Source organism: Rhizobacter sp. Root404 (assembly GCF_001425865.1).
In the GTDB taxonomy this organism is placed as follows: domain Bacteria; phylum Pseudomonadota; class Gammaproteobacteria; order Burkholderiales; family Burkholderiaceae_C; genus LMDS01.
Window position 1 is genome coordinate 900,651 of sequence record NZ_LMDS01000001.1, and the last position, 86,940, is coordinate 987,590.

The window sequence follows — 86,940 nt, forward strand, 5'->3', positions numbered from 1 at the left end:
CCGGCGTCATCGAGGCGCAGGAGCACCAGATGGTGCGCAACGTGTTCCGCCTCGACGACCGGCAGGTCGGCTCGATGATGATCCCGCGCGCCGAGATCGTCTGGCTCGACGTGGCCGCGTCGACCGACGAGGTGCTCGGCCTGATCGGCAACGAGGAGCATTCGCGCTACCCGGTGTGCCGCGGCGGCCTCGACGACGTGCTCGGCGTGATCTCCGCGCAGACGCTGCTGCAGCAGGTGATGAAGGGCCAGGCCATGGCGCTGGCCGACGGGTTGCAGCCGTCGGTGTTCGTGCCCGAGACGCTGTCGGGCATGGAGCTGCTCGAGCACTTCCGCGCGTCGAGTGCGCAGCTGGTGTTCGTCGTCGACGAGTACGGCGAGGTGCAGGGCATGATCACCGTGCGCGACGTGCTGGAGGCGATCACCGGCGAATTCGCCACGCCGACCGCCGACGACGCCTGGGCGGTACAGCGCGAGGACGGCAGCTGGCTGTTCGACGGCCTGATCCCGGTGCCCGAGCTGAAAGACCGGCTCGAGCTGAAGGAGCTGCCCGAGGAGGACCGCGGTCGCTACAACACGCTGGCCGGCATGATCATGCTGCTGCTCGGCCGCTTGCCGCACACGACCGACTCGGTCGAATGGGACCAGTGGCGCTTCGAGGTCGTCGACCTCGACGGCAAGCGGGTCGACAAGGTGCTGGCAAGCCGCCTGCCGGCTGGTTCGGCCAGCGACGGGGCCAACGAATGACCGCGGCGGTCGCGCTCTTCGATCGCTTCCTGTCGACCGCCGCGATGGCCGAGGTATTCGACACCGCCGCGATCGTGCAGGGCATGCTCGACTTCGAGGCCGCACTCGCGCGTGCGCAGGCGGCGGAAGGGCTGATCCCGGCCGGCGCCGCGCCCGCGATCGGCGCGGCGTGCCGGCATGAGCGCTTCGACCTCGATGCACTGGTCGTGGCCGGCGCGCGCGCCGGGTCGCTGGCGATCCCGCTGGTCAAGGCGCTGACGGCCGCGGTCGCCGCGGCCGATGCACCGGCCAGCGCGTGGGTGCATCGCGGCAGCACCAGCCAGGACGTGATCGACACCGCGATGGTGCTGGCCACGCGCCGCGCCGTCGGGTTGATCGACGCGCGGCTCGGCGACCTGATCCGCGCGCTGCTCGGCGTCGCGCAGGCCCACGGCGACACGCCGATGCTCGGGCGCACGCTGATGCAGCCGGCGCTCGTGATCAGCGTCGGCTTCAAGCTGGTCGGCTGGGTCGCGCCGCTGGTCCGTGCGCGGCAGCGCCTGCGCGCGGTTGCGGCGCGTGCGCTGCAGTTGCAGCTCGGCGGTGCGGTGGGCACCCTGTCGGTCATGGGCACGGCCGGTCCGGCCGTCGCGGCGCGCATGGCGCGCGAGCTCGGCCTGGCCGCGCCGCCCGGCGCCTGGCACACGCAGCGCGACGAATGGGTCGCGCTCGGTTGCGAGATCGGTCTGCTGTGCGGCTCGCTCGGCAAGATCGCGACCGACATCGCGCTGCTCGCGCAGGGCGAGATCGCCGAGATGGCCGAGCCGTCGGGCGGCGGCCGCGGCGGCTCGTCGGCGATGCCGCACAAGCGCAATCCGGTCGCCTCGATGACCGCGCTGGCCGCGGCGTTGCGCGCGCCGCACCGCGTCGCCGCGCTGCTGGCGGCGATGCCGCAGGCCCACGAGCGCGGCCTCGGCGACTGGCAGGCCGAGCTGGCCGAATGGCCGGGGCTGTTCCTCTCGGCGCACGGCGCGCTCGACGCGCTGGCCGAGGCCGCTGCCGGCCTCACGGTCGACGGCGCGCGCATGCGCCGCAACATCGAGGCGCTGAACGGGCTGGTGTTCGCCGAGGCCGCGGCGATGCTGCTCGCACCGCAGCTCGGCAAGGCGCGCGCGCAGGCGCTGCTCGACACGCGCTCGCGCGCGGCGACCGACGCGCAGCCGCTGCTCGCGCAGGTGCGTCAGGCGGTGGCCGCCGACCCCGCGCTCGCGGCGACGCTCACCCCGGCCGCGCTGACCGCTGCGTTCGATGTCGACGCCGCGGCCCGCCAGGCGAGCGCCGCCGCCGCCCCGCAGTGGGCTGCGCTGCGCGCCACCGCGGCGCAGCTCGACGCGCAGCCCTTCGACACCCCGACATGAGGTCCACACGATGAACCCCACCGACGAACGCCAGGACGATTTCGACCGCGGCGTGAAGAACCGCCGCGCGGTGCTCGGCGACGCCTGGGTCGACAAGTCGCTGAACAACGCGACCGAGTTCAACGCCGAGTTCCAGCACCTGATCACCCGCTACGCGTGGCACGACATCTGGGGCCGTCCGGGGCTCGATCACCCGACCCGCCGCCTGCTCGTGCTCGGCATGACGATGGGGCTGGCGCGCTGGGAGGAGTTCGAGCTGCATTGCCGCGCCGCGATCCGTGGCGGCGTGCCGCTCGGGCTGATCAAGGAAACGCTGATGCAGGGCGCGATCTATTGCGGCGTGCCGGCGGCCAACACCGCGTTCAAGATCACGATGGACATCCTGCGCGCCGAGGGCCTGCTGCCGCCGCCCGCGCCGCTGTCGGCCAATGCGCGGGTCGCGGTGCACCACACGTTCAGCCAGCCGCAACTCGCGCTGGCGGTGCAGGGCGCGGCCGATGCCCAGGGCGCGCCGATCGTGCTGAGCCACGCGCTCGGCCTGGACCTGCACATGTGGGACGACCTGGCCGCGCACCTCGCCGCGCAGGGGCACCCGGTGCTGCGCTACGACCACCGCGGCCACGGCGGCTCGGCCGTGCCGCCGGGGCCGTACACGATGGACCAGCTGGTCGACGACGCGGCGCGGCTGATCCGCGAATGGGGCCGCGGCCCGGTCGTGTGGGTCGGGCTGTCGATGGGCGGCATGGTCGGGCAGGGGCTGGCAGTGCGCCACCCCGAACTGATCCGGGCGCTGGTGCTCGCGAACACGACCTCGCAGTACCCGCCGGCGGCCGCGGCGGTGTTCGCCCAGCGCGTCGAGAAGGTGGAGCAGGGCGGCATGGCGGCTATCGTCGACTCGGTGATGGAGCGCTATTTCAGTGCCGACTTCCGCGCCTCCCGGCCCGACGCGGTGGACGCGGCCCGCGCGAAGGTGCTGCGCAGCGATCCCGCCGGTTACGTGGCCACCTGCCACGCGGTGGGCCGGGTCGACTGGCTGGAGCGGCTGAGCGAGGTGCGCTGCCCGACGCTGGTCATCGCGGGCGCGCTCGACGTCGGCGCGCCGGTCGCGATGTCGCAGGCGATGGCCGAGCGCATTCCGGGCGCCGAGCTGGTCGTGTTCGACCAGGCCTCGCACCTCAGCGTGGCCGAGCAGCCGGCGGCGTTCACCGCGACGCTCGATGGCTTCCTGAAGCGCCTGGCCGTCTGACCCCGGCCGCGTCGCTGCCGTCCAGGACGCCGCCGATGAACACCCCGAGCACCGTCGCCGGCCTGTCGCCGCAGGATGTCGAGGCGATCCTCGACGTGACGCGTGCGCTGGCCGCGCCGTTCGACCTGCTGACGATGCTCGCGACCGTGACCGCCGCGGCGCGCCAGGTGCTGCATGCCGAGCGCAGCTCGGTCTGGCTGCACGACGCCGCCACCGACGAGCTGGTGCTCGAAGTGGCCGACGACATCCGCCACGTGCGCGTGCCGGTGGGCACCGGCCTGGTCGGCGCCTGCGCGCGCGACCGGGTCGCGATCAACGTGCCCGATTGCTATGCCGACCCGCGTTTCGATCCCGGCGTCGACCGCCGCTCGGGCTTCCGCACGCGTTGCAGCCTGACCCAGCCGCTGATCGGCCACGACGGCGGGCTGGTCGGCGTGATGCAGGTGCTGAACAAGACAGGCGGGGTGTTCGACGCCGCGGACCAGACGCTCGCGAACGCGCTCGCCGCGCAATGCGCGGTTGCGCTCGCCCGGGTGCGCATGACCGAGGCGCTGCTCGAGGGCGAGAAGATGCGCCAGGAGCTGGAACTCGCCCGCGCGGTGCAGATGAGCACGCTGCCGGCGGCCATGCCGCTCGTGCCCGGCTACGACCTGTGCGGCACCTTCCTGCCGGCCGCACAGACCGGCGGCGACACCTACGACCTGGCGCTGCTCGAGCAGGGCCTGCTGGTCGTGCTCGGCGACGCCACCGGCCACGGCATCGCGCCGGCGCTGTCGGTCACGCGCATGCACGCGATGCTGCGCATGGCCTTCCGCCTCGGCGCCGACCTGGAGACCGCGTTCGGCCAGGTCAACGAGCAGCTCGAGGCCACGCTCCCCGACGACCGTTTCATCACCGCGTTCGTCGGCCTGCTCGACCCGGCGGCCCACCGGGTGCGCTACCTCAGCGGCGGGCAGGGGCCGATCCTGCATTTCCAGGCCGCCACCGGCACGTGCGTGCGGCATCGTCCGACCGGCCTGCCGCTCGGCGCCATGGTGCTGCCGGTGCGGCGTCCGGCCGCCGTGATGGAGCTGGCGCCCGGTGACATGCTGGTGCTGCTGAGCGACGGCGTGTTCGAGTATTTCGCGCCGGACGGCGAGGCGTTCGGCGAGGACCGTGTCGAGGCCGTGCTGCGCGAGCACCACCGCGAGCCGACCTCGTCGCTCTCGGCACGCCTGCTCGACGCGGTGCGCGGCTTCGCGCGCGGCGCGCCGCAGGAGGACGACGTGACGATGGTGCTGGTCAAGCGCCTGCCGGCCGCATGACCGCGTCACGCACCTTCGCCCGCCGCGTCGATGCACTCGACGAGATCGCCGCGTTCACCGCCGCCGCGTTGCAGGGCCGCGAGATCGAGCCCGACCAGCGCCGCACGATCGATTTCGCGATCGAGGAACTGTTCACCAACATCATCAAGTACAGTCGCGACGGCGCCCATCCGGTCGAGATCGCGATCGAGTGCGGCGAGGCGGCGGTGACCGTTTGCCTCGTCGACATCGACGTCGAGCCTTTCGACATCACGGCGGCGCCCGAGGTCGACACCACGCTGCCGCTGGCGCAGCGGACACCCGGCGGCCTCGGGCTCCACCTGGTGCGCCGCCTGGTCGACGACTTGACCTACGACTACCGCGAAGCGACGCGCGAGAGCCGCATCGGCTTTCGGGTGCCGTACCGGCGGACGGCCTGAGACGCAGCAGGAGCTGGACGATGCTGAGCCTGGAATCGGAAGCAGATGGAACAGTGGCGGTCGTCGGCCGGCTCGATGCCGCGCAGGCGCCCGCGGCGCAGACCTTCCTCGATCGCCTGAGTGGGCCCGTCGTGCTGGATTGCACCCGGCTCGACTACATCTCCAGCGCCGGACTCGGCGTGCTGCTCAAGACCCAGAAGCGCCTGATGGCGAATGCCGGCCGGTTGCGGCTGCGGGGCGTGAGCCGGCATGTGCGCGACATCCTCGTGTACTCCGGCTTCGACCAGATCATCGAGATCGAGGCGGCGCCGTAGCCGACTGTTTCACTCCGAGCACCAACTTTCAGCGCCGCCGCCCGTACTTGTGGAAGACGACGACGACCGGGCCCTGCTGGCGCGCTTCCGTGCCGGCGACCGCGAGGCGTTCACCGCGCTGGTGGTGCGCTACCAGCGGCCGATCTACAACGCGGCGCTGGCGATCCTGCGCCGGGCCGAGGACGCGAGCGACGTGACCCAGACGGTGTTCCTGCGCATCGTCGAACGAGGAGACGGATATGACCCGCAGTACAAGCTGTTCAGCTGGCTCTACCGCATCGCGGTCAACGAGTCGCTCGACCTGCTGCGCCGTGGTCGCCGCGAAGCGCCGCTCGACGACGAGATCGACCTCCCCGACCTCGACGGGCACGGCCCCGAGGCGCTGCTGAGCGAAATGCAGATGAACGCCCGCATCCGTCGCAGCGTGATGAGCATGTCGGTCAACGACCGCGTCGTGCTGACGCTGCGCCACTTCTCCGACTGCAGCTACGAGCAGATCGCCGAGATCCTCGACCTGGACGAGAAGACCGTGAAGTCACGGCTGTTCGACGCGCGGCGCCGGCTGCGTGGCCTGCTGGGTGACCTGTCATGACCCACCACGAACTCGTCGAACGCATCCAGGCCGTGCTGGAAGGCGCGGCCTCGCCTGAGGAGCAGCGCGAACTGGAGCAGCGGCTCGCGGCGGACGCAGCCGCGCGCGCCGAGTTCGCGCAGTGGCAGCGCCTGTTCGTAGCGCTCGACCGGGTGCCGCAGGCGTCGCCGCCGGAAGGGCTGGTCGCCTCGATCACCGCGGCCGCCGCGCCGCATTTCTCGACATCGCGCCAAGCGAACCAACTTTTTGATCGTGACGACGTAATTGGGTACAGGGCACCAGAACATCGCAGCGCGAGGTCCTGGCTTCGAGCAACCATCCGTCCGCACAACCGGCCGGGTCCGCATCAGGAGAGAGAGAACATGAGCGAACAAGCACGTACGGGCTCCCAACGCAGGCTGTGGGCAGGTGGCGCGGTGGCGGTGCTGGCGATCGGCGTCGCGCTGATCGCGTTCGACTACCCGCCGAAGAGCCAGGACGTCACCGGCACGATCGCGCCGGCCGAGCGCTACCGCGCTCCGCAGGCGACGAGCGAGCCGGTCAAGCTCGGCGACCAGACGATCGCGCAGCTGATGCAGAACGACGGCTTCGACAAGGCCATCAAGGACCCGCAGATGCAGTCGCTGTCGCAGGACGCGAGCTTCCGCATGCTGGCGCAGGTGCTGGCGCGCAGCCCGGACGCCAGCCGCACGATGCTCGGCAACATCGAGGCGGCGCGGGCGACGGTCGAGAACCAGGCGCTCGCGAAGATGATGCTCGAGAACGTGGCCGCCAGCCGGATCGCGCTGGAAGCCGTGGCCGCCGACAAGACCGCGACCGCCGCCGTTCGCGAAGCCGCGATGGTCGCTGCGCTGACGGCCGCGGCCGAGCGCACCCAGAGCGCCGACGCCCGCGTCAACCTCAGCGTCGCGCAGCGTACCGACCTGGCCCGCGCGATGGCCGAGAAGATGGATGCGAGCCGCCAGATCCTGCAGAGCGTCGAGGCCAGCCGCATGGCGATGAGCACCCCGTCGGTCGCGCAGGCGGTGTTGGCCAATGTCGAGGCGAGCCGCGTGCTGATGAGCACCGACGCGTCGCGTGTGCCGAGCCAGGCCGAAGCCGCGCTGATGCTGCAGCGCGCCGAGGCCAGCAAGGCGCAGCTCGAACGGGCGCGGATGGATCGTTCGGCGGCGGAGCGCATCGCTCAATAAGCGACCGATCCGCAGGGAGGCGAAACCGCCGGCCGAGTGCCGGCGGTTTTCATTTGGTAACGAATATCGGTATCCTTCGCGGCTGGCGTCACCAGGAGTCGTTGTTTGCGCCCAGGCCCGATCGTCCTTCTCGCCGCGCTGATGATCGGCGCAACCGCCGCCGCCGCGGCCGACGACAGCAATCCGCTCGGGCTGGGGATGGTCGAGACGCCCGACCTGCGGTTGATCTACCAGACCCCGACGCTCGACTACCTGCTGCCGCACACGATCCAGACCTTCACCAACTCGCTGCGCTGGCAGCGCGAGCGCTTCGGCTGGGTGCCGTCGCAGCCGGTCACGGTGATGCTGAAGGACTTCTCGGACTACGGCAACGCCGGCGCGACGCCGATGCCGTTCAACACGCTGCGGGTCGAGGTCTCGCCCGCCTCGAACGCGTTCGAGACCAACCCGAGCAGCGAACGCATGTACTCGCTGATGAACCACGAGCTGGTCCACCTGGCGACCACCGACATCGCCACCGCCGCCGACCGCCGTTGGCGCGGCCTCCTGCTCGGCAAGGTGCCGCCGCAGCCCAAGCATCCCGAGACGCTGCTCTACAGCTACCTGACCGTGCCGCGCTTCAACGTGCCGCGCTGGCTGCTCGAAGGCGCGGCCGTGTTCATGGAGACCTGGATGGGCGGCGGCCTCGGCCGCGCGCAGGGCGGCTACGACGAGATGGTGTTCCGCGCGATGGTGCGCGACGACGCCCCGTTCCACGACCCGCTCGGGCTCGAGTCGCGCGGCGTGCGGATCGACTTCCAGGTCGGCGCCAACGCCTACCTGTACGGCACGCGCTTCATCACCTGGCTCGCCTACGCGCACACGCCCGAGAAGGTGGTCGAGTGGCTGCGCCGCGACGAGGGCAGCCTGCGCCACTACGCCGACCAGTTCCAGCAGGTGTTTGGGATGCCGCTGGACACCGCGTGGCGCGAGTGGGTCACGTTCGAGCGCGAGTTCCAGCGTCGCAACCTGGTGGAGGTGCGCAAGCAGCCGATCACGCCGCTGCGGGCGCTGGTGCCGGTGGCGGTCGGATCGAGCTCGCGCACCTACTTCGACGAGGCGAGCGGCGTGTTGTACGGCGCGTTCCGCTACCCCGGGGTGGTCGAGCACGTCGGCGCGATCGACACGAAGACCGGCACGGTGCGGCGCCTGGCCGACATCAAGGGCGCGATGTTGTACTCGGTCACTTCCTTCGCCTACGACCCGGCGCACCGCACCGCGTTCTTCACGACCGACAACCTCGCGTACCGCGACCTCGTCGCGCTCGATGTCGTGACCGGCAAGACCACGCCGCTGCTGAAGGACGCGCGCATCGGCGAGCTGGTGTTCAACGCCGCCGACCGTTCGCTGCTCGGCGTGCGCCATCAGAACGGCCTGGCGACGATCGTGCGCATCCCGTACCCGTACACCGAGTGGAACCAGCTCCACACCTTCCCCTACGGCGTGGTGCCGACCGACCTCGACGTGTCGCCCGACGGGCTGCGCGTCTCGGCGTCGGTCAGCGAGGTCCACGGCGACCAGTTCGTTCGGGTCTGGACGCTCGCGCCACTGCTCGAAGGCCGGCTCGAGCAGGTCAGCGAATTCCGCTTCGGCCAGGCCGCGCCCGAGGGCTTCGTGTTCTCGCGCGACGGTCGCTATCTCTACGGCAGCAGCTACTACACCGGGGCGTCGAACATCTTCCGCTACGAGGTCGCGACCGGAAGGACCGACGCGGTGACGAATGCCGAGACCGGCCTGTTCCGCCCGGTGCCGACCGACGACGGCCGGCTGATGGTGCTGAACTTCACCGGCCAGGGCTTCGTGCCGAGCGTGGTCACGCCGCGCCCGCTCGAGGACGTGAGCGCAGTGCGCTTCCTCGGCGCCGAGCTGGCGACGCGCCACCCGGTCGTCACACGCTGGCAGGTGCCGCCGCCGAGCACGGTCGACGACGACAAGCTGGTCACGCGGCGCGGCCACTATGCGCCGCTGCAGCAGCTGCAACTGCAGAGCGCCTACCCGGTGCTGCAGGGCTACAAGGACGCGGTCGGCGTCGGCTACCACGCCAACATCGACGACCTGCTCGGTTTTGCGCACGTCGGCATCACCGCCGCCTACACGCCGGATGCGGCGCTGAAACAGGACGAGCGCGCGCACGTGCAGATCGACGCCCGCTACCTCGGCTGGCGCGGCGCGCTGTCGTGGAACCGCTCCGACTTCTACGATCTCTCCGGCCCGACCAAGCGCAGCCGCAAGGGCCTGGCGGTGAAGCTCGGCTACGACCAGCCGCTGGTCTTCGACGAGCCGCGCCGCCTCGACCTGAAGCTCGACCTCGCGTACTTCGACAAGATCGACACGCTGCCGGACTACCAGAACGTCTCGAGCGGCTTCACGCGGCTGACGACCGCGTCGGCGGGCCTGTACTTCACCGACGTTCGGCGCTCGCTCGGCGGCGTCGACGACGAGAAGGGCGTGCGCGCGACCGGCGTGCTGTCGGCCAGCCTCGCGCAGCGCCGCACCACGCCGCAGCTGCGCGGCACTGTCGACGCGGGCTACGCGCTGCCGTGGGGGCACTCGTCGGTCTGGTCGCGCACGGCGTTCGGCGCCGCCAGCGGAGACCGCAGCAACCCGCTCGCGAACTTCTATTTCGGCGGCTTCGGCAACAACCGCATCGACGACGGCGAGGTCAAGCGCTACCGCGACTACGACGCGATGCCCGGCTTCCGCCTCAACGAGATCGCCGGCCTGTCGTTCGTGCGCCAGATGGTCGAGTGGAACCTGCCGCCGCTGGTGTTCGAGTCGGCCGGCATGCCGGCCTTTCACGCCACCTGGCTGCGCCCCGCGGTGTTCGCCAGCGCGCTCTGGACCGACCCCGGCCGCGCCACGCTGCGCAAGCGCTACACCAGCATCGGCACGCAGCTCGACCTGCGCTTCAGCGTGCTGCACTGGTACGAGATGATCCTGTCGGCCGGCGTCGCAGTGGGTTCGGAGCGCGGTGGCCGCACCGGGCACGAGTGGATGGTCTCGCTCAAGATCATGTAGGGAGCGCGCACCGGTCCATGCTGTCCACGTCGATGATCGCCGCGCTGCTGTGCCTGCTGCCGGTGCTGTGCTTCCTGACCACGCTGTTCTGGCTCGACAGCTACCAGCTCGTGCGCCCCGGCCTCGTCGTCGTGGTGCTGGCGGGCGGGATGGCGGCCGCGGTGCTCGCGTTCTTCGTCAACCAGGCGGCGCTCGGCCGCATCGCGATCGAACAGCTCGCCTACAGCCGCTACATCGCGCCGGTGATCGAGGAAGCGCTGAAGGCGGTCGTCATCGCGATGCTGATCCGGCGTCACCGCATCGGCTTCCTGGTCGATGGGGCGATCCTCGGGTTCGCGGTCGGCTGCGGCTTCGCGCTGATCGAGAACCTGTACGTACTGTGGCACGCGCAGGGCGCGACCTGGTCGACCTGGGTGGTGCGCGGTTTCGGCACCGCGATCATGCACGGCGGCGCGACCGCGATCGTCGCGATGATCGGCCTCGCCGTCACCGAGCGCGACGAGCGGCGCGGCCTGCTGGCGGCACTGCCCGGCTTCGCGGTGGCGGTGCTGCTGCACGCTGCGTTCAACCACCTGACCGAGGCGCCGAAGGTCGCGACGCTGGCCGTGCTGGTCGTGGTGCCGCCGATGCTGCTGTTCGCGTTCCACCGCGGCGAGCGCACGCTGGGCGACTGGCTGGGCCGCGGCTTCGACGCCGACACGCAGCTCCTCGCGCTGATCCACTCCGGCGAACTGGCGGCCTCGCCGGCGGGGCGCTACCTGCACGACCTGCGCAGCCACTTCCGTGGCCCGGTGGTCGCGGACCTCCTGTGCTACCTGGGCCTGTTCACCGAACTCGCGCTGCGCGCCAAGGGCGTGCTGATGATGCGCGAGAACGGCTTCGAGCCGACGCTCGACGACGAGACCCGCGCCAAGTTCGACGAGCTGCACTACCTCGAGGCCAGCATCGGCCGCACCGGCATGCTGGCGCTGCACCCGCTGCTGCCGATGCGCCGCAAGGCGCTGTCGCAGATCTACACGCTCGCCGACTGACGCCGGCGGGCGGTTCCCAGTTCAGCCGTTCTCGTGGCGCCGCTCGCGCGCGCCGGCATGCGCGACCGCGAGCGCCGTCATGTTGACGACACGGCGCACCGTGGCGGCGGGCGTCAGGATGTGCGCCGGCGCGGCGACGCCGAGCAGGATCGGCCCGACCGTCACGCCTTGCCCGCCGGTCATCTTCAGCACGTTGTAAAGGATGTTCGCGGCGTCGAGGTTCGGCAGCACCAGCACGTTGGCGCTGCCGGTCAGCGTCGAATCCGGCATCGCCGCCTCGCGCATGGTCTCGTCGAGCGCCAGATCGCCGTGCATCTCGCCGTCGGCCGGCACGTCGGGCATGCGCGCGACGAACAGATCTCGGGCGGCGCGCATCTTGCGCGCCGAGGGCCGCTTGCTGCTGCCGTAGGCCGAGTGCGACAGGAACGCCACCCGCGGCGGCAGGCCGAAATGCTGCACCGCCTCGACCGCCATCGCGGCGATATCGGCCAGCTGCTCGGCGCTCGGGTCGTCGTTGACGTAGGCGTCGGTGATGAACAGCGTGTGCTTCGGCAGCATCAGCGCGTTCAGCGCCGCATAGACCTGCGCGCTCTTGCGCTTGCCGATCACCTCGTCAATGTGCGACAGGTGGTTCTCGTAGCGGCCGACGAGCCCGCACAGCATGCCGTCGGCGTCGCCCAGGTGCACCATCAGCGCGGCGATCGTCGTGTTCGAGCGGCGCACGGCGGCCTTGGCCATGTCGGGCGTGACGCCGTCGCGCGCGTTCAGACGGTGGTACGTCTCCCAGTACTGGCGGAAGCGGGCGTCGTCCTCCGGATTCACGACCTCGAAGTCACGCCCCGCCTGCAGCCGCAGCCCGGCGCGCTCGACCCGCGCCGCGATCACCGCCGGCCGGCCGATCAGGATCGGCTTGACCAGCTTCTCGTCGAGCGCGATCTGCACCGCGCGCAGCACGCGCTCGTCCTCGCCTTCGGCGTAGGCAATGCGCTTCGGCGCGGCCTTCGCGGCCCCGAACACCGGACGCATGAACATGCCGGTGTGGGTGACGAAGCGGGTCAGCGACTGGCGGTACGCCTCCATGTCGGCGATCGGCCGGGTCGCGACGCCCGAGGCTTCGGCGGCCTTCGCCACGGCCGGCGCGATGCGCAGGATCAGGCGCGAATCGAACGGCGTCGGGATCAGGTAGTCGGGGCCGAAGCGCAGCTCGCGGCCGGCGTAGGCGGAGGCGACCTCGGCGCTGATCTCGGCCTTCGCGAGGTCGGCGATCTCGCGCACGCAGGCGACCTTCATCGCCTCGGTGATCGAGGTCGCGCCGCTGTCGAGCGCGCCGCGGAAGATGTACGGGAAGCACAGGACGTTGTTGACCTGGTTCGGGTAGTCCGAGCGGCCGGTCGCGATGATGCAGTCGGGCCGCACGGCCTTCGCGAGCTCGGGGCGGATCTCGGGCTCGGGGTTGGCGAGCGCGAGGATGATCGGCTGTCGCGCCATGCTCTTGACCATGTCCTGCGTGACCGCCCCGGCGGCCGAGCAGCCGAGCAGCACGTCGGCGCCGTCCATCACGTCGGCCAGCGTGCGCGCAGCGGTCTTCTGCACGTAGCGCTGCTTCGACGCGTCGAGCTTGTCCTCGCGGCGGTCGTGGACCACGCCCTTGGAATCGCAGACGAAGATGTTGGCGCGCGAGACGCCCAGCTCGACCATCAGATCGAGGCACGCGATCGCCGCGGCGCCCGCGCCCGAGACGGCGACCTTGACCTCGCCGATCTGCTTGTTGACCAGCTCCAGCCCGTTCAGCAGCGCCGCGGCGGAGATGATCGCGGTGCCGTGCTGGTCGTCGTGGAACACCGGGATCTTCATGCGCTCGCGCAGCTTCTTCTCGATGTAGAAGCACTCGGGCGCCTTGATGTCCTCGAGGTTCACGCCGCCCAGTGTCGGCTCCAGCGCGGCGATGATCTCGACCAGCTTGTCCGGGTCGCGCTCGGCGAGCTCGATGTCGAACACGTCGATGCCGGCGAACTTCTGGAACAGGCAGCCCTTGCCCTCCATCACCGGCTTGCCGGCCAGCGGGCCGATGTCGCCCAGGCCGAGCACCGCGGTGCCGTTGGTGACCACGCCGACCAGGTTGCCGCGCGAGGTGTATTCGGCCGCCAGCGACGGATCGGCCTCGATCGCGAGGCAGGCATAGGCGACGCCGGGCGAGTACGCGAGCGACAGATCGCGCTGGTTGCTCAGCGGCTTGGTCGGTACCACGGCGATCTTGCCGCGCACGGGCGTGCGGTGGTACTCGAGTGCGGCGTCGCGCAGGGCGCTCTCGGCGGTTGAGAGTTCGGTGGTGTTCTTTTTCAAGGCGGCGCTCCGCAATGCAAATGGGACGGTGAGGGGGATGACAACGGCCATGGTGCTCCATCGCACCGGGCATGGCAACCGCTGGAAAGCCCGAATCGCGGCCCACCGGCGTGCGACCAGAATGGCCCGGCATTCGAAGGAGAAGGACCATGCAAATGAAACGATTCGTGCCGCAGGCCTCGACCCTGTTGCTCACCGCAGGTGTGGCGCTCGTGCTCCTCGGCTGCGGGGGTGGCGGGGACGATCCCGTGGACACCGCCTGCGCCGTGACCAACACGACGGGCAGCGTCGTCGTCGGCTCCGGTCTGCCGGGCGACCCGGCCGCACCCGAACCGTCATCGGGCTATCGCACGGGCTACAAGCCGGTCCACGCGAAGAGCTACATGGTCGTCACCGCCAACCCGCTGGCCAGCAAGGCCGGCTGCGATGTGTTGAAGGGCGGCGGCACGGCCGCCGACGCAGCGGTGGCGGTGCAGATGGTGCTCGGCCTGGTCGAGCCGCAATCCAGCGGCCTCGGCGGTGGGGCCTTCATGCTGTACTACGACGCCAAGGCCAAGACCGTGCAGTCCTACGATGGCCGCGAGACCGCGCCGGCCACTGCGACGGAAAACTACCTGCGCTGGATCGACGACGCGACCGACCAGACGACGCCGAAGCCGAACGCGCGCGCCAGCGGCCGCTCGATCGGTGTGCCCGGTGCCGTGCGCATGCTCGACCTGGCGCACAAGGATCATGGCAAGCTGCCGTGGAAGGACCTGTTCGCGCCGGGCATCAAGCTCGCGACCGACGGCTTCGCGATCAGCGGCCGGATGGCCGACGCGATCGCCGGCGCACGCACCAACTTCCTGCGCGACGCCGACGCCACCGCGACCTACCTGAACGCCGACCTGACCGCCAAGCCGCTGGGCACCATCCTGAAGCTCCCCGCCTACGCCGACACGCTGACCACGATCGCGAACAATGGTGCCGACGCGCTCTACACCGGCCCGATCGCGCAGGCCATCGTCGACAAGACCGCGATCACGACCAGCGCCGCCGATGGCAGCGCGATCACCCCGGGCAAGCTCACGCTGGCCGATCTATCCGGCTACCAGGCCAAGAAGCGCGAGCCGATCTGCACCACCTACCGCGCGTACTGGGTCTGCGGCATGCCGCCGCCGTCGTCGGGCGGCATCACGGTCGCCTCCGCGCTGGGCGTGCTCGAGAACTTCAACCTCGGCCTGTACAAGCCGACCGCGCTCGACCTCGAGGGCGGCAAACCGCAGGTGATGGGCGTGCACCTGGTGAGCGAATCGGAGCGGCTGGCCTACGCCGACCGCGACAAGTACATCGCCGACACCGACTTCCAGGCGCTGCCCGGCGGCAGCGCGGACACGCTGCTGAACAAGTCCTATCTGCGCAGCCGCGCCGACCTGATCAGCTTCTCGACCAGCATGGGCACCGCGGTGGCCGGCAACCTCGGCCCGGTGCCGCTCGGAGTCGACCGCACGCCGGAAAGCGGCACGACCCACATGACGATCGTCGACAAGGACGGCAACGCGCTGGTGATGACGACGACGGTCGAGAGCGGCTTCGGCTCGTTCCACATGACCCACGGGTTCATCCTGAACAACCAGCTGACCGACTTCTCGGCCACCCCGACCGACGGCACCGGTGCGCTGATCGCCAACCGGGTCCAGCCCGGCAAGCGCCCGCGCAGCTCGATGGCGCCGACGCTGGTCTTCAACGTCGCGGCCGACGGCACCAAGGGCGATTTCGTGATGGGCACCGGCTCGCCCGGCGGCAGCACGATCATCCAGTACGTCGTCAAGACGCTGGTCGGCGTGCTCGACTGGGGGCTGGATGCGCAGCAGGCCACCTCGATGATCGATTTCGGCGCGGCGAACAGCCCGACCACGAACGTCGGCGGCGAGCACCCGAACGTCTCGGCCGCGAACAGCGGCGCGGCCGATCCGCTGGTGACCGGGCTGCGCGCGATGGGCCACACGGTCTCGGTCTCGGCGCAATCGAGCGGCATCGGCACGGTGCTGCGGGTGCAATCGGGCGGCGCGCCCGCGCTGCAAGGCGGTGCCGATCCGCGGCGCGAGGGGCTGGTGCTCGGCGACACGTTCACGCCGTGACGGCATGAACCGACCGCGCCGCCGGCGTCAGGCGGCGGCGCGGCAGGCGTCGCGCAGGTGCGCGAGATCGGGCACGAGGCCGATGCCCGGCGCGTCGCCGAGGCGGGCGCGGCCATCGTCGATCGACGCCAGCGGCCCGCTCAACGTGCTGCGCAGCGGGTTCGGGTTGGCATCGATCTCCAGCATGCCCGCACCGCCGACGGCGGACAGCAGGTGCGCCGACGCGAGCAGTCCGATGCCGCCGCCCAGGTAGTGCGGGCAGTAGGTGCGACCGGCGCGCTGCACTGCGGCGATCACCGGCCAGCAGCCGGAGATGCCGCCCCACTTGGCGGCGTCGGGTTGCACGACGGCGAATACCTCGGCAGCGAGCGCGGCGTCGAACCGGGCTGCGCCGGCGAGGTTCTCGCCGCCTGCCAACGGCACCGGGCAGGCGTCGCGCAGCGTCTGCCACTCGGTCCACGGGCGGTCGGCGCGCAGCGGTTCCTCGAGCCAGCCGAGCGCGAACGGCGCGAGATGCGGCGCCATCGCGAGCGCCTCGGCCAGCGTCCAGGCCTGGTTCGCATCGACCATCAAGCGATGGCCATCGCCGAGTGTCGCGCGCAGCGCGCGCAGGTTCGCGCGATCTCGGTCGCTGCCGAAACCGATCTTGAGCTTGAACGCCCGGTGTCCGCTCGCCAGCATCCGTGCGGCGGTTTCGTGTGCGCCGTCGGGGTTGATGCCGCTCGCGTACACGTCGACGCGGTCGCCGGTGCCGCCCAGGTAGCGCCACAGCGGCTGCCCGGCACGCCGCGCGGCCAGATCCCACAGCGCGAGGTCGATGCCGGCGATCGCCTGCGCCAGCGGGCCGGGCTCTCCCGACTGGATCGCGAGCACGGCGCTGCGCGCGCTCAGGTGCTCGAAGGCCGCTTCGGGCCCGTCGATGTGCGGCAACGCGACCAGCAGCGGCGCCAGCACGGTATCGATCAGGTTCTTGCGGTGTTCCGCGCCACAGGCCGGGAAGTTGCACCAGACCTCGCCCCAGCCGTGCGCACCGTCCGCATCGGTGACGCGCACGAACAGCGCCGGTCGGTCGTGCATCGTGCCGAAGGAGGTGCGCACCGGCGTGGCGATCGGCGCGCGCAACACGAAGGCCTCGACGCGCGCAATGCGCAGCGCCGGCCGCGGCAGCGCGGTCATGGCTTCAGGTCCATCTCGACGTGGATCGCATCGGCCCGGTAGGTCACCTCGGCGAGGTAGATCACGGTGCCATCGGAGTCGGTGAACACGCGCCGGACTTCGGCGACCGGCGCGTTCATCGCGATGCCGAGCATGCCGGCGAGCTCGAGATCGGCGGTGCCGATCGTCAGCACCTGGCGGGCCCGCGCGATCGTCACGTCCTTCATCGCGAGCAGCAGCGGGATCACCGTCTCGGCGCGGAAGCGCCGGGCCTGGCGCTTGAAGATGCGCCGGTCGAGGTGGATGTTGATCACGCAGTAGGGCTCGCCGGCGCGGGCATGGATGCGGCGCATGAACACGTACTTCGGCGCCGGCGTGCCGTCGTCCGACCGCAGCGGCGGCGGCGCGGGGGGCGATTCGTCGATCGCGACGAGCCGCGGCTCGGTGTCGTGGGTCAGTTCGGCGAGCGCATCGAGCGTGGTCGAGACCTTGAACCAGCGCTCGTCCTTCGGCCGGCCGGTGACGAAGGTGCCGCGGCCCTGCTGCGGCGAGACCAGGCCCTCGCGCGCCAGCACGTCGATGCACTGGCGCACCGTGACGCGCGCGACGCCGAATTCGCCGACCAGTTCGTCGAGGGAGGGCAGGCGGTGCCCGCTCGGCCAGGTGCCGCGCGCGATGCGCTGGCGCAGCAGGTCGGCGAGCTGGCGGTAGCGGGGCGGGCCGCTCGTGGCGAAGCTGACGTTCATCTTGAACTACGGGAAACCGAGGAAGCTTTCGAGGAGATCTTCGTTTGTCCTAACGTATGGTCGATAGTACGATTAGACGATGCCACCCGGCAAGCGCCGCACGCCTCGTGCGTCGCCACCGAACCACCATGCGCCCCTCGACCCGACTCCTGCGTCTCCTGCTGCTGCTCGCCCCCTGGCTGCTGATCGTGCTGGCCTGGTACGGCGTGCGCGCCAGCGGGCTGGTGCCGCCGGCGCTGGTGCCGGCGCCGCACGACGTCGCGGCCAAGTTCGTGGAGCTGATGCGCGACCGGCTGGCGATCGACATCTTCATGTCGACCCGGCGGGTCGTGATCGGCGTGGCGCTCGGTGTCGCGCTGGCGGTGCCGGTGGGGTTCTGCCTCGGCTGGTACAAGGGCCTGCGCAGCTTCGTCGATCCGGTGATCAACTTCTTCCGCGCGCTGCCGCCGATCGCGCTGATCCCGCTGGTGATCGTCTACTTCGGCATCGGCGAGGTCGCGAAGACGGTGATCCTGTTCTACGCCTCGTTCTTCGCCGGCGTGATCGTGATGTACGAAGGCATCGCGCAGATCAGCCCGATCTTCATCCGCGTCGCGCGCACGCTCGGCGCGAGCGACGCCGAGATCTTCGCGAAGGTGATCATCCCGCTGACGGTGCCGCACATCCTGACCGCGATCCGGGTCGCGCTCGGCGTCGCCTGGGCCACGCTGGTGGCGTCGGAACTGATCGCCGCGCAGCAGGGGCTGGGTGCGCTGATCCAGAACGCGTCGTCGTTCTTCCAGCTCGACATCATCTACGTCGGCATCATCTGCATCGGGTTCATCGCGCTGACGATGGACCTGCTGCTGCGTGTCGCGAGCCGGCGCCTCGTGGCCTGGCAGGACCGGCTCGCATGAGCGCCGTGGCCGACGCTCCGGTGCGCATCCGTTTCGAGGACGTCTCGGTCGACTTCCCGACCGCGCACGGCCCGATGCGCGTGCTCGACCGCGTCAGCTGCGACATCCGCCAGGGCGAGTTCGTCTCGGTGATCGGCCCGTCGGGCTGCGGCAAGACGACGCTGATGAACATCCTCGGCGGCTTCGTGCAGCCGACCTCGGGCCGCGTGCTGCTCGACGGCCAGCCGGTCGCCGGCCCGGGCCCGGACCGCGGCGTGATCTTCCAGGAATACGGCGTGTTCCCGTGGCTCACGGTGCGCCAGAACATCGAGTTCGGGCTCAAGCTCGCGGCCAACCGCGTGCCGGCCGCCGAGCGCGCCGCCACCGCCGAGCGCTACATGGGCCTGATGGGGCTGGGCGACTTCGCGAACCACTTTCCGAAGCACCTGTCCGGCGGCATGCGCCAGCGCCTCGCGCTGGCACGCGCCTACGCGGTCAAGCCGCAGTTCCTGCTGATGGACGAACCGTTCGGCGCACTCGATGCGCAGACCCGCACGGCGATGCAGGACCTGCTGCTGCAGGTGCTGCAGGCCGAGGGCAAGACGGTGATGCTGATCACGCACTCGGTCGACGAGGCGATCTACCTGTCCTCGCGCATCGTCGTCGTGACCGCCCGTCCGGCGCGCATCCGCACCGTGATCGACGTGCCGTTCGGCTACCCGCGCGCCGAAGCCGTGCATGAAGACCCACGCTTCGCGGCGCTGCGCTCGCAGATCCGCGAGCTCGTGATGGAAGAGTACGCGGCGCAGGCAAAGCAGGCCGTGCGCCTGTCCGATTGACCCCCGAACAACCGAAGGAGACGACGATGACGATCCAACGCAGAACCCTGATTCAGGCGGCAGCCGGCGCGACGATCGCCGGACTGGGCGCGCCGCTGTATGCGCAGGGCGCGACCAAGCTCAAGGTCGGCTACCTGCACACGCCCGCGGTCGACAGCCACATCTGGCTCGGCCAGCAGATGGGCGCTTTCGCGAAGCAGGGCCTGGAGCTGGAACTGATCCAGTTCACGACCGGCCTCGAGCTGTTCCAGGCCATGATCGGCGGCAGCCTCGACGTGCTGTCGACCGGCGCCGTGGTGTCCAACTTCCCGGCGCGCGGCCAGGGCAAGGTCTTCCTGATCAACAACATCGAGTACGCGACCGCGCAGCTGTGGGTGCGTGGCGACTCCGGCATCAAGACGCTCGCCGACCTGAAGGGCAAGCAGGTCTCGACGACCACCGGCACCACCGCGCACGTGTTCCTCGACCGCGCGCTGCGCTCGGCCAAGCTCGACCCGGCCAAGGACGTGCAGATCGTCAACCAGCGCATGGCCGAGGCGGTGACCTCGTTCATCTCGGGCGCGGTGCCGGCGGTCGCGCTGTGGGTGCCGTTCGATTCGACCGTGAAGGACAAGCTGCCCGGTGCCGTGAAGCTGGTCGACGCGTCGGCGTTCTTCCCGCAAGCGGCGATCGTCGGCGGCTGGGCCGCGCGCAACGACTTCTACGAGAAGAACGGCGCAACGATCAACAAGCTGATCGCCGCCTGGGTCGAGGCGAACGACCGCATCGTCGGCAACTTCGACGCCGCGACCGAGGTGGTGCAGAAGCAGTACCCGCAGGTGCCGCTGGCCGACTTCCGCGAGCAGTCCAAGGCCTCGCGCTACTACAGCTCGGCCGAGTGGCGCGCCAAGTACGCCGACGGCACCGTGACCGGCTGGCTGCAGCAGGTGACCGACTTCTTCGTGCAGACCGGCAACATTCCCAACGCGCTCAAGGCCGGACAGTATTTCGACACCAAGCCGTACCTCGGGGTGGTCAAGGGGTAGCTCGGTGACGGCCGGCGGGTACGACTACATCGTCGTCGGCGCGGGCTCGGCCGGCTGCCTGCTCGCGAACCGCCTGAGTGCGGACCCTGCGGTGCGCGTGGTGCTGCTCGAGGCGGGCGGCGAGGGCGGGCAGTTCTGGCTGCGCCTGCCGGTCGGCTATTTCCGCTCGATCTACGACCCGCGGGTTTCGCGCCAGTTCGAGGTCGAGCCGCAGGCGGCGACCGGCCACCGCACGATCCGCTGGCCGCGCGGCCGCGTGCTCGGCGGCTCGAGCGCGATCAACGGGTTGCTCTACATCCGTGGCCAGCATGCGGATTTCGACGACTGGGCCGCGCGCGGCGCCGAGGGCTGGAACTACCGCGCGGTGCTGCCGTTCTTCAAGCGCTCCGAGCGCTACGAGAAGGGCTCGAACGAATACCACGGCGACGCCGGCGAGCTCGACGTGGCCGATCTGCGCAACGACCACCCTTACTGCGCCGCGTGGCTCGCGGCCGGCGTGGAGGCGGGTTACCCGCGCAATGCCGACTTCAACGGCGCCGACGACGACGGCCTCGGTGCCTACCAACTCACCTTGCGCGGCCACTGGCGCTGCGATGCGGCCACCGCGTTCCTGCAGCCGGCGCGCGCGCGGCCCAACCTGACCGTGCTGACCGGTGTGCAGGTCTCGCGGGTGCTGATCGAGCAGGGCGTCGCAGTCGGCGTCGAGTGGGTGCGCGACGGGCAGGCCGCGAGCGCACGTGCCGATGCCGAGGTGATCCTGTCCGCTGGCGCGCTGCAGTCGCCGCAGCTGCTGCAGCTCTCAGGCATCGGGCCGCCCGCGCTGCTGCAGTCGCTGGACATCCCGGTCCAGGTCGATGCACCCGAGGTCGGCGCGAACCTGCAGGACCACTACCAGGCGCGCGTGATCGTCAAGCTGCGCGAACGCATGTCGCTGAACGACCAGGTGCGCAGCCCGTTCGGGCTGGCGAAGATGGGGCTGCAGTGGGCACTGCAGCAGCGCGGGCCGCTGACGGTGGGCGCCGGCCAGGTGGGAGGGCTGGTCTGCAGCGAGCACGCGCAGGGCGGCCGGCCGGACGTGCTGTTCAACGTGATGCCGCTGTCGGTCGACAAGCCGGGCGACCCGCTGCACCGCTTCTCGGGATTCTCGGCCTCGGCCACGCAGTGCCGGCCCGATTCGCGTGGCAGCGTCGAGATCCGCTCGACCGACCCGTTCGCCGCGCCGCGCATCGTCTCGAACTACCTGACCGCGCCAGCCGACATCAAGGTGCTGGTGTCGGGCCTGAAGATCCTACGCGAGATCTACGCGCAGCCGGCCTTCCGCGACCTGGTGACCGGCGAGGAGTACCTGCCGGGCACCGCGCTGCGCAGCGACGCCGAGCTGGAGACCTTCGCGCGCGAGAAGGGCGGCACGGTGTTCCACCCGGTGGGCACCTGCCGGATGGGCGGCGACGCGGGCTCGGTGGTCGATGCGCAGCTGCGGGTGCGCGGCGTCGCGCGGCTGCGCGTGATCGACGCCTCGGTGATGCCGACGATGGTGTCGACCAACACGAATGCCGCGACGGTGATGATCGCCGAGAAGGGCGCGGCGCTGGTGCGCGCCGGCCGCTGATCGGGCTCAGCCGCCCATGTAGGCGGCCAGCACCTTCGGGTCGTTCAGCAGCGCCGGGCCGCTGCCGTCGAGCACGATCTTGCCGCTCTCCAGCACGTAGCCGTGCTGCGCGATCTTCAGTGCCTGCTTCACGTTCTGCTCGACCAGGAAGATCGTCAGCCCGTCGACGTTGATCTCGCGCAGCGTGCGGAAGATGTCCTGCACGATGATCGGCGCCAGGCCCATCGACGGCTCGTCGAGCAGCAGCAGGCGCGGTCTGGCGAGCAGCGCGCGGCCGATCGCGAGCATCTGCTGCTCGCCGCCGGAGAGGTTGCCGGCCAGGCCAGCGAGCCGCTCCTTCAGGCGCGGGAACAGCGCCAGCACGCGCTCCAGGTCGCTGGCGATCGAGGCGCGGTCCTTGCGGCGGTAGGCGCCCAGCTCCAGGTTCTCGCGCACCGTCAGCGTCGTCAGGATCGCGCGTCCCTCGGCCACCTGCACGAGGCCGCGCTCGACGATCTGGTGGGTCTTCAGCGCGGTCAGTTCCTCGCCCTCGAAGCGGATCGAACCCGCCTGGGGCTTGACGAGGCCGGACAACGCTAGCAGCGTCGTCGACTTGCCGGCGCCGTTGGCGCCGACCAGCGTGCGGATCTCGCCGGCGTTGACGTCGAAGCTGATGCCTTGCACGGCCTCGATGTGGCCGTACGCGACCTGCAGGTCGCGGACTTCGAGGAGAGCGGTCACGCAGCGACCTCCGCGTCGTCATCCCGCCCGAGGTAGGCCTCGATCACGTCCGGGTTGTTCTTGATCTGCTCCGGCGTGCCCTCGGCAATGATCTTGCCGAAGTTCAGCACCGCGATGCGCTCGCACAGGCCCATCACGAAACGCATGTCGTGCTCGATCATGAAGACGGTGAAGCCGCGCTGCGCGATCTTGGTGATCACCTCCATCAACGCGACCTTCTCGCCGCTGTTCATCCCGGCCACCGGCTCGTCGAGCAGCAGCAGCTTCGGTTGCGTGGCCAGGGCGCGCGCCAGTTCGAGCTTGCGCTGGTCGCCGTACGAGAGGTTGTCGGCGGTGTCGAAGGCCTTCGCGTCGAGGCCGACCCAGCCGAGCAGCTCGTGCGCGCGGTCGCGGGCCTGCTGCTCGCGGGCGCGGAACGCCGGCAGCGAGAACAGCCAGCTGGCCACGCCGTAGTCGAGGTGCGCGTGCATGCCGACGACGACGTTCTCGATCAGCGTCATCTCCTTGAAGATGCGGATGTTCTGGAACGTGCGGCCCAGGCCCAGGCGCGTGATCTGATGCGGCTTGACGCCCACCAGGCTCGCGCCGGCGAATTCGATCGCACCGCCGCTGGGCGCCAGCAGCCCGGTGATCAGGTTGAACACGGTCGTCTTGCCGGCGCCATTCGGGCCGATCAGGCCGAACACCTGACCCTGCGGCACCTCGAACGACACGTCCTGCAGCACGCTCAGGCCGCCGAAGCGCTTGGACACGCCGGTCAACTTCAGCATCAGCGCGCTCCCCGCTTGCCGAACCATTGCCGCACGCGCTGCGGGTCCCACAGGCCCTTCGGCAGGAACAGCACGATCAGCACCAGGATCGCGCCGTTGATCATCGTGCGGAAGTCCTTGAAGCCGCGCAGCAGCTCGGGCAGCAGCGTGATGATCAGGGCGCCCAGCACCGGGCCGGTCAGGCCACCGGTGCCGCCGAGGATCGTCATCGTCAGGATGTCGACGCCGCGGTCGAAGCCGTATTCGCTCGGCCCGATGAAGAAGGTCAGGTGCGCGTTCAAGGCGCCGGCCAGCCCGGCGATGCTGGCGCCGAGCGCGAACGCGAGCATCTTGTGGGCATTGACGCCGATGCCCATCAGCGACGCGGCGACCGCGTCCTCCTTGATCGCCTCGAACGCGCGGCCGATGCGCGAGCGGCGGATGCGCCACAGGATCAGCAAGGTGACGACCAGCGCGACGACGACGTGCCACCACTGCGTGGATTGCGGAATGCCGTTCAGCCCGAGCGCACCGCCGGTCAGCGATTCGGCGTTCAGGATCATCACGCGCACGACCTCGCCGAAGCCGAGCGTGGCCATCGCGAGGTAGACGCCCGACAGCCGCAGCGTCGGCCCGCCGATGAGCAGCGCGACCAGCGTCGGCGCCGCGATGCCGCCGGCCAGCGCCAGCGGGAAGGGTGCGCCGTAGTTCATCGTCAGGATCGACGCGGTGTACGCGCCGATGCCCATGAACGCGGCGTTCGCCATCGCCAGCAGCCCGCACGACAGCGTCAGCCAGATCGACAGCGCCAGCAGCGCGTTGATGCCGATCGTCAGCACCAGGTTGCTGTAGATCTGCCAGAAGTTGTCGAACCAGGCCATCGTGCTCACGCCTTGCGTTCGAGCACTTTGCCGAACATGCCTTGAGGGCGCAGCAGCAGCACGATGAACAGCAGCCCGAACGCGACCGCGTCGCGCATCGTCGAGCCGATGTAGGCGACCGACATCACTTCGGCGAAACCGAGGAACAGCCCGCCGATCAGCGCGCCGCGGATGTCGCCCATGCCGCCGAGGATGATCACCGCGATGCCCTTGTGCAGCATCGGCTGGCCCATCAGCGGGAACACCGCGTTCGAGTACAGGGCGATCAGCACACCGCTGATGCCGCCGAGCGCGGCCGCGGTGAACGAGGTCAGGTAGAACAGGCCTTCGACGTTGATGCCCAGCAGCATCGCGGCCTTCGGCGACTCGGCGATCGCGCGCAGCGCCCGGCCGAGCTGGGTCTTGCGCATCACCAGCAGCAGCGCGGCCATCAGCGCGAACGACAGCACGATGATGGCGACCTCGAGCACGCTGATCTGCACGCCGGCGAAGTGGAGTTGCCGGTCGGGCACCAGGTCGCCCGGGAAGCGCAGGTTCTCGGCGCCGAACACGCCCTGCGACGCGCTGTTGAAGAAGATCGCCAGGCCGATCGTCGCGATCATCGGGATCAGGTGCGGCGCATTGCGCTTGCGCAGCGGCTTGAGCACCAGGACGTCGATCGCCAGCCCGAAGCCGCCCGCGATGAAGAACGCGGCCACCAGCGATGCCCACAGCGGGAACGACAGACGCGTGACCACCTCGAGCGCGGCGTAGGCGCCGATCATGAAGATCGCGCCGTGCGACAGGTTGATCACGCCGAGCACGCCGAACACCAGCGTGAACCCGAGCGCGAACAGCGCGTACACGCACCCCAGCGAGAGTGCGTTGACGAGTTGCTGTTCGAGCATCGCGCGGTGCTTACTTCTCGATCGAGTACTTGCCGCCCTGCGTGACCGACACGATCGCCGCCTGCTGCGCGTCGTAGCCGGCCGGCTTGCCGTCCTTGCCCATCGCCTGGCGGAACTTGAACGGGCCGGTGGCGCCGGTATGGGTGACGGTCGGCAGCGCGTCGCGCAGGGCCTTGCGATCCGCCTCGAGGTTGCCGGACAGCTTGATCTTGCCAAGGGCCGCCGCGACGATGTTCATCGCGTCATACGCCTGCGCGCCGAACTGGTCGGGTGCCGACTTGTACTTCTGCGTGTAGGCGACGACGAACTTCGTGTTTTCCTTCGTCTGGTTGCCCAGCGCCCACGGGCTGCCGACCCAGAGGTTGTCGCTCTTGTCCTTGGCCAGGTCGAAGATCTTGACCGAGTTCATGCCGTTGCCGCCGATCACGGGCATGTTCATGCCGAGCTGGCGCGCCTGCACCATGATCGGTGCGCCTTCGGCGATCAGCGCCGACAGAACGATCGCATCGGCGCCGCTGGCCTTGATCTTGGTGAGCTGGGCCTTGAAGTCGACGTCGCCCTTGGCGAAGGTCTCGGTCGTCGTGACCGGCACCTTCAGCGTCTCGAGGGCCTTCTTGAAGGCGTCGTAGCCGCTCTTGGTGAAGACGTCGTCGTTGCCGTAGAGCACCGCGACCTTGCTGATCTTGGCGTGCTTGATCGCGACGCGCAGCGTCTCGGGCAGCACGTCGGCCTCGGTGACCGAATTGCGGAACACGTAGTCGCCGATCGAGGTGATGCCGTCGGCGGTGTTCGAGGTCCCGAACACCACGGTCTTGGCGGCCTGTGCGATCGGGTCGGCGGCCTGGGCCGAGTTGGACAGCGTCGGACCGAACACCATCAGCACCTTGTCCTGAAAGATCAGCTTCTTGAAGACGTCGATCGCCTGCTCTTTCTTGCCGGCCTCGTCCTCGAACTGCAGCGCGATCTTGTCGCCCTTGACGCCGCCCGCGGCGTTGATCTCGTCGACGGCGAGCTGGAAGCCGTTCTTGATCGACTGGCCGTACTGGCCGGCCGGGCCCGACAGCGCCTCCGCGGCACCGATCTTGATGTCGGCGGCGGATGCCGATGCGACCATGCCGGCGGCGGCCAATGCCGCGATCAGCGCATGGCGCTGCAAGGTGACGGAACGAGTCATTCTCTGGTCTCCGGTGAAGGTGAAGCGCTACGTGGGCGCGGTCGGCGGGGCTGCCGAACAACCGCGTAGTTTATCCGCCCGGCGCCTCCCCGACGCCGGCAGCGCCTCAGGGCGGGCTCGCGTCGTCCGAGATCCAGCCGCGCGACAGGCCGTGGCGCAGGATGTCCGAGCGGCTGCGCAGGCCCAGCTTGGCAAGCGCCTCGGCCTTGTATCCCTCGACCGTCTTGATGCTGATGCCCAGCTGCGCCGCCACCTCCTTGTTGCTGCGGCCCCAGGCGATATGCCGCAGCACCTGCTCCTCGCGCTCGGTGAGTTCGTGGCGCCGTGGCGCGGGACGGTGCGTGCCGGCCGGTGGTGCGAAGCCCGGCGCGGCGACGCCGTCGGCCAGTGCCGGCTCGACGTACGTGCCGCCCGCGGCGATGGCGCGCACCGCGCTGATGAGCACGTCCGCGCCGGAACGCTTGAGGACGTAGCCGCTGGCGCCGGCGCGCAGCAGCCGACGCATGTAGATCGGGTCGGCATGGCGCGTCAGCGCGAGCACTCCCACCATGGGGCACTGGCGCCGTATCTGGGTTGTCGCCTCGATGCCGTCGACCCCGGGCATCGAGACATCGATCACCGCGACGTTCGGCGAATGCAGGCGGGCCATCGCGATGGCCTCGCGCCCGTCGGCGGCCTCTGCAATGACATGCATGTCGGGTTCCGCTTCGATCAGCGCCGCGAGCCCCTGGCGGAGCATCGCGTGGTCGTCGGCCAGCAGGATGGTCAGCAAGGACATGTCCAATTCCCCTTGTTCAATGAACCGGTGGTCCATCCAGCGGGATGCGCAAGGTGACCGTCACCCCGTGGCCGGGCTCGCTCTGGATCTCGAGGGCACCCGCCACCAGGGCGGCGCGCTCCCGCATGCCGACGAGCCCCAGGTGGCGCGAGCGCGCCGGCGCCGCTGCGGCCACCGCCTGCTCGAAGCCGCGGCCGTCGTCGGCGATCGACACCCGCAACTCCTCGTCATCGCGCTCGATGTTCAGCACCACGCGCTGGGCGCGTGCATGACGCCGCACGTTCGCCAGCGCCTCCTGGACCACCCGGTAGACCGTTGTCTCCATCAAAGGCGGCAGGCGCAGGTCCTGCAGGCCGGCGTCGTGCAACGCGATCGGAATGCCCGAGTCGGCCGTCCAGGCGTTGGCCGTGTGGATCAGTGCCGCTTCGAGACCGAGTTCGCCCAGCGCCGGTGGACGCAGCTGCAACTCGACCTGGTCGAGCGCCTCGTCGAGCTCGTGCGCGGTGCGGTACAGGCGGTCGATCTGCGCGAGGTGAGGGTGCGCCGCCGGTTGCTGCTCCACCTGACGCCGCAGCGTGGACAGCTGCAGCAGCATCAGCGACAAGTGCTGTCCGAACGTGTCGTGCAACTCGTGGCCGATGCGGCGCCGCTCGTCCTCGGCGGCGCTGACCCGCACTTCTCGCAGCGCGTCTTCGGTGTGCCGTCGCCGGGTGACGTCGGCCAGGGTGCCGATCATGCGCAGCGCCCGGCCGTGCGCGTCGCGCAGCACGTGACCGTGCTCCGCCACCCACCGCACGGCGCCGTCGGGCCGCACGATGCGGTACTCGATACCGAGTTCCTGCGGGCCGGTCAGCGCGCGGTCCAGTGCTGCCGACAGACGCGGGCGATCATCCGGATGCGCCAGCTTGAGCAGGCCCGCGCGGCTGCCGTCGAAGCGCTGGGCCTCCAGCCCGGTCAGCGCGCGCAGCGCGGGCGTCCAGGCAATTCGATCGTTGACGACGTCCCAGTCCCACAGCGTCAGGCCCGAGGCCTGCAACGCGAGGCGCAGACGGCGTTCGCTCTCGTCCCGATCCGCGGGTGTTGCGTTGACACACGACTCCGGCGCGCCCGAAGAAGGCGGCCCCTCGGATCGAGTGCCATCGACACAGTTCATGGAGAGCGATTCGCGGCCGACCCCGACCGGCGGTTCACGCGACGCGAGGTCGCATTGCTCGTCAACCGGAGCCGTTGCTTCTATCGTGATAGTTTTGGTATCCCTTCACGGACCTTAGGAAGTTTGACAACAGTTGTCAACGCCCTGTTTGTCGTGAAGCGATTCAGGTCGACGCGATGCGGTTGGCGCGTGCCCGTGCCCGCGAAGCCGAGGAGGCCGCTGGTTCATCGGCGGGCCAGACGGAATCGGTGCGCAGGTTGGCGTCGAAGTCGCGCGGCGCCAGGCCGATCAGCCGAGTCAGCAGCAGGACGGTGGCGGTGAACACGCCGAGCCCTCCGATGGCGATCGCCGTGAGCATCACGGCATTCGGCCAGGACGGGCTGGTGGCGACGAATGCCACCGTGGTGGCCAGGGCTGCCGCCGTTGCAAACCAGCGCGCCCGCGGCGCCAGCAGGTTCCCCAGGGCCAACGCGGACGACATGCAGGCCGTGAAGGCCAGCAGCAGTTGCACCAGGCTCATGTTGTTCAGGTCGTCGAACAGTCCTGCGAGCACCGACACGAGAACCACCTCCCTGCACGCCGGAACCTGCGCGTGTCTGTCGCCATTACACGGCGAAATCGGTCGCTGGTGCGACGTGTGCGGCGCCAGGGCGTGTAGGAGTTGTCCTCTTCCGCACGAATGCAGGCGCTGCCGTGCATAAATGCCGTCAGGATGTGCGCACCGGGCAATGGACGTGCCCTCGCGGTCGGCTCAACCGGGGGCCGCTGCGTTGTTCGAACACCACCATCCGATTGGAGAAGTCATGAAGAAGATTCTTGCGGTTCTGCTGTTGACCGGCGGCGCCGTCGGCGCCGCCACGGCCCAGGTCGGCGTATCGATCGGCATCAACCAGCCGGGCGTCTACGGCCGCATCAACATCGGGGACGTGCCGCGGCCCGCCCTCGTCATGCCCCAACCGGTGCTGATCGCACCGCCGCGCGTCGCCGTTCAGGCCGCGCCGGTCTACCTGTACGTGCCGCCTGCACACCAGCAGAACTGGCGCCGCTATTGCGGGCGCTACAACGCCTGCGGCCAGCCGGTCTACTTCGTTCGCGACCAGTGGGTGCGGGAACGCTATGAGCATGAGCACCCCGGCTGGAATCGCGGCCGCCACAAGGGTTGGGACAAGCACGACAAGCACGACGACCGCGGGCACGGCCGCGGCAACGGGCACGGCAAGGGCCGCGGCAACGACTGACGCGCGGCGTCAGCCGACGATCATCCAGGTCAGTCCGACCGCGAACGCCAGTACTGCGAGCCAGAACGCGAGCGGTATCTCGTAGCCTGAGCGTCGGCGCGCCGGGCGTGGCGTCGGCATCGGGCCGAGCCACTCGCGTTCCAGCTTCGACCACTCGACCAGGCATGAATCCGCCGCCCAGGCGCTCGTGCCCCACTCGAGCTTGCGTTGGGGCTTGCCAGGGGGAAACGGGTCGGAGACGCGGATGGTGCGCATGGCCGCATGATGGCTGCAGCCCCGCGGCGGCGAAAGGTCGAAAAGCGGACAAATCGCACTTCAATTGTCAAAAAGAGTGCTGAGATCCCGCGGCGCTCGAAGGCCCGGATGCGCCTCTGAATGACGAGAGGGTCAGCCGGCTGCTGCCTGCTGACCCTCGATGATTCTGGTGCCGGTGAGAAGAGTCGAACTCCCGACCTTCGCATTACGAATGCGCTGCTCTACCAACTGAGCTACACCGGCCAAAACCAGCATTCTAGCCGATCAATCGGCCCCTATTTCAGCTCGAACGCGCCGAGCTTCTTCGCGACGGCGACGTTCTTCAGCGAGACATACACCGGCAGGCCGTTGCGGTACTTCGGGTAGTCCTCGCCCTGGATCAGCGGCGCGAGGTAGCGGCGGCATTTGTCGGTGATGCCGAAGCCGTCCTTCGTGATGAAGTCGCGCGGCATGAACTTCTCGACGTTGGCGACCTTCGCCAGCGGCGCGACACCGATCTTGTACTTGTACGGCACGTCGCTGATGCGGTCGATCGTCGGCATCACCGCGTTGTGGCCCTTCAGTGCCAGCTCGACCGCCTTCTGGCCGAGCTCGTAGGCCTGCTGCACGTCGGTCTTCGAGGCGATGTGGCGCGCCGCGCGCTGCAGGTAGTCGGCCACGGCCCAGTGGAACTTGTGGCCGAGCGCGCGCTTGACCATGTTCGCGACCACCGGGGCGGCGCCGCCCAGCTGCGCGTGGCCGAACGCGTCGCGGGCGCCCTGTTCGGCGAGGAAGGTGCCGTCGGCGTGGTGGCAGCCCTCGGAGACGACGACGGTGCAGAAGCCGTGCTCCTTGACCAGCTTGTCGACGCGGGCGAGAAACTTCTTCTCGTCGAACACGATCTCGGGGAACAGGATCACGACCGGGATGCCCTGGTCCTCGACCAGCCCGCCCGCGGCGGCGATCCAGCCCGCGTGGCGGCCCATCACCTCGACGACGAACACCTTGGTCGAGGTCTTGGCCATCGAGCGCACGTCGAACGAGGCTTCGAGCGTCGACACCGCGACGTACTTGGCGACGGACCCGAAGCCCGGGCAGCAGTCGGTGATCGGCAGGTCGTTGTCGATCGTCTTCGGCACGTGGATCGCCTGCAGCGGGTAGCCCATCTGCTCGCTGAGCTGGCTGACCTTGAAGCAGGTGTCGGCCGAATCGCCGCCGCCGTTGTAGAAGAAATAGCCGATGTCGTGGGCCTTGAAGACCTCGATCAGGCGCTCGTACTCGCGCCGGTGCGTGTCGAGCGACTTGAGCTTGTAGCGGCACGAACCGAACGCGCCCGACGGCGTCTGGCGCAGCGCCGCGATCGCGCTGGCCGACTCCTTGGTCGTGTCGATCAGGTCCTCGGTCAGCGCGCCGATGATGCCGTTGCGTCCGGCGTAGACCTTGCCGATCTTGTCCTTGTGGGCGCGCGCGGTCTCGATCACGCCGCAGGCGGATGCGTTGATCACCGCCGTCACGCCGCCCGACTGGGCGTAGAACGCGTTCTTCTTTTTCTGGGTTTTCGTGGCCATGGGGTCGGTTCCTTGCGGGTCAGGTCGTTGCCAGCGCGTTGGTGACGATCTCGCGCACGTTGGCGGAGAGGTCGGGCTTGGCGGCGACGCGCGCGATCGCCTCGCGCGCGGCACCGCGGTAGGGCTCGGCCAGCTGGCTCCAGCGGTCCAGCACGCGCGCGAAACGCGATGCGAGTTGCGGGTTGATGCCGTCGAGCTCCATCACATGGTCGGCCCAGAACACGTAGCCGGCCGCATCGGGGCGGTGGAACGCCGCCGGGTTGTGGGCGCAGAAGGTCGAGATCAGGCTGCGGGCCCGGTTCGGGTTGCGGATCGAGAAGTCCGGGTGCTTCAGCAACTGCTTGAAGCGCGCGAACACCTTGCCGTCGACCTCGGGCGCGCTCGCCTGGATCGCGAACCAGGTGTCGAGCACCAGCGGCTCGCGGTGGAACATCTCGTAGAAGCGGTACAGCGCCGGCTCCGCGTGCTGGGCGTGCGAGCGCACCAGCGCCTGCAGGGCGCCGAGCCGGTCGGTCATGTTGGTCGCGTCCTTGAAGCGCTGGTAGGCACGGCCCGGCCAGAGCGACTCGCCCTTCGCGACCGAGTCGAGGCACAGCATCGCCAGCGCCCGGTTGGCCAACGCGCGCTGGCCGGACGACACCGGATCGGGCGAATAGCTGCCGGCGGGCTGATGGGTCTCGAAGGCCCATTCCCAGTCGGCGCGCAGCGTTTCGGCGAGCTGCCGCGTCACCGCCATGCGCGCCGCATGGATGCGCTTCGGGTCGACCGGGCTCGACTGCTCGGCCAGGTAGCCCTCGCTCGGCAGCGTCAGCACCAGGTCCTTGAATGCCGCGTCGAGCGTGGCGTGTCGCAACACGGCGCGCATCGCGTCGATGAACGGCGCATCGAGCGCGACCGGCGCGTCGCTGCGCGCGGCCGCCAGCAGCCGGCTGAGCGCCAGGCGTTGCCCGGCCTCCCAGCGGTTGAACGGATCGGCGTCGTGCTGCAGCAGCACCAGCAGGTCGGCGTCGCTCAGCCCGTCGACCAGCGTGACCGGCGCCGAGAAACCGCGAAGCAGCGACGGCACCGGCTCGACATCGACATCGACGAATGTGAAGAACTGGCGCGCCTCCTCGAGCACGAGCACGCGTTCGGTCGGCGCTGCCGCGTCGGCGGCCTCGTCTTCGAGGCGGAGCGGCAGTGCGCGGCCGTCGCGGCCGATTAGGCCGATCGCGAGCGGGATCACGTAGGGCTCCTTCGGCGACTCGCCCGCGGCCGAGCCGACCTGTTCGATGCCGAGCGTGTAGGTGCGCGACGGCGCGTCGTAGCGCCCGCGCGCGGTCACGCGCGGGGTGCCGGCCTGCGAGTACCAGCGCTTGAACTGCGGCAGCGTTCGTGCCAGCGCCGATTGCGGGTTCGCGTCGGCGATCGCCTGCGCGAAATCGTCGCAGGTCACGGCCTGGCCGTCGAAGCGCTCGAAGTACAGCGACATGCCGGCGGCGAAGCCTTCGCGCCCGACCAGCGTGAACATCATCCGCACGACCTCGGCACCCTTCTCGTAGACCGTCGGGGTGTAGAAGTTGTTGATCTCGACATAGCTGTCCGGACGCACCGGGTGGGCCATCGGGCCGGCGTCCTCCGGGAACTGTATGTCGCGCAACTTGCGCACGTCCTCGATCCGCTTGACGGCGCGGGCGCTCGGGCTGCCCGCCATGTCCATGCTGAATTCCTGATCGCGGAAGACCGTCAGGCCTTCCTTCAGGCTGAGCTGGAACCAGTCGCGGCAGGTGATGCGGTTGCCGGTCCAGTTGTGGAAGTACTCGTGGCCGACGACCGATTCGATGTCGGCATAGTTGTCGTCCGTCGCGGTGGCCGGCGAGGCCAGCACGTACTTGGTGTTGAACAGGTTCAGGCCCTTGTTCTCCATCGCGCCGGCGTTGTAGTCCTCGACCGCGACGATCATGAAGCGCTCCAGGTCGAGCGGCAGCTTGAAGCGCGCCTCGTCCCAGACGATCGACGCGATCAGCGAGTTCATCGCGTGCTCGGTCTTGTCCAGGTCACCGCGGCGCACGAAGACCTGCAGCAGGTGGTCCTTGCCGGCGCGCGTGCGGATCTGCTGCTGGCGCGCGACCAGGTCGGCCGCGACCAGCGCGAACAGGTAGCTCGGCTTCGGGAACGGGTCGTGCCATTTCGCGAAATGGCGCCCGCCGTCGAGCTCGCCTTCCTCGAGCAGGTTGCCGTTGGACAGCAGCACCGGGTACGCCGCCTTCGCGGCGCGCAGCGTGACGGTGTAGACCGCCATCACGTCGGGTCGGTCCAGGAAGTACGTGATGCGGCGGAAGCCCTCGGCCTCGCACTGCGTGAAGAAGCCGCCGCCCGAGGTGTACAGGCCCGACAGCTGGGTGTTCTTCGCCGGCGCGCAGGTGTTGCGGATCTCGAGCGTGAACGGCCCGGCGGGCAGGTCCTGCAGCGCGTCGATCACCAGCAGGCCGTCCTCGTGGCGGAACGACACCGAGGCGCCGTTGACCGACACCCGCGTCAGGTTCAGCTCCTCGCCGTGCAGGCGCAGGGCCTGCGCGGGCACGTCCAGGTTGCGCTCGACCTGCATGCGGCTGACCACCATAGTCTTGGCCGGGTCGAGGTCGAACGTCAGGTCGACGCTGCGGATCCAGTAGGCGGGAGCCGTGTAGTCGGCGCGGTGGATCAGGGCGGCGGTGCCTTCACGCATCTTGCTTGTCCTTGTTGTGCAGGCGCAGGCGGTGGTCCCTCGTGAGGTCCGCCAGCGCGAGGGTCGTGAAATCGGGGGCGATCGCGATCAGGTTGTCGAACGCGTCGAAGTGTTCGGCGGCGAGCGTGGTCGTCAGCGCCACCGCCTGCATGCCGGCGCGGCGCGCCGCCTCGACACCGAGCGGCGCGTCCTCGAACACGACGCAGTCGTGCGGGTCCATGCCCAGTCGCCGTGCGGCCTCGAGAAAGATGTCCGGGTGCGGCTTGCCCCTCAAGCCGTCGGCCGGGCTGACGACATGCTCGACCCAACCGTCGATGCCGTGCAGCCGGAATGCCAGCGCCATGTTGGGTACCGTCGACGCGGTGCACACCGCGAGCCGCAGCCCTTGCGCGCGCGCGCCTTCGACGAAGGCCTTCGCGCCGCCGATCAACGCCAGCGACTGCGCCGCGATCTCGCGGTACAGCGCTTCCTTTTCGTCGGCCATGGCGACGTGCTCTGCCACCGATTGCGCCGGGAACAGGTCGGCCAGGATCTCGGCGTTCGAGCGGCCCGCGGTGGCCGCGAAGAACTCCGACGAGTCCATCGCCAGCCCGCGCCGCGCGTACCACGCGTCCCACGCGCTCTGGTGGTGCGGCATGCTGTCGATCAGCGTGCCGTCGAGGTCGAACAGCAGCGCCTTCATACGCCCTGTTTCAGCGACGCTTCGATGAAGGGATCGAGATCGCCGTCCAGCACCTTCTGCGTGTTGCTGATCTCGACGTTCGTGCGCAGGTCCTTGATCCGGCTCTGGTCGAGCACGTACGAGCGGATCTGGTGGCCCCAGCCGACGTCGGTCTTGGTGTCCTCGAGCTTCTGCTGCTCTTCCATGCGCTTGCGCATCTCGAAGTCGTACAGGCGCGAACGCAGCCGCTTCCACGCGACGTCGCGGTTGCTGTGCTGGCTGCGGCCGTCCTGGCACTGCACGACGATGCCGGTCGGGATGTGCGTGAGCCGCACCGCCGAGTCGGTCTTGTTGATGTGCTGGCCGCCGGCGCCGCTGGCGCGGAAGGTGTCGGTGCGCACGTCGCTCGGGTTGATCTCGATCTCGACCGTGTCGTCCACCTCCGGGTAGACGAACAGGCTCGCGAAGCTGGTGTGGCGCCCGCCGGCAGAATCGAACGGGCTCTTGCGGACCAGGCGGTGCACGCCGGTCTCGGTGCGCAGCAGGCCGAACGCGTAGTCGCCCTCGACCTTGATGGTCGCGCTCTTGATGCCGGCGATGTCACCCGGCGTCTCGTCCTCCATCGTCGTCTTGAAGCCCTTGCGCTCGGCGTACTTCAGGTACTGGCGCAGCAGCATGCCGGCCCAGTCGCAGGCCTCGGTGCCGCCGGCGCCGGCCTGGATGTCGATGAAGCAGTTGCTGGGGTCGGCCGGGTTGTTGAACATCCGGCGGAACTCGAGCTGCGCCACGGTCTCCTCGAGCTTGGCGGCGTCGTCGCGGATCGCCAGCAGGCCGGCGTCGTCGCCTTCCTCCTTGGACATCTCGAACAGCTCGGTGTTGTCCGACAGGTTGCTCGTCAGGTGGTCGATGGTCTGGACCACCGTCTCCAGCATGCGCTTCTCGCGGCCCAGCTCCTGGGCGCGCTTGGGATCGTCCCAGACCTTGGGGTTCTCGAGCGCGGCGTTGACCTCGTTCAGTCGCAGTGCTTTGCGATCGTAGTCAAAGATACCCCCGGAGGTCGACCGTGCGCTTCGTCAGGTCGGCCAGGGTGTTGCCGATGGCATTGATGTGTTCGACGTCCATGAATCGCTTTCGTGAGGCGGAGCCTGTGCGGCTCGAAGCGCGCGATTTTACGTTGCGCGCCGATGCCCCTCGTCAGGCGTCCAGGAAGGCCTCGAGCCGCTGCGCCAGCGCCTCCGGCTGGTCGTGATGCAGCATGTGGCCGGCCGGCGAAAGGGTGTGGCGCTCGACCTGCTTCACGACCGAAAGCCGCTCGTGGAACTCGGCCTTGGTGTAGCGCGTGCCCCACCAGCGCGAGATGTCGGTCTGGTCGCCCTCGACCCACAGCACCGGGGCCTCGATCATCTTCCAGGTCTCGAGCACCTCGTCGCGCTGGTACAGCGTCGGCGTGCCGCGCTTGTGGGCCGGATCGCCGAGGATCTCGAAGCGGTCGTCGGCCCCGGCTCGGGTGACCCGGCGCGACCAGTGCTGGGCCAGCCAGGCCGCGCGCTGCGGCGGCAGCAGCGGGTTGGTTTTGCGCAGCCGGTCGGCGACCTCGTCCAGCGTCGCGTAGTCGCGCAGCGCGACCGGCTGCTTCAGCTCGTCCAGCCACTGCACGATGCGCTTCGGCGATTGCGCGGGCTTCGTCGCCGGCATGCCGAAGCCTTCGAGGTTCACCAACCGGCGGATGCGCTGCGGGCGCAGCCCGGCGTAGAGCATCACCGCGTTGCCGCCCATGCTGTGGCCGAGCAGGTCGATCGGGTTGGATCGGGGAAAGAGCGGCGCGGCGTCGAAGAACAGCAGGTCGAGGGCCGCGTCGAGGTCGCCGAGGTAGTCGGGCAGCCAGTACGTGTCGGTCGCGGGTGAGTCCGTGAGGCCGAAGCCGCGCCAGTCGAACGCGAGCACATGGCGGTCGGTCGGCAGCGCGTCGACGACGAACTGGAACGACGCCGCCACGTCCATCCAGCCGTGCTGCATCAGCAGCGGCGGGCGATCGGGCGTGACCATCGAGTCGTCGCCCCATTCGAGCACGTGGTGGCGCAGGCCGCGCACGGTGATGAAGCGGCTGCGGCTGGGGCGCCGCACGGTGTAGGGATCGGTCGTCGTCATGCGCGGCACTGTACGCGGCGCAGCGCAAGCGCGCTGTCGGCGCGGCGACAGCCGATGCGAGAATGCGCCGATGACTCCAGCCCTGCCATTCACCCTGCGCAACGCCGAACTTCGGGACGTCGGCGCGATCGTGCAGCTGATCCGCGACCTGGCCGAATTCGAACAGCTGACCCACCTGCTGCAGGTCACCCCCGAGAAGCTGCGCCCGCAGCTGTTCGGCGAGCGCCCCGCGGCCGAGGCGCTGGTGGCGGAGCGGGGCGGCGAAGTCGTCGCGTTCGCGCTGTTCTTCACCAACTTCTCGACCTTTCTGGCGCAGCCGGGGCTGTACCTGGAAGACCTGTACGTCAAGCCCGAGCACCGCGGTGCCGGCATCGGACGCGCGCTGCTGAAGCGCCTGGCCGGGCTTGCGAGGGAGCGCCAGTACGGTCGCTTCGAGTGGAGCGTGCTCGACTGGAACGAGAACGCGATCCGCTTCTACCAGGGCATGGGGGCGACGGTGATGCCCGAGTGGCGCATCTGCCGCGTCACCGGCGACGCGCTGCAGGCGATGGGCGAAACCGCATGATCGACCGCTACGCCGAACTGCACCGCGAATTCCGCTGGCACGTCCCGGCCGACTTCAACATCGCCGAGGTCTGCTGCGCGCGCTGGGCGCGCGACACGCCCGAGGCGATCGCGATCCGCCACGAGCACGAGGAGGGCCGGCAGGCGAACCACACCTACCGCGATCTGCAGCGCGAAGCGAATCGTCTGTCCAACGCGTTGAAGCGCCTCGGCGTTGCGCGCGGCGACCGGGTCGCGATCGTGATGCCGCAGCGCTTCGAGACCGCGGTCGCGCACATCGCGCTGTACCAGCTCGGCGCGGTCGCGATGCCGCTGTCGATGCTGTTCGGCCCCGAGGCGCTGGAATACCGGCTCAACGACAGCGACGCGCGCATCGCGCTCGTCGACGAAAGCGGCATCGCCAACCTGCGCGAGGCGCGGCCGGCGTGCCCGGCGTTGCGCACCGTGATCGCGGTGGGCGGCGCCCAGGGGCAGGGCGACCTGGACTGGACCGCCGCATGCGAGCGGGAACGCGCCACCTTCGCGGCCGTCAGGACCGCCTGCGACGACGCCGCGGTGCTGATCTACACCAGCGGCACCACCGGGCCGCCGAAGGGCGCGCTGATCCCGCACCGCGCGCTGATCGGCAACCTGAGCGGCTTTGTCGCGAGCCAGAACTGGTTTCCGCAGGATGACGCGGTGTTCTGGAGTCCCGCGGACTGGGCGTGGACCGGCGGGCTGATGGACGCGCTGCTGCCGACCCTGTATTTCGGCCGCCCCATCGTCGGCTACCAGGGCCGCTTCTCGCCCGAGACCGCGTTCGGCCTGATGGAACGCCATCGCGTCACCCACACCTTCCTGTTCCCGACCGCGCTGAAGGCGATGATGAAGGCGGTGCCGGCGCCGCGCGATCGCTACGCGCTGCGCCTGCGCGCGATCATGAGCGCCGGCGAGGCCGTCGGCGACGCGGTGTTCGCGTGGTGCCAGCAGGCGCTCGCGGTGCCGGTCAACGAGATGTTCGGCCAGACCGAGATGAACTACATCGTCGGCAACTCGCACGCGCAGTGGCCGGCGCGCCCGGGCAGCATGGGCCGCCCGTACCCCGGCCACCGCGTCGCGGTGATCGACGACGCGGGCCAGGAATGCCCGCGCGGCACGCCCGGCGACGTCGCGCTGCACCGCCGCGACATCCACGGCGACCCGGACCCGATCTTCTTCCTCGGCTACTGGAAGAACGAGGCCGCGACGCGCGCCAAGTTCACCGATGATCCGACCGACAGCTGGTGTCGCACCGGCGACATGGCAGTGATGGATGCCGACGGCTACCTCTGGTACCACGGCCGCAGCGACGACGTGTTCAAGGCCGCCGGCTACCGCATCGGCCCGAGCGAGATCGAGAACTGCCTGGTCAAGCACGCCGCGGTCGCGAACGCCGCAGTGGTTCCCAAGCCCGACGCCGAGCGCGGCGCGGTCGTCAAGGCCTTCGTCGTGCTCGCGCCCGGCTTCGCCGGCACGCCGGCACTGGTCGAGGTACTGCAGCGTCACGTGCGCGGCAAGCTGGCGCCGTACGAATACCCGAAGGAGATCGAGTTCATCGACGCGCTGCCGATGACGACCACCGGCAAGGTGCAGCGACGGGTGCTGCGCTTGCAGGAAGAAGCGCGGGCCGCGGCGCAACGCTGAAGCCGCTCGGGGACCGGTCGGCCGAGAGCGGCGCGCGCGCGGTTCGGTGTGTCGGCGACGCGTCAGTCCGGCAGATCGAGCAGCTTCAGTCGCTGCACCTTGCCCGACGGCCCGCGCGGCAGTTCGGTCACGAAGCGCAGCCGCTTCGGCGTCTTGTAGCGGCCGAGGTGCTCGAGGCAGAACCCGCGCAGCTCGTCCTCGCTGCAGACGGCGCCCTCGCGCAGCACCACGCAGGCCATGATCTCCTGGCCGTAGTGCGGGTCGGGGATGCCGACCGCGGCGGCGTCCAGCACGGCCGGGTGCGCGAGCAGCGCTTCGTCGATCTCGCGCGGGGCGATGTTCTCGCCGCCCTTGATGATCAGCTCCTTGATGCGGCCGGTGACGAAGAAGAAGCCGTCGGCGTCGCGGTGGCCGAGGTCGCCGGTGCGCAGCCAGCCGTCGGGCGTGAAGCTGGCGCGGGTCGCGGCCTCGTTCTTGTAATAGCCGCGCATCACGTTCGGGCCGCGGATCGCGAGTTCGCCGGTCGTGCCGTCCGGCACCGGCTGCAGCGCGGCGTCGACGATGCGGGCTTCGCAACCCGAGGCGCGGCCGACCGAGCCGAGCTTGCGCTGCGCCGGATCGACCGGGTTCGAGAACGACGGCGCGACCGTCTCGGTCAGCCCCATCGTCTCGATGATGCCGATGCCGAACTTGGCTTCGAACGCACGGTGGTGCTCGGGCGGCAGCGCTGCCGACGCGCTGCGGCAGAAGCGGATCGATTCGGTCTGCGCGCGCGGCGGCGTCTCGCCTTCGAGCAGGTACGAGATCATGGTCGGCACCAGGTTGATCCAGGTGCATCCGGCCGCCTGCTCCCAGAAGCGCGCGGCCGAGAACTTCGGTGGCATCGCGAGGCTGCCGCCGTGCGCGAGCGGCGCCAGCATCGTCACCGCGAACGCGTTGATGTGGTACAGCGGCAGCACTGCGAGCACGCGGTCCGCAGCGGTCAGGCCGTGCTCGGCGCTGATCGCCTGCGCGTTCGCGGCCAGGTTGGCTTGGGTCAGCATCACGCCCTTGGGCACGCCGGTCGTGCCGGACGTGTACATCAGCAGCGCGACGGCGTCGGGTGCCGGCGCGGGCAGCGCCGCCTCGGCCGCTTCACCGGGCAGTTGCGCGCCGTCGGGATCGGCGACGATCACCGCGACGTCGCGGTCGAGCCCGGCGAGCAGCGCCTGCACCCGTTCGGCCCACTCGGGCGCCACGACCACCAGCTTGCAATCCGAGTGGCCGAGCACGTAGCGCATCTGCTCCGGCTGCGACAGCAGGTTGACCGGGTTCACCGTCAGCCCCGCATGCATCGCGCCGAGCAGCACGCGCAGCGTCTGCAGGCCGTTGGGCATCACCAGCGAGACCGTGTCGCCCGCGCGCAGCCCGTGCGCCTGCAGCAGCGCGCCGATGCGCCGGCACGAGCGCGCGAGCTCGCCGTAGCTCAGCGTGGCGCCGTTCGGCACGCCGAGCGCGTAGACCGCGCCGGGCGCCAACGCGGCGCGCGCCTCGATCAGCGCATGGACGGTGTGGTCGACGCTCACTGCGCGCCGTGGCGCGCGAAGAACGCGCCGAAGATGTCCTGCTCGGTCGGCACGCGCTCGGGGATCGGCCGCGAGATGCGCGTGATGTTCAGGTAGTGGCGGTAGTTCATGTTGTCGGAGAAGGTGTTGCGGCCCCAGGTGCCGCAGCCCATCGACAGCGAGAACGGCAGCCCGTTGTCGAAGCTGCCGCCGGTGGCGATGCAGTGCGCCTGGTCGACGATCACGCGCGACACCGGCAGCGTCAGCCCGAGCTGCAGCGCGCGTTCGGGCACGCGGCTGTGCAGGCCGACGGAATGGCCGGCGCCCTCGAACGCATAGATCTCGGCGACGATGCGCGCCGCCGCGTCGAAATCCGCCGCGCCGAAGAGCGCCAGCACAGGGCTCAGCTTCTCGCCCGAGAAGGGATGCTCGTGGCCGATGCCGTCTTCCTCGACCATCAGGATCCGCGGCTGGCGCGCGGCGATGTCGGCCCAGCCGGCCTTGCGTGCGATCTCGGTGGCCGACTGGCCGATCACCGCCGGCGACAGCTTGCCCTCCGGCCACATCAGCGCCTGCAGCGTGGTCTTCTGCGCGGCGTCGAGCAGCACCGCGCCGCGCGCCTCGAGCGCGGCGATCGTCGCGGCGCGCACCGCGTCGATCAACACCAGGCTGTTCTCTGACGAGCAGCTGGTCGCGTTGTCGAAGGTCTTGGATTGCACGATGCGGTCGGCCGCGAGCGCGACATCCGCGGTCTCGTCGACGATCCCCGCCACGTTGCCGGCGCCGACGCCGAACGCCGGCGTGCCGCTCGCATACGCCGCGCGCACGTTGGCCTGCGAGCCGGTCGCGACAACCAGGTCGCACAGCTTCATCAGCTCGGCAGTCGACTGCTTGGTGATCGGCGACGGCAGCAGCTGCACCAGGTCGCGCGGCGCGCCGACCCGGTCGAGCTGCGCGTGGATGAACTCGACCAGCCGCGCTGCCGTGCTCCAGCCCTTCGGCGACGGCGCGACGATCACCGCGTTGCGGCCCTTGAGCGCGTTGAGGATCTTGTTCGCCGGCGTCGCGCCCGGGTTGGTCGACGGCGTGATCGCGCACACCACGCCGACCGGCCGCGCGATCTCGACGATGCCGCGCGCCGCGTCTTCGGCGATCACGCCGACCGAGCGCGCATGCTGCAGATCGCGCAGCAGGCCGAAGGTCTTGCGGTGGTTCTTGCGGATCTTGTCGTCGACGTTGCCGATGCCGGTGTCGGCGACGGCCAGCTCGGCGAGCTCGCGGTTGCGGCCGGGCTCGATGATGGCCCAGCCGGCCGCGGTGACGGCCATGTCCACCTGCTCCTGCGACCAGGTCTCGTAGACGCGCTGTGCGGCGCGGGCGCGCGCGACGAGCGCGGCGACGGGGGAGTCGGAAACGACGGATTCAACGCGGTTCATGTGCTTGTTCTCAATCGGCCCGGATGTTGGCGTCCTTCGCCAGTTTCGCCCACTTGACCAGTTCGGCGTCGACGATCTTGCCGAGCGCCTGCGGCGTGCCGCCCACGCCCTCGCTGCCCTGGGCCAGCAGCTTCTCGCGGATGTCCGGCTCGCGCACGATCGTGTTCAGCGCGGCGTTGAGCTTGTCGATGATCGCCTTCGGCGTCTTCGCCGGCACGAACATCGCGTACCAGGAGTCGACCTCGAAGTCGGCGACGCCGGCTTCCTGCATCGTCGGCACGTCGGGGAAGGCCGCGCTGCGCTTGACGGTCGAGACCGCCAGCGCCTTCAGCTTGCCGGTTTTGACGAACTGCGCCGCGGCCGGGATCGAGACCCACAGCAGCGGCACCTGGCCGCCCATCACGTCGGTGACGGCCGGGCCGCCGCCGCGGTAGGGCACGTGGGTCATCTTGGTGCCGGTGCGCAGCTTGAAAAGCTCGCCGGCGAGGTGGCCCGGCGAGCCGTTGCCGACCGAGGCGAACGACAGGCTGTCGGGCTTGGCCTTGGCCAGCGCGATCAGCTCGGCGACGTTGTTGACCGGCAGCTGATTGTTCGCGACCAGGATCTGCGGCAGCGACGCGACCGTGCCGACCGGCTCGAAATCCTTCACCGTGTTGAACGGCAGCTTCGGGTAGATCGACGGGTTGATCGTGTGCGAGGACAGCGTGAACAGCACGGTGTAGCCGTCCGACGGCGCCTTCGCGACCACGTCGGTGCCGAGCGAGCCGGCCGCGCCGCCGCGGTTCTCGATGATGATCGGCTGGCCCAGTGTGTTCTGGAAGCGCTCCTGCACGATGCGCGCGATCACGTCGGTGCCGCCGCCGGGCGGGTAGGGCACGACGAAGCGGATCGGCTTGTCGGGCCAGTGCTGCTGCGCGTGTGCGGCGGGCGCGACGCAGGCGGCCGCGGCGACCAGGGTGGCCATCACGGCCGAATGGGCCCAGCGATTCAGAATGCTCATTCCGGTCTCCTTTTGTGGGGCGCCGGCAGGGGTGCCGGCGCGGTTCTCGATCGATATCCCAGGGCCGCGCTCGCCTCGGCCGCGCAGCCGAGCAGCGCGGCAGCGAACTGGCGCGCCTGGACGCGCGCGAAACGGATCGACGGCACGCTCATGCCGACGGCGGCCACCGCGTCGCCCCGCGCGTCGCGCAGCACCGCGCCGAGGCCGCAGACGCCGAGGCGCCACTCCTCGCGGTTCTCGGCGACGCCGGCGGCGCGCACGCGCTGCATCTCGGCGTCGAGGCGCTTGAAGTCGGTGATCGTGTTCGGCGTGTGCGCCACGAGCTTGCCGAGCCGCTCGCGCAGGCCGGCCGCATCAAGCTGCGCGGCGGCGAGCAGCGCCTTGCCCGACGCGACGCAGTAGGCCGGCGCGCGCCCGCCGATGCGCGAGTACGCCGCCACCGGCAGCGGGCTGTCGAACTTGTCGAGGTAGACGATCTCGGTGCCGTCGAGCGCGGCCAGGTGGATCGTCTCGCCGGTGGTGCGCGCCAGCGCGGCCAGCTGCGGGCGGACCAGCGCGGTGATGTCGGTCGCCTGGCTGACCAGCGCGCCGAGCTCGAACAGGCGCAGGCCGGCGCGGTAGGAGCTGGTGGCGTCGTCCTGCGTGGCCCAGCCGCATTCGACTAGCGTCTGCAGTGTGCGGTGCGCGTTGCTGCGCGCCAGGCCGAACGCCTGCGCGACTTCGGTCGCGCGGCAGTCCCGCTGCTGGCGGGCCAGCCAGTCGAGTACCGCGAGGCCTTTGGCGAGGGTGGAGTCCAAGAGGATGGTGACCTGATCGTGTGGCCGTGTTCCAAATATTGGGACAGCGTGCCTTTATATGGAACAAGCTTAGGCGTTGCAGCGCGACTCGTCAATGCGGCTGACCCTGCAGGGTGATCGGCAGGAAAGGGGTCCGGTATGTCAACCCACGTACACTGCGCCATGACCGGCACCCGAAACATCGACGCCTTCAAGTCGACTCTCGCCTTGGCGGGCGCGGACAGCGCCCTGGGGTTTCTGAACGCGGGCGTGCCGCACCGCTACTCCGCGGTCTACCGCCTCGAAGGCGAGGTGCTTCGGAACGTGTTGTTGCACGACAAGGTCGGAGAAATTCGTCCGTCCTACCTGGCCGAGGTGCCGTTCGAGACCAGCTTCTGCCAGTTCGTGCTGCGCGACGGGCACTTCAAGACCAGCGATTCCGCGGCCGACCGGCGCCTGGACGGCCACCCCTACCAGGGCGTGATGGTCAGCTACCACGGCGTGCCGATCGTCTCGGACGGCGAGGTCTGGGGCACGCTGTGCCACTTCGATGTCGCGGCCCAGCCGCTCACCGATCGGGAGTTCGAGTTGCTCCGCGAGGCCGCCGCCGTCACGCCGGGATTTGCGGTTCCCGGCTGACCGAACGCGCGGGCCGGCCATGCCGATCGGTTCGAGTCGGCGCTAGAACACGCGGTACCGGAGATAGGCCGCCTGAGGGTCCTCGCCGGCGCGGATGGCGCGCACCATGTCCCCTTCGGTCGCCATCTTGCGCTCGGCCGCCGCCACCACCGCCTCCACCTCGCCCGCGCCGATGAGAATGGCGCCGTCGCGGTCGGCCAGCACATGGTCGTCCGGCAGGACCTGCAGGCCGCCGATCGCCACCGGCTGCTCGAACGCCTCGGCGCGCCACGCGCAGACGATGTCGATCGGCGTGGCGAATCGGGCAAAGACCGGGAAGCCCTGGTCGATCACCGCCTGGATGTCGCGGCAGCCTCCGTCGACGATGTAGCCGCGCACGCCCTTGAGCTTCAGGGCTTCGGCGGACAGCCCGCCGAACAGCGCGCGCGTGTCGTCCTGCGGCTGGCACACCACGACGTGCCCGGACGGCACGCGCGACAGCAAGCCGGCCCATTCGTACAGCGAGGTGTGCTTGTCCAGCGTCGGATCCGGCCGGCCCCGGATGGTGAATACCGGGCCCGCGGCCCGCATCGTCGGCTCCAGCCCGACGATGGTCCGCGGCAGCACGCGCAGGGGCAGGCCCAGGTCCTTCATCACGTCGTGCACCACGGCGCTGTGGCAGGCCTGCAGGCGGTCGGCAAGGGTCGTCATCGGTTGTCCTTTCTGGAACGGGGCAGCTCGGGATGGGCGCTGCGCACAGCGTCACATTCTCGGTGCGACGGGCCGGTGCGACCGGCCCGTGGGCGAGGTCTTGCGGCTTCGGCGAAGATGGCGCGCATGACGACGCCCGACCCCGTACTGCAGATCGCGCCCCTCGGCTTCCCGTGGGCGACGATCGATCCGTTCCTCTTCTGCGTGTACCACGACGATGCCTACCCGCGCGGCAACGCGCACTTCGAGCCCGACGCCTCGCTGGCCGGCCGCCAGCTCGGTCAGGACTTCGCCGGCAAGGACGGCTGGCGCATGTACCACGGCCTGCAGGTGCCCGGCTTCCCGTCGCACCCGCACCGCGGGTTCGAGACGGTGACGATCGTGCGCCGGGGGCTGATCGATCACTCCGATTCGCTGGGTGCCGCGGCCCGCTTCGGCGGCGGCGATGTGCAGTGGCTCACCGCCGGCCGGGGCATCGTGCATGCCGAGATGTTCCCGCTGCTCGATCGCGAGGCAGCCAACCCGCTCGAGCTGTTCCAGATCTGGCTCAACCTGCCGGCGCGCAGCAAGTTCGTGCCGCCGCACTTCACGATGTTCTGGTCGGAGCAGATTCCGCACGCGGTCGGCGCCGACGGTGGCACGCAGGTCAGCTGCATCGCCGGCCGCTATGCCGATGCGACGGCGGCGCTCGCGCCGCTGGCGCCGCCGCCCGATTCGTATGCCTCGCAGCCCGATTCGGACCTGGCGATCTGGACGCTGAAGCTGCAGCCCGGTGCGCGCTGGAGGTTGCCCGCCGCCCGCGGCGTCGGGACGCGCCGCAAGCTCTACTTCTTCAAGGGCGAGCGCATGACCCTCGGCGGCCGGCCGGTCGAGGCGGCCGCCGCGATCGAGTTGCGCGCGGATGCCGAGGTCGAGCTGGTGAACGGCCCGACGACGAGCGAGCTGCTGATGCTGCAAGGCCGGCCGATCGGCGAGCCGGTGGCGCAATACGGCCCGTTCGTGATGAACACCGAGCAGGAACTGAAGCAGGCCTTCGCCGACTACCAGCGCACCCAGTTCGGCGGCTGGCCGTGGCCCGACGACGCGCCCGTCCACGGCGGCACACGCGAGCGCTTCGCCCGGCATGCGGACGGGCGGGTCGAGACCTGGCCCGCGCAGGACGCCTGAGGCGCAGTAGCCGGGGACTGGCCTGCGGGGATCAGCGCCGCGCGCCGCGCGCGATCATCGCGATCAGTTCGCGGAAGATCACGCTGCCGACCGAGCCCGACAGGTCGAGCACGTGGCTGCGGCTGTAGTAGGGGCTCAGGTCGAGCCCGACGCCGACGCCGTAGATCTCCGCCCCGCGCATCTCGTGCAGCGCGACCACGTCCTTCAGGTGGTGGTCCAGGTAGTGGGCGTCGTTCGCTAGGTTGGTGGCGCTGTCCATCGGCGAGCCGTCGGAGACGACCAGCAGCAGCCGCCGGGGCTCGTCGCGCGCCGCGGCGCGGCGCAGCGCCCAGGTCACGGCCTCGCCGTCGATGCCTTCGCGGAACAGGTCGGCCTTCAGCAGCGCGCCCATCGCCAGCCGCGCGCGGCGCCAGCTCGTCGCCGCGTCCTTGATCACCAGGTGGCAGGTCTCGTTCAGGCGGCCCGGGTGAGCGGGGCGGCCGGCGCGCACCCAGTCGCGCTGCGCGCGGCCGCCGTTCCACGCGTTGGTCGTGAAGCCCAGCACCTCGCTCGCGACGCCGGCCTGTTCGAGCGCGCGCACCAGCACGTCGACCAGCACCGCGAGCGCTTCGATGTGCTCTTTCATCGAGCCCGAGCAGTCGATCAGAATCGTCACCAGGCAGTCGGCGCGCGGCTCCTCGCGCTCGGTGCGGAACAGGCGCCGCTCGGTCGGTGAAGCGACCAGCTGCGCGAGGCGCCGGCCGTCGATGTGGCCTTCCTCCTGGCCGCCGTCCCAGCCGTCGCGCTCGGGCACCGCGAGCAGTGCCTTCAGGTCGCGCGCGAGGTGAGCGACGTTGACGCCGAGGCCGGCGATGCGCTCGTCGAGCCGTGCGCGGTTCGCCTTCAGCACCTCGGCGCGCACCAGCGTGGCGGCGGCGACCTCGCGGTCGTAGGCGGTCGTGAAGACGCGGTAGCCGCCGTCCGCGCCGTCCAGCACCAGGCTGCGGCCGGACACGGCGGTCGCGACGCCGTCGTCGATTTCCTCGCCGCTGTCGAGCAGCAGCGCGAACGCGGCCCAGGCGTCCTCGTCGAGCGCGTCGTCGTCGGGCGGCGATTCGTCATCGGCCGAGCGCAGCATCGCGGCGATCGTCTGCGCGATCGCCAGCGCATGCACGGCATACGCCGCCTGGTCCGCGCGCTCGCGCTTCAGGCCGGCGAGCGGCGAGCCGATCAACGGGCCGATGCCGGCGCGCGTCGCCTCCAGCAAATCCTCGGTCTCCTCGACGACTGGCTCGCCGGTGACGCGGGCGCGGCACATCTGCGCGACCGTGTACAGCAGCAGCCCGCGCGCGCTGTCGGTCCCGCCGCCGTGGTGGAACGCCAGCGACCAGGCCTCGAAGCGGTGCCGCAGGTTGCGACGCACGCCGGGCAGCGCGTCGTCGGCCTGCGCTTCGCAGCGGAACTGCTCCAGCAACTCGAACACCATGCGTTCGACCGGGTCGGCGGGGCACAGCCGCGTATGCAGCTTGGCGTCGCTGTGCGCGAGCCGCAGTCCGAAGCCGTCGGCAGCGCCGCGGAACGAGGCGAAGTCGTCGGTGTCGAGCGAGGGATTGAGGTGCGGCGCGTAAAGCGGCAGCGCGCGCCGGCCACGGTGCAAGCGCCGGCCACGGAAGTGCAGGTCACGCTCACCGCTCAACGCACGGATGGCCGCCGCGCAGAGTTCCTCGATGCGCTCCTGATGCCGCGCCCGGAGCTGGGCTTCGCTCACTTCGGATCGCCGGTGAGCTGGTACGACTCGTCGAGCTCGCGATCGAAGCAGCGCTGGAAGTACTCCGCTACCGTCGGCCGCTCCGCCTCATCGCACTTGTTGACGAACGACAGCCGGAACGCCAGCGCCGCGTCGCCGAAGATCTCGAGGTTCTCGGCCCAGGTGATCACGGTGCGCGGCGACATCAGCGTCGACAGGTCGCCCGCCGCGAAGCCCTTGCGCGTCAGGTCGGCCACCGCGACCATCTGCCGCACGAGCGCGGTGCCGGCCTCGTTCGCGAGCGACGGCACGCGCGCCTGCACGATCGCGACCTCCTCGTCGCGCGGCAGGTAGTTCAGCGACGCGACGATGTTCCAGCGGTCGATCTGCGCATGGTTGAGCCGCTGCGCGCCGTGGTACAGCCCGTTCAGGTTGCCCAGGCCGACGGTGTTGGCGGTGGCGAACAGGCGGAAGAACGGGTGCGGGCGCAGCACCTTGTTCTGGTCCATCAGCGTGAACTGGCCGTCGCGCTCGAGAATCCGCTGGATCACGAACATCACGTCCGGCCGGCCCGCGTCGTACTCGTCGAAGATCAGCGCGACCGGCCGCTGCAGCGCCCACGGCACGATGCCTTCCTGGAACTCGGTCACCTGCTGGCCGTCGCGCAGCACCACGGCGTCCTTGCCGACCAGATCGAGCCGGCTGATGTGGCCGTCCAGGTTCACGCGCACGCACGGCCAGTTCAGCCGCGCCGCCACCTGCTCGATGTGCGTGGACTTGCCGGTGCCGTGCAGCCCCTGCACCATCACGCGCCGGTCTCGGGTGAAGCCGGCGAGGATCGCCAGCGTCACCGCCGGGTTGAAGCGGTACACGCTGTCGATCTCGGGCACGTGCTCGTCGCGCTCGGCGAACGCAGGCACCTTCAGGTCGCTGTCGATGCCGAACACCTCGCGGGCGGAGACGAGCCGGTCAGGGCGCAGGACGGACAGGTCAGTCATCGGATTCACACCTTGTTGTCGATGCGGCTCAGCGCCAGCGCGGCGCGCTGCAGCGCCGGCAGCAGCTGCTTCGCCTTCGCGGCGGTCAGCCGCATGATCGGCGCCTGCACGGCCACGCACAGGTTGGACAGGCCGGCGGGCGAGGGCACCAGCACCGCCAGGCACAGCAGGCCGGGCAGGAACTCCTCGTCGTCGAGCGCGTAGCCGTCGGCCTGCACGCGCTTGATCTCCTTCTCGAACTTGGCGAGGTCGGTCAGCGTCTTGGCGGTGTACTTCTCGAGCGGCGCGTGCGCGAGCAGGCGCTGGCGCTGGGCCGCCGTCATCTGCGCGAGCAGCACCTTGCCGCTGGCCGAGCAGTGCGCCGGCACCCGCGAGCCGGGGTGCAGGTAGAAGCGCAGCGGCGCGGCGGTCTCGACCCGGTCGAGGTAGATCACCTCGCTGCCCGACAGCGCGGTGATGTTGCAGCTCTCGCCCACCTCTTCGACCAGGTGCCGCAGCACCACATGGCGCGCGCCGTGGTGGGTGTCGTTCAGCAGCAGGTTCTCGGCCAGGCGGCGCAGCCGCGTGCCGGTGCCGTAGTGGCGGCCGTCGCCCTCGCGCTGCAGCAGGCCGGCGGACTCGAGCTGTTGCAGCATCCGGTGCAGCGTGGGCTTCGGCAGGCCGGTCTCCTCGACCAGCCCCTGCAGCGAGTAGCGCTGGTCCTTCGCGGCGATCACCTCGAGCAGCGCGATCAGGCGCATCGTCGGCGTGTCGCCGCCCAGTTCGGCGGGTTCGGGGCGCAGGGCGTGGACGGCATTCATCGTGGCGGCATGATAGTCACGTTCCGGAAAATAGTACACAGCGTCTCGATTTATAAAATTCGTTGACGCGCCGGAACGCCGCATCTATAGTCCGCTCCAGTTTCAATTTCCGGAACAGAGCGTTCCGGATCGTTCAGACCCCGACCGGAGACAACCATGAGCAAGCAACCCACCCCCGCCGCCCGCACTGCCGTCCAGGGCGTGCAGAAGATGACCCCCTCGGAGGCCTTCGTCGAGACGATGGTCGCCAACGGCGTGACCGACATGTTCGGCATCATGGGCTCCGCGTTCATGGACGCGATGGACATCTTCGCGCCGGCCGGCATCCGCCTGATCCCGGTCGTGCACGAGCAGGGCGCCGGCCACATGGCCGACGGCTACGCCCGCGTCAGCGGCCGCCACGGTGTGGTGATCGGCCAGAACGGCCCCGGCATCAGCAACTGCGTGACCGCGATCGCGGCCGCCTACTGGGCCCACAGCCCGGTCGTGATCATCACGCCCGAGACCGGCACGATGGGCATGGGCCTGGGCGGCTTCCAGGAGGCCAACCAGCTGCCGATGTTCCAGGAGTTCACCAAGTACCAGGGCCACGTCAACAACCCGAAGCGCATGGCCGAGTACACCGCGCGCTGCTTCGACCGCGCGATCAGCGAGATGGGCCCGACCCAGCTGAACATCCCGCGCGACTACTTCTACGGCGAGATCACGGTCGAGATCCCGAAGCCGATGCGCGTGGAGCGTGGCGCCGGCGGCGAGCACAGCCTCGACGCCGCGGCCGAGCTGCTCGCGAACGCCAAGTTCCCGGTCGTGCTGGCCGGCGGTGGCGTGGTGATGGGCGATGCGGTGGCCGAGTGCAAGGCGCTGGCCGAGCGCCTGGGCGCGCCCGTCGTCACCGGCTACCTGCGCAACGACGCGTTCCCGGCCAGCCACCCGCTGTGGGCCGGCCCGCTCGGCTACCAGGGCTCGAAGGCAGCGATGAAGCTGATCGCGCAGGCCGACGTGGTGATCGCGCTCGGCTCGCGCATGGGCCCGTTCGGCACGCTGCCGCAGCACGGCATGGACTACTGGCCGAAGGACGCGAAGATCATCCAGGTCGAGGCCGACCACACCAACCTCGGGCTGGTGAAGAAGATCACCGTCGGCATCCACGGCGACGCCAAGGCCGCCGCCAAGGCGATCACCGCGCGCCTCGAAGGCAAGACGCTCGCCTGCGACGCCACCAAGGCCGCGCGCGCCGAGACCATCAAGTCGGAGAAGGCCGCGTGGGAGAAGGAGCTCGACGAGTGGACCCACGAGCGCGACGCGTTCAGCCTGGACATGATCGAGGAGCAGAGCAAGGAAGCCGCGGAAGGTAAAGGGAATTGGCTGCACCCGCGCCAGGTCCTGCGCGAGCTCGAGAAGGCGATGCCGCCGCGCGCGATGGTCTCGACCGACATCGGCAACATCAACTCGGTGGCCAACAGCTACCTGCGCTTCGAGGAGCCGCGCTCGTTCTTCGCGCCGATGAGCTTCGGCAACTGCGGCTACGCGCTGCCCACCATCATCGGCGCCAAGTGCGCGGCGATGGACCGGCCCGCGATCTCGTACGCCGGCGACGGCGCCTGGGGCATGAGCATGAGCGAGCTGATGACCTGCGTGCGCCACAACATCCCGGTCACCTCGATCGTCTTCCACAACCGCCAGTGGGGCGCCGAGAAGAAGAACCAGGTCGACTTCTACAACCGCCGCTTCGTCGCGGGCGAGCTCGACAACACCAGCTTCGCCGGCATCGCGATCGCGATGGGCGCCGAAGGCGTGGTCGTCGACAAGCTGGAAGACGTGGGCCCGGCGCTCAAGAAGGCGATCGACGCGCAGATGAAGGAGGGCAAGACCACCGTGATCGAGATCATGTGCACCCGCGAGCTGGGCGACCCGTTCCGCCGCGATGCGCTCGCCAAGCCGGTGCGCTTCCTCGAGAAGTACAAGGACTACGTCTGAGCGAGATCACGCACCCCCGCCTGGCCGCACTGGTGGCGCAGGCGCGCGAGCACGCCGCGGCGAACGGCGCGCCGCGCATCGGCATCGTCTACCCCGGCGATGCGCTGGCGCTCCAGGCCGCCGCCGCGATCCTCGACGCCGGCATCGCGACGCCGGTGCTGATCGGCCCGCGGGAGGTGGTCGCGCGTGCGGCCGAGGCGGCGGGCGTCGACCTGCAGCGCTTCGAGCTGATCGAGACGCCCGACGTGCCGGCCGAGGCCGCGCTGCGCGCGACTTCGCTCGCGCGCAGCGGTCAGGTGCAGGCGCTGATGAAGGGCTCGCTGCACACCGACGAGCTGATGTCGGCGATCGTCCACAAGGGCACCGGCCTGCGCGGCCACACGCGCATCAGCCACGCCTTCGTGTTCGACCTGCCGCGCTACCCGAAGCTGCTCGCGCTGGCCGACTGCGTGGTCAACATCGCGCCGCACCTGCCTGCCAAGCGCGACATCCTGACGAACGCGATCGGCCTGCTGCAGGCGCTGGGCATCGCGCATCCGAAGGTCGGCATCGTCGCGGCCGTCGAGACGGTGAACCCGGCGATCCCGGCCACGCTCGACGCGAACGCGTTGGTCGAAGAGGCGCGCAGCGGCGCCTGGCCCGGTGCGATCGTCGACGGGCCCTTCGGCTTCGACAACGCGATCTCGGCCGAGGCCGCGCGCATCAAGAAGATCGACTCGGCCGTGCCGGGCGACGCCGACCTGCTGCTGATGCCCGACCTGAACGCCGGCAACATGCTCTACAAGAGCTTCAACTACATCGGCGGCGGCGATTGCGCCGGGCTGGTGCTCGGCGCGACCGTGCCGGTGGTGCTGACCTCGCGGGCCGATTCGCTGCAGTCGCGGATTGCGTCGGTGGCGCTCGCGGTGTTGGCGGGTGGGCAGCGGCGTTGATTAGTTGACTGGTTGCAAGCGAGGACGCCGCCTGCCTGGGAGGGGATCAGGTTCGGCTTAAGACTGAGTACAGCCACTCGAGTCTGGTCGATTGAACGTCTGCAATCGCCGGCAGCGGGCGCGCCGCGCAAGCGCCCCCGCGATCAGGGCCCTCGGCCCATTCCTGCACCTGGGCGTTGCGGTACCTCGTACAGCCATGTAGTAAGCTTTTGTCGACCAGCCTGAACGATCAGGCAAGAACGTTGGGCCGGGAAGCCGGCGTCGAACTCGACGCGGCAAATAGGAGGACAGTCATGAGCAAGCGCTTCCTGAGGTGGGTCGAAAAATGGATCGAGGAAAACATTCCTCCCGGCGCCAATCCAGACATTGAAACGTACGAAGCAAAGGCAAAGCGTCTGTCGGAGAGAATGTTCAGTGACGCGGCTGCAGAAGGATTCACAGACTCAGAGATCCAGGAGGAGCGGGAGCGCATTGCGCCCCTGGTACTGGACGCGACTTCGGACGCGACCGACTTTGACATTCGTGCCTATGATCTCAAGTCGCAATTGGCGCAAGAGAATGAAGATGGCGACTGAGCGCCGCATGTTGTCCTTGTGAGCACACTGCCGGTTCGGTCAACGGCAAACGTCTTCAAGGTTCGGGAACCGGCGGTTCAGACTGATAGCGGCCGATCGGCTACGACCGTCGAGTGTCGGCTCGCATTCAAAGCTGACCTCGGCAACGCTTTCCGCTGCGATGCGGACTCCCGCAGCCTCGCGGCCAAGACGCCTGTCGGCCATTACCAGAATGCTCCGCACGCCGAAGGCTGTCGACGTTACTCGTCACAATCGAGCGCATGCCTCTCTCCCGAAAATTGGCGCTGGCCATCTTGACCATTGCCTTCCCCCTGGTCGCCACCCCCGCCATAGCCGCCCCTGACCCCGCCGCGTTGCGCACGCTCGTCGACGCGGCAGTCAAACCCGTCATGGCCACCCACCAGGTGCCCGGCCTGGCCGCGGCCGTGACGATCGACGGCCACGCCTACTTCTTCAACTACGGCGTCGCGTCGCGCGAGCCGAATCGGCCGGTCACCGAGACCACGTTGTTCGAGCTCGGCTCGGTGAGCAAGACCTTCACCGCGACGCTCGGGCTGTACGCGCAGGCGCTCGGCCAACTGTCGCTGGCGGATCACCCCAGCCGGTTCATGCCCGAGCTGACCGGGCGCGCGATCGACCGGGCGTCGCTGCTCGAACTCGGCACCTACACCGCGGGCGGGCTGCCGCTGCAGGTGCCTGACGAGGTGGCGAGCGCCGCGCAGGTCGTTCCGTACCTCCAGCGTTTCGTGCCGGACGCGCCGCCGGGCGCGCGCCGCCTGTATTCCAACGTGAGCATCGGCCTGTTCGGCCACCTCACCGCGCTCGCGTTGCAGCGGGAGTTCGCGGATGCGGTCGAGACCGAGCTGTTGCCCCGGCTCGGCCTGGCGCGCACCTTCGTGCGCGTACCGGCCGGCGCGATGGCCGATTACGCCTGGGGCCACGATGGGAAGGGCCAACCGCGGCGGGTGAGCCCGGGCGTGTTCGACGCGGAAGCGTATGGCGTCAAGTCGACCGCGGCGGACATGATCCGCTTCGTGCAGCTCAACATCGACGCGAGCGCGCTCGGCGACACCCCCGTGCGGCGCGCGGTCGAGGGCACGCAGGTGGGCCACTACGCGGTCGGCGGCATGGTGCAGGGGCTGGGCTGGGAGCAGTACCCGTACCCGGTGCCGCTGCCGCGCCTGCTGCAGGGCAATTCCGAGAAGTTGATCTTCGAGTCCAACCCGGCCACGCGGGTGACGTCGGCGCCCGCCGGGCCGCGCCTGTTCAACAAGACGGGCTCGACCGGCGGCTTCGGCGCGTACGTGGCGTTCGTGCCGGCCCGGCGCATCGGCGTCGTGCTGCTCGCGAACCGCAGCTACCCGATCGCGGACCGCGTGCGCATCGGCGCGGCCATCCTCGACGGGCTCGCCGCCGCCGCGAAGTGACGGCGCCTCAGGCTGCCGCGCGGCGCTTCACCCAGGCCTCGACCGCATCGCTGCCGCCGATCAGCTCGCCGTTGACGAACAGCTGCGGTACCGTCTTGGCCTTGGCGATGGCGCCGAGCGCGCGGGTGCGGATGTGGTGCGGCAGCGGCACCTCGGCATAGGTGATGCCGGCCTCGGCCAGGTCTTTCTTGGCCTTGGCGCAGAAGGCGCAGCCCTCGCGCGTCAGCAGCGCGATCTGGTCGGGCTCGCGGGCATTGCCGTTGACGTAGTGCAGCAGCGTGTCGGCGTCCGAGACCTTGAAGGGGTCGCCGGGTTCGTCGGGCTCGACGAACATCTTCTCGACGATGCCGTCGCGCACCAGCATCGAGTAGCGCCACGAGCGCTTGCCGAAGTTCAGGTCGCTCTTGTCGACCAGCATGCCCATCTGCTCGGTGAACGTGCCGTTACCGTCGGGCAGCATGAAGACGTTGTCGCTCTCCTGGCTCTTGGCCCACTCCTCCATCACGAACGGATCGTTCACGGCGATGCAGATCACCTGGTCGACGCCGTTGTCCTTGAACGTCGAGGCGAGCTCGTTGAAGCGCGGCAGGTGCGTGCTCGAGCACGTGGGCGTGAACGCGCCGGGCAGCGAGAACACCGCCACCGTGCGGCCCTTGAACAGCTGGTCGGAGGTGATCTCCTTCCACTCGTTGTTCTGGCGGTAGCGGAACTTGACCTGCGGGACCGGTTGTCCCTCGCGGGTGGCTTCTGGCATGGTGATGAACTCCTCAGTGAAACATCCAAAACGCAATCTTGCGCCGGCCGCCGGGAACGCGATGCGCCTACGGTCTTGGGGCCGGCTTCAGCCGCCGCCCGCGGCGTCCCGCCGCAGCGTCGGCAGGCCCACGCCGGTGGCATCGAAGCCGCCGTCGACCGCCAGCACCTGGCCGTTGACGTAGCTCGCCGCCGGGCTGCACAGGAAGCCGATCGCCGCGGCGATCTCGTCCAGCGTGCCGTAGCGGCCGAGCGGGATCGCGTCGTGGTAGTCGGCGCGGATGGCGGGCGTGTGCACCAGCTTCGCCATCTCGGTCTCGACCGGCCCCGGCGCGATCGCGTTGGCGCGGATGCCGACGGTGCCGAGTTCGGCCGCCTGCTGCTTCGTCAGGTGGATCAGCGCGGCCTTGCTGGTGCCGTAGGCCACCCGCAGGGTGCTCGCGCGCAGGCCCGAGATCGAGGCGATGTTGACGATCGCGCCGCCGCCCGTGCGGCGCATCACCGGCACGCAAGCCTGCGAGCACAGGAACGCGCCGTCGAGGTTGGTCGCCATCACGTGGCGCCATTCGGCGAAGGTCGTCTGGCCCAGCGTCTTGAACACCGCGACGCCGGCGTTGTTGACGAGCGCGTCGATGCGGCCGAAGTGATCGGCGATGCGGTCGATCGCCGCCTGCACCTGCGCCGGATCGGCCACGTCGCAGTGCAGCGCGAGCGCGCGCGCGGCGGGTTCGCCGATGTCGTCTGCAGCACGCAGCAGCGTGTCGCGGTCGATGTCGAGCAGCGCGACGCGGTGGCCCTGCGCGAGGAACCAGCGCACTGAGGCGAGGCCGATGCCGCGCGCCGCGCCGGTGACGACGGCGACCGGGGCCGATGCGGCGGAATGATCAGTCATGGGAATCTCCTGAGTCGTCGTGCGAGCCTAGCTCACGCGTCGAGCCGCCGCGCCGCCGCGACGCAATGGCGGAGGAAGTCGTCCGCGCCGGCACCCAGCCGCTTGTCGCGATGGAGCACGATTGCCAGCCGCCGGATCGACACCGGCAACCGCGTCTTCAGCTCGACCAGCGTGCCCTGCGCCAGCGCCTGCGCGACCGCGTGGCGCGACAGGAAGCCGAGCGCCGTGCCGGCCACGACCAGTCGCTTGATCGTCTCCGGACTGCCCAGCTCGTAGGCGACGTTCGCGTGGCCGAGGTGCTCGACCAGCCAGCGGTCGGCCGCCTCGCGCGTGCCCGAGCCGATCTCGCGCAGCGCCCACTCGGCGTCGCGCAGCAGCCGCGGCGTGACGGTGCGGCCGGCGAGCGGGTGGGCGGGCGACGCGACGATCACCAGCTCGTCCTTCATCCACGGCTTGACGACCAGATCGGGGTGCGTCTGCGAGCCTTCGACGAAGCCGACATCGACATCGAAGGCCGCGACCGACGCGATCACGTCGCTGGTGTTGCCGATCGTCAGGCGCACCGGGCTCTTCGGGTGGCGCGTCTTCCACGCGCCGACCAGCTCCGGCAGGATGCACTCGCCGATCGTCAGGCTCGCGCCGACCCGCAGCGGCGCGAGGTGCTCGCCGCTGAACAGCTGCTGCACGTCGGTCGCCTCGTCGAGCATCGACGCGGCGCGCGGCAGCAGCGCGCGGCCGTTCTCGTTCAGCACCAAGCGGCGGCCGACGCGGTCGAACAGCGGCGCGCCGAGGGCGGATTCGAGATCGGCCAGCGTGGTGCTGGCGGCGGACTGCGAGCGCGCGACGCGCTCGGCGGCGGCGCGGGTCGAGCCTCCGCGCGCGGTCGCGACGAAGACTTCGAGCTGACGCAGGTTCAGGCGCAGGCGCGAGACGGCGGCGGGCGAGGCGGGCATGGTTCGGGCTCCGGGCAGCTGATCTGATTTTCAGATCGTTCTGACCGTGATTGTGCGCTTTCGCCTTTCACCTCGAATCGGTACGATCCGGGATCGCCGCGCCGCCTCTCGCGCGCGGAACCAAGGAGATGCCGGTGTTCAAGTTCCTGTCGCGCGAGCCCCTTCACGACCCGCTCGCCGCCGTGACGCCCACCGCGGCCACCGAGGTCAAGACCACCACCTGCTACATGTGCGCCTGCCGCTGCGGCATCCGCGTGCACCTGCGGGACGGCGAGCTGCGCTACATCGACGGCAACCCGAACCACCCGCTGAACCAGGGCGTGATCTGCGCCAAGGGCTCGGCCGGCATCATGAAGCAGGTCTCGCCGGCGCGGCTCACGCAGCCGCTGCGGCGCAAGCCCGGCAGCGAGCGCGGTGCCGGCGAGTTCGAGCCGATCTCGTGGGAGCTGGCGTTCGAGATGCTGACCGAGCGGCTGCAGAAGATCCGCTCGACCGACCCGAAGAAGTTCGCGCTGTTCACCGGCCGGGACCAGATGCAGGCGCTGACCGGCCTGTTCGCGCGCCAGTTCGGCACGCCGAACTACGCCGCACACGGCGGCTTCTGCTCGGTCAACATGGCCGCCGGCATGATCTACACGATCGGCGGCAGTTTCTGGGAGTTCGGCGGGCCGGACCTGGACCGCGCCAAGCTGTTCGTGATGATCGGCACCGCCGAGGACCACCACAGCAACCCGATGAAGGTGGCGCTCAGCAAGTTCAAGCGCGCCGGCGGCCGTTTCATCTCGATCAACCCGGTGCGCACCGGCTACTCGGCGATCGCCGACGAGTGGATCCCGATCAAGCCCGGCACCGACGGTGCGCTGTTCATGGCGCTGCTGCACGAGCTGATCCGCACCGACCGGATCGACCACGGTTTCCTGAAGCGCTTCACCAACGCGCCGCAGCTCGTCGTGCTGGACGATTGCGCGCGCCAGGGCCTGTTCGCGTTCGACCCGAACCCCGAGAAGGGCCCGCCGGGCGACGGCCGGCATCCGCACAACAAGCTGGTGTGGGACAAGACCAGCGGCACGGTGCTGAACGCGTATCCCGAAGGCATCGCCGCCGGGTGCGATCCGGCGCTCGAAGGCCACTACACGCTGGCCGACGGCACCAAGGTGGCGCCGTCGTTCCAGCTGCTGCGCGACCGGGTCGCGACCTGCACGCCGGAGTGGGCGGCGGCGATCACCGGCATCGATCCGGCGCGCATCCGCAAGCTCGCCGTCGAGATGGGCGACACCGCGCTGAAGCAGGCGTTCGAGATGCCGATCCCGTGGACCGACGCCTGGGGCAAGGTCCACCCGACCACGCAGGCGCGCCCGGTCGCCTTCCACGCGATGCGCGGCCTGGCGGCGCACTCGAACGGCTTCCAGACCGTGCGCGCGCTGGCGGTGCTGATGAGCGTGCTCGGCACGATCGACGCGCCCGGCGGCTTCCGCCACAAGGCGCCGTACCCGCGCCACATCGTGCCGAACTACCGCGCGTTCAACTCGCCCGAGATGATCCAGCCGAACACGCCGCTGAACGCCGCGCCGCTCGGCTTCCCGGCCAATCCGGACGAGCTGGCGATCAACCCCGACGGCTCGCCGATCCGCATCGACCACGCGTTCTCGTGGGAGCACCCGCTCAGCGCCCACGGGCTGATGCACAACGTCATCACCAACGCGGTGAAGGGCGACCCGTACCGCATCGACACGCTGCTGATCTTCATGGCCAACATGGCGTGGAACAGCAGCATGAACACGATGGCCGTGCGCGAGATGCTGAACCGCAAGGACGAGGCTGGCGAGTACATGATCCCGTTCCTGGTCGTCTGCGACGCGTTCCAGAGCGAGACGGTCGCGTTCGCCGACCTGGTGCTGCCCGACACGACCTACCTCGAGCGCCACGACGTTATGAGCATGCTGGATCGGCCTATCTCGGAGTTCGACGGGCCGGTCGATTCGGTGCGGGTGCCGGTGCTGCCGGTCACCGGCCAGTGCAAGCCGTTCCAGGAGGTGCTGATCGAACTGGCGTCGCGCTTGAAGTTCCCGGCGTTCACGACGGCCGAGGGCACGCGCAAGTTCAAGGACTACCCGGATTTCGTCGTCAACTTCCAGCCGGCGCCGGGCATCGGCTTCCTGATGGGCTGGCGCGGCAAGGACGGCACCGAGCATCTGCGCGGCGAGCCGAACCCGAAGCAGTGGGAGATGTATGCGAAGAACGATTGCGTCTTCCAGTACCACATGCCCGAGACGATGCACTACATGCGGAACTGGAACCGCGAGTACCTCGATTTCGCGAAGGACAAGGGCTGGCGCCAGCGCAACGACCCGGTGCAGCTCGCGCTCTACAGCGACACGCTGCAGACCTTCCGCCTCGCCGCGCAGGGCAAGAGCGCCGGCCGCCGCCCGCCCGAGGCGCTGCGCGAGCGCATCGACACCTACTTCGACCCGCTGCCGTTCTGGTACCCGCCGCTCGAGGAGGCCGCGACCGACCTCGAGGCCTACCCGCTGAACGCGATCACGCAGCGGCCGATGGCGATGTACCACTCGTGGGACTCGCAGAACGCCTGGCTGCGCCAGATCCACAGCCACAACTACCTGCAGGTCAACCCGCTGACGGCGCAGGCCGCGGGCATCGCCGATGGCGGCTGGTGCTGGGTCGAGAGCCAGTGGGGCCAGGTGCGCTGCATGATCCGCTACAGCGAGGCGGTCGAGCCCGGCACGGTCTGGACCTGGAACGCGATCGGCAAGGCCGACGGCGCGTGGCAGCTCGCGCCCGGCGCGGACGAAGCGCGCAAGGGCTTCCTGCTGAACCACCTGATCGCCGAAGAATTGCCCTGCGCCGGCACCCCGAGCCAGACGATCAGCAACTCCGACCCGATCACCGGGCAGGCGGGCTGGTACGACGTGCGCGTGCGGATCCGACCGGCCGAACCCGAGGAGCCGCAGGAATCGTTCCCGCAGATCGCCACCGTGCCGGCCGCGCCGGGCGTGCTCGGCAAGGCGGCGAGCGTGTTGACCTACTTCGCCGGAAGGAGCAAATCGTGATCCAGTGGCTCAAGGACATCATGGGTGCGTCGCTCCCTCTCCCGCTCGTGGAGCAGAGCCCCTCACCCGATCCCTCTTCCGCCAGCGGGCGAGGCAACGCCGACAGCGCGCGCTGGGAACCTGGCGACACGCTCGCCAAGCAGCTCGCGCTGGTGATCGACCTGAACGTCTGCGTCGGCTGCCACGCCTGCGTGACCTCGTGCAAGCAATGGAACACCTCGGGCTCGGCCGGCCCGCTGGCCGACGAGAAGCCGTACGGCGCCGACCCGACGGGCACCTTCTTCAACCGGGTGCAGACCTACGAGGCCGGCATCTTCCCCGGCACCGACACGATCCACTTCCCGAAGAGCTGCCTGCACTGCGAGGACCCGCCGTGCGTGCCGGTCTGCCCGACCGGCGCGAGCTACAAGCGCAAGGAAGACGGCATCGTGCTGGTCGACTACGACAAGTGCATCGGCTGCAAGTACTGCGCGTGGGCGTGTCCGTACGGCGCGCGCGAGCTCGACGAAGAGCGGCAGGTGATGACCAAGTGCACGCTGTGCGTCGACCGCGTCTACGACGAGCACCTGCCGAAGGAAGACCGCAAGCCGGCGTGCGTCAAGGCCTGCCCGACCGGTGCGCGCCTGTTCGGCGACGTGAAGGACCCGGACTCCGAGGTCTCGAAGGCGATCCGCGAGCGCGGCGGCTATTCGCTGATGCCCGAGTGGGAGACCCAGCCCGCCAACCAGTACCTGCCGCGGCGCAAGACCGAGAAGGTCGGGGGGTCGACATGAGGCGGGCCGAGTGCCGGGCCGCTCCCAAGCCGGCCCGCACCCCCCCGGGGGGTCGGCCGACGTACCCGTCGGACGGGGGGCTGTCATGAATCCGGCGTTCTCGGTCGTGATCTTCACGACGATCGCGGGCGCAGCGCAGGGGCTTGTCGTGACGCTCGCGCTCGCGCTGCTGGCCGGGCTGGCGATCGCGCCGGGCTTCGTCAGCGCCTCGCTGATGCTGGCGGTCGTGATGCTGCTGATCGGCCTGGCCGCGTCGTTCGCGCACCTGGGCCGCCCCGAGCGCGCCTGGCGCGCGGTGCTGATGTGGCGCACCTCGTGGCTGTCGCGCGAGGTGATCGTGCTGCCGGCCTTCATCGGCGTCGTGGCGCTGTGGTGGCTGGCGTTGCGCGCGGGCATCGACATGGGCAAGAGCGCGCCGCTGCTGCCGCTGGCGGCCATCGTGCTCGCTGCGCTGCTCTGGTACTGCACCGCGATGATCTACGCCTGCCTGCGCTTCATCCAGGAATGGGCGCAGCCGCTGACGCTGGTCAACTTCACGCTGATCGGCCTGTCCTCCGGCCTCGTGCTGGCGAGCGCGCTCGCGGCATTCGCGGGCGAGTCCGCGCTGCTGGCGGTGACCGGCCCGGCCGCGCTCGTCGTCACGCTGGTCGCGTGGGTCACGCGTTCACTCGCGCTGCGCCACAACGCGACGCTGAAGCACAAGTCGACGCTGCAATCGGCCACCGGCATCGATGCGTCGCGGCTGGTGCAGAAGTCGATGGGCATGTCCGCCGGTTCGTTCAACACGCGCGAGTTCTTCCACGGCCGCACGCTCGCTGTGCTGAAGAACGTGCGCCTCGGCTTCATCGTGCTGTGCTTCGCGCTGCCGGCGCTGTTCGCGTTGCTCGCGCTCGTCACCGGTTCGCTGTGGCCGTGGGCGCTGGCGCTGCTGTGCCAGGTGCCCGGGCTGGTGGCCGAGCGCTGGTTCTTCTTCGCGCAGGCGAAGCACCCGCAGAACCTGTATTACCAGGTGGTGTCGTGAGGTCGGTGGCGGTCACCCGGCGCCGCCTCTAGAGTATATTCAAGCCGCTTCGGCGGCCTTCCGCGGCCGAGGCGCCCGAAGAATGCCTGCCTCCCCACTGCTCCGGAACGCCGCCGCCGATGACGTGCTGGCCCGCGCCGACACGCTGGCCGACCAGGCCTACCGCGGCCTTCATCGCGCCCTGATGACGGGCGGGCTGCTGCCCGAGCAGGTGCTCACGGTGCGTGGCATCGCCGACGAGTACGGCGTCAGCCTGACGCCGGTGCGCGAGGCGATCCAGCGCCTCGTGGCAGAGGGCGCGCTGACGATCGAGAACGCCCGGACGATCCGTGTTCCGCGCCTGGATGTCGAGACCTACCGTGAGATCCTGAAGATCCGCCTCGAGCTGGAGCCGATGGCGGCGCGCCAGGCCGCATTGCGCATGGACAACGGCGAGATGGACCGCCTCGACGAAGTCGTCGCGGCACACCGCGCGGCCATCGAGGCGGGCGAGGCCCATCGCACGCTGACGGCGAACACCGATTTCCACATGTCGATATATCGGGCATCGGCGCTGCCGGTGCTGGTCGGCATCATCGAAAGCCTGTACCTGCGCGTCGGCCCCACGCTCAACCTGCTCTTCCCGCAGTACTGCGGCAGCCTCACCGGGCACGAGACGCATCTGCGGGCGGTCGACGCGCTGCGCCGACGCGACGGCGACGCGTTGGCGCAGGCGATTCGCGACGACCTGACCGACGGCTCCCGGTTCCTGATCCGCTTCTTGAAGCCTTAAAAAGGCGCAGAAAGTGGGCTGGCGCTCGCAATTACGGGTTGACGATATATCCTGAGGCCACTACGCTGCGCGGACACGGGGTGATCCACACCCTGCCCATGTCCTCCTGCCCACGAAAGGCGCCTCATGAAGCTCAAGCTCTCCCGTCGCGATTTCAGTCTGACCGCGGCCCAGATGATGGTCGGGTCGATGGCCGGGGGCGCGCTGTTCGGGTCCGGCCCGGCCCTGGCGCAGCAGAAGGCGGTCAATCTGGGCACCTTCGGCAGCATCGACGTGCAGAACTACATTCGCGCGAAGAACGCGATGGCGAAGACCTTCGGCCCGGGCACCAAGGTCGATTTCGTGACGGTGCGCGCCGGCTCGGAAGTGATCTCGGCGATCGCCGGCAACAGCCTCGACATGTGCAACCTCGGCTCCAGCCCGATGGTCGTCGGCTACGCGAACGGCGTGCAGGCATCGCTCGTCTACATCTACAAGAACATCATCGACAGCGAAGCGCTCGTGGTGCAGAACAGCGCCAACATCAAGAAGCTCGCCGATCTCAAGGGCAAGCGCGTCGGCCTGCCGTTCAACACCTCGGTGCACTTCGCGGCACTCGCTGCCTTCAAGACCGCGGGCCTGGGCGTCAACGACGTGCAGCTGATCAACATGCGCGCCGACACGATCGCCTCGGCCTGGACCCGCCGCGAGATCGATGCGAGCTACATCTGGGTGCCGGTCATCCCGAAGCTGGTCGAGGACGGCGGCACGGTGCTGTTCAAGACCGGCGACCTGAACGCCAGCGGCCTGGTGATGTTCGACGCCTTCCTGGTGCGGGACGAATTCAAGAAGAAGAACCCTGAACTGGTGCTCGCATTCCTGAAGGACTTCGAGCAGATCGCGCAGACCTTCAAGCAGAACCCGAAGGAGGTCGTCGACACGATGACCAAGTTCCTCGGCGTCGACGAGGCCGCCGTGATGCGCTCGCTCAACACGTTCTACCCGGTCCCGGCGAAGGAGCAGGTCACCGCGAAGTGGCTGGGCAAGCCGGGCGAGAAGAACTCCGCAGTGGTCAGGACGCTGCAGGTGCAGGCCGAGTTCCTGAAGGAGACCGGCCAGATCAACGCCCTGCCGAAGGACATGAACGGCCTGATCGACAGCAGTTTCGTCGCGCAGCTGGCTTGATGGCGGGCGCACTGGTCAAGGCGCGTTTCGAGCAGGTCACCAAGCGCTTCGGTACCGGGCCCGATTCGGTGCTCGCGCTGGAGCCCATCACGCTCGACATCGCCGAGAACGCGTTCGTCTGCCTGGTGGGCCCGTCGGGCTGCGGCAAGAGCACCCTGTTGAACATCCTCGCCGGCTTCGAGACGCCCACCAGCGGCGAAGCGCTCATGGACGGGCAACCCGTCCGGGGGCCGGACCCCCGGCGCGGCGTCGTGTTCCAGCAGGGCGCGTTGTTCACCTGGATGACGGTGCAGGACAACGTGGCGTTCGGTCCGCTCGCGACCGGCAAGTCCGACGCCGAGGCGGCGCAGATCGCCGCGCGGCACCTGGAGATGGTCGGGCTGGCGAGCTTCGCGAAGCGCTATCCGTACGAGCTCTCGGGCGGCATGCAGCAGCGCGTGGGCATCGCGCGCGCGCTCGCCAACGACCCGGAGATCCTGCTGATGGACGAGCCGTTCGCTGCGCTCGACGCCCAGACCCGCGAGCTGCTGCAGGAGGAGATCAAGCGCATCTGGCAGAGCACGCGCAAGACCGTGCTCTGGATCACCCACAGCATCGAAGAGGCGTTGTTCCTGGCGACCGACATCGTCGTGATGTCGGCGCGCCCCGGGCGCATCAAGGCGCGCCTGTCGCCGCAGTTCGCGCTGAGCAGCGACCCGGGGGTCGTCGCGAGCGCCGAGTTCGTGCGCATGAAGGCCGAGATCTTCGGCCTGCTGCGCGAAGAGGCGCTGGCCGCGCAGCGCCAGGAGGCAACGCGATGAGCGCGCAGCGTGCGGGGCACCGCGGCGGTCGTTCGCGCTGGATCAACCTGGGGTCGTTCCTGTCGCTGCTGCTGCTGTGGGTGCTGGTCACCACGCCGTTCGGCGAGAAGCCGCTGGTGGCGCCGCTGTTCCTGCCGTCGCCGCTCTCGGTGTGGAACACCTTCCTGGGCCTGGCCACGAACGGCTATCAGGGCAAGAGTCTCTGGTACCACCTCGGCATCAGCCTGTTCCGCTTCGGGCTGGCGTTCACGCTCACCGTGGTGGTCGCCGTGCCGCTCGGGCTGTGGATGGGCATGAACGAGACGGTCAAGGCGGTGCTCGATCCGCCGATCGAGATCAGTCGTCCGATGCCCAAGCTCGCGCTGCTGCCGCTGCTGATCATCTGGTTCGGCATCGGCGAGGTCGCGAAGGTGGTGATCATCGCGCTCGCGCTCTTCCCGATCCTGTCGATCAGTGCGATGCAGGCGGTCCGCGGGGTGGGGCGGCGCAAGGTCCAGGCGGCGATGGCGCTGGGCGCGTCGCGCACGATGATCTTCCGGCGCGTGATCTTCCCCGCGAGCCTGCCCGGCATCTTCACCAGCGTGCGCGTGTGCATCGGGCTCGGCGTCACGATGCTGGTCGGCGCGGAAATGATCGCGACCAGCGCGGGCATCGCCTACATGGCGATGTCGGCCTCGGATTTTCTGCTGACCAACGTCGTGATCGTCGGTGCGCTGATCATGGCGACGCTCGGCTATTCGCTCGATCTGTGCGCCCGCGCACTCGAGAACCACATCGTCCATTGGGGCGGGAAGGAAGGTTGACATGAATGCATTGCCGAAGGACGGCATCGCGTGGCCGGAACTGCGCGCACAGCTGCAGGACGCCGGCAAAGGTGACGTCGATTGGCGCGGCGGGCGGGTTCCGATGTTCATCCACTACGCCGGCGACGACGTGCTCGAAGTCGCGAAGCAGGCCTACCTGATGTACTTCTCCGAGAACGGACTGGGCCTGCGCGCATTCGGCAGCCTTGCGCGCTTCGAGTCGGAGGTCGTGCGCATGGCGTTGACGCTGATGCACGGCGACGACGCGACCCGCGGTGCGATGACCACCGGCGGCACCGAGAGCATCTTCCTGGCCGTGAAGGCGGCGCGCGACCTGGCGAAGCAGCGCCGCCCCGGCATCCGCACGCCGCAGATCGTGATGGCGCAGAGTGCGCACCCGGCCTTCGACAAGGCGGCGCATTTCATGGGGCTGCAGCCGGTGCGCACGCCGCTTCGCGCCGACTTCACGGCCGACCCCGACGCGATCGCCGCAGCCATCACCGAGGACACGGTGATCGTCGTCGGTTCGGTGCCCGCCTTTCCGCACGGCGTGGTCGATCCCATCACCGAGATCGCCGCCGCGGCGAGTGCGCAAGGCGTCTGGATGCACGTCGACGCCTGTGTCGGCGGCTACATCGCGCCGTTCGCGCAGCAGCTCGATCCGTCCATCCCGGCCTGGGACTTCTCGGTCCCGGGCGTCACCTCCATCTCGGCCGATCTGCACAAGTACGGCTACACGGCCAAGGGCGCCTCGACGCTGCTGTTCCGCGATGCCGACGCCTTTGCCGGCATGGGCTGGTTCTTCGACAACTGGCCCCGTGGTCAGTACTTCACGCACACTCTGGTCGGCACGCGCGCCGGCGGTGCGATCGCGGCCGCCTGGGCGGTGATGAACTACCTCGGCGAGGCCGGCTATCGCCGGATCACGCAACGGGTCCTCGACACGCGCGCCGCGCTCCAGGCCGGCACGGCCAGGCTCGGCCTCGAGACCTTCGGCGATCCGCGGCTGTCGATCCTCGCCTACGGGTCGCCCGAAGTCGATACCGCGGCGATCGGCGCGCGCATGACCGAGCGTGGATGGGTGGTCGGCCATGTGACCGAACCTGCAGGGTTCCACCACATGCTCAACCTCACGCACGAGCCGATCGTCGGTCGCTATCTCGACGACCTCGCGACCTGCATGGCGGAGACGCCGCCGCCGTCCCGATCCGCCCCTCTCAAGGCGCAGTACTGAGCGCCGGCGCGCGGCCGAGCGCGACTTCGTAGAGCGCGGCGACCAGGTCGGTCTGCGTCACCATGCCGACCAGCCGCCGCTGGTCGTCGACGATCGGCACGTGGTGATGGCCCACGTCGGCCATCAGCGGCACCAGGTCGACGATCGGGGTCGCCTCCTGCGCGGTGCGCGCCGGCGCCGTCATGATCTGGCCGACGACCTCGTGCTTGGTCGAGTGGGTGTGCGGCGTGCGCTGGAGGAACTCGCGCAGGCGCCGCGCGATGGTCGGCTGCTCGGTCAGCCCGGCGTGGCGCAGGAAATCGGAGCGCGTGACGATGCCGATCACGTGGCGCGGCTTGTTCACCACCGGCAGCGCCTGCACCGCGTGGTCCTGCATCAGCGCCCACGCCTCCGCCAGTTCGGTACCGAACTCGACCGCGAGCACGTCCTTCGACATGATCTCGCGGCACAGCGTCGCGCCGAAGCGGCGCTGGAACGCCAGCTGCTCGGTGCGGTGGAACAGCGCCTCGAGGTCGTCGACGCTGACGTCGAGCACCTGGTCGTATTCCTTCAGCGCGGCCTGCAGGTCGGCGGGGCTGAAGCCGAGCCGCGCGGTCGGCAGCGCGTCGGCGGTGCGGTGCGGGTGCGGTGCCTCGGCGCGCTGGTCGTGCGGGTAGCGGCGGCCCGTCAGGTTGTTGTAGACCAGCGCGGCGGCGAGCAGCAGCACGCTGTCGAGCGCGACCGGCACGAGCACGAACGCGAAGCCGAGCTCGTGGATCGCCGTGCCGCCGAGCACGGCCGTCAGCGCGACCGCACCGCTCGGCGGGTGCAGGCAGCGCAGCGCGAACATCGCGCCGATCGCGAAGAAGATCGCCGCCGCGGCGGCGGCGACAGGCGGACCGAACAGCTTCGCGCAGGTGACGCCGATCAGCGCCGAGACGACGTTGCCGCCGACGATCGACCAGGGTTGCGCCAGCGGGCTGGCCGGCACGCCGAACAGCAGCACCGCGGAGGCGCCCATCGGCGCGATCAGCCAGAGCGCCGCGTGCGCCGAACCGAGGAGCGCGGCGCTGACCAGCCCGGTCAGCGCGATCCCGATCAGCGCGCCGCCGGCAGCGCGCAGACGCTCGCGCTGGCTGACCGAGGCGCGCGGCGGCAGCAGGCTCTGCAGCCATGCCATCTGAGACGCTGCCATCTCAACCCTCGTGGTTCAGGCGCAGGCCCGGCACCGGCCAGTCCTCGATCGCGATCAGCCGGCCGCTGCCGGACAGCGTGACGTAGGCGGTGCGCATGTCCGGCCCGCCGAAGCAGATGTTGGTGACGAAGCGGTCGGGCAGCGGCACGTGGCTGTGGTGCCGGCCGTCGGCCGAGACGATGCTGATGCCGCCGTGCATCAGCGTCGCGACGCACAGGTTGCCGAACGCGTCGACGGCCATCGAGTCGAAGCGCTGCCAGTGGTCGCCGGGCGAGGCGCACAGCATCGTCGCGCCCTGCGGCGAGGGCCAGGTGTCCTTGCGCACCCGCCCGGGCGCGGTGATGTCGAAGGACCAAAGGCGCGCGCCCTCGGTCTCGGCATAGTAGAGCGTGTTGCCATCCGGCGAGAGCGCGATGCCGTTCGGCGTCATCACCGGGCGCGCGATCACGTGCGCCGCGCTGCCGTCGGGCTGGCCATAGAACACGCCGCCGCGGTCGAGCTCAGTCTCGCGCACCTTGCCGAGATCGGTGAAGTAGAAGCCGCCGTGCGCGTCGAACACGATGTCGTTCGGGCCGCGCAGGCCAAGGCCCTCGACGCTGCTGTACAGGCGCTCGAACTTCCCGGTGTTCAGGTCGACGCGCTCGATGCGGCCGCCCGAGTAGTCCTCGGCCTGGCCGAGCGGGCGGAACGTGCCGTCGATCTCGGTGCCCCAGCGGAAGCCGCCGTTGTTGCAGACGTAGACCGCGCCGTCGGGCCCGAGCGCCGCGCCGTTCGGGCCGCCGCCGAGCTGCGCGACGACGTGCACGCTGCCGTCCGGCCGCACCCGGCTGAGCGTGCCGCGCGCGATCTCGACCAGCACGACCGAGCCGTCCTGCATCGCGATCGGGCCCTCGGGAAACTGCAGGCCGGTGGCCATCTCGCGGATCTTCATCGTGTCGTCTCCTTCCGTTGTTCGATGCTTCTCGTCAACGGCGATGGCCGCGCGCGATGAAGACCGCGCCGGCCATCGCCGATTCCACCACCAGCCCGGCCACCGGCGCGCGCAGCAGGCTCCACGGCTCGGCCAGCCCGTCGAGCGAGGTGACCGAGTGCAGCGCCGCGCCGAACACGAACAGGTTGACCGGCCAGGCCCACGGCGCGGCCCACTTCAGGCCGCAGGCGACGACACGCGCGCCCGGGCGCAGCGCCTGCATCACGTTCGAGACAGCCGCCGGGGCACGCAGGATGTCGTGGGTGAAGTGGAAGAGGGCGGCGTCGGCTCCGGACGTGATCAGCGCGTCCTCGACCGACGCCTCGATCAGCGTGACGTTGCGCCAGCCCTGCCGCGCGACGCAGTCGCGCGCCTGCGCCAGCATCTCGGGGCACTGCTCGATGCCGATGACCCGGCCGCTGGCCCCGACCGCCGTGCGCAGCGCCCGCAGGCTCAGGCCGGTGCCGCAGCCCGCGTCGATCACCGTGTTGCCCGCCTGCAGCACGAGCTGCGCGATCGCCTGCCGCCGCACCGGCTCGAACAGGGCGAGTTCCGCGTCGTAGACCGACGCACGGCGGCGGTACTGGGCGAGGGCGGCCTGGTGCGGCGGGGGCGGGGAGGGCATCGGGGGCTCCGGGATCGGGTCAACCCCGCGATCCTACGTGGCCGCGCTGTCACCCCGGCCGAAGGTCTCGGCCAATGCGGCGGCGGGCAGACGGCCGCGCAGCCCAATCGCCACCAGCGCAGCGCCGTCGCGCGGCTCGTCGGCCCGCCGCAAGGCGCCGTGTCGACCCGCGAACTGCAGCTCGGACCAGCCGACGCTGCCGTCCGCGTCGGTCGTGCGCAGCACGCCCTTGAGCCGCAGCAGGCCGGATGGCGTGGCGCGCAGCCAGGCGCGCAGCGCGGCGGCGTCGAACGCGCCGGCCGGGCGGCATGACCAGGTGTCGAAGAGCGCGCCGTGGTCGGGATCGAGCGTGTGGGCGTGGGCGTGGGCGTGGTGGCCGTGGTCGTGGTCGCACGCCGCCGATGCCGGGCGAGCGGCGTGTGCCTGCGGCAATGCCACCCCGCTGAGCATCGCCAGCGGCACCGCGGCCCCGGTCGTCTCGAACACCGGCACCGGCCCGGCGATCGCAGCGATCCAGGTGCGCAGCGCGGCCCGCTCGTCCTCCGCGACCAGGTCGACCTTGTTGACGACGACCAGGTCGGCCGCCCTCAGTTGCCGTTCGAGGGTGTCGGTCAGCAGCGGGTCGCGCCATTGGGCGCGCGCGGCGCTGGCGTCGACCAGCACGATCACGCCGTCCAGCACGAGGCCCGGGTCGGCGCGGCCGAGCTGCGCGATCCGCCACGGGTCGGAGACGCCGCTCGCCTCGATCACGACCGCGTCGAAGCGCTCGGCCGATTCGAGCACCCGGATCAGTGCGCTGCTCAGGTCGTCGCCGATCTGGCAGCAGACGCAACCGTTGCTGAGCGCGATCGTCTCGCCGGTGTTCGCCGCGATCAGCGCCGCATCGATGTTCAGCGCGCCGAAGTCGTTGACCAGCACCGCGAGCCGCTGCCCGCCGGCGTCGCGCAGCCAGCGGTTCAGCAGCGTCGTCTTGCCGGCGCCGAGGAAGCCGCCGATGACGGTCAGCGGCAGGCGCCTCGCGAGCGCGCTCATCCGTGGCGCCTAGTGCGCGGCGAACACCCGGCCCGAGAGCACCGTGCCCCAGACCCGCACGTCCTTCAGCGCGGCCGGGTCGACCGCGAGCGGATCGTCCTCGAGCACGCAGAAGTCGGCGCGCTTGCCGCATTCGATGCTGCCGACCTCGCCGTCGAGCTTCAGCGTCCAGGCGGCGCCGAGCGTGATTGCGTGCAGCGCCTGCGGGGCCGTGAGGCGCTCGGCCGCGCCGAGCACGCGGCCCTTCGGCGTGACGCGGTTCACCGCACACCATGCGGTGAACAGCGGCCCGAGCGGCGTGACCGGCGCGTCGGAGTGGATCGCCAGCGGCACGCCGGCCGCGAGCGCGCTGCCGCAGGCGTCGAGCCGGTTGGCACGGTCCGGGCCCATCGTCATCTCGTAGTGCTGGTCGCCCCAGTACCAGAGGTGGTTCGCGAACAGGTTGGCGCACAGGCCGAGCGCGGCCATGCGGCGGAACAGCGGCGCATCGATCATCTGGCCGTGCTGCAGCGTGTGGCGGTGGTCGGGGCGCGGCGCGCGCGTGACGACGCGCTCGATCGCGTCGATCGCGGCCTCGCTGGCCTCGTCGCCGTTGGTGTGGGTGTGGATCAGCAGCCCGGCGCGGTGGTAGGTCTCGAAGTCGGCCTCGTACTGCGCCGGTGCCATCACCCAGATCCCGTTCGGCGCGCCGTTGAAGTGGCCGGGCCAGCGCAGCCGCGCCGAGAAGCCCTGGATCGAGCCGTCCAGCATCATCTTGACCAGGCCGTAGCGGAGCTTGTCGGTGTTGCGCGCCTTCAAGGCGGTGACATGTTCGGCGCCGGCCGCCGCGCCGTGCGTGCCGTGAAAGGCCTGGAACGCCGGCAGGATGCGGATGCCGCAGTCCTCGCGGCCGAGTGCTTCCGCGAGCACGGCGATGTCCGACTCGGTGAGCTTGTTGACCAGGTCGGTCGCGGTCGTCACGCCCTGCATGCAGGCCAGGCGCGCGAACGAGCGCACGCCGGCCACCGTCATCGGCGAGAGCAGACCGGCGTCGCCGATCTTGCGGACGACGAGGAACATCGCGGCCGGCTCCTGCAATTCGCCGGTGGGCTCGCCCGCGTTCGTGCCGCCCTGGAACTTGACGACGCCCTCGACCTCGTTGTCCCGCGTGATTTCGGCCAGGCGCAGCATCGCCGAGTTGACGTTCATCAGGTGGCCGTTGGCATGCGCGATCACGATCGGCCGCGTCGCGCTCGCGCGGTCGAGGTGCTCGACCGTCATGCGCTCGCCGCCGAAGTAGATCGGGTCGAAGCCCCAGGCGATCAGCGGTGCGCTCGCCGGCTTGCCGGCGGCGCCCATCTGCGCGTCGATCTCGACCAGTCGCGCGACGACGGCATCCATCGAGCGCAGGCCCGGCCAGACCTTGCCCTGCGGATCGCGGCGGTCGAACCAGCCGAGGTACGGCATGTCCCACATGCTGCCTTCCTTCAGGTGGCAGTGGCCCTCGATCAACCCGGGCATCAGCACCTTGTCGGCGAAGCGATCGTCGAGCGTGTGCGGGCCCCACGCGGCCAGTTCAGCGAGCGCGCCGACACCGAGGATGCGCCCGTCCCGCACCGCCACGTGCGTGGCTTCGGGCTGCATCGCGTTCATCGTGATGATCTTGCGGGCGGAGTAGATCGTCGTCGTCATGGTTCAGGCGGTGGGCAGTTGCAGGGGCGCGCGCGGCACGCTGTCGATCAGGTCGACACGGCGGCAGCGCACCCAGTGGCCGGGAGCGAGTTCGCGCAGCGGTGGCAACTCGGCCGCGCAGGCGGGTTCGGCGACCGGGCAGCGGCCGGCGAAGCGGCAGCCGGGCGGCGGGTTGATGGGGCTCGGCGGGTCGCCGCTCAGCTTGATGCGCTGCGCGGCGCGGGTGCGGCCGCCGTGCACCGTCGGCACCGCCGACATCAGCGCCACGCTGTACGGGTGCAGCGGGTTCGCGAAGAAAGCCTTGCGCGGCCCGCGCTCGACGATCTGGCCGAGGTACATCACCGCGATGTCGTCGCAGAGGTGCTCGACCACCGCCATGTCGTGCGAGATGAACAGGTAGGTCAGGCCGAGCTCGCGCTGCAGCCGCGCGAGCAGATTCAGGATCTGCGCGCGGATCGCGATGTCGAGCGCCGAGACCGGCTCGTCGCAGACGATGAGTTCCGGGTTCGTCGCCAGCGCGCGCGCGATGTTGATGCGCTGCCGCTGCCCGCCCGAGAACTGGTGCGGGAACAGGTGCTGCTGCTCGGGCCGCAGGCCGACCGCGGTGAACAGCTCGGCCACCCGCGCCGTGCGCTCGGCCGGCGTGCCGACATTCATCAGGTCGAGCGGGGCGCGCACCGCCGCCCCGGCGCGCTCGCGCGGGTTCAGCGACGAGAACGGGTCCTGGAAGATGATCTGCAGCCGGCGGCGCGCGAGCCGCAGCGGCTCGCCCTGGAGCGCGCCTAGATCGGTGTCGCCGAGCTGGATGCGCCCGGCGGTCACCGGCGACAGCCGCATCACCGCGAGCGCCGTCGTCGTCTTGCCCGAGCCCGATTCGCCGACGATCGCGAGCGTCGTGCCGCGCTTCACGTCGAACGAGACGCCGTCGACCGCCTTGACGACTTCGCGCTCGCCGAACCAGCCCGCCCTGGCGCGCGGGAAGTGGACCTTCAGGTCGTTGACCGACAGCAGCACGTCGTTCTTCACCGGCGCATTCATGCCGCGACTCTCCGGTCCTCGGCGTGCAGCCAGCACGCCGCGCCATGGCCGCCGTCGCCGTCGAGCGCGAACAGCGGCGGCACCTCCTGCGCGCAGCGCGGCATCGCATGCGGGCAGCGCTCGCGGAACGCGCAGCCGCTGCCGAGCTCCCAGATCGACGGCACGACGCCGGCGATCTCGGCGAGCTCGACCCGGTCGCTGTCGCTCACCGCCGCCTGGCTGCTGCCGAGCTCGGGCAGGCAGTCGATCAGGCCGCGGGTGTAAGGGTGACCGGGCGCGCCGAGCACCTGGGCGGTCGTGCCCTGTTCGATCACGCGGCCGGCGTACATCACCATCACGCGGTCGGCCATCTCGGCGACCGCGCCCATGTCGTGCGTGATCAGCAGGATCGCGGTGCCTTTTTCGCGCTGCAGGTCGCGCAGCAGGTCGAAGATCTGCGCCTGCACGGTCACGTCGAGCGCGGTGGTCGGCTCGTCGGCGATCAGGATGTCGGGCCGGCAGGCCAGCGCCATCGCGATCATCACCCGCTGACGCATGCCGCCGGAGAGCTGGTGCGGGTACTCGTCGATGCGCCGCTCCGGCGCCGGGATGCCGACCTGCCGCAGCATCTCGATCGCGCGGGTGCGCGCCGCGTTCGCATCGAGGCCGGCATGCAGCCGCAGCGATTCGCCGATCTGGTCGCCCACGGTCAGCACCGGGTTCAGCGAGGTCATCGGCTCCTGGAAGATCATCGAGATCCGGTTGCCGCGCACCTGGCGCATGCGCTCGATGCTCGCGGTGACCAGGTCCTCGCCCTGGAACACCACGCGGCCCGCGCTGATGCGGCCGGGCGGCGAGGGAATGAGGCGCAGCAGCGCCAGCGCCGTCATGCTCTTGCCGCAGCCCGATTCGCCGACCACGCACAGCGTCTCGCCGGCGCGGATCTCGAAGTCGACGCCGTTCAGCACCAGCGCCTTGCCGCGCCGGGTCTGGAACTCGACGCGCAGGTCCTGGACCTTCAGCAGGGGTTCGCTCATCAACGTTCCCGCAGCTTGGGGTTCAACGCGTCGTTCAGGCCGTCGCCGATCAGGCTCACCGCCAGCACGGTCAGGAAGATCGCGGCGCCCGGGAAGGCCACCGCCCACCAGCACGACAGCACGTACTGGCGCGACGAGCCGATCATCAGGCCCCAGCTCATCTGGTTCGGGTCGCCCAGGCCGAGGAAGGACAGCCCGGCCTCGAACAGGATCGCCGCGCCGATCGCCAGCGTGGCCGAGACGATCAGCGGCGGCAGCGCGTTCGGCAGGATCACCTTCCAGATGATGCGCGCGTCCTTCGCGCCGATCGCGCGTTCGGCGCGCACGAATTCCAGGCCGCGGTACTTCATGAATTCGGCGCGGGTCAGGCGCGCGGTGCCGGTCCAGCTGACGATGCCGATCGCGATCGTCACGGTGACCAGCGACGGCGAGAACAAGGTCACCACCACCATCGCGAAGAGCAGCGCCGGCAAGACCTGGAAGAATTCGGTGACGCGCATCAGCACCGCGTCGACCTTGCCGCCGTAGTAGCCGGCGAACGCGCCGAGCGTGATGCCGATCAGCACCGACAGCAGCGCCGCGACCGCGCCGACCAGCAGCGTGGCCCGGCCGCCGTAGATCAGCGTGGTCAGCACGTCGCGGCCGAGGTAGTCGGTGCCGAGCCAGGCTTCCTCGGTGAACGGCGGCGTCAGCGGCGCGGCCTTGATCTCGAACGGGTCGGCCGGGTAGACCCACGGGCCGGCGATCGACACCGCGAGGATCAGGGCCAGCATCAGCAGCCCGATGATCGCCGACGGATTGCGCAGGAACATGCGCAGCGCCTCGACCGTGGGATGCTCGATCTTCAGCGGCGCGTGCGCGACGCCCGCAGCGGGGGAGACGATCGTGTTCATGCGGCCTTGATGCGCGGGTCGATCAGCCGGTAGGCCAGGTCGGTCAGGATGTTCATCACGATCACGACGATCGACGAGAACAGCAGCACGCCGAGGATCGTCGGGTAGTCGCGGCGCAGCACCGAGTCGAACGCGAGCCGCCCGAGGCCGGGCCAGTTGAACACCGTCTCGACCAGGATCGCACCGGCCATCACGTTGCCGAACTGCAACCCGAGCACGGTGACGACCGGCAGCAGCGCGTTGCGCAGCGCGTGCTTGTACATCACGACCCGCTCGGCCAGCCCCTTGGCACGGGCGGTGCGGATGAAATCGGAGCCCAGCACGTCGAGCATCGACGAGCGCGACAGCCGGCTGTACTGCGCGAGGTAGACCAGCCCGAGCGTCACGGTCGGCAGCACCAGGTGATGCAGCACGTCCAGCACATCCTTGAAGCCACCACCGCTGGCATCGACCGAACGCATGCCCGAGACCGGGAGGATCGGGATCACGGAGGCGAACAGGATCACCAGCATGATGCCCATCCAGAACACCGGCGCGGCGAACCCGACCATGCTCAGCACCGTGATGAACTGGGACAGCACGCCGTTCGGCTTGCGCGACGACAGCACGCCCAGCGTCGTGCCCACCACGAACGCCAACAGCACCGCGCTGATCACCAGCAGCAGCGTGGCCGGCACGCGCTCGGCGATCATCGAGACGACCGGCGTGTTGAAGAAGTACGAGTAGCCCAGGTCGCCGCTGACCACCTTGCCGAGGTAGACGCCGAGCTGCACCGGCAGCGACTTGTCCAGCCCGTACTGGGTGCGCAACTGCGCCATCAGCTCCGGGCTCATGCCGCCACTGGCACCGGCGATGGTCTCGACCGGATCGCCGGGCGCCGCGTGCACGAGCACGAAATTCAGCACGACCACGGCGAGCACGAGGGCCAGGCCCTGGAGGATGCGCGACAGCAGAGTGCGGGCGATGTTCATGCGAGGCGCAGCGTAGCGCAGAACACCGGCGCGCCACAGTGCCAACCGCGCCTGTCGCGTGGTGCCAGTGGGTTGGCGCGCGCCCTAAAGTTGGGAGCCGATGACCGAGGCGAGGCGCTCCGCCAGGCGCTCGCGCCATGGTCGTGCAAGCCAGGCGACGAAGGTGACGGGGCGCGACAGTTTCAGGTCGGCATCGAAGATGCGCGTCTGCGCGGCAGCGAAGTCGGCATCGAGGATGTTGAGGTTGGCCTCGTCGTTGAGCCGGAACGAGCGGTTGTCGAAGTTGGTCGAGCCGACCGAGACGAACCGGCCGTCGACCACCAGCACCTTGCAATGGAACATCGTCGGCTGGTACTCGGCGATCGTCGCGCCGGCCATCAGCAGCGGGCCCCACAGCGCGCGCGAGGCGCGGCGCACGACGGACGAATCGATGTCCTCGCCGGGCGTGATGATGCGCACCTTCACGCCGCGCTGCATCGCCGCCACCAGCGCGTTGACCGTCAGGTCGTCGGGCACGAAGTAGCTGCTCTCCAGATCGATCGTGCGCTGCGCTGCGGTGATCGCGAGCAGGTACATCAGGTGCATGCTCTCGGCGCCGCCCGTGGGCGAGCTGCTGAACACCTGCGCGGCGATGCCTTGGCCGGCTCCGCGCGGCGCGATCGCCGGGAAGTAGCGGTCGCCGTGCAGCACGTTGGTGGTCGCCTTGGTCCAGTTGTCGTTGAAGACCGCCTGCATCTGGCCGACGACGGGGCCGCGCGCCTTGAAGTGGGTGTCGCGCCAATGGTCCTTGTCCTGCGCGTGGCCCGACCACTTGTCGGCGATGCCGACGCCGCCGGTGAAGCCGGTCTCGCCGTCGACGACCAGCAGCTTGCGGTGGGTGCGGTTGTTCAGGCGCGGCAGGTGGGACCAGTGCGGCTGGTGGAACCGCGCGATCTCGACGCCCGCCGTGCGCATCGCCTCGGCCTGCGCCTCGCCGAGGCGTTCGCTGCCGATCCAGTCGAGCAGCACGTGGACCTTGACGCCGGCCCGCGCGCGCTCCGACAGCGCGGCCGCGAACTGCGCGCCGATCTCGCCGTCCCAGTAGATGTAGGTCTCGAAGGTGATGCTGCGCTGCGCGCTGCGGATCGCCGCCAGCATCGACGGAAAGATCTGGTCCCCGTTCAGCAGCGTCTCGACCTCGTTGCCTTCCAGCACCGGCGGGCCGAGCAGAAGGCTGAGGGAGCGGCGGAACTGCGCGTCATCGACGGCGTAAAGGCGTTCGAGCGGCTTCTCGAGCTTCTTCTCGGTCGAACCGAAGTTGCTGACGACCAGCGCGCAGGCCAGCCCGACCGCGAGGCCGGCCAGACCGACGCCGACGCCCTGCGCGATGCTCAGGCGCGGCCGCGCGGGCGGGGTCAAGCGCTTACCTCGCCAGCGTCGCGACCCGACGGACCGTGCGCGGCGAGAGGTCGGGATCGAAGCGGACCGCCTCGCGCCGCACGCCGGCGTCCGCGCGCTGGGCCTGGCGCAGCAGCTCGCCGCGCTCAACCGAGTGATGCAGCGCGTCGACGTACGCGGTGAACAGCACGATCACACCGATCAGCGCCGCCAGACCCAGCAGCGCGCCGCTGTCGAACGTGAAGCGGTGCCCGGCAAGCGTGAGGTGAAGGCGGATCATGGTGCGGTGGTGGAGGGTGATGACAGGTCGTTACTGTCACCGCCGTCCATCGCCGCGGCCGTCCGCCGCGAGCGCGTCGCGTTGTAGGACGACGCCCGCTTACTTGATGTAGACCTCGTCGTACGGCGACATCGGGCCCCAGATCGTCATCGGCACGTTGCCGACCTTCTTGCTGGTGACCGTGTGGTACGGCACCACGTTGATGAAGTCGATCGGCAGTTCGTCGGTCACGATCTTCTGGAACGTGGCGTAGTAGGCCTTGCGCTTGACCGGGTCGAGGATGCCGCCGGCGGTATTCAGCAACTCGTCGACCTTCGGGTTGTTGTACGACTGGGTGTTGGTCCAGATGATCGGCTTGATGTTGGTCGACAGGTAGGTGCGGGCCACGCCGATGACCGGATCGCCCCAGTTGAAGACCAGGTCCATCGACAAATCGAAATCGTGCGTGGCGAGCCGCTTGGCCCACGACGGGAAGTCGGCCGAGGCGCGCACCTCGACCGTGATGCCGACCTTCTTCAGCTGCCCGCGGATGTACTCCGCCACGTTCTTCTGCTGGTCGTCCTGGCCGGGCAGGTAGTCGATCGTCAGCTTGAAGCGCTCGCCGCCCGCGCCGGCCTTGTAGCCGGCCGCGTCGAGCATCTCGCCGGCCTTCTTCAGGTCGAGCGGGTACTTGACCACGTCGGTCACCGCGAACGGGCTGGTCGCGACGATCGGGCCGTCGGCCGGCACCGCGAAGCCGCCCATCAGCGCCTTCGCGATGAAGTTCTTGTCGATCGCGTGGGCGATCGCCTTGCGCACGTTCACGTCGTTCAGAGGCTTCTTCGCGGTGTTGAACGCGAGCCAGTTCAGCGGGCCGATGCCCTCGTAGCCCTTGGGCGTCAGCGTCACGTTCTTGTCGGCTGCCAGGCGCTTCAGGTCGGTCGGCAGCGTGACGAACGGCAGCATCTGGATGTCACCGCGCTCCAGGCCAAGGATCAGGCTCGCGGCGTCGGGCGTGATCGACAGGATCACCTTGTCGAGGTAGGGCTTGTTCGGCAGGAAGAACTTGTCGAAGCGCTCGAGCACGATGCGCTGGCTCGGCTTGAACTCGGTGACGCGGAACGGGCCGGAGCCGACCACGTCGGTGCCGTTGCGCGGGTGGTTCTTCAGGTCCTGGCCGTCGCCGTAGATGTGCTTGGGCATGATCGGGCACAGGGCCGGGCTCATCGCCAGCACGATGGCCGGGTGCGGCACGCTCATGCGGACGATCGCGGTGTAGGGGTCGGGCGTATCGACCTTCTCGACCGGCGCCAGCATGGTCTGGAACGGGTGGTTGGCCTTGATCGCCATGATCGAGAACGCGACGTCGGCCGAGGTCACCGGCTTGCCGTCGTGGAACACCGCGTTCTTGCGCAGGTTCAGCGTCAGGCTCTTGCCGTCGTCGGCGAGCTTCCAGGTCTCGGCGAGGTAGGGCTGCGGGTTCCACTTGTCGTCGAAGCGCAGCGGGCTCGCGAAGATCTGCGTCGAGGGCACCGCGGTGGCCACACCCGACTGCACGCCGCCGTTCAGGTGCCGCGGCACCTGCGTGCTGCCGATCACCAGCGTGCCGCCGCGCTTCGGTTGATCCTGGGCGACAGCCGGCAGCGCCACGGCGGCCGTCAGTGCGAGCGCCAGCGCGTGGCGGCGGGTGAAGGGGAAACTCAGCATCGGAAAGATCTCCTGGAAGGGAAGCGCAGCGTGGGTGAAAGCGAGAGGACTGTCAACGAAGCAAACTCGCAAGCGACATGCCGAAACATGGAGCCAGGCACCACCTTTCGATGGTGCCAGCGCGCGCGTCAGAGCTTCTCGTCGCGCAGCCAGTACCACTTGTAGAGCACGCGCTGGCCGAACCGGCGGAACGGCGCGAACGCCTGCGATTCGACGAGGCCGAGCACGTTCGGGTAGGGCAACGGCGAGTCGTAGATCGGCAGCTTGAAGACCGCCTGGTCCGCGTCCGCGCCGACCATGCGCTGCGCCAGCCGTTTGCCGGCCCAGGTCGAGAACGACACGCCGTTGCCGCCGTAGCCCACCGCGTACCACACGCTGCGCGCCGGATCGGGCCGGGCGATGCGCGGCATCATGTCGTGGCTCACGTCGACCCAGCCCCACCAGGAGTAGTCGATCGCGATGCCGGCCAGCGGCGGGAACTTGCGCGCGATTGCGTCGGTGAGCAGCTTCAGGTGGACCGGGTCTTCGGCCTCCGCACCGGTCACCGAGCTGCGGCTGCCGAGTTGCAGGCGGTGGCCGTCGCCGTCCTTCAGCAGCCGGTAGTAGAAGCGCAGCGTGCGCGTGTCGGTCAGGAAGGTCTCCGACTTGAAGTTGCACGCGGCGACTTCGGCGGCCGTGAGGCGCCGGGTCACGCTGTTGTTGGACAGGATCGGCATGATCTTGTTCTTCAGCAGCGGGTTCAGCGCCTGCCCGGTGTAGCCGCCGGTGCAGACCGCGACCCGCTTCGCGCGCACCGTGCCGCCGGGCGTGCGCAGGTGGTGCACGCCGCCGATCGTCTGCCAGCCCTGCACCGGGCTGCCCGGGTGGATCGACGCGCCGAGCGCGCGCGCCTGGCGGATCAGCCCGAACGTGAACTTCAGCGGGTGGATGCCGACGCCTTCGGCCTCGAGCAGGCCGCCGGCGGTCTCGCGCTCGTCGCAGTAGTCGCGGCGGATCTCCTCGGCGCTCAGCATGCGCGTCCGGTAGCCGAAGGTCTCGTTCATCACGCGCGACTCGCCGCGCAGGTAGTCCAGCTTCTCGGGGCGGTGCGCGAGGTAGAGGTGGCCGCCGTCGAACGCGTCGCAATCGATCTCGGTCGTCAGCTGCCGGAAGTTCTCGAAGCCGGTGCGGATCTCGATGTCGAGCTGCTTCGCGACGTCCACCCCCCAGCGCTCGATCCACTGCGAGCGCTTCAGCCGGCCGCTGGCGTTCTGGCCCTGGCCGCCGCTGCGGCTGGAGCAGCCCCAGGAGGTCTGGTTCGCCTCGAGCACGACGGCGCGGATGCCGTGCTCCTTCGCGAGGTAGAGGGCGGTCGAGATGCCGGTCGAGCCGGAGCCGATGACGACGACGTCGGCATCGATGTCCTGCGTGATCGGGCCGTCGTCCTCGGGCGGCGTGCCGGCGCTCGCGACCCACCAGGTCGGGGCATAGGCGCGTCCCGCGCCCGGGTCCGGCGCGACGAGCGGGTCGTATTGCGGGTCGTAGCGCCGGTCGGCCGCGGTCGCGTGCGCGGTGAACGGCATGGGCGAGGCGATGGCCATGGGCGCCCGCCTTACTTGCTGGCCGGCAGGTTCGGCCGGGCCTTGCGGAACACGTTCTTCAGCGCGATCTTGCCGTCCTTGAACGTGAACACGTCGATGCCGTCGCTCTCGATGCGGCTGCCGTCGGCGGCCGTGCCGGTGAAGGTCCATTGCGAGGTGCCGAAGTCGCCGTGGACGAAGTGCACGCCGTTGCGCCACTGCGCATCCGGCACCGCCTGCCACGCGGCAGCGAAGGCCTTGCGCACGGCTTCGGTGCCGGTGATGCGGGTGCCGCAGGCGTCGGGGCCGGCGGCGGTCTGGAACACGCAGTCGGGGCTCATGAAGCCCATCAGCGCGTCGATGTCGTGGGCGTTCCAGGCCGCGCTGAATGCTTCCAGCGTGGCGGTGGTGACGGGTTTGAAGTCGCTCATGGGGGTGCCTCGGTGATCGATCCGTCAGAGCGTAGAGAAAGCGCTGCCGCCGCGATAGGGCCAGTTGCGCTGATTCTTGCAAGCCAGCACCGATAGACTTGCATCTCGATGGCCACTTCCCGATCCACCGTCCAATGGGCAACGCTGTTCCAGCTGCCCGAGCAACCGGCGTTGCCGCTGCAGGGTCGGCTGCGCCTCGCGGTGGTGCAGGCGATCCTCGACGGCCGGCTCGGGGCCGGGGCGCCGCTGCCGTCGTCGCGTGAGCTGGCCACGCTGCTCGGCCTGAGCCGCAACACGGTCACGTCGGCCTATCTGCAGCTGATGGACGAGGGCTTCCTCGAAGCCCGGCCGCGCAGCGGCGTGTTCGTCGCGAAGGACGCGCGGCCGCTGTCCGCGGCGCAGGCCGAGCCGCTGGTCGGCACCAGCGGGCAGGCCGGCGCGGCACCGGCCTGGAACGAGCGCGTGCTGCGCTCGCTGGCGGACAAGCCGACGCTGTCCAAGCCCGACCGCTGGCGCGACTACCCGTACCCGTTCGTCTACGGCACCTACGACCCGCAGCTGTTCCCGACCGAGGACTTCCGCGAGTGCTGCGCGCGCAGCCTGGCGCGGTCGCAGCTGCCGCACTGGACCCCGGACTTCGAGACCGACGACGTGCCCGACCTGATCGAGCAGATCCGCACCCGGCTGCTGCCCAAGCGCGGCGTGTTCGCGCTCAAGGAGGAGATCATCGTCACGGTCGGTGCCCAGCACGCCTACTATCTGCTGGCCGACGCGCTGTTCGACGAGACCACCCGGGTCGGGCTGGAGGAACCGGGCCACCCGCATGCGCGCAACAGCTTCTCGCTGCGGCGGCCGAAGTGGGTCGAGGTCGCGGTCGACGACGACGGGCTGGTCGTCGATGCGCTGCCGGCGGTCGATTACCTGTTCATCACGCCCTCGCACCAGAGCCCGACCACCGCGACGCTGAGCCTGGAGCGGCGCCAGTGGCTGCTGCGCAAGGCCGAACTGCAGGATTTCGTGATCATCGAGGACGACTACGAGGCTGAGAACCTGTACGAGGGCACGCCGATGCCGGCGCTGAAGAGCCTGGACAAGACCGGCCGCGTGATCTACGTCGGCTCGGTGTCGAAGAGCCTGTCCCCGGTGCTGCGGCTGGGCTACATCGTCGCGCCGCGGGCGCTGATCAAGGAGCTGCGGGTGATCCGCCACGCGATGGTGCGCCACCCGAGTGCGTTCCTGCAGCACGCGTATGCGCTGTTCCTCTCGCTCGGCCACCACGAGTCGCATGCGCGGCGCGTCAACCAGGCGATGCAGGAGCGGCTCGCGCTGGCCGCGCAGGCGCTGCGCGAGCACCTGCCCGATTTCGAGTTCACGCTGCCGCAGGGCGGCGCGTCGATCTGGGTGCGCGCGCCGGGCTGGGTCGACGCGGGCGAGCTGTCGCTGATGGCGCGCAGCCATGGCGTGCTGATCGAGGCCGGCGACGTGTTCTTCGGCAAGCCGCCGTACCCGTGCCCGTTCTTCCGGCTGCGGCTGTCGTCGATCGCGACCGGACAGATCGCCGCCGGCATCCGCGCACTCGGCCTGGCCGCCGCGGAGCTGGCGCAGGCGCGCGGCGAGAAGCGCGCCGCGCCGCCGTCCCACTGAGCTGTCGGCGGCGCGTCAGGCCCAGAAGCCGCCGCGCCGGCCGAAGCGGATGCTTCCTGGCCCGAGCAGCGCGATCGCCAGCGCGGTGAACAGGAAGAACGCCTGCAATTCGAGCGCCCATCCGCCCGAGGCCGGATTGAGCGTGAACAGCTGCTTCGAGTGGGCCAGCAGCACCGCGACGACCATGTTGATGGCGATCACCAGCGCCGCCGGGCGCGTCAGCACGCCGACGATCAGCAGCAGCGGCGCGACCAGCTCGCCGAAGTAGACCAGGTAGCCGAGCTGCTCCGGAAAGCCGGCCGCGGCGACCATGCCCTTGATGGCCGCGGGCCCCTTGATCACTTTGGCGATGCCGTGGAAGATCATCAGGCCGCCGAGGGTCAGTCGGAGCAGGAGTTTGCCGAGGTCGTCTGTTCGCATGGTCGGTGGGTGGAAGTGGAGTGGGCCGATCTTAGAGGCGTGTCGAACGCACCGCGGCAGTGCGGCTGCGGCGCGCGCTGCACCAGATCGAGGGTAAGCCCTTGCCGGCTGGCTCCTCGGGCGCGCGGTCGCTGGTACTTCCCCGTGCGGGGTGCTTGCGTGCACAGTCGCCATCGCTTCGAGCCGGCCCCGTCCGGACGCTTCGAGAAACCGATTCGCACAGGAGAATCCCATGACGTTGAACAAGTCTCTGGTCGCCGCTGCAGTGGCGTGGATGGTGGTCGGCACGGCCTTCGCGCAGACCAAGGAAGTGACGTTCGCCCACCAGGACATGCTGGTGCCGCTGCGCACGGTGATGGAGTCCGGCGAGCTCGAGAAGGCGACCGGCTACAAGATCAACTGGCGCATGTTCGGCGGCGGCGGCGACGTGATCCGCGCGATGGCCTCGGGCGACGTGCAGATCGGCGAGGCCGGCTCCAGCCCGATCACCGCGGCGGCGAGCCAGGGGCAGGACATCAAGCTGTTCTGGATCCTCGACGACATCGCCGATGCCGAGGCGCTGGTGGTGCGCAACGGCTCGGGCATCACCGGCCCGAAGGACCTGAAGGGCAAGAAGGTCGCGACGCCGTTCGTCTCGACCGCGCACTACCAGCTGATGGTCGACCTGAAGCTCGAGGGCGTCGACCCGAAGGGCGTCAACGTGATGAACATGCGGCCGCCGGAGATCGCCGCCGCCTGGGAGCGCGGCGACATCGACGCCGCGTTCATCTGGGACCCGGTGCTGTCGAAGATCAAGACCAACGGCAAGGTCATCGCGACCTCCGGCTCGATCGGCAAGAAGGGCTACCCGACCTTCGACGGCCTGGTCGTCAGCGCCGCCTGGGCGGCGAAGAACGAGGCCTTCATGGTCGCGCTGGTCAAGGCGCTCGCCAAGGCCGATGCCGACTACCGCGCCAACACCGCGAAATGGACGGCCGAATCGGCGCAGGTCAAGGCCGTCGCGAAGTGGACCAAGGCCGATGCCAAGGACGTGCCGGGCGCGATGGCGCTGTACCGCTTCCCGAGCGTCGAGGAGCAGCTGTCGCCGGCCTGGCTCGGCGGCGGCGCCGCCAAGGCGATGACCGACACCGCGGCGTTCCTGAAGGAGCAGGGCCGGGTGCAGGAAGTCAAGGCGAACTACGGCACCTTCGTGACGACCGAGTACGTCAAGAAGGCCCTGGCGAAGTAAGGCTCACGCCAACGACAAGGGAGCACACCATGCCGACCCTGGACATTCGCGACCTCACGGTCAACTACGCCGTCAAGGGCGGCATGCTGCAGGCGCTGGCGCCGGTGAAGCTRACGATGCACGACGGCGACTTCGTCGTCGCGCTGGGCGCGTCGGGCTGCGGCAAGACCACGCTGCTCAACGCGATCGCCGGGTTCCTGCCGCCGTCCAGCCGCGTCCTTGACCTGTTCGAAATAAACGACCAGCTCCTGCGCGCACGCGGCTGACGATGCACGACGGCGACTTCGTCGTCGCGCTGGGCGCGTCGGGCTGCGGCAAGACCACGCTGCTCAACGCGATCGCCGGGTTCCTGCCGCCGTCCAGCGGCGAGATCCTGCTCGACGGCCAGCCCGTGACCGGCCCCGGCGCCGACCGCGGCGTCGTGTTCCAGAAGCACGCGCTGATGCCGTGGCTCAACGTGCGCGACAACGTCGCGCTCGGTCTGCGGCTGAACGGCGTCGACAGCGCCCGGCGCAGCGCCATCGCCAACGAGAAGCTCGGGCTGGTCGGGCTGGAGAAGTACGGCGACCGCGCCGTGTACGAATTGTCCGGCGGCATGCAGCAGCGCGTGGGCATCGCCCGGGCGCTGGCCAGCGACCCGGCCGTGCTGCTGATGGACGAGCCGATGGGCGCGCTCGACGCGTTCACCCGCGAGACCGTGCAGGAGATCCTGCTCAAGGCCTGGGCGCAGTCCAACAAGATGGTGTTCTTCATCACCCACTCGGTCGAGGAGGCGCTGTTCCTGGCCACGCGGCTGATCGTGATGAGCCCCAGCCCAGGGCGGATCTCGCACACCTACGACGACGTGCCGTTCTCGCGCCAGTTCCTGGCCCATGGGGATGCGCGCAAGGTGAAGTCGGAGCCCGAGTTCATCCGCATGCGCGAAGAGGTCCTGTCCATCATCCACCACCGGGAGGCCGTCCATGCCTGAGCTCGCCTCTGCCGTTCCGGTCGCGCCGGCCGCGACCACACCGACCAAGTCCGCCGCGCTGAAGACCAGCAAGTTCAAGGTCCCCGGCGAAGGCAACAGCGCGGTCATCAGCGTGGTCACGGTGGTCACGCTGCTGGCGCTGTGGGCGCTGGTGACCAACCTGGGCTGGGTCAAGCCGCTGTTCCTGCCGACGCCGCAGGCGGTGTTCCAGCAGTTCGTCGAGTACCTGACCGGAGCGGCCAACGACAAGCCGCTGTGGCAGCACTTCGTGGCCAGCATGTTCCGGGTGTTCTCGGCGTTCGCGCTGGCGTGCGTGACGGCGATCCCGATCGGCATCGCGATGGGGATGAGCCGGGTGGTGCGCGGGATCTTCGATCCGCCGCTGGAGTTTTACCGGCCGCTGCCGCCGCTGGCGTACCTGCCGCTGATCATCATCTGGTTCGGGATCGACGAGCTGCCCAAGGTGCTGCTGATCTTCCTGAGCTGCTTCGCGCCGCTGGCGCTGGCCGCGCGCTCGGGGATGCGCAGTGCGTCGCAGGAGCAGATCAACGCGGCGTACTCGATGGGGGCGAGCTACTGGCAGGTGATCCGCCACGTGATCCTGCCGTCGGCGCTGCCGGACATCCTGATCGGCATGCGGATTGCGATCGGCTTCGGCTGGACCACGCTGGTGGCCGCGGAGATGGTGGCGGCCAACGTCGGGCTGGGGCAGATGGTGCTGAACGCATCGAACTTCCTGCGCACCGACATCGTGATCATGGGGATCATCGTGATCGGCGTCGTGGCCTACATGTTCGACCTGCTGATGCGCTGGGTCGAGCGCACCGTCGTGCCGTGGAAGGGACGSATGTGATCTGCGAGAAGCGCGACCCGGGCGATCTGACGACAATGGACGATCCGGGC

At 69.7% G+C, this 86,940-nt stretch carries 79 protein-coding genes, 1 tRNA gene and 1 pseudogene (1 of these 81 cut by a window edge); 37 read left to right on the plus strand and 44 right to left on the minus strand.

The features are described 5' to 3' along the window. The 10 genes from ASC76_RS04145 to ASC76_RS04190 all read left to right on the plus strand — a co-directional run. Positions 1-746: the 3' portion of a hemolysin family protein gene (locus tag ASC76_RS04145; protein ID WP_056462736.1), read on the plus strand. 568 nt of this gene lie to the left of the window's left edge; only the last 746 of its 1,314 coding nucleotides appear in the window; its start codon lies beyond the left edge, outside the window; its stop codon occupies positions 744-746. Next, the gene (gene pcaB / locus ASC76_RS04150) at positions 743-2,143 is read left to right on the plus strand and encodes a 3-carboxy-cis,cis-muconate cycloisomerase (protein WP_056462739.1); all 1,401 of its coding nucleotides are present in this window, start codon (positions 743-745) and stop codon (positions 2,141-2,143) included. Before ASC76_RS04145 ends, pcaB begins: the two co-directional genes overlap by 4 nt. Positions 2,144-2,153: 10 nt before the next feature. Beyond that, a complete protein-coding gene (locus ASC76_RS04155) occupies positions 2,154-3,389 on the plus strand; it encodes an alpha/beta fold hydrolase (protein ID WP_056462742.1) in 1,236 nt (411 codons plus the stop codon). 35 nt (positions 3,390-3,424) lie between these two features. Beyond that, complete coding sequence (locus ASC76_RS04160; protein WP_056462744.1) at positions 3,425-4,693, plus strand: PP2C family protein-serine/threonine phosphatase; 1,269 nt, start codon at positions 3,425-3,427, stop codon at positions 4,691-4,693. Further along, positions 4,690-5,112 carry an ATP-binding protein gene (locus ASC76_RS04165; protein WP_056462747.1) on the plus strand — a complete coding sequence of 141 codons (423 nt, stop codon included), beginning with the start codon at positions 4,690-4,692 and terminating at the stop codon, positions 5,110-5,112. The genes ASC76_RS04160 and ASC76_RS04165 overlap by 4 nt, the downstream gene beginning before the upstream one ends. A 20-nt stretch (positions 5,113-5,132) precedes the next feature. After that, the gene (locus tag ASC76_RS04170) at positions 5,133-5,426 is read left to right on the plus strand and encodes an STAS domain-containing protein (RefSeq protein WP_082548710.1); all 294 of its coding nucleotides are present in this window, start codon (positions 5,133-5,135) and stop codon (positions 5,424-5,426) included. A 49-nt stretch (positions 5,427-5,475) separates the two neighbouring features. Next, entirely contained in the window at positions 5,476-6,018 is a 543-nt protein-coding gene (locus ASC76_RS04175; RefSeq protein WP_056462754.1) for an RNA polymerase sigma factor, read from the plus strand. A gap of 362 nt (positions 6,019-6,380) precedes the next feature. After that, positions 6,381-7,208, plus strand: coding sequence for a hypothetical protein (locus ASC76_RS04180; protein ID WP_157615269.1), 828 nt, complete (start codon positions 6,381-6,383; stop codon positions 7,206-7,208). Between the two features lie 105 nt (positions 7,209-7,313). Then, entirely contained in the window at positions 7,314-10,265 is a 2,952-nt protein-coding gene (locus ASC76_RS04185; protein ID WP_157615271.1) for a hypothetical protein, read from the plus strand. A 17-nt stretch (positions 10,266-10,282) separates the two neighbouring features. After that, positions 10,283-11,296: a PrsW family intramembrane metalloprotease gene (locus tag ASC76_RS04190; protein ID WP_056462763.1), complete on the plus strand. Its 1,014-nt coding sequence runs from the start codon at positions 10,283-10,285 to the stop codon at positions 11,294-11,296. A gap of 21 nt (positions 11,297-11,317) precedes the next feature. Here ASC76_RS04190 and ASC76_RS04195 read toward each other — a convergent pair whose 3' ends face one another. Continuing rightward, positions 11,318-13,639: an NADP-dependent malic enzyme gene (locus ASC76_RS04195; protein ID WP_056462766.1), complete on the minus strand. Its 2,322-nt coding sequence runs from the start codon at positions 13,637-13,639 to the stop codon at positions 11,318-11,320. Positions 13,640-13,788: 149 nt separating this feature from the next. On the opposite strand from ASC76_RS04195, the gene ggt reads away from it, so the two are divergent. Continuing rightward, positions 13,789-15,759, plus strand: a complete 1,971-nt coding sequence (gene ggt / locus ASC76_RS04200; RefSeq protein ID WP_056462769.1) for a gamma-glutamyltransferase — start codon at positions 13,789-13,791, stop codon at positions 15,757-15,759. A gap of 27 nt (positions 15,760-15,786) precedes the next feature. Here ggt and ASC76_RS04205 read toward each other — a convergent pair whose 3' ends face one another. Together ASC76_RS04205 and ASC76_RS04210 are read right to left on the minus strand one after the other, a co-directional pair. Next, positions 15,787-16,935, minus strand: a complete 1,149-nt coding sequence (locus tag ASC76_RS04205) for a mandelate racemase/muconate lactonizing enzyme family protein (protein ID WP_056462773.1) — start codon at positions 16,933-16,935, stop codon at positions 15,787-15,789. Then, positions 16,932-17,660, minus strand: a complete 729-nt coding sequence (locus ASC76_RS04210; protein ID WP_056462776.1) for a GntR family transcriptional regulator — start codon at positions 17,658-17,660, stop codon at positions 16,932-16,934. Before ASC76_RS04210 ends, ASC76_RS04205 begins: the two co-directional genes overlap by 4 nt. Before the next feature lie 128 nt (positions 17,661-17,788). Between ASC76_RS04210 and ASC76_RS04215 the strand changes: the two genes are divergently transcribed. From ASC76_RS04215 to ASC76_RS04230, 4 genes are read left to right on the plus strand one after another with little or no spacing between them, the layout of a single operon-like run. After that, positions 17,789-18,556 carry an ABC transporter permease gene (locus ASC76_RS04215; protein ID WP_056462780.1) on the plus strand — a complete coding sequence of 256 codons (768 nt, stop codon included), beginning with the start codon at positions 17,789-17,791 and terminating at the stop codon, positions 18,554-18,556. Continuing rightward, a complete protein-coding gene (locus ASC76_RS04220) occupies positions 18,553-19,374 on the plus strand; it encodes an ABC transporter ATP-binding protein (RefSeq protein WP_056462782.1) in 822 nt (273 codons plus the stop codon). The genes ASC76_RS04215 and ASC76_RS04220 overlap by 4 nt, the downstream gene beginning before the upstream one ends. A 26-nt stretch (positions 19,375-19,400) precedes the next feature. After that, positions 19,401-20,399 carry an ABC transporter substrate-binding protein gene (locus ASC76_RS04225; RefSeq protein WP_056462785.1) on the plus strand — a complete coding sequence of 333 codons (999 nt, stop codon included), beginning with the start codon at positions 19,401-19,403 and terminating at the stop codon, positions 20,397-20,399. Between the two features lie 4 nt (positions 20,400-20,403). Further along, positions 20,404-22,008, plus strand: coding sequence for a GMC family oxidoreductase (locus ASC76_RS04230; protein ID WP_056462788.1), 1,605 nt, complete (start codon positions 20,404-20,406; stop codon positions 22,006-22,008). Positions 22,009-22,014: 6 nt separating this feature from the next. Here the strand turns inward: ASC76_RS04230 and ASC76_RS04235 are convergent, their stop codons facing one another. The 8 genes from ASC76_RS04235 to ASC76_RS04270 form a co-directional block, all read right to left on the minus strand. Beyond that, positions 22,015-22,728 (minus strand): ABC transporter ATP-binding protein, encoded by a 714-nt coding sequence (locus ASC76_RS04235; protein WP_056462791.1) that lies wholly within the window; start codon positions 22,726-22,728, stop codon positions 22,015-22,017. Continuing rightward, entirely contained in the window at positions 22,725-23,498 is a 774-nt protein-coding gene (locus ASC76_RS04240; protein WP_056462793.1) for an ABC transporter ATP-binding protein, read from the minus strand. The genes ASC76_RS04235 and ASC76_RS04240 overlap by 4 nt, the downstream gene beginning before the upstream one ends. Then, positions 23,498-24,358: a branched-chain amino acid ABC transporter permease gene (locus tag ASC76_RS04245; RefSeq protein WP_056463207.1), complete on the minus strand. Its 861-nt coding sequence runs from the start codon at positions 24,356-24,358 to the stop codon at positions 23,498-23,500. The genes ASC76_RS04240 and ASC76_RS04245 overlap by 1 nt, the downstream gene beginning before the upstream one ends. Positions 24,359-24,363: 5 nt before the next feature. After that, positions 24,364-25,245, minus strand: coding sequence for a branched-chain amino acid ABC transporter permease (locus tag ASC76_RS04250; protein WP_056462795.1), 882 nt, complete (start codon positions 25,243-25,245; stop codon positions 24,364-24,366). A gap of 10 nt (positions 25,246-25,255) precedes the next feature. Continuing rightward, complete coding sequence (locus ASC76_RS04255) at positions 25,256-26,359, minus strand: ABC transporter substrate-binding protein (protein WP_371262082.1); 1,104 nt, start codon at positions 26,357-26,359, stop codon at positions 25,256-25,258. Between the two features lie 166 nt (positions 26,360-26,525). Beyond that, positions 26,526-27,197, minus strand: a complete 672-nt coding sequence (locus ASC76_RS04260; protein WP_056462801.1) for a response regulator transcription factor — start codon at positions 27,195-27,197, stop codon at positions 26,526-26,528. Positions 27,198-27,213: 16 nt separating this feature from the next. Continuing rightward, positions 27,214-28,350, minus strand: a complete 1,137-nt coding sequence (locus ASC76_RS04265) for a PAS domain-containing protein (protein ID WP_082548716.1) — start codon at positions 28,348-28,350, stop codon at positions 27,214-27,216. A gap of 163 nt (positions 28,351-28,513) precedes the next feature. Continuing rightward, the gene (locus ASC76_RS04270) at positions 28,514-28,909 is read right to left on the minus strand and encodes a hypothetical protein (protein WP_157615273.1); all 396 of its coding nucleotides are present in this window, start codon (positions 28,907-28,909) and stop codon (positions 28,514-28,516) included. A 244-nt stretch (positions 28,910-29,153) separates the two neighbouring features. Between ASC76_RS04270 and ASC76_RS04275 the strand changes: the two genes are divergently transcribed. Then, entirely contained in the window at positions 29,154-29,588 is a 435-nt protein-coding gene (locus ASC76_RS04275; protein WP_056462811.1) for a hypothetical protein, read from the plus strand. A gap of 9 nt (positions 29,589-29,597) precedes the next feature. Here the strand turns inward: ASC76_RS04275 and ASC76_RS04280 are convergent, their stop codons facing one another. From ASC76_RS04280 to ASC76_RS04310, 7 genes are all read right to left on the minus strand, one after another. Next, positions 29,598-29,843 (minus strand): hypothetical protein, encoded by a 246-nt coding sequence (locus tag ASC76_RS04280; protein ID WP_056462813.1) that lies wholly within the window; start codon positions 29,841-29,843, stop codon positions 29,598-29,600. 167 nt (positions 29,844-30,010) lie between these two features. Then, positions 30,011-30,086, minus strand: a tRNA-Thr gene (locus tag ASC76_RS04285). Between the two features lie 32 nt (positions 30,087-30,118). Beyond that, positions 30,119-31,390, minus strand: coding sequence for a 6-phosphofructokinase (locus tag ASC76_RS04290; RefSeq protein WP_056462816.1), 1,272 nt, complete (start codon positions 31,388-31,390; stop codon positions 30,119-30,121). 19 nt (positions 31,391-31,409) lie between these two features. Further along, complete coding sequence (gene pepN, locus ASC76_RS04295; protein ID WP_056462819.1) at positions 31,410-34,097, minus strand: aminopeptidase N; 2,688 nt, start codon at positions 34,095-34,097, stop codon at positions 31,410-31,412. Further along, positions 34,090-34,779 carry an HAD family phosphatase gene (locus ASC76_RS04300; protein ID WP_056462821.1) on the minus strand — a complete coding sequence of 230 codons (690 nt, stop codon included), beginning with the start codon at positions 34,777-34,779 and terminating at the stop codon, positions 34,090-34,092. The genes pepN and ASC76_RS04300 overlap by 8 nt, the downstream gene beginning before the upstream one ends. Then, positions 34,776-35,880 (minus strand): peptide chain release factor 2 gene (prfB, locus tag ASC76_RS04305; RefSeq protein WP_157615275.1). Its coding sequence is split into 2 segments (ribosomal slippage): positions 34,776-35,798 and positions 35,800-35,880, totalling 1,104 coding nucleotides; the frame shifts between segments, so codons are not numbered across the junction. The genes ASC76_RS04300 and prfB overlap by 4 nt, the downstream gene beginning before the upstream one ends. Before the next feature lie 72 nt (positions 35,881-35,952). Then, the gene (locus ASC76_RS04310; protein ID WP_056463211.1) at positions 35,953-36,906 is read right to left on the minus strand and encodes an alpha/beta fold hydrolase; all 954 of its coding nucleotides are present in this window, start codon (positions 36,904-36,906) and stop codon (positions 35,953-35,955) included. Positions 36,907-36,976: 70 nt separating this feature from the next. Between ASC76_RS04310 and ASC76_RS04315 the strand changes: the two genes are divergently transcribed. Together ASC76_RS04315 and ASC76_RS04320 are read left to right on the plus strand one after the other, a co-directional pair. Continuing rightward, complete coding sequence (locus tag ASC76_RS04315) at positions 36,977-37,471, plus strand: GNAT family N-acetyltransferase (RefSeq protein WP_056463214.1); 495 nt, start codon at positions 36,977-36,979, stop codon at positions 37,469-37,471. Continuing rightward, entirely contained in the window at positions 37,468-39,132 is a 1,665-nt protein-coding gene (locus tag ASC76_RS04320; RefSeq protein WP_056462824.1) for an acyl-CoA synthetase, read from the plus strand. Before ASC76_RS04315 ends, ASC76_RS04320 begins: the two co-directional genes overlap by 4 nt. 62 nt (positions 39,133-39,194) lie before the next feature. Here the strand turns inward: ASC76_RS04320 and ASC76_RS04325 are convergent, their stop codons facing one another. The 4 genes from ASC76_RS04325 to ASC76_RS04340 are packed head-to-tail and all read right to left on the minus strand — an operon-like array spanning position 39,195 to position 43,909. After that, positions 39,195-40,697, minus strand: coding sequence for an AMP-binding protein (locus ASC76_RS04325; protein WP_056462826.1), 1,503 nt, complete (start codon positions 40,695-40,697; stop codon positions 39,195-39,197). Further along, positions 40,694-42,112, minus strand: a complete 1,419-nt coding sequence (locus ASC76_RS04330) for an aldehyde dehydrogenase family protein (RefSeq protein WP_056462829.1) — start codon at positions 42,110-42,112, stop codon at positions 40,694-40,696. The genes ASC76_RS04325 and ASC76_RS04330 overlap by 4 nt, the downstream gene beginning before the upstream one ends. 10 nt (positions 42,113-42,122) lie before the next feature. Then, a complete protein-coding gene (locus tag ASC76_RS04335) occupies positions 42,123-43,112 on the minus strand; it encodes a tripartite tricarboxylate transporter substrate binding protein (RefSeq protein WP_056462832.1) in 990 nt (329 codons plus the stop codon). Then, on the minus strand, positions 43,109-43,909 hold the full coding sequence (locus tag ASC76_RS04340; protein WP_056462835.1) for an IclR family transcriptional regulator: 801 nt from the start codon (positions 43,907-43,909) through the stop codon (positions 43,109-43,111). Before ASC76_RS04340 ends, ASC76_RS04335 begins: the two co-directional genes overlap by 4 nt. Positions 43,910-44,071: 162 nt before the next feature. Here ASC76_RS04340 and ASC76_RS04345 point away from each other — a divergent pair, with 162 nt between their 5' ends. Then, positions 44,072-44,527: a GAF domain-containing protein gene (locus ASC76_RS04345; protein ID WP_056462838.1), complete on the plus strand. Its 456-nt coding sequence runs from the start codon at positions 44,072-44,074 to the stop codon at positions 44,525-44,527. Positions 44,528-44,569: 42 nt separating this feature from the next. On the opposite strand, the gene ASC76_RS04350 is transcribed toward ASC76_RS04345, so the two are convergent. Next, positions 44,570-45,217, minus strand: a complete 648-nt coding sequence (locus ASC76_RS04350; protein ID WP_056462841.1) for an RraA family protein — start codon at positions 45,215-45,217, stop codon at positions 44,570-44,572. 126 nt (positions 45,218-45,343) lie between these two features. Here ASC76_RS04350 and ASC76_RS04355 point away from each other — a divergent pair, with 126 nt between their 5' ends. Beyond that, entirely contained in the window at positions 45,344-46,384 is a 1,041-nt protein-coding gene (locus tag ASC76_RS04355) for a pirin family protein (RefSeq protein ID WP_200947094.1), read from the plus strand. A 31-nt stretch (positions 46,385-46,415) separates the two neighbouring features. Here the strand turns inward: ASC76_RS04355 and ASC76_RS04360 are convergent, their stop codons facing one another. The 3 genes from ASC76_RS04360 to ASC76_RS04370 are packed head-to-tail and all read right to left on the minus strand — an operon-like array spanning position 46,416 to position 49,908. Then, entirely contained in the window at positions 46,416-48,131 is a 1,716-nt protein-coding gene (locus ASC76_RS04360; RefSeq protein WP_056462846.1) for a cobalt chelatase, read from the minus strand. Then, entirely contained in the window at positions 48,128-49,108 is a 981-nt protein-coding gene (locus ASC76_RS04365) for an AAA family ATPase (RefSeq protein WP_056462849.1), read from the minus strand. The genes ASC76_RS04360 and ASC76_RS04365 overlap by 4 nt, the downstream gene beginning before the upstream one ends. 5 nt (positions 49,109-49,113) lie before the next feature. Then, positions 49,114-49,908: an IclR family transcriptional regulator gene (locus tag ASC76_RS04370; protein WP_056463217.1), complete on the minus strand. Its 795-nt coding sequence runs from the start codon at positions 49,906-49,908 to the stop codon at positions 49,114-49,116. Positions 49,909-50,064: 156 nt separating this feature from the next. Between ASC76_RS04370 and xsc the strand changes: the two genes are divergently transcribed. From xsc to ampC, 4 genes are all read left to right on the plus strand, one after another. Further along, complete coding sequence (xsc, locus tag ASC76_RS04375) at positions 50,065-51,885, plus strand: sulfoacetaldehyde acetyltransferase (protein ID WP_056462852.1); 1,821 nt, start codon at positions 50,065-50,067, stop codon at positions 51,883-51,885. Next, complete coding sequence (locus tag ASC76_RS04380) at positions 51,882-52,817, plus strand: bifunctional enoyl-CoA hydratase/phosphate acetyltransferase (protein ID WP_056463220.1); 936 nt, start codon at positions 51,882-51,884, stop codon at positions 52,815-52,817. The genes xsc and ASC76_RS04380 overlap by 4 nt, the downstream gene beginning before the upstream one ends. A gap of 293 nt (positions 52,818-53,110) precedes the next feature. Further along, positions 53,111-53,392 carry a DUF768 domain-containing protein gene (locus ASC76_RS04385; protein ID WP_056462855.1) on the plus strand — a complete coding sequence of 94 codons (282 nt, stop codon included), beginning with the start codon at positions 53,111-53,113 and terminating at the stop codon, positions 53,390-53,392. Between the two features lie 260 nt (positions 53,393-53,652). Further along, positions 53,653-54,819, plus strand: a complete 1,167-nt coding sequence (gene ampC / locus ASC76_RS04390) for a class C beta-lactamase (RefSeq protein ID WP_082548719.1) — start codon at positions 53,653-53,655, stop codon at positions 54,817-54,819. Positions 54,820-54,826: 7 nt separating this feature from the next. Here ampC and ASC76_RS04395 read toward each other — a convergent pair whose 3' ends face one another. The 3 genes from ASC76_RS04395 to ASC76_RS04405 all read right to left on the minus strand — a co-directional run bounded on the left by ASC76_RS04395 (position 54,827) and on the right by ASC76_RS04405 (position 57,417). Continuing rightward, positions 54,827-55,573, minus strand: coding sequence for a glutathione peroxidase (locus ASC76_RS04395; protein WP_056462858.1), 747 nt, complete (start codon positions 55,571-55,573; stop codon positions 54,827-54,829). A gap of 87 nt (positions 55,574-55,660) precedes the next feature. Then, complete coding sequence (locus tag ASC76_RS04400; RefSeq protein WP_056462861.1) at positions 55,661-56,464, minus strand: SDR family NAD(P)-dependent oxidoreductase; 804 nt, start codon at positions 56,462-56,464, stop codon at positions 55,661-55,663. A 32-nt stretch (positions 56,465-56,496) separates the two neighbouring features. After that, a complete protein-coding gene (locus ASC76_RS04405) occupies positions 56,497-57,417 on the minus strand; it encodes a LysR family transcriptional regulator (protein ID WP_056462864.1) in 921 nt (306 codons plus the stop codon). 134 nt (positions 57,418-57,551) lie between these two features. On the opposite strand from ASC76_RS04405, the gene ASC76_RS04410 reads away from it, so the two are divergent. The 8 genes from ASC76_RS04410 to ASC76_RS04445 all read left to right on the plus strand — a co-directional run bounded on the left by ASC76_RS04410 (position 57,552) and on the right by ASC76_RS04445 (position 67,052). Continuing rightward, a complete protein-coding gene (locus ASC76_RS04410; RefSeq protein ID WP_056463226.1) occupies positions 57,552-60,485 on the plus strand; it encodes a molybdopterin oxidoreductase family protein in 2,934 nt (977 codons plus the stop codon). Next, positions 60,482-61,258: a 4Fe-4S dicluster domain-containing protein gene (locus ASC76_RS04415; protein WP_200947095.1), complete on the plus strand. Its 777-nt coding sequence runs from the start codon at positions 60,482-60,484 to the stop codon at positions 61,256-61,258. Before ASC76_RS04410 ends, ASC76_RS04415 begins: the two co-directional genes overlap by 4 nt. A gap of 85 nt (positions 61,259-61,343) precedes the next feature. Next, positions 61,344-62,279: a DmsC/YnfH family molybdoenzyme membrane anchor subunit gene (locus ASC76_RS04420; protein WP_056462866.1), complete on the plus strand. Its 936-nt coding sequence runs from the start codon at positions 61,344-61,346 to the stop codon at positions 62,277-62,279. Between the two features lie 82 nt (positions 62,280-62,361). Next, positions 62,362-63,051 (plus strand): GntR family transcriptional regulator, encoded by a 690-nt coding sequence (locus ASC76_RS04425; RefSeq protein WP_056462870.1) that lies wholly within the window; start codon positions 62,362-62,364, stop codon positions 63,049-63,051. A gap of 126 nt (positions 63,052-63,177) precedes the next feature. Beyond that, positions 63,178-64,215: an ABC transporter substrate-binding protein gene (locus ASC76_RS04430; protein WP_056462873.1), complete on the plus strand. Its 1,038-nt coding sequence runs from the start codon at positions 63,178-63,180 to the stop codon at positions 64,213-64,215. Then, positions 64,215-65,015, plus strand: coding sequence for an ABC transporter ATP-binding protein (locus ASC76_RS04435; protein ID WP_056462876.1), 801 nt, complete (start codon positions 64,215-64,217; stop codon positions 65,013-65,015). The genes ASC76_RS04430 and ASC76_RS04435 overlap by 1 nt, the downstream gene beginning before the upstream one ends. Continuing rightward, positions 65,012-65,818 carry an ABC transporter permease gene (locus ASC76_RS04440; RefSeq protein ID WP_056462879.1) on the plus strand — a complete coding sequence of 269 codons (807 nt, stop codon included), beginning with the start codon at positions 65,012-65,014 and terminating at the stop codon, positions 65,816-65,818. The genes ASC76_RS04435 and ASC76_RS04440 overlap by 4 nt, the downstream gene beginning before the upstream one ends. Position 65,819: 1 nt before the next feature. Beyond that, positions 65,820-67,052: an aminotransferase class V-fold PLP-dependent enzyme gene (locus tag ASC76_RS04445; protein ID WP_082548721.1), complete on the plus strand. Its 1,233-nt coding sequence runs from the start codon at positions 65,820-65,822 to the stop codon at positions 67,050-67,052. On the opposite strand, the gene ASC76_RS04450 is transcribed toward ASC76_RS04445, so the two are convergent. From ASC76_RS04450 to ASC76_RS04515, 14 genes are all read right to left on the minus strand, one after another. After that, positions 67,036-68,226: an HPP family protein gene (locus tag ASC76_RS04450; RefSeq protein ID WP_056462887.1), complete on the minus strand. Its 1,191-nt coding sequence runs from the start codon at positions 68,224-68,226 to the stop codon at positions 67,036-67,038. The genes ASC76_RS04445 and ASC76_RS04450 overlap by 17 nt on opposite strands. A gap of 1 nt (position 68,227) precedes the next feature. Next, positions 68,228-69,157, minus strand: a complete 930-nt coding sequence (locus tag ASC76_RS04455) for an SMP-30/gluconolactonase/LRE family protein (RefSeq protein WP_056462890.1) — start codon at positions 69,155-69,157, stop codon at positions 68,228-68,230. Between the two features lie 34 nt (positions 69,158-69,191). Next, positions 69,192-69,821, minus strand: a complete 630-nt coding sequence (locus ASC76_RS04460; RefSeq protein WP_056462893.1) for a class I SAM-dependent methyltransferase — start codon at positions 69,819-69,821, stop codon at positions 69,192-69,194. 33 nt (positions 69,822-69,854) lie between these two features. Next, complete coding sequence (locus tag ASC76_RS04465; protein ID WP_056462896.1) at positions 69,855-70,853, minus strand: GTP-binding protein; 999 nt, start codon at positions 70,851-70,853, stop codon at positions 69,855-69,857. Positions 70,854-70,862: 9 nt separating this feature from the next. Continuing rightward, the gene (locus tag ASC76_RS04470; protein WP_056462900.1) at positions 70,863-72,524 is read right to left on the minus strand and encodes an amidohydrolase; all 1,662 of its coding nucleotides are present in this window, start codon (positions 72,522-72,524) and stop codon (positions 70,863-70,865) included. A 3-nt stretch (positions 72,525-72,527) separates the two neighbouring features. After that, positions 72,528-73,562 (minus strand): ABC transporter ATP-binding protein, encoded by a 1,035-nt coding sequence (locus tag ASC76_RS04475; protein ID WP_056462902.1) that lies wholly within the window; start codon positions 73,560-73,562, stop codon positions 72,528-72,530. Continuing rightward, entirely contained in the window at positions 73,559-74,578 is a 1,020-nt protein-coding gene (locus tag ASC76_RS04480) for an ABC transporter ATP-binding protein (protein ID WP_056462905.1), read from the minus strand. Before ASC76_RS04480 ends, ASC76_RS04475 begins: the two co-directional genes overlap by 4 nt. Further along, on the minus strand, positions 74,578-75,471 hold the full coding sequence (locus ASC76_RS04485) for an ABC transporter permease (RefSeq protein WP_056462908.1): 894 nt from the start codon (positions 75,469-75,471) through the stop codon (positions 74,578-74,580). The genes ASC76_RS04480 and ASC76_RS04485 overlap by 1 nt, the downstream gene beginning before the upstream one ends. Then, positions 75,468-76,442, minus strand: coding sequence for an ABC transporter permease (locus ASC76_RS04490; RefSeq protein WP_056462911.1), 975 nt, complete (start codon positions 76,440-76,442; stop codon positions 75,468-75,470). Before ASC76_RS04490 ends, ASC76_RS04485 begins: the two co-directional genes overlap by 4 nt. Positions 76,443-76,526: 84 nt before the next feature. Then, on the minus strand, positions 76,527-77,816 hold the full coding sequence (locus ASC76_RS04495) for a phospholipase D-like domain-containing protein (RefSeq protein ID WP_082548759.1): 1,290 nt from the start codon (positions 77,814-77,816) through the stop codon (positions 76,527-76,529). 28 nt (positions 77,817-77,844) lie between these two features. Then, on the minus strand, positions 77,845-78,099 hold the full coding sequence (locus ASC76_RS04500) for a hypothetical protein (protein WP_056462913.1): 255 nt from the start codon (positions 78,097-78,099) through the stop codon (positions 77,845-77,847). A gap of 99 nt (positions 78,100-78,198) precedes the next feature. Continuing rightward, on the minus strand, positions 78,199-79,785 hold the full coding sequence (locus ASC76_RS04505; RefSeq protein WP_056462917.1) for an ABC transporter substrate-binding protein: 1,587 nt from the start codon (positions 79,783-79,785) through the stop codon (positions 78,199-78,201). Between the two features lie 128 nt (positions 79,786-79,913). Continuing rightward, complete coding sequence (locus ASC76_RS04510; RefSeq protein WP_082548722.1) at positions 79,914-81,365, minus strand: FAD-binding oxidoreductase; 1,452 nt, start codon at positions 81,363-81,365, stop codon at positions 79,914-79,916. Between the two features lie 11 nt (positions 81,366-81,376). Then, positions 81,377-81,775 (minus strand): nuclear transport factor 2 family protein, encoded by a 399-nt coding sequence (locus ASC76_RS04515; protein WP_056462922.1) that lies wholly within the window; start codon positions 81,773-81,775, stop codon positions 81,377-81,379. A 108-nt stretch (positions 81,776-81,883) separates the two neighbouring features. On the opposite strand from ASC76_RS04515, the gene ASC76_RS04520 reads away from it, so the two are divergent. Further along, positions 81,884-83,419 carry a PLP-dependent aminotransferase family protein gene (locus ASC76_RS04520; protein WP_056462925.1) on the plus strand — a complete coding sequence of 512 codons (1,536 nt, stop codon included), beginning with the start codon at positions 81,884-81,886 and terminating at the stop codon, positions 83,417-83,419. Between the two features lie 15 nt (positions 83,420-83,434). Here the strand turns inward: ASC76_RS04520 and ASC76_RS04525 are convergent, their stop codons facing one another. Then, on the minus strand, positions 83,435-83,839 hold the full coding sequence (locus ASC76_RS04525; RefSeq protein WP_056462928.1) for a DoxX family protein: 405 nt from the start codon (positions 83,837-83,839) through the stop codon (positions 83,435-83,437). Positions 83,840-84,071: 232 nt separating this feature from the next. On the opposite strand from ASC76_RS04525, the gene tauA reads away from it, so the two are divergent. From tauA to ASC76_RS04545, 4 genes and pseudogenes are all read left to right on the plus strand, one after another. Next, positions 84,072-85,067, plus strand: coding sequence for a taurine ABC transporter substrate-binding protein (gene tauA / locus ASC76_RS04530; protein WP_056462931.1), 996 nt, complete (start codon positions 84,072-84,074; stop codon positions 85,065-85,067). 83 nt (positions 85,068-85,150) lie between these two features. Then, positions 85,151-85,333, plus strand: coding sequence for an ATP-binding cassette domain-containing protein (locus tag ASC76_RS04535; RefSeq protein ID WP_371262083.1), 183 nt, complete (start codon positions 85,151-85,153; stop codon positions 85,331-85,333). After that, positions 85,327-86,037, plus strand: a pseudogene (locus ASC76_RS04540) (taurine ABC transporter ATP-binding protein); the annotation flags it as partial. The gene ASC76_RS04535 and the pseudogene ASC76_RS04540, both read left to right, overlap by 7 nt. After that, positions 86,030-86,890 carry an ABC transporter permease subunit gene (locus tag ASC76_RS04545; RefSeq protein ID WP_056462936.1) on the plus strand — a complete coding sequence of 287 codons (861 nt, stop codon included), beginning with the start codon at positions 86,030-86,032 and terminating at the stop codon, positions 86,888-86,890. The pseudogene ASC76_RS04540 and the gene ASC76_RS04545, both read left to right, overlap by 8 nt. The last annotated feature ends 50 nt before the right edge of the window (positions 86,891-86,940 follow it).

Bases quoted from the DNA above. Each gene is read 5' to 3' on its own strand.
- pcaB (WP_056462739.1), top strand. From the start codon at position 743: ATGACCGCGGCGGTCGCGCTCTTCGATCGCTTCCTGTCGACCGCCGCG.
- ASC76_RS04155 (WP_056462742.1), top strand. From the start codon at position 2,154: ATGAACCCCACCGACGAACGCCAGGACGATTTCGACCGCGGCGTGAAG.
- ASC76_RS04160 (WP_056462744.1), top strand. From the start codon at position 3,425: ATGAACACCCCGAGCACCGTCGCCGGCCTGTCGCCGCAGGATGTCGAG.
- ASC76_RS04165 (WP_056462747.1), top strand. From the start codon at position 4,690: ATGACCGCGTCACGCACCTTCGCCCGCCGCGTCGATGCACTCGACGAG.
- ASC76_RS04170 (WP_082548710.1), top strand. From the start codon at position 5,133: ATGCTGAGCCTGGAATCGGAAGCAGATGGAACAGTGGCGGTCGTCGGC.
- ASC76_RS04180 (WP_157615269.1), top strand. From the start codon at position 6,381: ATGAGCGAACAAGCACGTACGGGCTCCCAACGCAGGCTGTGGGCAGGT.
- ASC76_RS04190 (WP_056462763.1), top strand. From the start codon at position 10,283: ATGCTGTCCACGTCGATGATCGCCGCGCTGCTGTGCCTGCTGCCGGTG.
- ggt (WP_056462769.1), top strand. From the start codon at position 13,789: ATGCAAATGAAACGATTCGTGCCGCAGGCCTCGACCCTGTTGCTCACC.
- ASC76_RS04205 (WP_056462773.1), bottom strand. From the start codon at position 16,935: ATGACCGCGCTGCCGCGGCCGGCGCTGCGCATTGCGCGCGTCGAGGCC.
- ASC76_RS04210 (WP_056462776.1), bottom strand. From the start codon at position 17,660: ATGAACGTCAGCTTCGCCACGAGCGGCCCGCCCCGCTACCGCCAGCTC.
- ASC76_RS04215 (WP_056462780.1), top strand. From the start codon at position 17,789: ATGCGCCCCTCGACCCGACTCCTGCGTCTCCTGCTGCTGCTCGCCCCC.
- ASC76_RS04220 (WP_056462782.1), top strand. From the start codon at position 18,553: ATGAGCGCCGTGGCCGACGCTCCGGTGCGCATCCGTTTCGAGGACGTC.
- ASC76_RS04225 (WP_056462785.1), top strand. From the start codon at position 19,401: ATGACGATCCAACGCAGAACCCTGATTCAGGCGGCAGCCGGCGCGACG.
- ASC76_RS04240 (WP_056462793.1), bottom strand. From the start codon at position 23,498: ATGCTGAAGTTGACCGGCGTGTCCAAGCGCTTCGGCGGCCTGAGCGTG.
- ASC76_RS04245 (WP_056463207.1), bottom strand. From the start codon at position 24,358: ATGGCCTGGTTCGACAACTTCTGGCAGATCTACAGCAACCTGGTGCTG.
- ASC76_RS04250 (WP_056462795.1), bottom strand. From the start codon at position 25,245: ATGCTCGAACAGCAACTCGTCAACGCACTCTCGCTGGGGTGCGTGTAC.
- ASC76_RS04255 (WP_371262082.1), bottom strand. From the start codon at position 26,359: ATGGTCGCATCGGCATCCGCCGCCGACATCAAGATCGGTGCCGCGGAG.
- ASC76_RS04260 (WP_056462801.1), bottom strand. From the start codon at position 27,197: ATGTCCTTGCTGACCATCCTGCTGGCCGACGACCACGCGATGCTCCGC.
- ASC76_RS04265 (WP_082548716.1), bottom strand. From the start codon at position 28,350: ATGAACTGTGTCGATGGCACTCGATCCGAGGGGCCGCCTTCTTCGGGC.
- ASC76_RS04275 (WP_056462811.1), top strand. From the start codon at position 29,154: ATGAAGAAGATTCTTGCGGTTCTGCTGTTGACCGGCGGCGCCGTCGGC.
- ASC76_RS04280 (WP_056462813.1), bottom strand. From the start codon at position 29,843: ATGCGCACCATCCGCGTCTCCGACCCGTTTCCCCCTGGCAAGCCCCAA.
- ASC76_RS04290 (WP_056462816.1), bottom strand. From the start codon at position 31,390: ATGGCCACGAAAACCCAGAAAAAGAAGAACGCGTTCTACGCCCAGTCG.
- pepN (WP_056462819.1), bottom strand. From the start codon at position 34,097: ATGCGTGAAGGCACCGCCGCCCTGATCCACCGCGCCGACTACACGGCT.
- ASC76_RS04300 (WP_056462821.1), bottom strand. From the start codon at position 34,779: ATGAAGGCGCTGCTGTTCGACCTCGACGGCACGCTGATCGACAGCATG.
- ASC76_RS04310 (WP_056463211.1), bottom strand. From the start codon at position 36,906: ATGACGACGACCGATCCCTACACCGTGCGGCGCCCCAGCCGCAGCCGC.
- ASC76_RS04315 (WP_056463214.1), top strand. From the start codon at position 36,977: ATGACTCCAGCCCTGCCATTCACCCTGCGCAACGCCGAACTTCGGGAC.
- ASC76_RS04320 (WP_056462824.1), top strand. From the start codon at position 37,468: ATGATCGACCGCTACGCCGAACTGCACCGCGAATTCCGCTGGCACGTC.
- ASC76_RS04330 (WP_056462829.1), bottom strand. From the start codon at position 42,112: ATGAACCGCGTTGAATCCGTCGTTTCCGACTCCCCCGTCGCCGCGCTC.
- ASC76_RS04335 (WP_056462832.1), bottom strand. From the start codon at position 43,112: ATGAGCATTCTGAATCGCTGGGCCCATTCGGCCGTGATGGCCACCCTG.
- ASC76_RS04345 (WP_056462838.1), top strand. From the start codon at position 44,072: ATGACCGGCACCCGAAACATCGACGCCTTCAAGTCGACTCTCGCCTTG.
- ASC76_RS04350 (WP_056462841.1), bottom strand. From the start codon at position 45,217: ATGACGACCCTTGCCGACCGCCTGCAGGCCTGCCACAGCGCCGTGGTG.
- ASC76_RS04355 (WP_200947094.1), top strand. From the start codon at position 45,344: ATGACGACGCCCGACCCCGTACTGCAGATCGCGCCCCTCGGCTTCCCG.
- ASC76_RS04365 (WP_056462849.1), bottom strand. From the start codon at position 49,108: ATGACTGACCTGTCCGTCCTGCGCCCTGACCGGCTCGTCTCCGCCCGC.
- ASC76_RS04370 (WP_056463217.1), bottom strand. From the start codon at position 49,908: ATGAATGCCGTCCACGCCCTGCGCCCCGAACCCGCCGAACTGGGCGGC.
- xsc (WP_056462852.1), top strand. From the start codon at position 50,065: ATGAGCAAGCAACCCACCCCCGCCGCCCGCACTGCCGTCCAGGGCGTG.
- ASC76_RS04385 (WP_056462855.1), top strand. From the start codon at position 53,111: ATGAGCAAGCGCTTCCTGAGGTGGGTCGAAAAATGGATCGAGGAAAAC.
- ampC (WP_082548719.1), top strand. From the start codon at position 53,653: ATGCCTCTCTCCCGAAAATTGGCGCTGGCCATCTTGACCATTGCCTTC.
- ASC76_RS04395 (WP_056462858.1), bottom strand. From the start codon at position 55,573: ATGCCAGAAGCCACCCGCGAGGGACAACCGGTCCCGCAGGTCAAGTTC.
- ASC76_RS04400 (WP_056462861.1), bottom strand. From the start codon at position 56,464: ATGACTGATCATTCCGCCGCATCGGCCCCGGTCGCCGTCGTCACCGGC.
- ASC76_RS04405 (WP_056462864.1), bottom strand. From the start codon at position 57,417: ATGCCCGCCTCGCCCGCCGCCGTCTCGCGCCTGCGCCTGAACCTGCGT.
- ASC76_RS04420 (WP_056462866.1), top strand. From the start codon at position 61,344: ATGAATCCGGCGTTCTCGGTCGTGATCTTCACGACGATCGCGGGCGCA.
- ASC76_RS04425 (WP_056462870.1), top strand. From the start codon at position 62,362: ATGCCTGCCTCCCCACTGCTCCGGAACGCCGCCGCCGATGACGTGCTG.
- ASC76_RS04430 (WP_056462873.1), top strand. From the start codon at position 63,178: ATGAAGCTCAAGCTCTCCCGTCGCGATTTCAGTCTGACCGCGGCCCAG.
- ASC76_RS04435 (WP_056462876.1), top strand. From the start codon at position 64,215: ATGGCGGGCGCACTGGTCAAGGCGCGTTTCGAGCAGGTCACCAAGCGC.
- ASC76_RS04440 (WP_056462879.1), top strand. From the start codon at position 65,012: ATGAGCGCGCAGCGTGCGGGGCACCGCGGCGGTCGTTCGCGCTGGATC.
- ASC76_RS04445 (WP_082548721.1), top strand. From the start codon at position 65,820: ATGAATGCATTGCCGAAGGACGGCATCGCGTGGCCGGAACTGCGCGCA.
- ASC76_RS04450 (WP_056462887.1), bottom strand. From the start codon at position 68,226: ATGGCAGCGTCTCAGATGGCATGGCTGCAGAGCCTGCTGCCGCCGCGC.
- ASC76_RS04455 (WP_056462890.1), bottom strand. From the start codon at position 69,157: ATGAAGATCCGCGAGATGGCCACCGGCCTGCAGTTTCCCGAGGGCCCG.
- ASC76_RS04460 (WP_056462893.1), bottom strand. From the start codon at position 69,821: ATGCCCTCCCCGCCCCCGCCGCACCAGGCCGCCCTCGCCCAGTACCGC.
- ASC76_RS04465 (WP_056462896.1), bottom strand. From the start codon at position 70,853: ATGAGCGCGCTCGCGAGGCGCCTGCCGCTGACCGTCATCGGCGGCTTC.
- ASC76_RS04470 (WP_056462900.1), bottom strand. From the start codon at position 72,524: ATGACGACGACGATCTACTCCGCCCGCAAGATCATCACGATGAACGCG.
- ASC76_RS04475 (WP_056462902.1), bottom strand. From the start codon at position 73,562: ATGAATGCGCCGGTGAAGAACGACGTGCTGCTGTCGGTCAACGACCTG.
- ASC76_RS04480 (WP_056462905.1), bottom strand. From the start codon at position 74,578: ATGAGCGAACCCCTGCTGAAGGTCCAGGACCTGCGCGTCGAGTTCCAG.
- ASC76_RS04485 (WP_056462908.1), bottom strand. From the start codon at position 75,471: ATGAACACGATCGTCTCCCCCGCTGCGGGCGTCGCGCACGCGCCGCTG.
- ASC76_RS04490 (WP_056462911.1), bottom strand. From the start codon at position 76,442: ATGAACATCGCCCGCACTCTGCTGTCGCGCATCCTCCAGGGCCTGGCC.
- ASC76_RS04500 (WP_056462913.1), bottom strand. From the start codon at position 78,099: ATGATCCGCCTTCACCTCACGCTTGCCGGGCACCGCTTCACGTTCGAC.
- ASC76_RS04505 (WP_056462917.1), bottom strand. From the start codon at position 79,785: ATGCTGAGTTTCCCCTTCACCCGCCGCCACGCGCTGGCGCTCGCACTG.
- ASC76_RS04510 (WP_082548722.1), bottom strand. From the start codon at position 81,365: ATGGCCATCGCCTCGCCCATGCCGTTCACCGCGCACGCGACCGCGGCC.
- ASC76_RS04515 (WP_056462922.1), bottom strand. From the start codon at position 81,775: ATGAGCGACTTCAAACCCGTCACCACCGCCACGCTGGAAGCATTCAGC.
- ASC76_RS04520 (WP_056462925.1), top strand. From the start codon at position 81,884: ATGGCCACTTCCCGATCCACCGTCCAATGGGCAACGCTGTTCCAGCTG.
- ASC76_RS04525 (WP_056462928.1), bottom strand. From the start codon at position 83,839: ATGCGAACAGACGACCTCGGCAAACTCCTGCTCCGACTGACCCTCGGC.
- tauA (WP_056462931.1), top strand. From the start codon at position 84,072: ATGACGTTGAACAAGTCTCTGGTCGCCGCTGCAGTGGCGTGGATGGTG.